Genomic DNA, 111,808 nt, shown 5'->3' with positions numbered 1-111,808 from the left:
CGGGCACCGGCACCGGCGGCATGCGCGCGGCCGGCGTGCCGGGCCGGGGCGAGAAGGGGAAGACATGCAGATGGACGATGCCGCAACCGGCGATCAGGTCGAGCGAGCCGCGAAGCATCGCCTCGGTCTCGGTCGGAAAGCCGGCGATGAGGTCGGCGCCGAAGACGATGTCAGGCCGCAGCCGCCGGGCTTCGGCGCAGAAGCGTTCGGCATCGGCCCGGCTATGGCGGCGCTTCATGCGCTTGAGGATGAGGTCGTCGCCCGACTGCAGCGACAGGTGCAGGTGCGGCATCAGCCGCTCCTCCTCGGCCAGCGCCTGCATCAGCGCCGGATCGGCCTCCACCGAATCGATCGAGGACAGGCGCAGGCGCGCCAGCGACGGCACCTCGCGCAGGATGCGGCGCACCAGGGCGCCGAGCCGGGGCGTGCCCTCCAGGTCGGCGCCGTAGCTGGTGAGGTCGACGCCGGTCAGCACGATCTCGCCATAGCCGGCCTCCGCCAGGCGGCGGACCTGCTCGACCACGGCCTGCGGCGGCAGCGAGCGGGACGGACCGCGCCCGAAGGGAATGATGCAGAAGGTGCAGCGATGGTCGCAGCCGTTCTGGACCTGCACGAAGCCGCGGGCCCTCCCCTCGAAGGCGTCGATCCGCGGCAGCGCCATGCCGCGCGCGGTCATGATATCGGCGGCGAGGATCTTGTCGTTGCGCCGGTGCAGCCCGGTCCAGGTGTCCGGCTGCAGCTTCTCGGCATTGCCGACGACGTGGGCGACCTCGTCCATCGCGGCATAGCGCCCGGGCTCGATCTGGGCGGCGCAGCCGGTGACGGCGATGCGCGCCTCGGGCCGTTCGCGCTTGAGGCGGCGAATGGCCTGGCGCGCCTGGCGCGTCGCCTCCTCGGTGACGGCGCAGGTGTTGACGATGATCAGATCGTCGCCGGCTTCGCCCGCCGCCGCCCGCATCGCCTCGGATTCGTGGATGTTGAGGCGGCAGCCGAAGGTGACGAGGGTCGGCCCGCTCATGTCACGCGGCGTCGGCGAACCAGCTCGGATCGAGCGAGCCGTGATGCTCCAACTCCACCGCGCCGGTCATCAGCACATGGTCGTCGCCCTCGCGCCAGTCGATCATCAGGTCGCCGCCGGGGAGGGAGACGCGCACCTTGCGCCCGGTGCGCTTGAGGCGGGCGGCCGCCACCGCGACGGCGCAGGCGGCCGAGCCGCAGGCGCGCGTCAGGCCCGCGCCGCGCTCCCACACCCGGATCACCACGTGGCCGGGGTCGATGACCCGGGCCAGCGAGATGTTGGCGCGCTCGGGGAACAGCGGATGGTTCTCCAGCATGGGGCCGATGCGGCCGAGGTCGTAGCCGGCCGGATCGCGGTCGACCCAGAAGACGGCGTGCGGATTGCCCATGTTCACCGCCGAGGGTGAATGCAGCAGCGGCGCGTCGATCGGCCCGATCTGCAGCTCGACATAGCGGGTGTCGCGGAACTCCTCGGCGAGCGGGATCTCGTTCCAGGCGAATTTCGGTCGGCCCATGTCGACGGTGAAGAGTTCGCCGTGCCGGCGGGCGACGACCAGGCTGGTCGGCGTCTCCAGGGTCAGGACGTCGCGGCCGACGAGCGGCATCAGATGCCAGGCGACGCAGCGCGTGCCGTTGCCGCAGGCGCCCGACTCGGAGCCGTCGGTGTTGTAGATGCGCATATAGGCGTCGGTGCCGGCCGTGCGCGGCGCCTGCAGCACCATCAACTGGTCGAACGGCTCGGCGGCGGCGATGGCGCGCGCCTCGGCAGGGGCGACGGCATGGCCGATGTCGCGCAGATCCAGCACGACGATCTCGTTGCCGATGCCGTTCATCTTGACGTAAGGGCGGCCGGAAAGCTGGGACATGTCGAAAGCTGCGCAGGAGACTGGCGCTGATATAGTCCATGTCAGCCGTTCCGCCAAACCGCGCCGGACGGTTCCTTCGAACGATCGCGTCTTGTTGTCGCAAGGCGACACCGTTAGGGTCGGTCCCCCGCTCCTGCTCCCGCCAATGGACGACCCGATGACAGACCAGAAACCGGCCCGGCGCCCACGCCCGAGTTTTACCGAGCAGGAAGCGTTGAACTTCCACAAGGACGGCAAGCCGGGCAAGCTGGAGGTCGTGGCGACCAAGCCGATGGCGACGCAGCGTGACCTGTCGCTGGCCTATTCGCCGGGCGTCGCCGTGCCGGTGAAGGCGATCGCCGAGAACCCGGCCACCGCCTTCGACTACACCACCCGCGGCAACATGGTGGCGGTGATCTCCAACGGCACCGCCATCCTCGGCCTCGGCGACCTCGGCGCGCTCGCCTCCAAGCCGGTGATGGAGGGCAAGGCCGTGCTGTTCAAGCGCTTTGCCGACGTCGACTGCATCGACCTGGAGGTCGACACCAAGGATCCGGACGAGTTCATCAACGCGGTGCGCTATCTCGGACCCTCCTTCGGCGGGATCAACCTGGAGGACATCAAGGCGCCGGAGTGCTTCATCATCGAGCAGCGGCTCAAGGAATTGATGGACATTCCGGTCTTCCACGACGACCAGCACGGCACGGCGATCATCGCGGCCGCCGGCCTGTTCAATGCGCTGAAGATCACCGGGCGCGACATCCTGACGACGAGGCTGGTGGTGAACGGGGCGGGATCGGCCGGCATCGCCTGCGTCGAGCTGGTCAAGGCGATGGGGATCGCACCGAACAACGTCATCCTGTGCGACACCAAGGGCGTGGTCTACCAGGGCCGCACCGAAGGCATGAACCAGTGGAAGTCGGCCCATGCGGCCGTGACCGACCGGCGCACGCTGGCGGAGGCGATGGAGGGCGCCGACGTGGTCTTCGGCCTGTCGGTCAAGGGCGCGCTGACCGCCGACATGGTGCGCTCGATGGCGCCCAAGCCGATCATCTTCGCGATGGCCAATCCCGATCCGGAGATCACGCCCGACGACGCCCATGCGGTGCGCGACGACGTGATCATCGCCACCGGCCGCTCGGACTATCCCAACCAGGTCAACAACGTGCTCGGCTTCCCCTTCATCTTCCGGGGCGCCCTCGACGTGCAGGCGACCTCGATCAACATGGAGATGAAGATCGCGGCGGCCCGGGCGCTGGCCGAGCTGGCGCAGGAGGACGTGCCGGACGAGGTCGCCACCGCCTACCAGGGCGCGCGCCCGCGCTTCGGGCGCGACTACATCATCCCCGCTCCGTTCGATCCGCGGCTGATGACCCGCATTCCCGTCGCCGTCGCCAAGGCGGCGATGGAGACGGGCGTCGCCCGCAAGCCGATCGAGGACCTCGAAGCCTACCGGGCGCAGCTGTCGGCCCGGCGCGATCCGGTGGCCGGGACGCTGGCGCGAATCTTCAACAAGGTCCGGCGCTATCCCAAGCGCATCGTCTTCGCTGAGGGCGAGGAGGAGGCGGTGATCCGCGCCGCCGCCTCCTTCGTCAATCAGGGGCTCGGCACGGCCATCCTGGTGGGCCGCGAGGACCGGGTGCAGGCGGCGGCGGATTTCGCCGGAGTCGAGCTGCGCGGCAACATCGAGATCCAGAACGCCCGGATCTCGCCGCGCACCAACGCCTATGCGCAGCACCTCTACGACCGGCTGCAGCGCAAGGGCTACCTGATGCGCGACTGCGTGCGCCTGGCCTCGCTCGACCGCAACCATTTCGCCGCCGCCATGGTGGCGATGGGCGACGCCGACGGCATGGTGACGGGGCTGACGCGCAACTACTCGATCGCGCTGGAGGATGTGCGGCGGGCCGTGGACGCCAAGCCGGGCCACCATGTCATCGGGGTGTCGATCGTCATCGCCCGGGGCCGTACCGTGCTGGTCGCCGATACGGCGGTGCACGACATGCCGACCTCCGAAGAGCTGGCCGGCATCGCCATCGAGGCGGCGTCGGTAGCGCGCCGGCTCGGCTACGAGCCGCGGGTCGCCATGCTCGCCTATTCCACCTTCGGCCATCCCGAGGGCGAGCGCTCCGAACGGGTGCGCGACGCCGTGCGCATCCTCGACAAGCAGCGGGTCGACTTCGAATATGACGGCGAGATGGGCGCGGACGTGGCGCTGTCGCGCGACGCCATGGCACTCTACCCGTTCTGCCGCCTGAGCGGGCCGGCGAACGTCCTGGTAATGCCGGCGTTCCACTCCGCGTCGATCTCGACCAAGATGCTGCAGGAGCTCGGCGGGGCCACGGTGATCGGGCCGATCCTGGTCGGCCTCGACAAGCCGATCCAGATCGTGCCGCTGGCCGGCAAGGACGTCGACCTCGTCAACATGGCGGTGCTGGCGGCGTTCAACGTCGGCGGCTGAGCAGGACGGCAGGGGCGCAGGCGGAGGCCGGGCCCCTGCCCTGCCTGCGGCGATCAGGCCGGGCGCAGCCCGTAGGTCCGCAGCGCCGTCTCGCGATAGAGGCGGCGCTGCTCGTCCGGGCTGGCGCCGGCGATGACCGCGTCGACGAGGCCGACCCAGATCGGATAGTCATGGGTGAGCGAAGACACCGTCCAGTCGCTGCCGAACATGACGCGATCGAAGCCGAAGCTGTCGACGACATGGGCCATGTAGGGCTTGACGTCGGCCGGCGTCCAGGCGGCGTGGTCCGCCTCGGTGATGACGCCGGAGAGCTTGACCACGACATTGGGCAGGCGTGCCAGCTCCCGGATCTGGCTCCACCAGGGCTCGCGCAGGCCATTGCGGATATCGGGCTTGCCGATATGGTCGAGCACGAAGCTCACCTCCGGGCAGCGCCGCACCAGCTCCAGCGCATAGGCCATGGCCCAGTGCTTGATGCAGATGTCGAAGGTGAGGCCGTAGCGCGGCAGCAGGCGCAGGCCGGCGAGGAAGCCGGGCTCGAGGCAGAAGGACGGGTCGGCTTCCGACTGGATCAGGCGGCGGATGCCGCACAGGGCCCGGTTCTGCCTGAGAGCGACGAGGTCGGCCTCGACCCCAGCCCCGTTCTCCAGCGGCGCGTGGGCGACGACGCCGATCAGGCGGGCATCGGTGTCGGCCAGCGCCTGGGCGAAGCTCGCCTCCTGGAGGTGCAGGCCGGGGTCGACCGCGACCTCGGCGAAGACGATGCCCTCGACCTCGACCGGCCCGCGCGCGACATCGAAATCCGTCGGCAGGAAGGTCCGGTTGATCTTCGGCACGCCGGACAGCCAGCCATAGCGCAGCCGGTCGACGTCGTAGAGATGGACATGGGCATCGATGATCGGAAAGTCCGGCATGGTCGCTCCCCCGGGACGCATGTGCGGGCACGCGGTCGGCCCGGCAATGCGAAGGCTGTGGTTGCTCGGGCGCCTCTCCCGGCGGGCGTTCCGCCGGGCCGCGCGTCCGACTGTCGGTTCTATCCCGTTCGCGTCGGGCTGGGAAAGCTGCCATCATGCGCCTTCGCCGGATCGCCGGGGGCGACGGCGCTCGCGGCTGTCACAACTACGACTCCTCTTGTCCCCTCTCGCCTCTTGCCCTGGCCATTGATTGCATGTTCAATCAATGAAGCGATGGGAGACCCTTGCGGCAAGACGACGAGACTGCCGCCGGGCATTCTTGCCAGCCTTGCGAGGGAACCTATGATCGCATGCGAGGATGCTCCGCGAAGAGAGCAGGGGCGCATCATGGAAAGCCGGGAGAAAATACGATGAAAATCTGGTCGAAGACATTGGCCGCCGCCGCGATGGCCGTCGCACTGGCGGCAGGCCCGGCCCTGGCCGGCGACCCCGAGAGCTGCAAGACCGTCAAGTTCTCCGATGTCGGCTGGACCGACATCACCGCCACCACCGCGATCGCCTCGCGCATCCTTGAAGGGCTCGGCTACACGCCGACCACGACGCTCCTCGCCGTGCCGGTCACCTATGTGTCGATGAAGAACAAGGACATCGACGTCTTCCTCGGCAACTGGATGCCGACGATGGAGAACGACCGCAAGGCCTATGTCGAGGAGAAATCGGTCGAGGTGCTCGGCGCCAACCTGGAGGGCGCCAAGTACACGCTGGCGGTGCCGACCTACACCTACGAGGCCGGGCTGAAGAGCTTCGCCGACATCGCCAAGTTCAAGGACAAGCTGCAGAACAAGATCTACGGCATCGAGGCGGGCAATGACGGCAACCGCCTGATCCTCGGCATGATCACCGACGGCAAGTTCGGTCTGAAGGATTTCGAGCTGGTCGAGTCCTCCGAAGCCGGCATGCTTGCCCAGGTCGAGCGCGCCACCGGCGCCAACGAGGATGTGGTGTTCCTGGGCTGGGAGCCCCATCCCATGAACACCAAGTTCAAGATCTCCTACCTGTCCGGCGGCGACGAGGTGTTCGGCCCGAACTATGGCGGCGCCACGGTCTACACCAACACCCGCGCCGGCTTCACGACGGATTGCCCCAACGCCGGCAAGCTGATCTCGAACCTGAAGTTCAACCTCGACATGGAGAACGTGATCATGGGCAAGATCCTGTTCGACAAGCAGGAGGCGCCCAAGGCGGCGGAGGACTGGCTGAAGGCCAACCCGGCCGCGCTCGACGCCTGGCTCGCCGGCGTCACCACCTTCGACGGACAGCCCGGCCTGGAGGCCGTCAAGAAGAGCCTCGGCCTCTGAAGCCGGGACGCGGGAGCGCCCGGGCGCTCCCGCCATTCATGAGCGCATGGCGAGCCGGCCGCGGGGTGTCGGGAGCCGGGCCATGCGGCGAAGCGGAATTCGTCGGGGCGCGGCATGGATACGATTCAGCAGTTCGTCAAACTGATCAACGACCAGTTCCTGGCCTGGATCACGGGCTACAAGATCCCCTTCGGCGCCTGGATGGCCGCCGTGGTCAACTTCCTGAAGACCAACTTCAAGTGGTTCTTCGACATCGTCACCTATGTGCTGGGGACGCTGATCACCGGCCTGACGAACGTCCTGCTGTTCATTCCCGCACCGATCTTCATCATCCTCGCCGTGGCGCTGGCCTACTGGATGCACCGCTCCTGGAAGATGGCGCTGTTCCTGGCCTGCGCTTTCCTGGTTGCCGCCAATCTCGGCTACTGGAAGGAGATGGTGCAGACCATCGCCCTGGTCGGCTCGGCCACGCTGGTCTGCGTCGTCCTGGGCATACCGCTCGGCATCGCCGCGGCCCATCGCCCGCGCCTCTATGCGATCCTGCACCCGGTCCTCGACATGATGCAGACGCTGCCGACCTTCGTCTATCTTATCCCGACCATGGTGTTCTTCGGCCTCGGCGCCGTGCCGGGCCTGATCGCCACGGTGATCTTCGCGGTGCCGGCGCCGATCCGCCTCACCCATCTCGGCGTCTCCTCCGTGCCGAGGCCGCTGATCGAGGCGGGCGAATCCTTCGGCGCCACCAAGAGCCAGCTCCTGTGGAAGGTGGAGGTGCCGCATGCCCTGCCGACGATCATGGCCGGGGTGACGCAATGCATCATGCTGAGCCTGTCGATGGTGGTGATCGCCGCCCTGGTCGGCGCCACCGGCCTCGGCACGCCGGTGGTACGCGCCCTCAACACCGTCAACATCCCCATGGGCTTCGAATCCGGCATCGTGATCGTGCTGCTCGCCATCGTGCTCGACCGCGTCTGCCGCGCCCCGACCCGCACAGGGAGCCACTGACATGGCCGCGGTCGAATTCAGGAACCTCGACATCGTCTTCGGAACCCGGCGGGCCGAGGCCCTCGCCCTGATCGACCAGGGCAAGACGCGCGACCAGATCCTCTCCGCCACCGGCGCGGTGCTCGGCGCGGCGGGGGTGAACCTCGCGATCGAGGCCGGCGAAATCTGCGTGCTGATGGGCCTGTCCGGCTCCGGCAAGTCGACGATCCTGCGCGCGGTCAACGGCCTCAACAAGGTGGCGCGCGGCAATGTGCTGATCGAGCACCAGGGCGGCACCATCGACGTCGCCAACTGCACGCCCGAGCAGCTGCGCATGCTGCGCACCAGCCGCATCGCCATGGTGTTCCAGCAATTCGCGCTGCTGCCCTGGCGGACGGTGCGCGAGAATGTCGGCTTCGGCCTGGAGCTGCGCGGCATGCCGCAGGCCGAGATCGACAAGATCGTCGACAAGAACCTCGCCATGGTCGACCTCAGCCGCTGGGCCGGCAAGTTCGGGCACGAGTTGTCGGGCGGCATGCAGCAGCGCGTCGGGCTCGCCCGCGCCTTCGCCACCAATGCCGATATCCTGCTGATGGACGAGCCGTTCTCGGCGCTCGACCCGCTGATCCGCGACAAGCTGCAGGACGAGCTGCTCGGCTTCCAGAAGCATCTGAAGAAGACCATCGTCTTCGTGAGCCACGATCTCGACGAGGCGCTGAAGATCGGCAACCGCATCGCCATCCTGGAGGGCGGGCGCATCGTCCAGTGCGGCACCGCCGAGGACATCCTGCTGCGTCCGGCCAACGACTACGTCGCCGAGTTCGTCAAGCACATGAACCCGCTCAACGTGCTGCGCGGCCATTCCCTGATGACGCCGGCCGACTCCCTGAAGGTCTCCAACGGCGAGGTGCATCTCGACGGCGCCGGCCGGGTGCGGCTGAAGCTCGACGGCGACGGCAGGCCGCTGGGCGTGACCCTCGATGGCGCCACCGGGCGCATGGCCCTCGCCGACGGCGACACAGGCATGGCACCGGCCGGCGCGGCGGACGTGATCGTCGCGCCGGTGGATCTGCGCATGCGGGCCGCCATCGAGCTGCGCCGCACCACCGGCAATCCGGTGGTGCTGGTCGACGGCCTCGGTCGCATGGCCGGGCTGTGCGGCGACGACGAGATCTACCGCGCCCTGCTGCAGCGCGGGCCGGGCGCGACGAGCTAAAGCGTTTTGCGATTTGAGGGAATCGCGTCAAGTCGCAAAGACGCGTTGAAACAAGGAGTTGGAGCAAAGCGTGTTTCCGCAGGAACGCGCTTTGCTCTAGCGGCGGGCGCGGCCTCCTGCCGGGCTTGCAGCGCGCGAGTCCGCGGGATGCGGACCGGCGTCACGGTTTCCGCCATGTTTGCGGCCCGATCGGCGGCAACGCTTGCTGCAAACCCCGCCGAAGGGCCAGCGACGCCAGCAGGATCGCCGCCTCAGCCAGACGTCGGCATCAAGTGTCGGATCACTCGGGATAAGTCTCGTCGCTTTCCTGTGCCGACCTCTCGATCAGGATGAACACCAGGTTGTCTCCGGGCTCGGCCATTACATCGCAACGATAGCCCGCAACCTCCCCGGCCACACTGCTCGTGTACTCCGCGACCACTTCGCCGAAGCTGTTGCGCTGGATGGCAACCTTCTGCCCAACCTCGACCTTGTCGTTAAGCCCGACCAGATGCTCGACGATCCCGCCCTGGGTTGCGACGACCGCGGTGGCGCCGTGGCCGATAAAGACCTTCACGTCCTTGCCGGTCCGTCCCATCGGGCCGGCCACGATGCCGTGATGCTTGAGGACGTTCATCGTGCCTTCGACGAACAGCGCGATCATCTCGGGGTCCAGCACGCGCGCGGCGCCGATTTCCGGCGTGAAGGCTGGGATGCCCGCGGCGAGCAGCGCGTTATGCAGGGTTGTGGCATAGGCATGCTTCGGCATGTCGAAGATCTGGCCGACAGGATAGAGATCGGCCATCGCCTTGACCTCCGGCACATCCATGCTGGCAATATTGAAAGCGCTGACTTGAAAGCCCGTCGTCCCGGTATGGAAGTCGATCGCGGCGTCGGCGTTCGGCCGCAGCAGCCGGTTGAACAGGAGCCCGGCGTGCCGGCTGGGCGCGCTGAAACCGTTCTCGTTGCCGGGCCATTCCCGGTTCATGTCGATCAGGTCGGAGCCCCTGCCGAAATTGGGCCACCGGCGCTGTATGCCTTCCATCGCCGGGGGGGATACGTCGGTGACGGCCATCACCGTGCCCGACATCCCGGCCGGATCGAGCTGCTTCATCACGGTCAGAACCGTCTGAATGGAACTCATCTCGTCGCCATGCACGCCGCTGGTCAGGACGACGCGCTTGCCCGGCTTCGCCCCCCTGGCGACGGTCACGGACGCATACCAATGCTGTCCGGCGCGCATCTCCACACCCTGAAAATACAGAAGGTGCTTCTTGCCAGGCTCCAGATCGTTGACGTCGAGCGCGCTGACGACCTTCTTCCCCTCGATCATATCGCCGGTATAGACCGTTCCCGACGTCGAATCGGCCGGGACTGTCGCTGCACCCTGGGCATTCGCGGCCTCTGTGGTGACGGCGAAGGCGGCCGACGCGCTCGCCGCTGCAATTGATCCGATCATGAAGTCGCGGCGATCGAGGAGTTCTTCCGGCCTCTTTGACATGCCTGAGGTCCTTCCCATGTGAACAACTTTGCGAACTTGCGACCCTGGCGGCCCGTTTGGCAAGGCCAGCGGCAGGCGCGAGTGCGGGCTTGACGCGCGCGGAGGTTCCCCGGCGGACAAGCCGTGCCCGCCGTCTCGCGCATCCGATCGCCGTCTTCGGCGAGGCGCTGCTTGGAGGCCCGCGTTCGCCGATGCCGATCCTCGCCTGACCGCCCCGGTTCAGCCGTGAAGCTCGCGCGAGATCGCCGGCCCGATCGACAGGTCGCGGAAGGTCACCGCGAAGCCTCCGCGCTGCGGCGAGCAGCACATCACGCCGACATCGATGGCCGGCGCCGGCGGCAGATAGGCGAGGCGCGCCATGGTCCATTGCCCGGTGCCCGCATCGAGAAACTGGACGCGGATGGCCTCGCCGTGACGGGTCAAGCGCAGGCGCTGGCCGGACGGTCCGGCGGGAACCTGGCGCAGCGACCAGTCGGACATGCCGTTGGTGACGACCACGGAGAAGAAGGCTTCGCCGTCGGTATACTCGATGCCGGCCTTGACCCAGCGGCTTTCGTCCAGCCGCGCCATCAGACCGGCCTGGTCGTAAAGCGCCTCGTAGCGGCCGTCGACCGTCACCTCGGCGCTGAAATCGCCCTCCACCCGCCGGTGCAGGAAGTGGCCGCTGTCGCGCCGGAAGCCGTAGAAGGTGTCGCGCCAGAAATCCGTTTGCTCGCCGGTGCGCACGGCAAGGCCGCTGCCCCGGACTTCGAAATGATCCGGGGGGTTGAGCCAGCGCAGGCCGTTCCAATCCGTCATGACAATCCTCCGTCGATGACGGCGATCATGCCTGTGTCGGATGGCCGTCGTCCATGCCTCGCAGCCGCCGGGCCCATGGTCGGCTCCGATCGTCGGCGCCGTCAGGCCAGGGCGAAGGCGTCCGCCGGCTGCTCGCGCGCCAGCAGGGCGCGCTTGCGATGGAAGCCCCAGCGATAGCCCGACAGCGAGCCGTCCTTCTTCACCACCCGGTGGCAGGGCACCAGGATGGCGACGGCATTGGCGGCGCAGGCTTCCGCCACTTCGCGGGCCTGGCGCGGCCTGCCGAGCCGGGCGGCGATCTCGCCATAGCTCGCGGTCTGTCCGGCGGGAATATCGCGCAGCGCCGCCCAGACCCGCAGCTCGTGGTCGCTGCCGCGCAGGTCGAGGGCAAGGCCCGGGTCGCTGCCGGGCCGATCGACGACGCCGGCCAGCGCGTCGATCGTGCCGGCGAGTCCGGTCGCGTCCTCCACGATGCGCGCGCCGGCGAAGCGCGCCGCGAGCGCCGCAACCGCGGCGGCCCGCCGTTCGCCGAACTCGAAGGCGACCAGGCCGCGCTCGGAGGCGGCGGCGAGGAACGGGCCGAGCGTGCTCTCTCCCCAGGCGTAGCGAATGATCTCGGTCATGGCTTGCTCCGGTCTCGATCCGTGACATGGGATGGAGACTAGGCGGCGAGCCCGGTCGTTGCGCTCCGCATCTTGCTTTCGAATCGCAGCGGCGCGGTCTCAACCGCCGGCATGCCGAGCTTCGTGGTCCAGCAGCCAGCGCTTGCGGGCGATGCCGCCGCCATAGCCGGTCAGGGCGCCGCCGGCGCCGACAAGGCGATGGCAGGGTACGACGATGGAGAGCGGATTGGCGCCGTTGGCATGGCCGACGGCCCGGATCGCCTGCGGCCGGCCGATCCGTTGCGCCAGGACGGAGTAGGGGATGGGTCGGCCCGGCTCGATCGCCTGCAGGGCGGTCCACACCGCGTCCTGGAACGGCGTGCCGTCGAGGCGCAGGGGAATGCGGCGGATCGCAGCGATGTCCCCCTCGAAATAGGCGGCCATCGCTGCCCGGATCGGGCCGGGCGCCGGGCCGGGCGAGAGGGCGCCGGCAGCCGAGCCCAGCCGACGCCTGAGCATCAGCAGCAGGCGGTCCTCGCAGTCGGCGAATTCCGCGGCGCGCAGATGGCCCTCCCCGTCGACGACGAGGCTGAAGGCGCCGATGGGCGTCTCCACGTCTTCGCGGCTGAGGGCGGTCGTCATGCCTTACCTCGCATCGTGGAAGATGATGCCCACCGTGTGGCGCTGCCCGGCGCGGAGACGGCTGACGCCGTGCCGCAGGTTGACGCGATAGCTGCCCCGTGTCCCCTGGACCGGACGGTTGTGCACGGCGAAGGCGACGGCGTCGCCCTGGCGCAGGGATACCACTTCGACACGGCTTTGCATGCGCGGGCGCTGCTCGGTCAACACGAATTCCCCGCCGGTGAAGTCGGTGCCCGGTTCCGACAGCAGGACCGCCACCTGAAGAGGGAAGGCGAGATCGCCGTAGAGGTCCTGGTGCAGGCAGTTGAAATCGCCGGGCTTGTATTGCAGCAGCAGCGGCGTCGGCCGGGTCTGGCCGGCGGCGTGGCACAGCGCCAGGAAGTCGGCATGGTCGGCCGGATAGCGCGCCGCGACGTCCATGCGCTGGTTCCAGGCATTGGCGACGGGGGCGAGCCGGGCATAGAGCGCGGAGCGCAGGCCGCCGAGCAGGGCCGGCAGCGGATAGGCGAAATAGCGGTATTCGCCCTGGCCGAAGCCGTGGCGCGCCATGTGGATATGGCTGCGGAAATGCCGTTCGTCGGGATAGAGCGCGGCGATCTCCCGGCATTCCTGCGGCGTCAGCAGCCGGTCGAGCACGGCGTTGCCGTGGCTGTCGAGCTCGGCCGCCAGCGCGGCCCAGTCATAGCGGCCGACGCGATCCTCGGCGGAAAGCGCGGCGCCGGTGCGATGCGGAGCGTTCATGGCGGGTCTCCCGATTGTCCATGCCGGGATTGGCGGCGTTCGGATGCGATGCCGCACTCCGCTTGTTGCTGCCAAAACCGGCCCGTGCTCGACCTGTTTCACGCGAAACAGGCGCGAACCTCACCGGGTCGAAGGGGCGCGGGCGCGACGTCGCCCGGGGGGCTTCCAGCAGGACGGATGGACGCGGTTCGTGCGGGCTTGCCCTCAACCCGCCTGCGGCAGCGCACCTTCCGCGTACTGCGCCGCGAACTCGGCCGTCGGCGGGATCGGCTTGATCACGTCGATCAGCACGCCGTTGGGGTCGGCGGTGATGAAATGACGCTGGCCGAACGGCTCGTCGCGCAGGGCAAGAAGGATGGGCAGGCCGGCGGTCCCCGCCCGGGCATAGGCCTCGTCCGGATCCTCGACCTCGAAATTGAGCAGCAGGCCCGAAGCCAGGCTGCGGCCGGCGGTGGGAATCGTCTCATGGCTGCCGTCCAGGACGGCGAGATTGACGGCGCTGTCCGTCGCCGACTGGAGATGGACGTACCAGTCGCTGCCGAAGCACACCCGGAAGCCGAAATGCGCCTCGTAGAAGGCGGCGGTGCCGGCGACGTCGGCGGTCATGATGACGGGATAGAAGCTGGTGATCTTCATGGCTGGCCCGTGCTCGCGTCCTCACATACAATCTGCATGTTTCCGTCGTTAACATACAGGCTGCATGTATGCAACTCGACCGCCGCACGAATCGCGACCGCACCGAAAGGACCCGTGCCGCCCTGATGCAGGCGGCGCGGGCCCTCTTCGTCGAGAAGGGCTATGCCGAGACCTCGACGCCGGAGATCGTCGCGGCGGCAGGCATCACGCGTGGCGCGCTCTATCATCATTTCGACGACAAGCGCGCCCTGTTCCGGGCGATCGTACACGAGGAGGCCGCGGCCGTGGCCGCCGAGATCGAGCGGTCGGCGCCGGCGGACCTTGTGCCCGTCGCGGCCCTGCTCGCCGGGAGCGACGCCTATCTCGCGGCCATGCGCGTGCCCGGCCGCACGCGGCTGCTGCTGGTCGAAGGCCCCGCCGTGCTCGGGCCGGCCGAGATGCAGGCCCTGGACGAGGCCCATGCCGCCCGCACCCTGCGTCATGGCCTCGACGCCGCGCTCCCCGGCGAGCAGACGCCGGCGGCGTTGGCGGATCTGCTCTCGGCCGCCTTCGACCGGGCGGCGCTGGCGATCGAGGCCGGCGGCGATGCGCAGGACTACGCCGCCGCCATTGCCATGATGATCCGGCGCGTCGCCGGTGAAGACGCCCAGGCTCCGCATCGGCAGCGAGGCCGATGAGATAGCCGCCTACGGTCTCCATTGCTTCATTACCAGACAATAATTTGCCGGCTACTCTCCTGCTTCATCGCTGCGAACGTTGCATGGACGTTGCAAAGACAGGCGTCGAGGCGCGGAAACGGCCGAGTTCGCCCCGCCGAGGAGGAAGGCGCGCCGGAACCAGGCTTCGCCGAGGCCGAGCGAGGCGGGCGAAGATGGCAGCGGGAGGGAAGCTCCGGCCGTCAGTTTTCGATCCCGGCAGCGTCGCGACGGCTGTTCGCTGGGGGCGTGGTGCCGCGATTGGCCCGCTGGCCGAGCCAGATGCTGCCGATGATGAGGACGACCCCGGCGATCTGCGCCGGGGTCAGCGCCTGGTGCAGCAACGCCCATCCAAGCAGGACGGCGGTTACGGGGCTGAGGAAGAGGAGCAGGGATGCCAGCGACGAGTCGAGCCGGGCGATACCCCGGAACCAGAGCATGTAGGTCAAGGCCGCGCCGATCAGCCCGAGCCACACCAGGCCGAGCATGTTGCCCGGGGTCGGGTGGGGAATGGCGGGCTCGAAGACGAAGATCGCTGGCGCCAGGAGGAGGCCGCCGGCGGTCAATTGCCATGCGGTGAAGGTGAGCGGCGAAACCGGCGGCTGCCATTTGCGGCTGAGCACGGTGCCGCAGGCCATGGCGGCCGCTCCGGCGAGGCCGGCGGCGATCCCGAGCGGATCGAGCGCGGCCTTGGGGGTCAGCACCAGCAGCGCCACGCCGCCGATTCCCACGAGCGCGGCAAGGACGGAGTGTCCCCGGATCGGGCTGACGAGCAGGATGGAGGACAGGAAGACCACCATCAGGGGCTGGACGGACAGCACCGTCGCGGCGACGCCGCCGGGAAGCCGATAGGCCGCGACGAACAGCAGGCTCAGGAAGATCGCGATGTTGAGGGCGCCGAGGACGAAAGCGCGCGCCCACCAGATGCCTGTCGGCAATTGCCGCACGATCAGGAGCAGCAGCAGTCCGGCCGGCAAGGCCCGCAGCATTGCCACCGTCATCGGGGGAAAGCCCGGCAGGAACTGGGTCGTGACGATATAGGTGCTGCCCCAGATGACGGGCGCGATGGCCGTCAACAGCAGATCGAATCCACGCGTTCTCATGCGATGTCCGGGATTTCGGCGAGGTGGCAGCGCGGCATCCGCGGCCGGCTTCCAGGCGCATCGCGCCCGACCGCGACCAGCACGGCCGGGGTTTCGCCGGCTCGAAGAGCGAACGCGCGCACAACGGCCCTGGCATCGCACCCGACCATCGGACCAGCGGCGAGGCCGATCGCTTCGGCGGCAAGCATCAGGGACGAGGCGCCGAGAATTGCCGATCGGCCGGCTTCGTCGCGGGCCGTGCGTGAACCGAACCGGTCGGCCGAGCCGCATCGTCCGATCGGAGGGATCGCGAGGTTGGTCATCATGCCGCTCCAGACTGCAGCAGTCGTCTGGAGCGTCAAGGGGCGTTCCTACAGAATGAAGTCGCCCGCCTGGAGCGAGGCGAGGTTGTCGAACCGGATCGAGAAGTCGACGCGGCCGTCGCCGTTGGTGTCGCCGTGCAGGAAGACGTCGCCGTGCTGGACGACATAGCGCAGCTCGCCGGCATGGCGGGTGAAGCTGCCCGTTCCGAGGAAGGCGAAATGCTGCATGCCGTCGGCGATGCCGTCGGCGTCGATTGCCGACAGGTCGACCTTGTCGCCCTCGGCCCGGTTGAAATCGAGGATGCTGTCGCGGCCGGTGGCGGAGAGGACGCTGTCGGCGACGGCGGCGAAGACGAAGGTGTCGGCTCCCGTCCCGCCAAGCAGGCGGTCCCCGCCGGCTCCGCCGTCCAGGATGTCGTCGCCGGCACCGCCCAGCAGCGCGTCATTGTCCCCGCCGCCGAGCAAATGGTCGTTGCCGCCTCGGCCGTCGAGGCGGTCCTTGCCGTCGAGCCCGCTGACGCGGTTGGCGCCGGCATTGCCCGTCAACGCGTTGGCGAGGGCGTTGCCGGCGGCGTCGACGTCGGCCGTGCCGGTCAGCACGAGGTTCTCGACCTCTCCGAGCACATGCGCCGCGTCCGACAGGCTGAAGCTGATCGCCGCATAGACCTTGTCGACGCCGTCGCCTGGCAGGCTTTCGAGGGGGCCGATGGTGCTTTCGTCGACGATGTCGCCGATATCGTCGACGAAATAGATGTCGTCGCCGGCGCCGCCATGCATCGTGTCGGCGCCCGTGCCGCCGTCGAGCCTGTCGGTCCCGCCATAGCCGACCAGAACGTCGGCGCCGGCGTCGCCCCAGAGCAGGTCATTGCCGGCACTGCCGGTCACGCCATCGTCGCCGTTGCCACCGTGAAGCTGATTGTCGCCGGTGTCGCCGGGCACGTCGGACAGGTCCCCGCCGTAAATCGTGTCATGACCGTCGCCGCCGAAAATCACGTCCACACCCGCGCCACCGTCGATCTGGTCGTCGCCGCTGTCGCCGAACAAGGAGTCGGCGCCGGCGCCCCCGTGTATGGTGTCGATGCCGGTGCCGCCGGAGATGAAATTGTCGGAGCCGTTGCCGGTTATGACGTCGTCGCCCTGCTCGCCGAGTGCATCGACGCCGGCGCCGACGGTGATCGTGTCGTCGCCCTCGCCACCAAGGATCCGCTCGCCGGAGGCCCCCGTGTAGATGTCGTTCGCGACGGTCAGCAAATGACGGGTCAGCGTATCTGCCGCGACCTCGACCGTATAGGTTCCCGTGTCACCGTCCAATTCCAAAGCTTCGACGAAATAGGTGCCGGAGACCGCCGGCGTAAAGATTAATACGGTATTGAAATGGACGCCACCGTCGTCGCGACGAGCAACCAACCCGGATCCATCGAAAATATTCAGCACGGAATCATTATCATTATTACCTGGATCTGAAGAAATTTGAACATGTGCATAAAAATCGTAGGTCAGTCCGGCGATGAGGTCGACTTTTATCCAATCACGGTCGCCTCTTGTTTCAAGCTCGCCGGTGAAGCTTGCGCCAGAGAGCGGGTTACCGTCGAAGGTCGCCGTCGTCGTGCTGTCGGCAGGTATGTCGACCATGGTGCATGTCTCGCATTCGGACCTGCCGCGCCGGATTCAAGCGCGACGCTGGGGGAAGGTTCGTCGTTGTACCATGATGTCGAAAGGGAAGGCAGATGCAAACGAAGCTCTGCCGCCGGATGAGGTCGATTGCGCAGTGGTGGCGTCCCGGCGCGGGGTCGGCGGTACGATCACCGGCCTTGGCGAAAGTCTGCCGGGGCGACAGGCCGATCTGGAGAGCATCGGGATGAGGCTGGACCGTGTCGATCGCATCTGTGCGGCGATGGCGCTTTTGATGGCAATGGGCGGCGGGGCGCTTGCCGAGGATTCAGCCGCGGATCGCTGGGTCGCGTGCATGCTTGGCGCGGTCCATGTCCAGAAACACCGCGGTGCGAAGACCGATGCGGCAACCGCCGCCGCCGACAGGAAATGCAGCAGGATCAAGCTGCCGAGCGGCGAGGAAGCCGAAGGGGCGGGGGACTATGTGAGCATGCGGATCGAGGGGATCTGCGCCCGATAGCCAAGCCTTTCACAAGATGGTTGCGCCGGTTCCCCCCGCGGACGTCTCCGGCTGCCCCGGGGGGCGGCCTGTCCGCCGGAGCGACCTTCGGCGACATCTCGCCGGGCGCAGGCGATGCTTCCTCGAATCGATGCGGGCTTCCGCGTCGGGCGAGCCTGATCGCGCCACGACGCCAGGATCAGTCCGCCCTCAAGCCCCCGACAGGGCCTTCCGCGTCGCGCAAGGCATGGCGCACATTCGATGCATCACGGAAAGCCAGAGAAAAGACCGCTGCTTCCAAGCCATCGGATCGGCGGGAGATAATTGGCGCGCCCGAAAGGATTCGAACCTCTGACCCTCAGATTCGTAGTCTGATGCTCTATCCAGCTGAGCTACGGGCGCGCGGCACGACGGTGGGACCGGTCATGCACCGGAAGCGGCGAACCGCGTCCGGAGGCGTTCTCATAGTCGGGCGGGCGGGGGAATGCAAGCGCTTTGCGAGGAAGAAAATGCGGAAAATCGCGACGCCGATCCGCTCCTCACGGCTTCGTCAGCGAAATCACGGTTTCGCCATGAAGCGGTCAATCGGACGCCGCAGGGGCGGGCGAGAACGTCAGCGTTGCCTCGGCGCCCGGTTCGGTATCAGCCGGAAACCTCAGCCCCCCAGCCCCCCGGCTTTTGCTGGATCGGGACGCCGAGGCGGCCTTCAAGGTTCAGCCCAATGCCCTCTCCGGCCGGTCTTCGGACCGGCCTTTGTTTTGGGCGCGCCCGCTCCCCTTGCATCGTCGGGCATGATTGTCCATCTGTCGCCCGTCACATTTTCGGCAAAGGCGGCCGGTTTCGGCGCAGACCGGCGCCGTTCGAAGGACAAGGGTTGATCATGAGCGTTGAAAACCAGGCGCGGCCCGAGGAAAGCCGCGCCTTCGAGGCCGATGTCGCCAAGCTGCTGCACCTGATGGTGCATTCGGTCTATTCCGACAAGGACGTGTTCCTGCGCGAGCTGATCTCGAACGCGGCGGATGCCTGCGAGAAGCTGCGCTACGAGGCGATCGCCCGGCCGGAGCTCCTGGGAGAGGATCCCAAGCCGCAGATCCGAATCGCGCTCGACAAGGACAAGGGCCTCCTCAGCGTCACCGACAACGGCATCGGCATGAGCCGCGAGGAGATGATCGAGGCGCTCGGCACCATCGCCCGCTCCGGCACCAAGGCGTTCGTGGAGCGGATCGAAGCCGCGAAGGCCGCCGAGGCCGAGGGCGCGCAGCTGATCGGCCAGTTCGGCGTCGGCTTCTATTCCAGCTTCATGGTGGCCGACCGCGTCGACGTGTTCTCGCGCCGGGCCGGCGCCGATGTCGCGCATCTGTGGAGCTCGGACGGCAAGGGCACCTATTCGGTCGCCGAGGTTCCGCTCGAGGAGGCGCCGGCCCGCGGCACCCGCGTCGTGCTGCACCTGATGGAGGATGCCCGCAGCTATGCCGAGCGCTACACGGTCGAGGGCATCGTCCGGGCCCAGTCCGGCCATGTGCCGGTGCCGATCACCCTGGCCGAGGCGCCCGGCGCCGAGCCGGCCGAGATCGCCGACGGCGCGGCGCTGTGGACGCGGCCCAAGGCCGAGATCAAGCCGGAGGAGTATGCCGACTTCTACCGCAGCGCCGCCGGCCAGTTCGACGATCCGGCGCTCACCATCCATTTCCGCGCCGAGGGGCGGCAGGAATACACCATGCTGGCCTTCGTGCCGGGCTCGCGGCCGCTCGACCTGTTCGAGCCGGCGCGCAAGGGCCGCATGAAGCTCTATGTCCGGCGCGTGCTGATCACCGACGAGGCCGAGCTCCTGCCCGGCTACCTCAGATTCGTGCGCGGCCTGGTCGATTCGACCGACCTGCCGCTCAACGTCTCGCGCGAGATGATCCAGGAAAGCCCGATCCTCGCCGCCATCCGCAAGGCGGCGACCGGCCGGGTGCTGAGCGAGCTGGAGAAGCTCGCCGGCTCGGATGCCGCAGCCTATGAGAAGGTCTGGGACACGTTCGGCGCCGTGCTGAAGGAAGGCCTCTACGAGGACTTCGAGCGCCGCGACGCCCTGCTCGCCCTGGCGCGCTTCAAGACCACGGCGGGCGGCGGCTGGCGCTCGCTCAAGGAGTATGTCGCCGGGCTGAAGGAGAACCAGACGGCGATCTACTACCTCGCCGGCGAGGATGCGGCGCGGCTCGCGGCCTCGCCGCACCTGGAAGGCTTCCGCGCCCGCGGCATCGAGGTGCTGCTGCTCGCCGATCCGGTCGACAGCTTCTGGGTGACCTCGGCGCTCGGCTTCGACGGCAAGCCGTTCAAGTCCGTGACGCAGGGCGCCGCCGACCTCGCCCAGATCCCGCTGACCGAGGCGCCGGCGGAGACATCGCCGGAAACCGGCGCCGCGGTCGCCGGCTTCATCGCCTTCGTCAAGGAGACGCTGGGCGAGGCGGTGGCCGACGTCCGCGCCTCGGACCGGCTGACCGACAGCGCCGTCTGCCTGGTGGCGCCGGACCATGGTCCCGACCGGCGGCTGGAGAAGATCCTGGCCGGCGCCGGGCGGCTGGATTCGACGCAGAAGCCGGTCCTGGAGATCAACCCGCGCCACGCGGTGGTCACCCGCCTCGCCGCCTCGCGCGATGCCGGCGCGGATGCCGCCTTCGTCGAGGACGCGGCCCGGCTGCTGTTCGATGAAGCGCGCATCCTCGACGGCGAGCCGCCGGCGGACCCGAAGGCGTTTTCCGAGCGCCTGGCGCGGGTGATGGCGAAGGGCCTGGGCTGAGGGCGCCGGAAGAGGCGCAAAGATCGTCTCCGCGCAGGCCGGAAACATCCGACCTGCGCTCCGGCATGCCGGTCTCGGGAGTCCTCGATATCGGCAGCGGGGAAGGCGTCACGCCGCCGGGGTGACGGATGGAAGCCCCGCGAGGCTTACCCCGTGAATGGACCAGCATGACCCGTCGCGCCGGCCGAACACGGCTTGCACCTGGCCGCCAAACCCACCCGACGCCACGTCGTTGCCGTTACCTTCCCCGCTTCGCGGAGAAGGCTTTTTGCGCTTGATTCTGATCCCGGATGAAGCCGTCGGCGTCCTACCGCCAGGAGAAGCGGCTCGCCCGGGGCTGAGGCACGTCGTCGGTCATGCCCGGATCGTCGGGCACGGGGTGGGTGGCCGGGATCGGCGGGACGGCGGCAGCGGACTTTTCGACCGGTGCCGCCGGCTTCACCGGCTCAGGCTCGGGTTCGGACGGCTGCACGGCTTCCGGCTCGGGAAGCGGCGCCGGAGCGGGCACGGGGATCGGCTCGACCAGCTTCGCCGCTTCGGCCTTGTCGGCGGCATAGGCGATCTGCGCCGGTGGCTCGTCGATGTCGGCCAGCACATCGTCCGCCGGGTCGACGATCGGCCCGCCGATGCGCTCCACCGGCGTCTTCCATTCGAAGGCGTCGATGCGGCCCGTGGTCGGCGAGACCGGCAGCCAGATGTCCGAGACCATGCCGTCGGCGGTCCAGGCCGGGTCGCGCGGCGCCCGCACCGCCCGCGCCAGCCATTCGCGCACGCGGCCGGTGGCGCCGTTCTCGGCTTCCTCGATCTCGGCCATCATCAGATAGACGCGTTCGGTGGCGGCGCCGTTGAGCAGCGGCGCCAGGGAATTGCGGGCCAGGGTGAAGTCGCGCGTCGCCAGGGCCGCGCGGGCGAGCGCCAGGGCGCTTTCCGGATTGCCCGGCGCCTGCGCCGCCAGGGTCTGCACGCGGGCGAGACGGTCGCGGGCCGAGTCGCCGTGGCGCACGTTCATATAGGCCTGGGCGATGTCCGGGTGGGGCCCGGCCCGCCAGGCCGTCTCCAGAACCTTCGAGGCCTTGCGGATCTGGTTGCCGTCGGAGAGCAGCCTGGCCGCCAGCACGGCGGCGGGCACCAGGCCCGGCGCCAGCTTCAAGGCCTCCAGGGCCCCGGCCTTGGCGGCGGCACGGTCGCGCTCCGCCTCCTCCAGCGCCCGCGCCGTGAGCAGCACGGCGCGCTGGCGCCGCGCCGTGTCGCGGTTGACCAGGCGATGGTCGGCGTTGCGGGCGAGCGTCGCCAGCGCGCCGGACCAGTCGCGTTCGACCGACTGGAACTCCAGGAGCGCCGTGGCCGCCCAGGGCAGGGTGGGGGCGGACTTCACCGCCTCGTCCGCCAGCAGGCGGGCCGCCTTGGCGTCGCCGCGCCGTCGCGCCTCGACGAACAGGCCGCGCAGGCCGAGCGGCTTGGTCTCCGGTTCCTTCAGCATGGCGGTGAAGGCGGTCTCGGCGCCGGCCCGGTCGCCCGAGAGCTGCGCCGCCTGCGCCCGCAGCAGCAAAGCCAGCGGCTCGGCGCCGAGGATGCGCTCGGCCTCGATCGCCTGCCTGCGTGCCTGCTTGGCGTCGCCGGAGCCGACGGCGATCATGCCGCGGGTCACGGCGTTGAAGCCCTTGGCGCGGCGGCGGGTGCGGAAGAACAGCGACATGCTCTCCGGCGAGCGCAGCACGGCGCGCAGCACGGCGAAGAAGACCATCAGCGCTACGACCAGCGCCAGCAGCGCCACCGCCCCGGTCATCACCGAGGTCTTGACGTGCCAGCCCTGCCAGGTGAGTGCGATGTCCCCCGGCCGGTCGGCCAGCCAGGCCAGCCCCATGGCGACAAGGGCGAGCAGCGCGATGTAGACGAGTACGCGGATCATCGGCGCCTCACTTGCCGGACAGGGTCTTGAGAGCGGCCGCGCTCTCGGCGCGCACGAGCGCGTTGGCGTCGAAGCTGCCCTTGGCGTCGACCAGCCAGGCCGCGCCGGCGACACGGGCCGTCTCCGGCATGGCGTCGAAGGCGGCGAGGGCGGCCGGGAGGTCGTCCTTCTCCAGGGCCTCGGACACGGCCTTCACGGGCTTGGCCGCCTCCAGGGCGTCGGGGCTGTCGTCGCGGGTGACGCTGACCACGCCGCCGAAGCTCGACAGGAACTTGTCGACCAGGCCGGGCTCCGCCGTCGCCGCGGCGGGGGCGGGCGGCGGCGCCAGGATGCCGGCGAGCTGGGGGGCGAGCGCGGCAAAGGAGCGCTTGAGCGCCTCGAGGGTCGGCGTGCCTCTGGCCGCCAGCGGCGCCAGCACCTCCAGCGCCTTGGCATTGTCGCCGCCGAGGGCCAGGGCGGCCTTCAGCTCCGGCTCGAACGGCCGGCCGGCGCGCACCGCCTCGCCGAGCTGCGAGAGCGCCACGGCATAGGCGGCGACGCGGTCGGGATTGCTGGCGGCAACGGCCTTCTCGAGGGCGGCCATGCGGGTCTGCGCGGCGGCCGCATCGGCCTGGGCCTGCGCGGCGGCGCCGGCCGCGTCGGCGATTTCCTTGCCGAGCGAGTCGACGCTGGCCCGCAGGGTGGCGAGCGCCTTGTCGGCGTCGTCGAGGCGTCCGGTCAGTGGTCCCAGCTCGGCCGGCGTCCCGCCCGCTGCGGCCTTGGCTTCGGCGGCGAGGTTGATGGCATTGGTGGCATTCTCCGCGGCGCCCTTGGCGGCCATCTCGGCGGCGGCGGTGCGGCCCGTCGTTTGCTCCAGGGTCTGGCGGGTCGAGGCGAGCTCCTGCTCCAGCGCGGCGAGACGCGGAGAGAGGGCATCGCCGCCGGTTCCGCCCCCCGGTCCCAGGCCGGCCAGCCCGGCGCCGAGCACCAGGACGCCGCCGACGACACCGCCGATCAGCGCGGCGGCCAGCAGCGGCAAGGGCGACGACTTCCGGCGTTCCTCGGGATGGAGATCGAGGGGCAGCGGCGGTTCCGGATCGGGCCCGGGGGCCGCCGTTTCGGGCTTGAATGCCTCCGGCTCGGACCTCACGGATTCGGGCTCGGAGGACACGGCCGCCGCCGGCTCCCCGCGTGCCTCGGCCCAGGGCGTGGCCGCTGCCGCGGGCGGATCGCCGGCGGGCGTTACCGGCTCGGCAGGCGGGATGTCCGGCTCGGCGGAAACCGGCGCTTGCGCCGGCTCGTTCGCGGCGAGACCCGGTTCGGACAGGGCAGGACCGGCCTTGGGTTCGACGGCCGGTGTCTCCGGACCGGCTTGTCTGCGCTTCCTGCGCCCGGCGGCCTTGTCGTCGTTGTCCATGCAATCCTCGTCGCCTCGTTGAGTTGGCATATCATATCGGCGGCGGATGCCGCAGGGGCATCCGGACCGCCGAGCTCACGTCAGCAGCGCGAGCAAGGCGTCTTCATCGGGCCGTTCCGCGACCAAGATGCGACGCCCGCCCGCCGACCGCAACACCTCGCCCACCTTGTGCGACAGGCACAGATGGCGAAACGAAGCAGCCGCCAGTGGCATGGCGGCGCCGCAGCAGGCAATGAAGGCCTCGGCCGTGCGGGCAGAGTAGTGCAGGACCGCGTCGATCGAGCCGTCCTGCAGCGCGGCCCGCGTCGGAGCGGAAAAATGCGTCGTCTTGACCGCGTCGTAGACGGTGGCGACGACGACATCATGGCCGTGAGGCGCCAGCAGGGCGGCAAGATCGGCCGTCCGGTCGGCGCCGGCGATATAGAGGGCCCGGCGCGGCCGGCTCCACGCCGTCGCGACATGGGCGATCAGCGCCTCGGCGTCGCGGCCGTGGGACCAGGCGTCGGCAAAGCCCATGGCCCGGGCCGCCTCGGCCGTGCGCCGGCCGACGGCGAGCACCGGCAGCGGCAGCAGCGCCGCCGTTTCCGGCCGGCCGGCGATGGCGGCCAAGGCATTGCCGCTGGTGACGATCACGACGTCGAACGGTCCCGCCGGCAGCGGCTCGTGGCGATGGGTGATGGTCAGCATCGGCTCGACCAGCACGTCGCGCCCCAGCGCCAGCAGCCGGTCGCGGGTGCGCTCGGCCTCGGCGATCGGGCGCGTCACCAGGACGCGGCCGCCCGGCCGGCCGGCCGCGTCGGTCACGTGGCGGCTCCGACGAAGAACGCCGGGCCGCCCTTGGCCCTCAGCTCCTCGCCGGCCGACCGCCCGAGCGCTTCGGCGTCCGCGGCGGCGCCTTCGCGCGTGGCCTGGTGCACCTCGGACCCGTCCGGCTTCAGGATCAGGCCGCGAAAGGCGACGCGCTCGCCGGTGACGCTGGCGTGGCCGGCGATCGGCGTGCGGCAGGAGCCGTCGAGCACGGCCAGGAAGGCGCGCTCCAGCGTCACGGCGATGCCGGTCTCGCGATGGCCGATCGGCTCGACCAGGCGCCGCGTCGCCATGTCGTCGGCGCGGGCCTCGATGCCGATGGCGCCCTGGCCGACCGCAGGCAGGAATTCCTCGACCGGAAGGATGCGCGTGGCCAGATGGTCGAGGCCGAGGCGCTTCAGCCCGGCCAGCGCCAGCAGCGTCGCATCGGCGGCGCCGGACTCGATCTTCTTCAGCCGCGTCTCGACATTGCCGCGGAACAGCACGGTGGCAAGGTCGGGCCGCAGCGCCTTCACCATGGCCTGGCGGCGCAGCGAGGCCGTGCCGACCACGGCGCCGCGGGGCAGCTCGGCCAGCGTCGCGGCCCGCGGCGCGATCAGCACGTCGCGCGGGTCCTCGCGCTCGAGATAGGCGACGAGGGCGAGGCCCGGCGGCAGCGCCGTCGCCATGTCCTTGGAGGAATGCACGGCGATGTCGATGGCGCCGTCGAGCAGGGCCTGCTCAAGCTCCTTGGTGAACAGGCCCTTGCCGCCGGCCTCGGACAGGGGCCGGTCCTGGATCATGTCGCCGGAGGTCTTGAACACCAGGATCTCGAAGCGCTCGGGATCGACGCCGTGCGCCGCGCCGAGGCGCCGCGCCGTCTCGTGCGCCTGCGCCAGGGCGAGGCGGCTGCCTCGCGTGCCGATACGCAACAGGGTCTGTCGTGCCATATTCCGTTCCAACCTGCGGCGGGCGCGCCCTGCACCCCGATCCCGGAAATCCCGCTTACGCCTTGCGGTGCGAAGCGGGCGGACTATAGGGTGGCCGTGCGTCAATCGAAACCCCGTCGTCATCACGTTCAGCCATGCTCGTTCTCGGCATCGAAACCACCTGCGATGAGACCGCCGCCGCCGTGGTCCGCCGCAACCAGGACGGCGAAGGCGAGATTTTGTCCAATGTCGTGCTGTCGCAGGTGGCCGAGCACGCCGCCTTCGGCGGCGTGGTGCCGGAGATCGCGGCGCGCGCCCATGTCGAGGCGATCGACCATGTCATCGAGCGCGCCCTCGCCGATGCGAAGACGCCGGTGGGCAGCCTCGATGCGGTCGCGGCCGCCGCCGGGCCGGGCCTGATCGGCGGCGTCATCGTCGGCCTGACCTCGGCCAAGGCCCTGGCGCTGGTGCTGGGCAAGCCGCTGATCGCGGTCAACCATCTGGAAGCCCATGCCCTGACGCCGCGCCTGACCGACAGGGTGCCGTTCCCCTACCTCCTGCTGCTCGCCTCGGGCGGCCATACCCAGCTCGTGGCGGTGCGCGGCCTCGGCGACTATGTCCGGCTCGGCACCACGATCGACGACGCCATCGGCGAGGCCTTCGACAAGACGGCCAAGCTGCTCGGCCTGCCCTATCCCGGCGGCCCGGCCGTGGAGCGCGAGGCGCTCGGCGGCGATCCCCAGCGCTTCGCACTGCCGCGTCCGATGCAGGGGCGGCCGGAGCCGAACTTCTCCCTGTCCGGCCTGAAGACGGCCGTGCGGATCGAGGCGGAACGCATCGCGCCGCTGCAGCCGCAGGACGTGGCCGACCTCTGCGCCTCCTTCCAGGCCGCGGTGGTCGACATGATCGTCGACCGCACCCGGGCGGGGCTCCGGCGCTTCCGCGACGTCGCCGGCCAGCCGAGCTGCCTGGTGGTGGCGGGGGGCGTCGCCGCCAACCACGCCATCCGGCGCGGCCTGCTGCGCCTCGGCGCCGAGGCCGGCCTGAGGATCGTCACGCCGCCCCTGGAGCTGTGCACCGACAACGGCGCCATGATCGCCTGGGCGGGGACCGAACGGCTGATCGCCGGGATGACCGACGGCCTCGACGCCAGCCCCCGCGCCCGATGGGCGCTCGATCCGGCGGCCGCGGCGGCCGGAAAGAAGGCATGAGCCGCTATGCCAGCTTCGCCGTGGCCGGGGCCGGCGCCTTCGGCACGGCGCTGGCCTGCGCCGCGGCCCGGGCCGGGCGGCCGACCCTGCTGTGGGCGCGCAATCCCGACGCGGCGGCGGCCATGGCGGCGACGCGGCGCAATCCGCGCCTGCCGGACACGGCGCTGCCGCCGCAGGTGACGCCGACCGCGGCGCTCGCCGATCTCGGCCGCGTCGACGCCCTGATCCTCGCCGTGCCGACGCAGGCCCTGCGCGACGCCGCCGGGGTGCTGGCGCCGGTGCTGGCGCCGGGCCTGCCGGTGATCGCCGCCGCCAAGGGCATCGAGCGGGCGACCGGCCGCTTCGTCACCGAGGTGATCGGCGAGATCCTGCCGCAGGCGGTGCCGGCCATCCTGTCCGGCCCGGGCTTTGCCGCCGACATCGCCGTCGGCTTTCCGACGGCCCTGACGCTGGCCTGCGCCGACGCGGCGACCGGCGAGGCCCTGGCCCTGGCGCTGGCCTCGCCCACCTTCCGGCTCTACCATTCGACCGACATGCGCGGCGTCGAGATCGGCGGAGCCGCCAAGAACGTGCTCGCCATCGCCGCCGGCATCGCGGCCGGCAAGGGGTTCGGCGAAAGCACCGTCGCCGCCCTGATCGCCCGCGCCTTCGCCGAGCTGACGCGCTTCGGCGTCGCCCACGGCGCCAGGGCCGAGACGCTGGCGGGCCTGTCGGGCCTGGGCGACCTCGTGCTCACCGGCACCTCCTCGCGCTCGCGCAACCGCCGCCTCGGCGAAGCGCTCGGCCGCGGCGCCGACGTCGCCGCGGCGACCGCCGCGGTCGGCCTGGCCGAAGGTGTCTGGACGGCCGGCATCCTCGCCGACATGGCGGCGGCCAGGGGCATCGACGTGCCCGTGGCCCGCGCCGTCGCCGACCTCGTCGCCGGCCGCCTGACGGTGGACGCGGCCATCGAGGTGCTGCTGTCGCGCCCGCCGAAGGCGGAGGATTGAGGGCCGGATCCCGGCGGCTTCAGGCGCGCGCGCGCGGATGCGCGGCCTGATAGACGCGCATCAGCTCGGCCGTGTCGACCTTGGTGTAGATCTGCGTGGTCGACAGGCTGGCATGCCCGAGCAGCTCCTGGATCGAGCGCAAGTCGCCACCGCGTCCGAGCAGGTGGGTGGCGAAGGAGTGGCGCAAGGCGTGCGGCGTCGCCGAGTCCGGCAGGCCGAGCGCGCCGCGCAGCCGTTCCATGGCGAGCTGGACGATGCGCGGCGACAGCGGTCCCCCGCGCGCGCCGACGAACAGCGGCCCTTCGGCGTCGAGCGCATAGGGCACCAGCGCGAGATAGTCGGCCACGGCCCGGGACACCGCTTCGATCACCGGCACGGAGCGCATCTTGGCACCCTTGCCGACCACGGTCAGGGTGTCGTGGCCTGCGACCGGCGCGTCCTTGCGGCGGATGCCGAGGGCCTCGGAAATGCGCAGGCCGGCGCCGTAGCACAGGGCGAGCACGGCGGCGTCGCGCGCGAGGATCCAGGGCGCCCGCGCCTCGCCGGCGCGGCTGTCGGCATCGGCGACGGCACGGGCGGATTCCGGCGACAGCGGCTTGGGCAGGCTGTGCGGCAGCTTGGGGCCGCGCACCGCCGAGAGCGCCGGGCAGGCGCCGTGGCCGTCGCGCTCGAGGAAGCGGGCGAAGGCGCGGGCGGCGGCGAGCGCCCGCATCAGCGAGCGCGGCTTCAGCCCGTCCGCCCGCCGGGCGGCGATGAAGGCGCGAATGTCGCGCGGGGCGAGACCGGTGAGGTCGGCGATGCCGGGCGGCTCGCCGAGATGGCCGGTGAGGAAGCGCAGCAGCGCGGCGGCGTCCCGGTCATAGGCTTCCACGGTCCTGGGGCTCATGCGCCGCTCGCCGGCGAGGTGGACGAGCCAGCGGGCGCGGGCGGCGGCAAGGTCGGGGGCGGCGATCAGGGCAATCATGGCGCGAGCCTAGCCTGAAATCATGTGCGGAGCGTTGCCGAGGCGGCATCCGCCCGGAAGGCCCTGCCGACGCCGGCTCCCGTCGGAAAGCCGTGGAGCGACCGCCCGGAAACGGCCTTGCCCCTGGCCGTCATGCGGCATCGGCGCTATCGACCCGAATCACCTGCCCGCGCCATGGTCCGCCGCATGAACGATCCGCACCACATCCTCGAGCATGTCTTCGGCTTCTCGGGCTTCCGCCCCGGCCAGCAGGCGATCGTCGATGCGGTGCTGGCCGGCGAGGACGTGCTGGCGGTGATGCCGACGGGCGGCGGCAAGTCGCTGTGCTACCAGCTGCCGGCGCTGGCGCGGGACGGGCTGACCCTGGTGGTCTCGCCGCTGATCGCGCTGATGCGCGACCAGGTGGCGCAGCTCCGGCGCAACGGCGTCGAGGCCGGCAGCCTCTCGTCCGGCAACGACGACGAGGAGCGGGCGCGCGTCGCCGAGGCCATGCGCGCCGGCCGCCTCAAGCTGCTCTACGCCTCGCCCGAGCGCCTGGCGCTTCCCGCCACCATCGACTGGCTGGCGCGCTCCAACGTCAGGCTGCTGGCGATCGACGAGGCGCATTGCGTCTCGCAATGGGGCCACGACTTCCGGCCGGAATATGCGCTGCTCGGCGACGTCCGGCGCGAGCTCGGCGGCGTCCAGACCATGGCGCTGACCGCGACCGCCGACGTCGCCACGCGCGAGGACATCGCCCGGCGCCTGTTCCAGGCGCCGCCGCGCACCTTCATCCACGGCTTCGACCGGCCCAACATCCGCCTGGCCATGCAGGCCAAGGACAATGCCAGGCGCCAGATCCTGCGCTTCGCCGAGCGCCATCGCGGCCAGAGCGGCATCGTCTACTGCGCCACCCGCAAGGACACGGAGGCGTTTGCCGAAGCGCTCAGCGGCAGCGGCTTCAACGCGCTCGCCTATCATGCCGGGCTCGACGCCTCGGTCCGCGCCCGCAACCAGGACGCCTTCCTGCAGGAGGACGGCGTGGTGATGGCGGCCACCGTCGCCTTCGGCATGGGCATCGACAAGCCGGACGTCCGCTTCGTCGCCCATGCGGCGCTGCCCAAGTCGATCGAGGCCTATTACCAGGAGATCGGCCGCGCCGGGCGCGACGGCCTGCCGGCCGACACGCTGACGCTCTACGGCCTCGACGACATCCGCTTGCGCCGCCAGCAGATCGACGACGGCGAGGCGAGCGAGGAGCAGAAGCGCATCGAGCGCCAGCGCCTCAACGCGCTGATCGCCCTGGCCGAGGCGCCGCGCTGCCGGCGCCAGACGCTGCTGTCCTATTTCGCCGAGGCGAGCGAGCCGTGCGGGCGCTGCGACCTGTGCGAGGGCGGGGTCAAGGTGTTCGACGGCACGGTCGAGGCGCAGAAGATCCTGTCCGCCGCAGTGCGCACCGGCGAGCGCTTCGGGGTCGAGCACCTCGTCGCCGTGCTCATGGGCGAGGAGACCGACGCGGTGCAGCGCGCCGGGCACCAGGCGCTCAAGACCTTCGGCGTCGGCAAGGACCGGCCCAAGGCGGAATGGCGGTCGCTGATCCGGCAGGTCTACGCGCTCGGGCTGATGCAGATGGAGATCGGCGCCTACGGCACGTTCACGGTCACCGAGCGCGGCTGGGGCGTGCTGAAGGGGGCGGAACGGGTCGACCTGCGCGCCGACGTGCTGCAGCCGCGCGAGAGCGGGCGGTCGCGGCGCGAGGCGGCGCGCGAGGAGGCGGGGCTGCCGGTGGACGACGCCCTGCTGGCGGCGCTCAAGGCCCTCAGGCTCGAGCTGGCCAAGGCCGAGTCGGTGCCGGCCTACGTGGTCTTCACCGACAAGAGCCTGATCGACATGGCGACGCTTCGCCCGCGCGATCCCTATGCCATGCGCCTCGTGCACGGCGTCGGCGATGCCAAGCTGGCACGCTATGGCGAGGCCTTCCTCGCCGTCATCGCCAAGCATGTCGGCTAAGCAGCTTCTCGTGGCTCCCGCCACGATTGATTTTGCATTTTCAATGCGAAATCAATGCTGCTCAAACTTAGAAGTGTAAGCAGGTTCGAGAGAACCTGCTTAGGCCGGAAAGCCGCTCCCGGATCCGGGACTGCGGCGGCGGCCGGGAGCGAGGTTCCCGCTGAGGGCTCGCCCGCGCGCCCGGCGCCGCGTCACGCCGGATCGGGGTGGTGCGGCCGGAACAGCCGGCCGTTCTCCGTCCACAGCACCACCAGCAGGCAGGCGATCCCCAGGCCGAGATAGCCGGCCGCCAGCGGCAGGATGGTGCCGTCGAAGGCCTGGCCGATGACATAGCCGCCGACCGCGCCCATCAGCGTGGTGTAGCAGCCGATGAAGGAGGAGGCGGTGCCGGCGATATCGCCGAGCGGCTCCATCGCCATGGCGTTGAAGTTGGGCATGGTCAGGCTGAGCAGGAAATGCGCGGCCGCCAGCGTCACCCCGAACAGGAGCAGCGGCGGCCGGCCGGCGAAGACGAGGCCCTGCGCCAGCAGCAGGACGGCCGCCAGGATGAAGCCGCAGATGCCCAGATGCGCCAGCCGCCGCATGCCGAGGCGCCGCACCAGCTTGGAATTGGCGAAGGACGCGGCGCCCATGCAGGCGGCGATCAGGGCGAAGACCAGGGCGAACCAGTCGCCGAGATGATAGACCTCGGTCTCGAAGATCTGCTGCGCCGAGCCGATATAGGTCATCAGGCAACCCATGGCGAGGCCGAGCGCCGTGCCGTTGCCGATCGAGGCCCGCGTCGTCACGGTGCGCCGGATGCCGCCGCCGATCTTGGCGAGCGAGACCGGCATCCGGTATTCCGGGTGCAAGGTCTCGGGCATGCGCAGGCCGAACCAGATCACTACCATCAGGGCCAGGGCCAGCATGCTGACGAAGATCAGCCGCCAGCTGCCCAGCATCAGGAAGAAGCTGCCGGTGGCGGGAGCGATCACCGGCACGATGATGAACACCATCATGGTCAGCGCCATGACGCGCGCCATGTCCCGGCCGGCGAAGCGATCGCGCACGATGGCGACCGCCAGCACCCGCGCCGCCGCGCCGCCCAGCCCCTGGACGGTGCGGGCGACGAGCAGCGCCTCGAAACTGTGGGCAAAGATCGCCAGCCCGGTTCCGGCGGCATAGACGGCGAGACCGAGGATCAGGATCGGCCGCCGGCCGATCATGTCGGAGAGCGGACCGTAGACCAGCTGCATCGCGGCGAAGCCGCCCATATAGGCGGTGATGATCAGCTGCATCTCGTTGGCGTCGGCGACACCGAACCCCTCGCGGATCGGCTCGAAGGCCGGCAGCAGGTTGTCGATCGACAGCGAGACCAGCGCCATGACCATGGCGATGAGGAAGACGAATTCGCGAAAGGACGGTTCCGGGGCCGGCCGGGCGGCCGAGCCGCTGACGGCTTGTGACATGACTGGCTCGAAATGGAAGGGCAAAGGCGGGCCGGGCGCAAAGCCGGCGCGAAAAAATATGCCTGACCATTAGCACGCCCAGCGTGGCATTTCCGTGATGAAATCGGCCGGATCGATCAAAGATTTCCATGGATGGGACAAAGCGGCATCATGGAACGGCACGGGCCGCCCTGAGGGCCGCGTCCGCGTCCCCCGGCGCCGGGCTCGTGCCGGTGCGCACAGCCGGACGGGGCGAAGTGGCCGATGACGGCAGGCGACGCAACGCCGGACCTGCCGGATCGAGCCATGTCGACCATTCCGCTCCTGCCTCATCACGGCGTCCCGACCTTGGGGGACGCCTTGCTCTTCACCGCCAAGACGGCGGTGCTGCGGACCCTGCGCGCCGTTGGCGAGGCCGCGGCTGGCGACGGCGCGAGCCGCCATGCGGCCGGGGCGCGCCACGGCGACGCGCCCGTGGTGGCGCGGGTGCGCTCGCCGCTCTGGACCGGGCCGGGCGGGACGCAGGACCGGGCCCTGACCGCCGGCAAGGTGCAGAACCTGCGGATGGCGCTACGCGGCCTCGACGGCGTCGAGGTGCCGGCGGGCGCGGTGCTCAGCTTCTGGAAGCAGGTCGGCCGCGCCACGCGCCGCCGCGGCTTCGTCGCCGGCCGCGAACTGCGCGAGGGCTGCCTGGTCGCCAGCGTCGGCGGCGGCCTGTGCCAGCTGTCGAATGCCCTGTACGAGGCGGCGCTGCAGGCCGGCTTCGAGATCGTCGAGCGCCACGCCCACAGCCGCGTCGTCCCGGGCTCACGGGCCCAGGCCGGCCGCGATGCCACCGTGTTCTGGAACTATGTCGACCTGCGCTTCCGCAGCCCGCGACCCTTCCGCATCGAGGCGCGACTGACCGCCGACGCGCTGGAGCTGGTGCTGCGCGCGCCCGGACCCGGCCCTGTGGCCGGCGCGCCGGCGGCGGCCGGGATGGCGGATGTCCGGCGCGAGGCGCATGACTGCACGAACTGCGGCGAGACGGCCTGCCGGCTGGTCAATCCCGAAACGGTCCTGAGCGGCGATCCGCCGACGGCCTGGCTGCTCGATGCCGCCCTGCCCGAATTCGCGGCGCTGTTCTCCGCGCGGGCGAAGGCGCAGGACATGCTGCTCCTGCCGACACGGCTGTTCGGCGGCAGGCGCTATGACTGGGCGAGGGGACGCTGCGGCCGGGAGGCCTCGGCCGATCTCGCGGCCCTGCGCCGCTCGCTGGCGCTGCGCCGCGCACCCGACGGCGCGGCCGTGCAGGGGAGAATCCTCGTTGCCGACGCCCGCCTTGCCGCGGCCCATGCCCGGCGGCTGTCGCATCTCGACACCCATCTCGTCGTGTCGCAGAACCTCTTGCCGCATCTGTGGCGCCTCGGCGTGCTGCAGGGCCGCAGCTTCGAGGTGCTGATGGAGCGCCTGCCGCTCGACGTGCTGCACGAGACGCTCGACGCGGCGCTGGCCCGCCATCCCGGCAGCCCAACCCTCGGCGATTTCCGTGCCTCGGCGGCGATCGTCGCGGCCGAACGGGCGGCGCTGGACCAGGCCGCGCGCCTCGTCACCGCCCATCGCGGCGTCGCGGCGCTGTTTCCCGGCCGGACCGTGCTGCTCGACTGGGCGCCGGCCGAGCCGCTGCCGGCCCGCTGCGGCGGCCGGACCATCTTGTTCCCGGCCTCCGCCCTCGGCCGCAAGGGCGCCCACGCCTTGCGCGCGGCGCTTGCCGGCCTCGACGTCGAGCTGCTGGTGCAGGGCGGCGCCACGGAGAGCCCGGGCTTCTGGGGCGACCTGCCGGTTCGGCGCCTCGCGCCGGGCGAAACGCCGGCCGAGCTCGCGGCGGTGGTGCTGCCCGCCATCGTCGAGCACCAGCCGCGCCTGCTGCTGCGGGCGCTGGCGGCCGACATCCCGGTGATCGCGACCGCCGCCTGCGGCCTCGGCGAGCGGGACGGGCTGACGCCGGTGCCGGCCGACGACGCGGCGGCGCTGCGCGCGGCGATCCTTGCATTGCCGTCCCCCCCTATGCCGGTCTTCCCGGATGCAGGCCGGACGTCGTAGCCAACTGGGACCAACCGGCCTATGCTAGCCCGTCTTCGCGGATTGGGGGCAGATTGAGGCATCCCCGCGGTTGGCGATCAATGGGTTAGGCTAAAAGGTCTTCACTACGTCGACTGGCTTGGGCGAGGACGGAGGAGGTGATTCTGGGCGGGGGCTGTGGCGGCAATTGGAGCTTGAGGCGGCTGATGAGGAGGCTGAGTTCGGGCTCGGGCTGGGTGTAGCGGGTCAGCTGGATCTCGCGACCATCGGTGGTGGGCAAGTGGACGTCGATCATCTGGATGGCAACGAACTTTTCCAGAGCACTTCGAGCGGTCAGTCCCGGGGCCAGGGCGTGGAGGCGGCGGGTCAGGGTGATCTGCAGGCAATAGGCCAGGAAGGCGATGAAGATGTGGGCTTCTATCCGCCTCTCATCCTTGTGGAAGACCGGGCGGATCGCCAGGTCGCCTTTCAGGGTCTTGAAGACCTCTTCGACGGCGACGAGCTGAATGTAATATTGCCATAGCAGGGCGGGATCGTTGTCGGTGAGATTGGTTCGCAGCAGATAGCGCCCTTCACGCCGTCTGATGGTTCGCAGCCTCTTGCGGTCGAGGCGGAAGGTCAGCCCGCCGTTCTTGTCGATGTCGACATCGACCAGGCGCCAGGCGGTCGGCGCCTTGGAGCGCGCGGCGCCCAGCTTCATCAGGAGCTCCTCGCGGGAGACCGCCATGGCGGCGATCTGCCGGAGCCGCTTCCACAGCCATTTCAACTGCCGCCGCCGCATGGCCCGTTCCTTGGAGACGCGGTCGAGGCTCTGGGCGAAGACATAGAGTTCGCCATCCTCGGCCAGCAGCTTCACCTGAACGCCCTGCCGCGCCTCCTGCCAGGGCTTGTCCAGCAGGTGCTTTTCCAGGCGGTTCAGCCGTCCCTTGGGCGTTCCCACCAGATACTGGACCGGCGGGTCACTGGCCCGCATCTGTGCCAGGGCCGCCTCGGTGGGAATGCCGCGATCCATCACCCAGACGCGCCGCGCCTTGCCGTATTGCTGCTCGATCTTGCCGAGGAACATCCCCAGCGTCTTGCTGTCGGCGGTGTTGCCGGCCAGCACCTCGTAGGCCAAAGGCAAGCCCTCCGGGGTGACGACCAGGGCGATCACCACTTGCGGACAGTCCGGCCGCTTGTCGCGGCTATAGCCGTGACGGCGCTTGTCGCCCTCGGGCAGATCCGAGGCGTTGACCTCAAAATAGGTGCTGGTCAGATCGTAGAGCAGCACGTCGAAGCGGGCGTTGAACAGATCGCGCCAGCGCTCCGCCAGATGAGCGAACAGGGTCTGCCTGTGCGCCAGGAGCAGGTCGTGGCAGGCATACAGTTTGTGCGCCTCGGCCAACCCGAAGTCCGCCCCCAAGAGGTCGGCCATGGCGCTACGCTCGAACCATTCGCGATGCAGGCGCCATTCGCTGCCCGGTGCGATCAGGCGATAGGTCACCAGAACCTGAAGCACCTGGTCCCAGCGTGTCCCCTTGCGGCTCGGCGGCAGGCGGTCGGCCCAGAACCGATCGAGGTGCAGGTCGCGCCATAGGAGCCCGGCCAGCCAACAGGCACCCCATTGGCGCGGCCGGCACAGCCGGAGCTCCGACAAGCGAAGCTGCACCACTGAGGCATCGGCCGCGACGGCTTGGCAGCGATCCTCCGGAAACAGAGCCAGCGTCTGTCGATCGCCGGTGTCGGTATCGAGCACCTCGATGGCTTTGCGCCAGGCGGCGGCCTGAGAAGAGTTGATTTCACCCAAATACAAAACCTGCCGCTGCACCACCCGGCCATCGTCGAGACGCTTGTTCTCGACGATGTTCCAGTAGGTATGCGTCTTGCCGTCCTTCCTTCGCTCGGTTCGTCGCAGAAACATGGCGACATGAATCTATGCACGCCAAACCGTATCTTGGAAATAGCCTAGGTCTTCACTACAGCCGATTCCGGTAGAACATGCGAACCTCGCCTCAATCAGATCAAATACTTACGCGCTCAAAAAACCTCGAAATCGACGTTTCCGCGCGCGAATCCGCGAAGACGGGCTAGGGCCTGTGCTCGCGGGGGTGACGATGGGCTCCGAACGGCACGTCAAGTTTTTCAGGAACGGACGGAATCAGGCCGTGCGGATCCCGCGCGGGTTCGAGCTTCCGGGTGAGGAGGCCATCATGCGCAAGGAGGGCGAAAGGCTGATCATCGAACCGGCTCCGCCGAAGTCGCTGCTCGCGATTCTTGCGACCCTGGCGCCGCTCGACGAAGACTTTCCGCCGATCCCCGATCCGGTTCCCGATCCGGTCGACCTTTGATGAGCTACCTGCTCGACACCAACATCGTGTCCGACCTCGTCCGCAACCCCTCTGGCTCGGTTACCCGCCATATCCGCAGGATCGGCGAAACGCGGGTCAGCACCAGCATCATCGTGGCAGCGGAATTGCGTTACGGGGCTGCGAAGAAAGGTTCGCAGCGACTCACCGCTCAACTCGATGCCGTGCTTGCCGGCCTTGAAATTCTGCCCTTCGAGGCCCCCGCCGACGTGGCCTATGGACGAATCCGCGTCGCGCTCGAAAGCGCAGGTACTCCCATCGGCAGCCATGATCTTCTCATCGCCGCTCAGGCTGTTGCCCTCGGCTAGACCGTCGTGACCGACAATGAGCGCGAGTTTGCCCGCGTCGACGGCCTGCCCTGCAAGAATTGGCTCCGGCACCCTTGATTCGCCCTGCCGCGTCGGATGACCGATGCGGCAGGGCGAAACGCTACGCCTTGCCCCGGTTCTGGCGGTTGGCGATGAGGTCGTCGACCACGGTCGGGTCGGCCAGGGTCGAGGTGTCGCCGAGGGCGCCGAAATCGTCCTCGGCGATCTTGCGCAGGATGCGGCGCATGATCTTGCCCGAGCGGGTCTTCGGCAGGCCAGGCGCGAACTGGATCAGGTCGGGCGAGGCGATCGGGCCGATCTCCTTGCGCACCCAGATCACCAGCTCCTTGCGCAGGGACTCGTCGGCCACCTCGCCGGTCATCAGCGTCACATAGGCATAGATGCCCTGGCCCTTGATGTCGTGGGGATAGCCGACCACCGCGGCTTCCGACACCTTGGCGTGGGCGACGAGGGCGCTCTCCACCTCGGCCGTGCCCATGCGATGGCCGGAGACGTTGATGACGTCGTCGACGCGGCCGGTGATCCAGTAATAGCCGTCCTCGTCGCGGCGGCAGCCGTCGCCGGTGAAGTACTTGCCCTTGTAGGCGGCGAAATAGGTGTCGAAGAAGCGCTGGTGGTCGCCGTAGACCGTACGCATCTGGCCCGGCCAGGAATCGGCGATGACCAGGTTGCCGGAGCAGGGGCCGTCCAGGACCTTGCCTTCGGCGTCGACGATCTCCGGCCTGACCCCGAAGAACGGGCGGGTGGCGGAGCCCGGCTTGAGGGCCGTGGCGCCGGGCAGCGGCGTGATCAGGATGCCACCGGTCTCGGTCTGCCACCAGGTGTCGACGATCGGGCAGCGGTTGTCGCCGACCACGCGGTGATACCACTCCCAGGCTTCCGGGTTGATCGGCTCGCCGACCGAGCCGAGCAGGCGCAGCGAGGCGCGCGAGGTCTTCTTCACCGGCCCCTCGCCTGCGCCCATCAGGGCGCGGATGGCGGTGGGCGCGGTGTAGAAGGTGTTGACCTTGTGCTTGTCGATCACCTCCCAGAAGCGGGCGTTGGTCGGCCAGGTCGGCACGCCCTCGAACATCAGCGTGGTGGCGCCGTTGGCGAGCGGCCCGTAGACGATGTAGCTGTGGCCGGTGACCCAGCCGACATCGGCGGTGCACCAGTAGATGTCGCCGTCATGGTAGTCGAAGACGTATTGGTGCGTCATCGCCGCGAAGACGAGATAGCCGCCGGTGGTGTGCAGCACGCCCTTGGGCTTGCCGGTCGAGCCGGAGGTGTAGAGGATGAACAGCGGGTCTTCCGCGTTCATCGACTCGCAGGGGCATTCGGCCGGGACGTCCCTGGCCGCGTCCTCGTAGTAGACGTCGCGCCCGGCGGTCATCGGCACGGTCGCGCCGGTGCGACGCACCACCACGACGGAGGTGACGCCGCCGGCCTTGGCACAGGCGGCATCGACGTTGAGCTTCAACGGCACCGGCCTGCCGCCGCGCAGGCCCTCGTCCGCGGTAACCACGACGCTCGAACTGCAGTCGGCGATGCGTCCGGCCAGCGAATCCGGCGAGAAGCCGCCGAACACGATGGAGTGGGTGGCGCCGATGCGGGCGCAGGCGAGCATGGCATAGGCCGCCTCGGGGATCATCGGCAGGTAGATGGTCACCCGGTCGCCGCGCTTGACACCCTGCGCCTTCAGGACATTGGCGAAGCGCTGCACCTCGGCATGCAACTCGCGGTAGGTGATATGCTTCGATTCGGTCGGGTTGTCGCCCTCCCAGATGATCGCCGTCTGGTCGCCGCGCTTGGCCACATGGCGGTCGACGCAGTTGTAAGCGACATTGGTCTCGCCATCTTCGAACCAGCGGATGGAAACGTCCGGGGCATAGCGCGTGTTCTTGACGATCGTATAAGGCTTGAACCAGTCGATCCGCTTGCCGTGCTCGCCCCAGAACTTGTCGGGATCGTCGATCGAAGCGGCGTAGAGCTCCTGATACTTCGCGTCGTCCACATACGCTCGTGCCGCCCAGTCGGCAGGTACATCATAGACCTTCGCGTCGGACATCGCTTCCTCCAACAGATGGCCCATACGGGCTCTTTCCGCTCTCTGGATTAGGCCAAAGTTACGCGGCGGTGCAAGGGCGAAGGCACCAGACATTGGTCGCCCCGTCTTGCGCGTTTCACGCAATCTGTTTGCATGGCGGATGAACGGGGCCTTCCCCGATTCCAGCCGCAGGAGGCTCCATGCGCCGCGCCGACCAGACCGGCCTGATCGTCCGGCAGAAGTCGCCGCTCAACCTGGAGTTCCAGTTCTCGACGCTGGCGGACTGGCAGATCCCGGTGGACCAGTTCTATGTGCGCAGCCATTTCCCGACGCCGCGGCTGCGCGGGCCCGAGTGGCAGCTCAAGGTGCGCGGCAGCATTGGCCGGCCGCTCGACCTCGGCCTCGAGGCCTTGAAGGCGCTGCCGCAGACGAGCTTCCCGGCGGTGATGGAATGCGCCGGCAATGGCCGCGTGTTCTACGAGCCGGCCCGCGAGGGGCTGCAATGGCAGAACGGCGCGGTCGGCAACGCCGAATGGAGCGGCGTGCTGCTGCGTGACGTCCTGTCGCAGGCCGGCGTCCAGCCGGATGCGGTCGAAGTCATCCTGGTCGGCGCCGACCGCGGCGTGGTCGACGGCGGCAAGAAGACCGCCTCGCCCGGCCCGATCGCGTTTGCCCGCAGCCTGCCGCTCGACAAGGCGCTCTCCGACGGCGTCTTGCTGGCGCTCGCCATGAACGGCGAGCCGCTCACCCCCGACCATGGCTTCCCGCTGCGGGCGGTGGTCGGCGGCTGGTTCGGCATGGCCTGGATCAAATGGCTGACCGAGGTCCGGGTCGTGCCGCGGCCGTTCCGCGGCTATTGGCAGGCGCGCGACTATTTCCGCTGGGAACGCAGCCTGGGCGAGCCCATGCTGGTGCCGCTCGACGAGATGGAGGTGAAGTCGCAGATCGCCCAGCCGGTCAACGGTGCCACCGTCCGCGCCGGCGAGCCGGTCCGGGTGTTCGGCGCCGCCTGGAGCGGCGAGGCGCCGATCGTCCGGGTCGAGGTCAGCACGAACGAGGCCGGCGACTGGCGCCCGGCGGCCCTGGTCGAGCCGCAGACGCGCTACGGCTGGCGCTTCTGGGAGCTTGCCTGGACCCCGCCGGCGCCGGGCCGCTACACCCTGCGCTGCCGCGCCACCGACGCGACCGGCCGCGTGCAGTCGGAGGAGCAGACCTCGGACTGCGAAAGCTATGCGGCGAACTGGATCATCCCCGTCGAGGTCAAGGCCGTGGCCGAGCAGCGCAGCGCCGACGACTTCGTCATCTGACGAGGTGACGCCGGAAGCCGGTTGAGTAAAGGGGCGATGCTCGAAAACACGGCACCTCTGCCTTGTCGGGCAACTGGGACGGTTTTCGTGAAGTGATTATTCCTCGTCTTGCCCGTCGTCCCGTTCCAGGAGCACGTCAAGGTCTCGCCCTCGATAGCTGATGCGACCGATACGAACTGTATCCTCGGCGATCACAAACGCGACCGCGATGCGACGGCGGTGGCTGGCGATCCCGAGGCCCGGCCGGATTTCATCAGCCGAACGCCCTCGAAAAGGCATTGAGGCCAGGTTCTCGCAAAAGGCCCGAATCTCCTGAATGAACCCAAGGGCGGCCCGCTTCGTTCAGCGACATAGGCATAGAGGTCTTCAATGTCCGCTTCCGCACGAGGCCGGAATACAAGCCTATGTGTCACGTTTGGACGCCTCGATGTCGGCCTTCGCCTTGCGTTCGAGGCGATCGAAAACGGTGTCGGCCGGGATGTCGGGGCGGCGATCGTCGAAGGCTTCGTTGATTTCGCGCTTTAGCCGTTCCCGCGTCTCGAGGCGGCTGGTCTCGTGGTCCTCCAGAAGGCGCAGTCCGGCGCGGACCACCTCGCTGATGTTCTGAAAGCGCCCGCGCTCGATCTGCCGCTTCACGAATTCCTCGAAATGAGCACCAAAATTTACGTTCGCCATGAGACACCTCCTCATCGAGGATTCTAGGTCGCCGACAATAGATAGCAATAGATGTTCTCATGCGACGCGCCCGCCCCGGAGGTGGCAATGCCGTGCCGGAATCCGGCCGAGCTGGCCTCGTCCGAGGCGGGATGACGAGGGCTCCTCCTCCTCGACGCAGAGACCGAAGATCCGGCCCTGCCCTTGCAAGCGGCCGCCGCGTTTGGCCGGTGGCGGAAACGGCGGCCTTGACACCTTGCCCCGCCGGGCGCGTCAATGCGGGCGGGTCCATCAATCGCGGGACGAGGCTCATGGATGTCGACAAGGCCATTGCGCAGGTGTCCGCGGCGGGCATCGAGCTGACGGATCGCCGCCGCAACGGCGCGGATGATGCCTGGGTGCTGAGCTTCTCGAACGGGGCGGTGCTGACCCTGTCCGATGGCGGCGTGGCCGTCGCCGAGGGCCGCGGCGCCGACGACATCGTGCGGATCCTGGACCTGCCGGCCCGCAGCTGATCGCAGCGGGACGGCCGGTCATTGCGACCGGTCGTAGCCGTCGGTCAGCGTGTTCAGGAAGGCGACGAGGTCGTCGATCTCGGCGGCGTTCAACGCGGGCGCCTCGCCCGGCCGGCGGTCGAACGGCGGATCCGCATTGACGTTGGCCTTGGCGAAGGGCGGCAGGTCGTCATACTTGTCGACGACGCCGTCCGCGGTCCGCGGGTACCAGCGCCCGGGATCGGTCTCCCGCCCGGCATAGAATTCCACCGCCTCGCGCAGCGTATGGAACACGCCGTTGTGGAAGAAGCTTCGGCGCAGGGCGACGTTGCGCAGCGTCGGCGTGCGGAACAAGCCGCAATAGTCGACCCGGCCGGCGAAATCCGTGCGCAGCGGACCGCATAGCCCGAGGTCGAAGAAGGCGGGATCGGCGTTGGCGGGAATGGCGGGATTGCGCGGCACGCCGAGCGCGATCAGGCCGAAATCCGTGAACTGCGGCGGCGTGCCGTCATTGCCGCGGCGGCTGATGTGGCAGGAGGCGCAGTTGCCTTTGGCGGCATCCTCGAACAGCGCGAGCCCCCGGGCCTCCTGCGCCGTCAGGCTCGCCTTGCCCGCCAGGACGGCGTCGTATTTGCTGGTGTAGGGATAGAAGAGGCCGGCATCCTGCTGGAACACCTCCAGCGCCCTCACGGCCGTGCGGTAGAGCGCCGCCGGGTCGGATCTGCCCGCCGTCCCGATGAGGACGGCCATCCGTTCGCCGTAGCCGGCGGCCGCGAGACGGGCGGCCACGGCCGCCTCGTCCTTGTTGGCCATCTCGAAATCCGAAAGCAGCGGGATCCTCGCCTGGTCCCGGCCGCGATCGACGCGCCCGTCCCAGGTCAGGCCGCCGGTCGGCCCGTTGTCGATGCTCTCGTCGGCCTCGTCCTCGGAGTCGAAGAAATGCTCGGTGAAGGCGGGGACGGCCTGGAGATAGGTCAGCGTCGGCACCGCCCGCAGCCCAGGCCGGCGCAGATCGCTGCCGCCGAGCTGGACCGGGGCCGCGTTGGCCGGGCCGAAGGCATGGGCGGGATCATGGCAGGAGGCACAGGCCAGCTTGCCGGAGGCGGAGAGGGCCGGATCGAAGAACAGCGCCCCACCGAGCTCGCGCAGCAGCGCGACGCGGCGACGGACCTCCGCGCGCGACAGGCCGCCCTCCCCGGCACTCGCGGCGGGGCCGGCCTGCCGACCGGGCTCGGCGGCGAAGGCCGCGGCGGCGAGCCCGATCGCCGCGGCGCCGATGAGCGCCAGGATCGGTCCGCCGGCCCTTGTGCGCCGGAAGCCTTGTGTGATTTCCTGCCGCCAGCGTCGGCGCTCCCCGGCGATCCGGGAAAGCGCGCTGCGCCGGCAACGGGACAGCGGAGGGATGACAGGCATGCGCAGGAGATCCATCGCAACGGCATCGGCTTTCGGGCTTGCGACGCTGCTTCCCGCCGCGGCGCAGGCCGGCGGATACAATGACGACCCTGCCCAGAACCTCAAGCTGATCGACACCGTCGTCGTGATCTATGCGGAGAATCGCAGCTTCGACAATCTCTACGGCAGCTTCCCCGGTGCCAACGGGTTGGCGAACGCCTGGCCGACGGCGCTTTTGCAGCGCGACCGCGACGGCACGCCCCTCAAGGAATTGCCGCCGGTCTGGGACGGGCTGACCGCCAAGGGCGTCAAGCCGCCAGTGACCCAGGCCGAGACCGAGCATCTGCCGAACCGGCCGTTCCGGGTCGACGACCCGCAGGGCTTCAACCTGCCGCTCGACACCATCACCCACGACCTCTGGCACCGCTTCTACCAGAACCAGATGCAGATCAACGGCGGGCGCAACGACAAGTTCGTCGCCTTCGCCGATTCCGGCGCCATGGTGATGAGCCTGTGGGACGGCTCGAAGACCGCCATGTGGGACGTGGCGCGCAAATATGTCCTGGCCGACAACTTCTTCATGGGCGGGTTCGGCGGCTCCTTCTTCAACCATCAATGGCTGGTGTGCGCCTGCGCGCCGGTCTACCCCGATGCCGACAAGGCCGCCGCCAAGCCGTCGATCGCAGTTGTGGAGCCCGACGGGGTGACGCTGAAGCTCGCGGCCAATTCCCCCGCCTCGGCGATGGACGGCATCCCGAAATTCGCCGGCGACGGCAACCTCACGCCCGATTTCCGGGCCGTCAACACCATGCAGCCGCCCTATCAGCCGAGCGGCAATCCGCCGGCCAAGGGCGCCGATGCGGCGACGGCCGATCCCGCGGCGCCGACGACGCTGCCGCCGCAGACCGAGCCGACGATCGGCGACCTGCTCAGTCTCAAGCATGTCGGCTGGGCCTGGTATGGCGGCGCCTGGCAATTCGTGCTGGACAACGGCAACAAGACGCCGGTGCCCAACTTCCAGTACCACCACCAGCCGCTGAACTATTATGCCAGCTTCGCGCCGGGCACGCCGGCCCGGGCCGAGCACCTGCGCGACGGCGGGCTCGCCGGCGCCGAATTCCTCAAGGCCGTCGACGCCGGGACGCTGCCGGCGGTGTCGTTCTACAAGCCGCAGGGCGACCTCAACGAGCATTCCGGCTACGCCGACATCCGGGCCGGTGACGCTCACATCGCCGACGTCGTCGCCCATCTCGAGCGCAGCCCGCAATGGCAGCACATGCTGGTCGTCGTCACCTACGACGAGAATGGCGGCTTGTGGGACCATGTGGCCCCGCCCAAGGGCGATCGCTGGGGCCCGGGGAGCCGCATCCCCGCGATCATCATCTCGCCCTTCGCCCGCCGCGGCGTCGTCGACCACACGCCGATGGACACGACGTCGATCCTGCGCTTCATCACCCGCCGCTTCGAGCTGCCGACCCTGCGCGGCATCACGGTGCGCGACGACGCGGTGGCAGCCGCCAACCAGCCGCCGCTCGGCGACCTGACCAGCGCGCTCGACCTTTCCGCGCCGCGGTGAGGCCGGGGCATCCGGAAGGCGCGGACACGGACCGGACGATGCAAGAAAGCCTTCTCCGCGAGGCGGGGAAGGTGTCAATCCGAAGGATTGACGGATGGGGTGTGGCGGGCAGGGGCAAGCCGGTGTTCGGCCGGCACGACGGTCGGGCAGGGCGATAAAGGGCGCGATCCACCCTCCACACCCCATCAGACGCCCCTTGTGCGTACGGCCGCGCCGACGCTGGATCCCGCCTAAGGTGGCAGGCCCCGGCGATCAGCCCTTGTAGCCGCCCATGGCGCAGACGATCGCCCATTCCTCGTCCGTCACCGGCTGCACCGACAGGCGCGAGAACGCGACCAGCGCCATCTTGGCGAGCCGCGGCTCGGCCTTGACGGCGGCGAGCGTCACCGGCTTGGGGAAGGGGGCGACGGCCTTGAAGTCGACCAGCACCCAGGGCTCGCCCGGCGTCGCCGGGTCGGGATAATGCTCGCGCACCACCTCGGCGACGCCGACGACCGCCTTGCCTTCGTTGGAATGGTAGAAGAAGGCCTGGTCGCCCACCTTCATCGCCATCAGGTTGAGCTTGGCGGCGTGGTTGCGCACACCGTCCCAGGGCGTGCCCTTGGACCCCGCGGCGACCTGCTTGTCCCAGGACCAGACGTCCGGCTCCGACTTGATCAGCCAATGCGCCATGGTCCGGCCTCACGCCTTCGGCGGCTTGACGCCCCAGCGCCAGCGCCGGATCTCGGTGGAGACGAACAGGCCGGCCTCGGCATAGGGGTCGCCGCCGGCGAGCGCCTTGGCGTCGGCTTCCGATGCGACGTCGACGATCAGCATCGAGCCGATCGGGCGCTCCTGATCGTCGAGGAAGGGGCCGGCAGCCAGCAGGGCGGCGCCCTGGGCGTTGAGATAGTCGAGATGCGCCGGACGGACCTGCGCGCGAAGGTCGAAGCCGTCGGGCTTGTCCTTGCAAAGAATGACGAACTGCATGCGTGTCTCCCTCAACGGCGCCGGCGGGGCTGCGCCGGCCCGGCGCAGCGTCCGCCACGGGTATAACTGCCGCCGGTGCGGTTTGCGAGACCGTTCGTCCCCGCTCGAGCAGAGCGCGTCCTGGTGGAAACGTGCTCTGCTCGAGCTCCTTGTTTCGACGCGTCATTGCGACGTGACGCGACTCCGTCAGATCGCAAAACGCTGCAGGCGGGGACGAAGCGTCAGGCCAGCTCGATGCGGGCCTGCGCCGCCACCACGGTGTTGTGCAGCAGGCAGGCCACCGTCATCTTGCCGACGCCGCCGGGCACCGGGGTGATATGGGCGGCGCGGCCCATGGCTTCGGCGGTCGCGACGTCGCCGACGATGCGGCCCTTGCCGTCCTCGGTCGGCACGCGGTTGATGCCGACGTCGATGACGACAGCGCCGTCCTTGATCCAGTCGCCGCGCACCATCTCCGGCCGGCCGACCGCCGCCACCAGGATGTCGGCCTCGCGGCAGACCGCGGCGAGGTCCTTCGTGCGGGAATGGGCGATGGTCACGGTGCAGTCGTTGGCGAGCAGCAGCTGCGCCATGGGCTTGCCGACGATGTTGGAGCGGCCGACCACCACGGCGGTCTTGCCGGTGAGGCCGCCGGGACCGAGCGTGTCGTGCAGCATCATCAGCGAGCCGAGCGGGGTGCAGGGGATCAGCATCCGCTCCGGGTCGACCTTGGCGGCGGTGAACAGGCGGCCGACATTCATCGGATGGAAGCCGTCCACGTCCTTGTCGGGATGGATGGCGCCGATCATCATCTGGCCGTCGAGATGATCGGGCAGGGGCAGCTGCACCAGGATGCCGTCGACGCCGGGGTCGGCGTTGAGGCGGGCGATCTCGGCCAGCAGGGCCTCGGCGCCGATGGTCTCGGGCAGCTCGATCAGCCGGCCGTCGATGGCGGTCTCGTGCGCCATCTTGGTCTTGGTGCGGACATAGGCGCGGCTGGCGGGATGGTCGCCGACGATCACCACGTCGAGGCGAGGCTGCCGGCCGTGGCGGGCGGCAAAGGCCTCGGCCCGCGCCTTGGTGCGCTCGCGCAGCCTGGCTGCATGGACATTGCCGTCGATCAGGGTGGTCATGGCTCGGCCTCGCGGGATGCCGGACCGTCGCGGCGCGGGGACCCCGATCCGCGCGATGCCGCAATGGCCGTGGGACGATGATGGGTGGGCGCAGGAGCGTTCGCCCGCGACCACTCCCACCTCATACGGCCGGCGGCCGGAGGGGGGAGAGTCGCAGGCGCCGCATTCTGTCCCGATTTGCCGGTGTGGCGGGGCTTACACGTCGAGCGTGTGGTCACGCTCCCACTGGGTGAAATGGGAGCAGAAGCTGTCCCACTCCCGACGCTTCAGCTTCAGGTAGGCCTCGGAGAACTCGTTGCCGAGCGCGGCCTTGAGGCTCTCGTCCTTGTCGAAGTTGCGCAGGGCGTCGAGCAGGTTCAGCGGCAGCTTCGGCGCGTCCGTCACCGTGTGGCCGTCCTTGTACATGTCGATGTCGTAGCGCTTGCCGGGATTGGCTTCCGAGTGGATGCCGTCGAGGCCGGCGGCGACGATCACGGCCTGCATCAGGTAGGGGTTGGCGGCGCCGTCGGGCAGGCGCAGCTCGAAGCGGCCCTTGCCGGGCACGCGCACCATGTGGGTGCGGTTGTTGCCGGTCCAGGTCACGGAGTTCGGCGCCCAGGTCGCGCCGGAGATGGTGCGCGGCGCGTTGATGCGCTTGTAGGAGTTCACGGTCGGGTTGGTGATCGCCGACAGCGCCTCGGCATGCTTCATGATGCCGCCGAGGAAGTAGTAGCCCTGCCGGGACAGGCCCATCTCGTCCTCGGCGTCATAGAACATGTTCACCTTGCCGGCCTTGTCCCACACCGAGATATGGGCATGGCAGCCCGAGCCGGTCAGGCCGGGGAAGGGCTTGGGCATGAAGGTGGCGCGCAGCCCGTACTTCTCGGCGACCGAGCGCACCATGAACTTGAAGAAGGAGTGGCGGTCGGCGGTGATCAGGCAGTCGTCGAAGTTCCAGTTCATCTCGAACTGGCCGTTGGCGTCCTCGTGATCGTTCTGGTAGGGCTGCCAGCCCAGCTCCAGCATGTAGTCGCAGATCTCGGCGATCACGTCGTAGCGGCGCATCAGCGCCTGCTGGTCGTAGCAGGGCTTGGCCGCATTGTCCTTGCCGTCGGAGATGGCGGTGCCGTCGGCGTCGACCAGAAAGAATTCGGCCTCCACGCCGGTCTTGACGTAGAGGCCTTCCTTGGCCGCGTTCGCCATGACGTTCTTGAGCACCACGCGCGGTGCCTGGCCGACGAGCTTGTCCTCCATCACGCAGTCGGCCGCGACCCACGCCACTTCCTTGCGCCAGGGCAGCTGGATGACGGCGTCCGCATCGGGCAGGCCGAAGAGGTCGGGATGGGCCGGCGTCATGTCGAGCCAGGTGGCGAAGCCGGCGAAGCCCGCGCCGTCCTTCTGCATGTCCGCGATCGCCGCCGCCGGGACCAGCTTGGCGCGCTGGGCGCCGAACAGGTCGGTGTAGGAGATCATGAAGTAGCGGATGCCCTTTTCTTTCGCGAGCGTCGCAAGGTCCTGCGCCATTGTCGTCGATTCCCGTCTGGGTGAGAGGGCCGTGCTTGCCGCACGGCTGATTGTCGTTCGCATAGGCTCGTGCGACGGCCGGCGTCGTGGCGCCGGCCGTCGCGGTCGGGTCAGAAGGGACCGCGTCCCGGCACCCAGCTGGTGCCGGCCAGCGGCACGCCCGCCATGGCCGCGGCCTCGATGGTCAGGGCGCACAGATCCTCGGGCTCGAGGTTGTGCACGTGGTTCTTGCCGCAGGCGCGGGCGATGGTCTGGGCTTCCAGCGTCATCACCTTGAGGTAGTTGGCCAGGCGCCGGCCGGCCTTGACCGGGTCGAGGCGCTCCATCAGCTCCGGATCCTGGGTGGTGATGCCGGCCGGGTCGCGGCCCTCGTGCCAGTCGTCATAGGCGCCGGCCGTGGTGCCGAGCTTGCGATATTCCTCCTCGAGCGCCGGGTCGTTGTCGCCCAGCGCCACCAGGGCGGCGGTGCCGATCGACACCGCGTCGGCGCCGAGCGCCAGGGCCTTGGCCACGTCGGCGCCGTTGCGGATGCCGCCGGAGACGATCAACTGGACCTTGCGGTGCATGCCCAGATCCCGCAGCGCCTGCACGGCCGGGCGGATGCAGGCGAGGATCGGCTGGCCGACATGCTCGATGAACACTTCCTGGGTGGCGGCGGTGCCGCCCTGCATGCCGTCGAGCACGACCACGTCGGCGCCGGCCTTCACGGCCAGGGCGACGTCGTAGTAGGGCCGGGCGCCGCCGACCTTGACGTAGATCGGCTTCTCCCAGTCGGTGATCTCGCGCAACTCGAGGATCTTGATCTCCAGGTCGTCCGGGCCGGTCCAGTCGGGATGGCGGCAGGCGGAACGCTGGTCGATGCCCTTGGGCAGGGTGCGCATCTGGGCGACGCGGTCGGAGATCTTCTGGCCGAGCAGCATGCCGCCGCCGCCGGGCTTGGCGCCCTGGCCCACCACCACCTCGATGGCGTCGGCCTTGCGCAGGTCGTCCGGGTTCATGCCGTAGCGCGAGGGCAGGTACTGATAGACCAGGTGCCTGGACTGGCCGCGCTCCTCGGGGGTCATGCCGCCGTCGCCGGTGGTGGTCGAGGTGCCGGCGAGCGAAGCGCCGCGGCCGAGCGCCTCCTTGGCGCGGCCGGACAGCGAGCCGAAGCTCATGCCGGCGATGGTGATCGGGATCTTGAGCTCGATCGGCTTCTTGGCGTGACGCGAGCCGAGCACGACATTGGTCGCGCATTTCTCGCGATAGCCCTCGAGCGGGTAGCGCGAGATCGAGGCGCCGAGGAACAGGAGGTCGTCGAAATGCGGCACCTTGCGCTTGGTTCCGGCGCCGCGGATGTCATAGATGCCGGTGGTCGCGGCGCGGCGGATTTCCGACAGGGTGTAGTCGTCGAAAGTCGCGGACTTGCGCGGGACGGTGGGCGGGTTGTGGTAGCTCATGGATGGCTCCGTAACCTCTGTCCCGGACGGATGCGGCCCGCAGGGCGAGGTGAACGTGTGAATGGGCGCCGGACGGCTCTTGTCTTGGGCTGGAGGGCAAGGCCCTCTCGATCCGCCTCTCCCGGCAGGCCGCGCGATCCGGGCCTGCCGCCTGCGAGCCCACCCCGGAACCGGCCGGGGTGGCGGGAGAGGGATGCGACGCCGGTCAATAGGCGTCGGCGTTGTCGATGTTGAAGTTGTAGAGCTTCCGGGCCGAGCCGTAGCGCTTGAACTCGCTCGGCTTGACGTCCTCGAATCCCGCCTTGTCCAGGAGGCCGGCAAGGATCTCCAGGTGCTCGGGGCGCATCTCCTTCTCGATGCAGTCGGCACCGAGGCTCTTGACCGCGCCGCGCACGAACAGGCGGGCCTCATAGATGGAGTCGCCGAGGGCGTCGCCGGCGTCGCCGCAGACCACGAGGTTGCCGGACTGGGCCATGAAGGCCGACATGTGGCCGATATTGCCCTTCACGACGATGTCGATACCCTTCATCGAGATGCCGCAGCGCGAGGCGGCGTTGCCCTCGATCACCAGGAGGCCGCCCTTGCCGGTGGCGCCGGCATACTGGCTGGCATCGCCCTTGATGCGAACCTCGCCCGACATCATGTTCTCGGCGACGCCCGGCCCGGCCGAGCCGTGCACGACGATGGTGGCGTCCTTGTTCATGCCGGCGCAGTAATAGCCGACGCTGCCCTTGATCTCGACGGTGACGGGCGCATCGACGCCGACTGCGACGGCATGCGACCCTTTCGGATTCACAACCTCCCAGGCCGTCTCGTTGGCGCCCTCCTTGAGGGCGTGCAGGGACTGGTTCAGCTCGCGCAAGGGGGTCTTGGCGAGGTCGATTGTCTGCATCTCAACGCTCCCAGAAATAGACGGTCGAGGGCTCGGGCTCCCACACCCGGGCATTCTCGATGCCGGGGAGATTGACCAGCGCCCGGTATTCCGAACCGAAGGCGACATACTGATCGGTCTCGGCCAGCACGGCCGGCTTGCAGGCGATGGGATCGCGCAGCACGCCGAAGCCGTTCTTGGTGCCGACCACGAAGGTGTAGAAACCGTCGAGATCCTCCAGGCCCTTCTCCAGCGCCTGGCCGAGATTGAGGCCCTGGTTCATCCGCCAGGTCAGGTAGGCGGCGGCAACCTCGGTGTCGTTCTCGGTTTCGAAGGTCATGCCGTCGTGCTTGAGCTCGCGGCGCAGGTTGTTGTGGTTCGACAGCGAACCATTGTGCACCAGGCACTCGTCCGCCCCGGTGGAGAAGGGGTGGGCGCCGAGGGTGGTGACCGCCGATTCCGTCGCCATGCGGGTGTGGCCGATGCCGTGGGTGCCGGTCATGGCCGAGAGCGCAAAGCGCTTGGACACGTCGGTGGGATAGCCGACTTCCTTGTAGATCTCGATCGCCTCGCCGGCGCCCATGATCCGCACGGACGGGCGCAGCTCGGGGAGGGCGGCGCGGGTCGCCTCGACCTTGTCGGCCGGCACGGTCAGCACCGCATGGGTGGACTTGACCTCGATCGTCACGGCAGCGTTGAGCTTTTCGCTGAGCGCCCTGTCGAGGCCGGCGAAATCGGCCTCGGGGGTCGCCGACTGCACGGTGACCTTGGCCTTGCCCGTCTCGGGGGCGCCGTAGACGGCAAAGCCGGCGGAATCCGGCCCGCGATCGCACATGGTGGCGAGCATGTCGGACAGCAACGCGCCGAGCTCCGGCTCCAGCGCCTTATCCTTGATGAAGAGACCGACGATCCCACACATGGGGCGGATCCTCCGCTGTTGATGTTGCCGAACGCTAGCAGGTTTGTCCGACCTTCTCAACTGGCAAGAAAAATAATTTCACTGCAGGCAACATCCGGCTGGCGGAAACGAATTTTCCTGCTAGGAATACGCATAGTGCGTCGTGCTGCGGGAAAGCGCAACCCTGACGATAACTGCGTCGAATCGCGGCGCGGCGTGCTCCGGATTTTAACGGCCGGAAATTTTGTTGCACTTCAGGAAGCGCCCGCTAAAACCAAGGGCGTGGCCCGATGCCGCGGAGTGACATATGCCTCTGGCGCTTCTCAAATACGGCTTGAGTTCCGAGCATCCGGACGATCCGCACCTGCGCTGGGCGCCGGATCTGAAGAAGACCTACGACGTCGTCATCATCGGCGCCGGCGGCCACGGCCTGGCGACGGCCTATTATCTGGCGGCCAAGCACGGGATCACCAACATCGCCGTGCTCGACCGCGGCTGGCTGGCCGGCGGCAACACCGCCCGCAACACCACGATCGTGCGCGCCAACTACCTGACCCCGGAAGGCGTCTCCTTCTATAAGGAGTCGGTGGAGCTGTTCCGCGGCCTGTCGCTCGAGCTCGACATCAACATCATGTACTCGGAGCGGGGCCACTTCACCCTCGCCCATACCGACGCGGCGATGCGCACGGCCCGCTGGCGCGCCGAGGTCAACAAGCACATGGGCGTCGATTCGGAAGTGATCGATGCCGACGAGGTGGCGCGGATCTGCCCGATCATGCACGTCTCGGATGATGCCCGCTATCCCGTCCTGGGCGCGCTCTACCATCCGCCCGGCGCCATCGCCCGCCACGACGCCGTGGCCTGGGGCTATGCCAAGGAAGCGATGCGCCGCGGCGTCGAGGTGCACACCCAGACCGAGGTGACCGGCCTCCTGATCGAGGGCGGGTGCGTCAAGGGCGTCGAGACCAACCGCGGCACCATCCACGCCAACAAGGTGGTGCAGGCGGTGGCCGGCGCTTCCAGCCGCGTCGCCCGGATGGCCGGCTTCAAGCTGCCGATCCGCACCATCCCGCTGCAGGCCTGCGTCTCCGAGCCGGTCAAGCCGATCCTCGACCAGATCGTGGTCTCCGGCTCGCTGCACGTCTACATCTCGCAGTCGGCACGCGGCGAGATGGTGATGGGCGGGGCGACCGATCCCTACGGCCTCTACTCCACCCGCTCGACGCTGGACTTCAAGGAAGGGCTGATGGGCCACATGCTCGAGCTCTTCCCGTTCATGAGCGAGCTGCGCATCCTCAGGCAGTGGGCCGGCATGGCCGACATGACGCCCGACTTCTCGCCGGTGATGGGCCTGACGCCGGTGGAGAACTACTACATCGATTCCGGCTGGGGCACCTGGGGCTTCAAGGCCACGCCCGTCTGCGGCAACCGCATGGCCGAATGCGTCGCCACCGGCAAGCAGCCGGATCTGCTCAAGCCCTTCGCTCTCGACCGGTTCCGCACCTTCGACCTGGTCGGCGAGAAGGGCGCGGCCTCGGTCGGCCATTGAGGAACGAGGGACATGCCCAAGCACGACGAGGCGAGCCGCCGATGAAGCTCATGACCTGCCCTCTCAACGGCCCGCGCAACATCTCCGAGTTCGTCTGGGCCGGCGACGTCAAGGCGATGCCGGATCCGGCCAGCGCTCCGGACGCGGTTTGGACCGATTTCCTGTTCCTGGAAGACAATATCGCCGGCGAAGTCCATGAGTGGTGGCTGCACGCCCCGACAAACTACTGGTTCATCGCCCGCCGCAACACGGTCACCGACGAAATCCTCGAGACCATGACCGCCGACACCTATTTCTCCCGATTGAAGAAGGCGGGTGAGGCATGACCGCGTCCGATGCAACTCGCCTCGCCGGCGACGAATGGGGCCTGCTGATCGACCGCGCCAAGCCGGTCACCTTCACCTTCGACGGCGTCGCCCATCGCGGCTACAAGGGCGACACCATCGCCAGCGCGCTGGTCGCAGGCGGCCGCTGGGTGATGTCGCGCTCCTTCAAGTATCACCGGCCGCGCGGGCCGCTGACCATGGCCGGGCACGACGTCAATTCGCTGGTGCAGGTCGGACCCGAGCCGAACGTGCGCGGCGACCGGCATCCGATCGCAGACGGCATGGCGGCGGTGTCGGTCAACCATGCCGGCTCGCTCGACCGCGACTGGTATGCGGGGCTTGAGAAATTCTCGCGCTTCCTGCCCGTCGGTTTCTACTACAAGACCTTCTTCCGCCCGTCCTGGAAGCTGTTCGAGAAGCCGATCCGGGAACTCGCCGGCCTCGGCAAGCTCGACCCCAAGGCGCATCACGGCTACTACGACAAGGCCTATCTGTTCTGCGACGTTCTGGTGGTGGGCGGCGGACCGGCCGGCCTGGAGGCGGCGATTTCGGCTGCCGAGGCCGGGGCCGAGACGCTGCTGATCGACGAGTGGCCGGAACTGGGCGGCTCGCTGCTCTATGGCCGCGGCGGCTCGGGACGCACCCTGACCGAGACGCGCCGCAAGGCGCTGGTCGCCCGGGCGCGCAGCCTGCCCGGCCTGACCATCCTGAGCGACACCACCGTCTCCGGCCTGTTCTCCGACAATTGGGCCGCGGCGATCTCGGGCAACCGGCTCTACAAGATCCGCGCCGGCCAGGTCGTGCTCGCCACCGGCGCCTTCGACCAGCCCCTGGTCTTCCCGAACAATGACCGGCCCGGCATCCTGTTCGCCGACGCGGCGCAGCGGCTGATGCGGCTCTACGGCGTCAAGCCGGGCCGCCAGGCGGTCGTCGTCACCGCGAACGCCCTCGGCTACGAGGCGGCGCTCGACCTTGCCAGCGCCGGCGTGACCGTGGCGGCGATCGTCGATCTCAACATGGCCAACGACAGCCAGGCCGCAGTGCAGGCTCGGGCGCGGGGCCTGCGCATCCTGCCGGGCTCGACGCTGGTCGACGCCCGGGGCAAGGCGCGGGTCGAGGCCGTGGCCGTGGCCAAGGTGGCGGGCGAAGGCAAGACCTCGGGCACGCCGGAGTGGATCGCCTGCGACCTCGTGCTGATGGGCGTCGGCTATACGCCCGCGCTCAACCTCGCCAGCCATGCCGGCGCCAAGGTGGTCTACGACCCGACCATCGCCATGCATCGCGCCACCGACCTGCCGCAGGGCCTGGCCCTGACCGGCGCGGCGGCGGGCCTGTGGGGCGAGGAGGCGGTGACGGCGGATGCGCGCGTCGTCGGTGCCCGCGCCGCGGCGGCGGCGCGTCCCGGCGGCGATCCCGGGCCCCGCCCGGCCACGGCGGACGCGACCGCCGCGCACATCACCCACCCCTGGCCGATCTTCTCGGACGCCAAGGCCAAGGACTTCGTCGACTTCGACGAGGATCTGCAGACCAAGGACATCGTCAACTCGGTCAAGGACGGCTACGACGACATCCAGCTGGTCAAGCGCTACTCCACCGCCGGGCTCGGCCCGAGCCAGGGGCGGCATGCCAATCTCAACACCATCCGCCTGGTGGCCAGGCAGACCGGGCGGACCCTGCAGGCTGTCGGCACCACCACCTTCCGACCGCCGCTGGTGCCGGAGAAGTTCGGCCACATGGCGGGCCGCGCCTTCGAACCGGTGCGCCACACCGCCATGCATCACCGCCATCTCGAGCTCGGCGCGCAGATGATGCCGGCGGGCCTGTGGATGCGCCCGGCCTATTACGGGCCGAAGCGCGGCGCGGCCGAGGCGATCGCGGCCGAGGTGCGCGCCGTGCGCGGCAATGTCGGCATGATCGACGTCTCGACCCTGGGCGGCCTCGACATCCGCGGCCCCGACGCGGCGGAATTCGTCGACCGCATGTACACCTGGGCCTACGCCAAGCAGCCGATCGGCCGCGCCCGCTACGCCCTGATGACCGACCAGACCGGCGTGGTCATCGACGACGGCGTCGCCTGCCGCTTCCACGACAGGCACTACTACCTCACCGCCACCACCAGCGCGGTCGACCAGGTCTATCGCCAGATGACGTGGTGGAACACGCAGTGGCAGCTCGACGTCGACATCGCCAACGTCACCGCCGCCTATTCCGGCGTCAACATCGCCGGACCGAAGGCGCGCGAGGCGCTGGCGGCGCTGGAGACCGACATCGACTTCTCGGCCGAGGCCTTCCCCTACATGGCGGTGCGCCAGGGCCGGCTCGGCGGCATTCCGGTCAGGGTGCTGCGCGTCGGCTTCGTCGGCGAGCTCGGCTACGAGATCCATTGCCCCTCGGGCCTGGGCGAAGCGCTCTGGGACAAGCTGTTCGCTGCCGGCCAGCCCTTCGGCCTGAAGCCCTTCGGCGTCGAGGCCCAGCGCGTGCTGCGCCTGGAGAAGGGCCATATCATCGTCGGCCAGGACACGGACGGCCTGACCAATCCGGCCGAGGCCAACATGGAATGGGCGCTGGCCAAGAAGAAGCCGTTCTATGTCGGCAAGCGGGCTGTCGAGATGCAGATGGCCAAGGGCGTCGCCCGCCGGCTGGTCGGCTTCACGCTCGCCGATCCCGGCGCGCCGTGCCCGAAGGAATGCCACCTGGTCATCCGCGACGGCGACATCGCCGGCCGCGTCACCTCGGCGGTGCGCTCGCCCACCCTTGATCGGGTGGTGGGCCTCGCCTATGTGCCAAGTGACATCGCCGCGATCGGCTCGACCTTCGAGATCCGCATCGACGGCGGCCGGATGATCCGGGCCGAGACCGTGCCCGTGCCGTTCTACGACCCCGAGAACAAGCGGCAGGAGCTGTGATGTCCGCCATTGCCGAGACCCTGCCGCGCCGCACGCCGCTCTACCGCACCCTCGACAAGGAGGGGGCTGCCTGGACCACCCTGCCCGACGCCATGATCGCCGACGCGGTGACGCCGGCCCGGGCTGCGGCCATCCGCATGGCCGACCTCAGCCCTCTGCCGCGTCTCGGCTTCAAGGGGCGCGGCACGATCGCCGCCATGCAAAAGCGCGGCGTCGTGGTGGAATCGACGCCGAACCGGGCCTTCCGCCAGGCTGACGGCGGGCTCTGCCTGGTGCTGGCGCCGGGCGAGGTCATCCTCCTGTCGAACCTCGCCGGCGACGGCCGGCGTTTCGAGGAGATGGAGGCGACCTGGCGCATCGAGGACGAGGAGCGCACCTATCCGCTGCCGCGGCGCGACAGCCATGCCTGGCTCGCCCTGGCGGGCGAGGCTCTGCCGGCCATGTTCGCGAAAATCTGCGGTATCGACTTGCGTTTTCACAAGTTTTCCGATCTTTCCATCGCGCAGACCTCGGTGGCGCGGCTCAACGTCATCGTGATGCGGGCCGATATCGGCGGCACGCCGGTGTTTCATGTGCTTGCTGACAGCGCGTCCGCCACGTACTTCTGGGAGTGCCTGCGCGATGCCGCCGCCGAATTCGACGGCCATGCCGTGGGGATTTCGACGTTCAGAGGATTAACGAGCGGATGAGCAAGCGGGCGGAGGCAGGGTCGGGTGATCGGGCGCCGGAGGTGTCCGGAAGCGAACTGCTCCGCCCCGCGCCGCGCCGTGCCGCGGCCCCGGCCGAAGCCGGGGAGGCAATCCCCGGCGAGTCCCTGTTCCCCGATGCATTCCCGACCGGCAACTACCCCTCCGCGCCCACTCTGACCTCGCAGGATCCGCATGCCCTGGAGGGCGCGCGCGACAATATCCTGGAAGTGGCGATCGGACGCGAGGTCCGCGCCTTCCGCAACAAGCTCGGCTTCACCGTGTCCGACCTGGCCGTGGCGACGGGCCTGTCGCTCGGCATGCTCTCCAAGATCGAGAACGGCGTCACCTCGCCGTCGCTGACCACGCTGCAACTCCTGTCGCGCGCGCTCGGCGTACCGGTGACGGCCTTCTTCCGCCGCTACGAGGAGCGGCGCGACGCCGTCTTCGTCAAGGCGGGCGAAGGGCTGGCGATCGAGCGGCGCGGCACGCGTGCCGGCCACCAGTACCACCTGCTCGGCCACACCGGCGGCCACACCGGCCGCGTCGTGGTCGAGCCCTACATGATCACGCTGACGCAGGAATCGGACGTGTTTCCGCTGTTCCAGCATTCGGGGCTGGAGTTCCTGTACATGCTGGAGGGCGAGGTGGTGTATCGCCACGCCGACAAGCTCTATGTCATGCAGCCGGGCGACAGCCTGTTCTTCGACGCGGACGCCCCGCACGGGCCGGAGGAGATGCGCAGCCTGCCGATCCGGTTCCTGTCGATCATCTCCTATCCGCGCGACGACACCTGAGGCGCGGCACGCCCGGCGAGGGCGGCGCCGGCATGCAGGAGCGCCAGGGCGATGAAGCCCTTGGCCATCCAGGCATGGGCGGTGTTGAGAAGGCGGGCAAGGCGCGGCGCGGTGTCGCCGGCGGGGATCAGCGTCATCCCGAAGGCCGAGACGTCCAGCCCGGACAGGGTCAGCTTCAGGATGCCGGAGAGCGGCAACGCCAGCAGCAGCGTGTAGAACGCCGCCGTGCGCAGGCCGGCGAGCAGGCGGTGCAGCCGCGAGCGCGGCGGCCCCGGCCGGCGCCGCAGCACCAGGCGGGCCGACAGGCGAGCCAGGGTCAGCACCAGGATCGCCAGGCCGGCCAGGATGTGCAGGCCGATCAGCTGCTCGGCGCGGTCGGTGTCGGTCTCGGTCAGGGCCTGCGCCGCATAGGCGGCGGGGATCGCCGCCAGCGCCAGCGCGGCGGTCGCCCAGTGCAGCAGGCGGATCAGGGGCGGCCAGCGCCCGGCGATGGCGCCGATCACGGGGCGCCCGCATGCGCGTAGAAGGCGGCCTCGCACGGCACCCGGCCGGACTGGTCGCAGAACAGGCGCAGGACCTGCCGCGTTTCGCCGAACTTTGCCATCTCGGGCAGGGTGAAGGTCAGGTCCTCCGCCGCATCGATGTGGCAGGCGTGGCAGACCGTCTTGGCCTTGAGGCCGGTCCAGTCCGGCTGGCCGGGCTCGAAGGAGCCGTAGAGCCAGGCCGTACCCTGCTTGACCTTGGTGAAGACGGTGGCGCGGTTGGCCGGGCCGTAGAACGTCTCCATGGCGATGGTGGTGCCGTCGGGCAGCGGCTGGCCGCGCCGGGCGCGGGCGAGCGAGGCTTCGTCGATCCACAGCCGGCGGAAGGCGCCGTCGTTGCGCGCGATGGTGGCGTAGTGGGTCAGCGTCCGGCCGAGATCGGCCAATGGCGGCTCCTCGTCCTGCAGTGCCCCGGCGGCCAGGGCCGGCGCGCCGGCGAGGACGGCGAGAAGCAGGGCGGCGGTGCGGCGCATGACAGGCTTCGTCCTCGGCCGGCGGATCGGCCGGCGCAAATCCCGGCCGGATCGGCGCCTAAAGCGTTTTGCGATTTGACGGACTCGCGTCAAGTCGCAAAGACGCGTCGAAACAAGGAGCTGGAGCAAAGCGCGTTTCCACCAAAACGCGCTTTGCTCTAGGGCCGATTGACCCTGTGCGCCCGGCAGACTATCTCCCGGGCATGGCCCTCCGACCGATCATCATCCTGCCCGACCCGCAACTGCGCCTCAAGTCCGCGCCCGTCGAGCGCGTCGACGATGAGCTGCGCAAGCTCGCCGACGACATGCTGGAGACAATGTATGACGCGCCGGGCATCGGGCTTGCGGCGATCCAGATCGCCGAGCCGCGGCGCCTCGTCGTCATCGACACCAGCCGGACCGAGGAGGAACGGGCGCCGATAACCTTGATCAACCCGCAGATCGTCTGGTCGTCGGACGAGCGCTCGGTCTACGAGGAAGGCTGCCTGTCGATTCCCGACTACTACGCCGAGGTCGAGCGGCCGGCCCGGGTGCGCGTCGCCTATCTCGACCGTGACGGCAAGGCGCAGGAGATCGAGGCGGACGGCCTGCTCGCCACCTGCCTGCAGCACGAGATCGACCATCTCGACGGCGTGCTGTTTATCGACCACATCTCCAAGCTCAAGCGCAACATGGTGATCCGCAAGTTCACCAAGGCGGCCAAGCGCGGCGAGGCCGATGGCGAGGCTGACGAGAAGCCGGCGCCGAAGCCGCGGATCGTGGGATAGACGATGACACTGCGCGTCGTCTTCATGGGCACGCCGGATTTCGCCAGGCCGGTGCTGGCGGAGATCCTGGGCCAGGGCCATGAGGTCGCGGCGGTCTACACCCGCCCGCCGGCGCCGGCCGGCCGCGGCATGGAGCTGGCGCCCTCGCCGGTGCACCGGCTGGCCGAAGGCTTCGGCATCCCGGTGTTCACCCCGAGGAGCTTTCGCGACGCCGAGACGGTCGAGACCTTCGCCTCGCTCGAGGCCGACGTCGCCGTGGTCGTCGCCTATGGCCTGATCCTGCCCAAGGACGCCCTGGCGGCGCCGCGCGAGGGCTGCCTCAACCTGCACGCCTCGCTGCTGCCGCGCTGGCGCGGCGCGGCGCCGATCCAGCGCGCGGTGATGGCGGGCGACGCCGAGACCGGCGTCATGGTGATGCGCATGGAGGAGGGGCTCGACACCGGCCCGGTCGCCATGGCCGAGAAGCTGGCGATCGCCCCCGACATGACCGCCGGCGAGCTGCATGACCGCCTGTCGGTGCTCGGCGCCGACCTGATGGCCCGGGCGCTGGCGGCGCTGTCGCGCGGATCCCTGGCCTTCGTGCCGCAGGCCGGGGCGGGCGTGACCTATGCCCGCAAGATCGAGAAGGCCGAGGCGCGCATCGACTGGTCGCAGCCGGCCGCGGCCGTGCACAACCATGTGCGCGGGCTGTCGCCGTTTCCCGGCGCCTGGTTCGAGGCCGACTGGGGGCAGGGAACCCAGCGGGTGAAGGCGCTGCGCTCGACCCTTGCAGCGGGCTCCGGCGCCCCGGGCACGGTGCTGGACGAGGCGCTCACCATAGCCTGCGGCGAGGGCGCCGTGCGCCTCGCCGAGGTGCAGCGGGCCGGAAAGGCGCCGATGAAGGCGGCGGAGTTCCTGAAGGGGGCGGGGCTGTCGAAGGGCGCGAAGGTTTTCTGAGCGCGCCGGCGGGTCGCCGGAGGATCAAGGGCTTCGCCCGCATGGACGTTGGTCATGGCAGTTCCCGTCATCAAGCCGCGCCGGTCCGCGTCTGCGGACAGGATCGTCCTGTGGCCGGCTTTCCTGACGCTCGGCCTGCCCGGCGCCTTTGTCCTCTTATGCGCCACGCCAATCGGCGCGAGCATTGCCTATGTCATTGTCCTTCTCCCGGCGTTCGCGTCGCGAGCTTGGCGGCGCTGATCGCGACGGTGGCGGCCCTGTGGTCGGCAAGCCGGCGCGCCTGGCGTCGCGCTCTGGCCTATGCCGTGCTTCCCCTCGCCCTGCTGGCTGCCGCTCCGGCCGGCTTCGAGGGGGTGGCATGGCTGCGCGGGTGCGGCTTCGTGCTGCGCTTCGAGATCGAGCGCAGCCGGATGCTGGATGAGATCAGGGCGATACCGGACGGCCAGCCCAAATTCGCGCAATGGGAGTGGGACGGCTTCGGTACGATCAGCCTCGGCGTGGTCTATGACGAGAGCGACGAAGTCACGGTTCCGGAGGAGAAGCGATCCGACGCCTGGAAGCAGCGAAACCTCAATGCTCTACCCATCCTCGGCGTCACGCCCATGGGTGGGCATTTCTACCTCGCGACATTTGACTGAGCCCTGCCTGCCTGGCCGCCTCGCCGGCCGGTCCGGTCTTCAAAGCTGGGCCTCGATCGCCGTCTTGTCGATGATCGACCAGACCTCGGCGATCTTCTCGTCCCGGAACTCGTAGAAGACGTTCTCGGCGAACCGGACCTTCCTGCCATTGACGGCAAGGCCGAGAAAAGTGCCCGCCGGCGTGCAATGGAAGTCCAGCCGGCTGGCGATGCGCGGCGGTTCGCAGACCAGAAGCCGGATATCGAAGCGGAGATCCGGAATCTCGCGAAAATCCTTCTCCAGCATGGCGCGATAGCCGGACAGGCCGATCCGCCGGCCGTTGTGGCGCACGTCCTCGCCGACGAAGCCGCCGAGATTGAGCCAGTCCTGCCGGTTGAGGCAGGCGATATAGCTCCGGTAGAGGTCGGAGAGGTCCGCTGCCGTCATGACAGTCCATTCCTTCTGCTGGAGGGCGCATCTCGGATAAATCGGCAATCGGTCGCCGGTTCCTCCTTATCGCATCCGCGGGACGATCGGTCTCGCCGCTCAGGCCGCAGGCCTGGTGGTGCTGCACCATGGCGGCCCGATCGACGGCGGTCCGGCGGCCGAGGTGGCGGCCGACGACAAGGTGGTGGAGGCCTATCTCGGCTCTGATCCCCGCCAATCCCGGAGCCCGCCATGTCCGCACTCAAGCCGGAGATCGAAGACCCGGCCGATCCGAGCCTGGGGCGTCGCATGGTCCCGGCGGCCCTGCGCGCCGGCGCCGACGTCTCGGCCTTGGCCCATGCCGGCCTCGAGGCGGCGTCAGCGGACGACCTGAACACCGAGGATCCGGACACGCTGGCGAGCCTCGCCGACCGCGGCGGACTCGAAAGCCGGCGCGGCCACGGTTGACGTTCGCGGCCGATGGCGGCATTCGAACGCCCGTCATGCCCCGCTACAAGCTCCTGATCGAATATGACGGTACCCCCTATGCCGGCTGGCAGCGCCAGGCCAACGGCCGCGCCGTGCAGCAGGCGGTGGAGGAGGCGATCCTGGCCTTCACCGGCGAGGATCTGCGTATCCAGTGCGCCGGGCGCACCGATGCCGGTGTCCACGCCACCGGCCAGGTCGCCTCGGTGATGCTGGCCAAGGCCTGGCGCAACGACCAGGTGCGCGACGCGCTCAATGCCCATCTGACGCTGATGGACGAGCACGTCTCCGTCCTGGCGGCCGAGCAGGTGCCCGACGTTTTCGACGCCCGCTTCTCGGCCAAGGGCCGGCGCTATCTCTACCGCATCGTCGACCGCCGCCCGCCGCTGGCGCTGGAGCGGCTGCGCTGCTGGCACAGCCGCAAGCCGCTCGACGCCGAGGCCATGCACCGGGCGGCGCAGGGCCTCATCGGGCATCGCGACTTCACCACCTTCCGCTCGGCCGACTGCCAGTCGGACAGCCCGGTGAAGACGCTCGACCGGCTGGACGTCTTCCGCCAGGGCGCCGAGATCCACGTGGTCGCCGCCGCCCGCTCCTTCCTGCACAACCAGGTGCGCTCGATGGTGGGCTCGCTCAAGCGCGTCGGCGACGGGTCCTGGAGCGCGGCCGACCTCGTCGCGGCCCTGGAAGCGCGCGACCGCTCGCGCTGCGCCGCCCTGGCGCCGCCGCACGGTCTCTACCTCACCGGCGTGGTCTACTGACCCCGGCCGCGGCGAAAGAAAGCACGACTTTCATCGGCCTAGCGGGCTGATCAGAATCTTTCTATAACGCCCCCCTCGGATGTTGCGGCGCAGCAGCTCCGCCCTGGTGTCTGGTCGCCGCCCGCCTCATCGCTAGACCCGCTCCCCGGAGAGTTCCATGGCCTCGCTCGACAGCTTCAAAGCCCGCCAGACCCTGAAGGTGGGCTCGAAGACCTATCAGTATTATTCGCTGAAGGCGGCCGAGACGAACGGCCTGGCGGGCATCTCGGCTCTGCCGGCCTCGATGAAGGTGCTCCTGGAAAACCTGCTGCGCTTCGAGGACGGCCGCAGCGTCACCAAGGCCGACATCGAGGCGGTGGCGGCGTTCCTGGTCAACCGCGGCAAGGCCGAGAAGGAGATCGCCTACCGTCCGGCCCGGGTGCTGATGCAGGATTTCACCGGCGTGCCGGCCGTGGTCGACCTCGCCGCCATGCGCGACGCCATGAAGGCGCTCGGCGGCGATCCCAACAAGATCAACCCGCTGGTGCCGGTCGACCTCGTCATCGACCACTCGGTCGTGGTCGACTATTTCGGTTCGGCCGACGCCTTCGGCAAGAACGTCGCCCGCGAATATGAGCAGAACCAGGAGCGCTACCGCTTCCTGAAATGGGGCCAGTCGGCCTTCGCCAATTTCCGCGTGGTGCCGCCGGGCACCGGCATCTGCCACCAGGTCAACCTGGAATACCTGGCGCAGGCCGTGTGGACCAGCAAGGACGCCGACGGCAGCGAGGTCGCCTATCCCGACACGCTGGTCGGCACCGACAGCCACACCACGATGATCAACGGCCTGGGCGTGCTGGGCTGGGGCGTCGGCGGCATCGAGGCCGAGGCCGCCATGCTCGGCCAGCCGATCTCGATGCTGGTCCCGGAAGTGATCGGCTTCCGCCTGACCGGCAAGCTCGCCGCCGGCGTCACCGCCACCGACCTGGTGCTGACCGTGACGCAGATGCTGCGCAAGAAGGGCGTGGTCGGCAAGTTCGTCGAGTTCTTCGGCTCCGGCCTCGACGCCATGACGCTGGAGGACAAGGCGACCATCGGCAACATGGCGCCGGAGTATGGCGCGACCTGCGGCTTCTTCCCGGTCGATGCCGAGACGCTGCGCTATCTCGACAAGTCCGGCCGCGAGGCCGACCGCATCGCCCTAGTCGAGGCCTATACCCAGGCCCAGGGCCTGTTCCGCACCGCAAACAGCCCCGATCCGATGTTCACCGACGTGCTGGAGCTCGACATCTCCACCGTGCTGCCCTCGCTCGCCGGCCCGAAGCGCCCGCAGGACCGGGTGCTGCTCTCCGACGCCAAGGCCGGCTTCCTCGCCGCGCTCGACGGCGAGTTCAAGAAGGCAGGCGAGGCGGCCAAGGCCGTGCCCGTCGACGGACGCGACTTCGCCCTCAGGCACGGCGCGGTGACGATCGCGGCCATCACCTCCTGCACCAACACCTCAAACCCCTCCGTGCTGGTGGCGGCCGGCCTGCTGGCGCGCAAGGCGCGCGAGAAGGGCCTCAAGTCCCAGCCCTGGGTGAAGACCTCGCTGGCGCCGGGCTCGCAGGTGGTGGAGGAATATCTCCGGGTGTCCGGCCTGCAGCCCGACCTCGACGCTCTCGGCTTCAACCTGGTCGGCTTCGGCTGCACCACCTGCATCGGCAATTCCGGCCCGCTGCCGGAGGAGATCTCGGAGGCGGTGAACAAGGGTGACCTCGTCGCCGCCGCCGTGCTCTCGGGCAACCGCAACTTCGAAGGCCGCGTCAATCCGGACGTCAAGGCCAACTACCTCGCCTCGCCGCCGCTGGTGGTCGCCTACGCGCTCGCCGGCTCGCTGCAGCTCGACCTCACCACCGAGCCGCTCGGCACGGGCAGCGACGGCAAGCCGGTCTACCTGAAGGACATCTGGCCGACCGCCCACGAAATCCAGGCGGTGATCGACCAGTACGTCACCAAGGCGATGTTCAAGTCCAAATACGCCGACGTGTTCAAGGGAGACGCCAACTGGCGGGCGATCCAGGCGCCGACCGGCGAGACCTATGCCTGGGACGACCGCTCGACCTATGTGCGCAACCCGCCCTATTTCATCGGCATGACGAAGACGCCGGAGACGCCGGCCGACGTGATCGGCGCGCACATCCTCGGCCTGTTCCTCGACTCGATCACCACCGACCACATCTCGCCGGCCGGCTCGATCAAGGCCGCCAGCCCGGCGGGCGAGTATCTGCGCGACCACCAGGTGCGTCCGGCCGACTTCAACCAGTACGGCACGCGGCGCGGCAACCACGAGGTGATGATGCGCGGCACCTTCGCCAATATCCGCATCAAGAACCAGATGGTGCCGGGGGTCGAGGGCGGCATCTCCATCCACTACCCCGACGGCGAGCAGGCGCCGATCTACACCGTCGCCATGCGCTACAAGGACGAGGGCGTTCCGCTGGTGGTGCTCGCCGGCAAGGAATACGGCACCGGCTCCTCGCGCGACTGGGCGGCCAAGGGCACCAAGCTGCTCGGCGTGCGCGCCGTCGTCGCCCAGTCCTTCGAGCGCATCCACCGCTCCAACCTGGTCGGCATGGGCGTGGTGCCGTTCACCTTCGAGGAAGGCACCTCCTGGCAGACGCTCGGTCTCAAGGGCGACGAGACGGTGACCATCACCGGCATCGCCGCGCTGAAGCCGCGCCAGAAGGTGGAGGCGACGATCACCGCCGCCGACGGCGCGGTCACCAGGGTGCCGCTGCTGTGTCGCATCGACACGCTGGACGAGCTCGACTACTTCAAGAACGGCGGCATCCTGCAATACGTGCTGCGCAACCTCGCAGCATGATGCAGGTCCGCCGGTAAAACCGGGAGGACGGAGAGGCATGTTTCCCGAGCGCCTCGGCAATGGCTATCGCAGCTTCCTCGGCGACCGCTTCCGGCAGGAGCGGCGCCGATACGAGGAACTGGCCGAGGGCGGGCAGAATCCCGAGATCCTGCTCATCGGCTGCTGCGACAGCCGCGTCTCGCCGGAGGTGATCTTCGACGCCCGGCCGGGCGAGCTCTTCGTGGTGCGCAACGTCGCCAATCTGGTGCCGCCCTACGAGACCGGCGGCGTGTTCCATGGCGTCAGCGCCGCGCTCGAATTCGCGGTGCAGGCGCTGATGGTCAAGCACATCGTGGTGATGGGCCATGCCCGCTGCGGCGGCATCCGCTCTTTCGCGGAGAAGCGGGCGCCGCTGTCCTCGGGCGACTTCATCGGCAAGTGGATGTCGATCATCGCCCCTGCCGCCGACATGCTGGAGGACCCGGGCGAGGAGCCCAGCCCGGACTACATCACCCGGCTGGAGCTGGCGGCGATCGACCAGAGCCTCGCCAACCTGATGACGTTCGGCTCGGTCCGCCGTCGCGTCGACAGCGGCGAGCTGGAGTTGCATGGGGCCTATTTCGGCATCGCCACCGGGCGCCTGCTGGTACGCGACCCCGAGACCAAGACCTTCAAACCGCTGGTCGAGCACCTGCCGGAACGAGTGTCGCTGTTCGACTGCGACTGATGCGCCGGCCGCGCCGGCGGGCCAGCCGCTCGCCGAACCGCTTGGCCCCCCGCGAAACGGCATAGGCATAGAAAAGGCCCACCGCCAGCCAGCCGAGCAGGCCCCAGAGGCCGGTGCCGAGCAACAGCGCACCGCGGCCGAGCAGCTTCAGCGTCGCCCGCGTGCCGCGTCCGAACCGCTCCGACAGGCGGGCGGCGCGGCCGATCTCGGCCGGCGACTTCGCCACAGCCAGCACGTCCTCGACCGCTCGGGCATTGGCGCGGCGGAACAGGGCGAAGGTGTCGCGCCCCATGGCCCCGAGCGGCGCGACCGCGGCCGGACGGATCGCCCGTGACGCTGCCTTCGCCGAGGCGGCGAGGTCGAGGCTGCGCACCGCCGTCAGCGCTTGGCGCAGCTCCGCCCCGTCGACCGCCTTGACCAGCATCCGGCCGACACTCGCCGTCAGATCCTGCGACAGCCGGCCGGCCTTGCGGGCTGTCTTCACCAGCGACAGGCCGCCGCGCAGCGGTGCCGCCTCGCCGGCGCTGGCCCAGGTCGCCGCAGTCGCGGCCAGGCCGACGGCAGCCAGGCCGACAACCAGCGTGTCGGCCTCCTCGCCCCGGGCGACGCGCCAGCCCTGGTGCGCCAGGTCGCGGACGTCGCCGATGCCGACCATGTCGCCGGCGAAGGCGCCGGCAAGGCCGGTGAGGCCGCCGACGTCGCCGACCACGGCACCGCGGGCAAAATCATAGGCGGTCTCGGCGACGCCGCCCTCGGCCGCCTGCGCCGCGCGGGCGCGCAGCGCGGCGTCGACGGGAACCCGGTTCTGGTCGGCGAGGGCGACGAAACTTTCGGCAAGGTCCGCGTCGCCGGCCGCCAGCGCGCTCTCGACTTCCCCGGCGATCCGGTCCGGCGTCAGCGCCGGGCCGAGCCGCAGCGTGCTGATCGCCACCGGATCATCGCCCGCCGCCAGCAGCGATGCGCTCTGATAGGCCACCGGCAGGACGACGAGGCCGGCGCCGGCGAGGCTGGCCAGTCCGAACAATCCGGCGAAGAGGCGTCCCACCTGGAGCGATCCTTGTCATCCTGAAGATCCGGATTTTCCGGATCATGGTCACCATCCATGATATGGGTCTTGCAGGAGGCAATGTCATGCCCAAGGTCAGCGCGGCGGAATTCCAGAAGAACATCGGCAAGTGGCAGGATGCCGCCCTGAAGGAGCCGGTGATCATCACCCGCAACGGCCGCGACCGCTTCGCCCTGGTCGACGTCGAGGAATATGAAAGGCTGAAGCGGCGGGACAGGAAGGCTTCCCATGTCTGGGAGCTGGAGGAGGACCTGATCGACGCCCTCCTTGATAACCCCCTGCCGCCGGATGGAGAGGCGTTCAACGGCGAGCTGTCGTCCCGATGAGCCTTCCCGAGCCGGTCCCCGGGCTGGTCATCGCCTATGACTTCCTGTGGCGGCGGCAGGCACGCGCAGGGCGGGAGAATGGCGATAAGACCCGGCCCTGCGTCATCGTGGTCGCCGTGCGTCGCTCGCGCGACGTCACGACTGTCGTCGTGTCGCCGATCACCGATAGTCCGCCGGGCGAGGATGAGATCGGCGTCAAAATGCCGGTCGCAACGAAGCAGCGCCTCGGTCTCGACAGCGAGCCGTCCTGGATCATTGCCAGCGAAGCCAACACTTTCACCTGGCCCGGCCCGGATATCCGCCCGGTCTCCGGCGACGACCGCCGTCGCTATGCCTATGGCCACCTTCCCAATGATCTCATGCGGCAGTTGCGCGAGAAGGTCAGGGCGGTCGTGCTCGCGAGGCGGCTGAAGATGACGGAGCGCGGGGAATAGCCCCGGCGCCGCCGGGGGCGCTAGCCCATCGCCTCCAGCTCGCCGATCATCCCCTCGATCATGCCGAGGCCGATCTGCCAGAAGGCGGGATCGCGGGCGTCGAGGCCGAAGGGCGCCAGCAGTTCCGAGTGGTGCCTGGTGCCGCCGGCCGCCAGCATGGCGAGGTAGCGCTCGGCGAAGCCGTCATGGGCGTTCTGGTAGACGCCGTAGAGCGAGTTCACCAGGCAGTCGCCGAAGGCATAGGCATAGACGTAGAAGGGCGAATGGATGAAGTGCGGGATGTAGGTCCAGAAGGTCTCGTAGCCCGGCCTGAGGTCGATCGCCGGGCCGAGGCTCTCGCTCTGCACGCCGAGCCAGATCTCGCCGAGCTGCTCGGCGGTGAGCTCGCCGCTGCGCCGCTCCACATGCACCCGCCGCTCGAAGGTGTAGAAGGCGATCTGGCGCACCACCGTGTTGATCATGTCCTCGACCTTCGAGGCCAGCATGGCGCGCTTCTGCGCCGGGGTCTCGGCCTTGGCGAGCAGGGCGCGGAAGGTCAGCATCTCGCCGAACACCGAGGCGGTCTCGGCCAGGGTCAGCGGCGTCGGCGCCATCAGCGCGCCGTTGGGCGCGGCGAGCACCTGATGCACACCGTGGCCGAGCTCATGGGCGAGCGTCATCACGTCGCGCGTCTTGCCCATGTAGTTGAGCAGCACATAGGGGTGGGATGACGGCACGGTCGGATGGGCGAAGGCGCCGGGCGCCTTGCCCGGCCGCACCGGCGCGTCGATCCAGCCCTCGTCGAAGAAGCGCCTGGCGATGCTCGACATGCGCGGCGAGAAGCCGGCATAGGCGGTGAGCACCGTGTCGCGTGCCTCGTCCCAGCCGATGGTGCGGCTCTCCACCTTGGGCAGCGGCGCGTTGCGGTCCCAATGGGCGAGCTTGTCGCGGCCGAACCAACTGGCCTTGAGCCTGTAGTAGCGGTGCGACAGGCGCGGATAGGCCTGGTGCACGGCCGAGACCAGGGCGTCGACCACCTCGCGCTCGACGCGGTTGGCGAGGTGGCGCGAATCGGCCACGTCCTCGAAGCCGCGCCAGCGGTCGGAGATCTCCTTGTCCTTGGCCAGGGTGTTGGTGACCAGGGTGAACAGCCGCAGATTGTCCTTGAACGTGTCGGCGAGGGCGTGCGCCGCCGTCTCGCGCTTCTCCTCGGACGTGTCCTGCAGCAGGTTGAGGGTCGGCTCCAGGGTCAGCTCCTGGCCGTCGACCTTGAAGCGCAGCCCGGCGATGGTCTCGTCGAACAGCCGGTTCCAGGCGCCGCGCCCGGTGACCGACTTCTCGTGGAAGAGTTGCTCGATGCGGTCTTCCAGCTGATGCGGCTTGTCGCGGCGGATGTCCTCCAGCCAGGGTTTCCAATGGGCGAGGGCCGCGTCGGCCAGGCCGCGCTGCAGCAGCCCATCGTCGAGCCGGTTCAGCTCCAGGGTGAAGAACAGGAGGTGCGAGGAGGCGGCGGTGAGCTTCTCCTGCACGTCGCCGTAGAACTTCGAGCGCCGAGGGTCGGTGGTGTCGCCGGCATAGACCAGGCCGGCATAGGAGGCGACGCGGCCGAGCTTGTCCTCGATCGCCTCGTACTCGGCGATGACGGCGGCCAGGCGCGCCGGGCCGTCGGCCTCCCGCAGCATTTGCTCCAGCCGCCCCTTATGGGTGTCCTCGAACGCCTTGCACAGACCGAGCGCCTGGCCGAGGTCGGCGGCCAGCTCCGGCGAGTCGATGCCGGGATAGAGGTCGGCAAGGTTCCATTCCGGCAGGGCGCCCAGCGAAGGCGCGTCGGGCTGGCGCGAGGCGGGGAGAGTGTCGGCCATGAAGTCTCCAGGACAAAGCGGGGGTGGCTGCGACACTGCGGACGCAACGCCGTCGTGCCCATAATGCCGACCCTGGCGTCGCGTTCAACCTTGCAGGGGTGCGATCGTCGGCCTCGCCGCCGGGCGTGGCCCCGGCGCCCGGCCGCGACCTCCGGCGACGGGCGCCCGACGATGGCTGCCGCCGAGCCCGGCCAGCCGGGCGGCCATCGCGGCGGCCCCGTGGGTGGGCGGGCGGACGATGCCGGCCTGCTTCGGTTCGATCGCCGGCCGATGGAAGGCGACGACACAAGGCATCGGCGCCGTGTTCAACAAACCGTGATGGGCATCGTGCAGGGCGCCGGCGGATGGTCCCACGCCCCCGATGTGGCCAGCGTGTCTCCAGCGACGCCCCGCCGGCTCCCGACGAGACCGAGCCGTCGAGAGTGGTGCCCACAAGCGCGCCGTCCGCAGTCGGGCGGACCTGTTCGCGCGTCCTCCCGCACCTCTCCGAGTTGGACCGACTCCTGATCAGAACAGGCTGGGCAGCTTGCCGGCCGGGAAGGCGCCGATCGAGGCCTTGCCCTTCTTCAGGCTGAGCGGCACCTCCACGGCTGCCCGGCCGTCGATGTTGGTCGGCTTGCCGAGCAGCGTCAGGCCGACGCCGAGCAGGTTGGCGAGGTTGGCCGGCGCCAGGTTCGAGCGCTGCAGCGCGTCGGCGAGCTCGCCGGTGCCGGCAAGGGCGAGCGTCAGCTTGCCGGCCGGCCGGCCCTCCGCATCGAGGGCGAGATCGCCGGCCGCCCGCACGCTGGAGGGGCCGCGATCGATCTGGGCCTGGTCGACGCGCAGCGTGCCGCCGGCGTCCGCCCAGTCGCGCAGGCGCTGCGACAGCGACTTGGGCGAAAGATCGAGAATCTGCGTCACCAGCCCCTGGACCTGCAGCTTCACCGCCGCCGTGTCGCCCATCGCCGCATCGATTTCCGGCGCGCTGGCGGCGTCGATGCTTGCTGCAAGGTCATAGGCTCCGGGGGCGGCGTCGGCGCCCTCCGCCATGCGCACATGCGCTTCGATGCGGGCGCCGCCGAGCAGGGGCCGCCGCTGATCGCCCTCGACCGCGGCGACGTCGGCGCCCTCGAGCACGACCGAGATGCGCTGCGGGCCGGAAAGGCCGAGGGCGAGGCTCGCCTCGGCGCTCTTCCAACGGGTCTCGACCGTCCGCGGGTCGTCGCGCGGGGTGAACACCAGCGGGCCGTCGGCCAGGGCGACGATGCGCGTGGGCTGATAGGCCTGCGCCACGGCGACCAGGCTCCTGGCCGTGAGGCTGAAGGAGCCGTCGTCGCGGGTCACGTCGAGACGCGGATCGGTGCAGCGGACCTCGAGGCGGAACGGAAAGCCGCCGAGGCTGCGCTGGCCGCAGGTGACGAGGCGGCCCTTTTCGGCCTCGCGCGCGACGAAATCGTCGAGGGCGCGCTCGGCCCGCGATGCGGCATACCACCAGAAGGCCGACCACCCCGCGGCAATGACGAGGAAGATCAGGGTCGGAAGCAGCACCCGGCGGCTCGAGCGGCGACGGGGCAGAACGGCGTCAGTGGGCAAGGCTATGGTCCCGTTGGGCGTTCGGATCATGACGGCGGCGCGGCCGCCGCCGTAAGCCGGCTTGACCGCCCGGCATCGAAAAGCTTAGGGCGTGATGGCACAGGAGGCTTGCCGATGTCGATGCGGAGCTTGATCGAAGCGCGCCTGACCGCCGCGCTCCATCCCGATCGCCTGGTCGTTCTCGACGAGTCTGCCGCCCATGCCGGGCACGCCGGTCATCGCCAGGGCGGCGAGAGCCATTTTCGCGTGCGCATCGTCGCGTCGGCCTTTGGCGGCCGCAGCCGGGTGGATCGTCACCGCCTGGTCAACGAGGCCCTGCGCGAAGCCTTCGCCGCGGGCGTGCATGCCCTGGCGATCGAAGCGGCGGCGCCGGGCGAGCAGACGCGGTGGTGACGGACGCTCCAGCGCGGCGATCGACGCGAGGCTGGTCGGCGGGCACGGGCTTGGCACGCAAATCGTCTCTTCGAGGGCGGACCCTATCCGCAATCATGGCCGGGACGGGCCCGGCCATGCCAGCAGATCAGACGGTTTCGCCGCAGATTGAGGCGTTTTTCGGGGCCGCTCTTCAGTTCAGGCCCGGCGTCGGCTTGGCGATGCTGCCCGTGATGATGTCCGGCGCCAGCGTGAAGCTCGCGGTCCGCAGCGGCTTGATTGCGGCGCCGGTGAACCTCTCTGCCCGCAGGTCCTGGTAGGCGGCGACGCCGAAACGCATCACCACGACCTTGGAGGGCGCCGGGATCAGGGTCCCGACCGACTTCAGGTCGGGGCGCACCAGGCCGGCCTGCGCCTTGTTGCGGGCGGAGGCGACGGGCGCGGTGACGGAGACGAAGTTGAGCTTCTCGAACCGGGTGGCGATCAGAGCCTGGCGGTCGCTGCGAGGCGGGGCGATCATGCCGGCACTGGCATCGGCGAAGCCGAGGGCGCGGCTGGGCGGCAGCCGGGTGTCGCGCTTGAGCACGAGGTCGATGCCGCGCGAGGCGTTGGCCATGACCGGCGCGCCGGGCCGCAGCATCGGCGGAGCCTCAGGCGGCATCGGCGTCTGGTCGAGCGCGGCGAGCTGAACCGGCGGCGCGGCGTCCTCCGCGTCCGAGCCGGGGCGCACGGGAGGCAGCGGGATATCGGCGGCCGCGACCAGCATCTCGGCGGCCGGAGCCTGGCCCTGCGGGCCGCTCTGCCAGACCATCTGCGGGCCGGAAAGCTCGGCCGGGCGCGGCTCGGGCAGCGGGATCGGGGCCGGGCGAGGCTCGGCCTTGGCAACCACGATCGGGGCGGGAGGAGCGGCCGGGACGACCGGTTCGACGACCTCCGGCGCAGGAACGCGAGCGCGGGCCACAGCCGGAACAGGAGCGGGCGCCGGCGCAGGAGCCGGGGCGGGAGCAGCTGCCGGTGCCGGCCTGGCGCCGGCCCGGCTGGCGAGCAGCACGGCCAGCGGACTCTCGGCGCTCTTGCTCGTCGGCGCGTAGGACACGGTGCGGCCACCGCCGCCGCCGAACAGGCTGGCGAGCGAGAAGCTGCCGCCGCCATCCTCGTCGCCCTCGAAGCCGCCGACCGTGCCGCCATTGCGCTGCAGCTCGGCATAGGCGGCCTGGTAGCCCGGCATCGGCCGGCCATCGCTGGGGATGAGGACGGTCTTGCCGTCTGGGAAGACCGCAGCGAGCTGGGCGCGGGTCATGCGCGGCCACATGCGGACGCTGCCGGCGTCCATGTGGACGAAGGGCGAGCCGGAGGTCGGGTAGAAGCCGACGCCGCCGCGCTGCAGCCGAAGGCCGGCGGCACGCAGCTGGGCGAGGTTCACGCCGGGGATGTAGAAGTCGATCGCCTTGCCGAGCGTGTGCTGGCTGAACTTGGCGACGCCGCGGGACCGGCGCCGCAGCATGGCGTTGGTCTCCGGAGCGCGGTAGGCGCTGACGATGTGGATGGGCTGGCTGGCGCCGACGGTGCGATAGGCCAGCCAGACCGTGTCGAGCACGCGCGGATCGATGCGGGTCGGCTCGTCGCGCCGCCAGTCACGCAGGAACCAGTTGATCTTCTTCAGGGCATCCGGATCGAAGGAGCCGCCGCGCTTGAAGGTGATGTTGATGCTCTCGCCGGTGTGCATGTGCACCATGCTGAGCGAGCGGGTGTCGCCGTTTGCGACCGCATCCTCGGTGGGACGGACGAGGATCGCGAGCGTCAGGGCGGCCGCAGCGACGGTGCCGGCCGCACGAAGGGCCTTGCGCATGCTGATCCGCGGGAGGGGCGACAGGGGGTTCGGCACGATTACGACTCTCGGCGAATCTGGAGCCTCATCCCCGGCGCTGATGCGCCGGGACGGCAGGCTTCGTTGACAGAGTCTTGCCGAGATAGGTTAAAGCACCGTTGATGATGTCCCATCCGACCCCCGACGATCCCACGCGACCTTAGCCAAGTGGCCGTCTCGTATCCCTGACGGGCAGGAGCACGGCAGCCTTTGTGTACTTTCTGGCGCGCAAAGATGGCAAAAAGACGAACGCCACCGCCTTATTTCAGGACCTCACTTTGCCAGCCCGAGCGCCGCAAGGACACGGCTGTTATAGCCGTAAATGTCGTCGAGGCGCTTCAGGTCACCCTGATCATCCACAAAAGTGGTGAAGTAGGCAATATGCACCGGCAGTTGCTGCTTGAGATCCACCCGTTGCTCGCGCCCGCCGATCATCTTTTCGACCTTCTGGGCGGTCCAGCCATTGTGGGCGCCCATCACGATTTCGGCGAATTTGAAGGGCTGGTCGACACGCACGCAGCCATGGCTGAAGGCGCGCTTGTCGCTGGAGAACAGGCTGCGCGAGGAGGTGTCGTGCAGGTAGACTGAGAATTTGTTGGGGAACATGAACTTGATGTGACCGAGCGCGTTGCGCTCGCCCGGCGGCTGGCGCACCGAGATCTGGTTGTTGCGATAGGTCACCTCGAAGCCCTGCCGCACCAGGTAGTTCGGGTCATTGGCGAGCTTGGGCAGGTACTCCTTCTTGATGATCGACTGGGGCACGTACCAGGAGGGGTTGAGCACCACGAACTGCATGTTGTCGGAGAAGATCGGCGTCGGCGTGTTCGGCTTGCCGACGACGACGCGGCTCTCGTTCACCACGGCTCCATCCATGGTGACGCGCACCATGTACTCCGGCACGTTGACCAGGACGTGGGAGCTGCCGAGGTCGCGCGGCATCCAGCGCCAGCGCTCCATGTTGGCGATGATGTCGCTCTGCGCGTTGGCGCGCGAGCCGCGGATCTCGCCGTTGAGGGCGGCCAGGGTCTGCGGGCTGAGCACGCCATTCGCCTTGAGGCGGCGCTCGCGCTGGAAGGCGCGCACCGCATCGGCCAGCGCGTCGTCATAGACGTCGCCGTCGGTCATGGTCAGGCCGAGCCGGCTGCGCAGCACGGCCACGCGCCCGTCGCTCATGCCGACCTTGAGGGTCGGGCCGGGGGGCACGAGCGGGGGCCGCGCGACGGCCACCGCAGCCTCGGCATCGCGCAGCTCGGCGAGCTTGCGCTTCAGCGCCTGATATTGCGGGTGGGTCGGGTTGTAGCCGTCGAGGACGCCGGCCGGGTCGGCGGCGATCGCCAGCGAAGCGAGCACCTGCACCGGGTCGGGCGCATGGGCGTCGGCGACGATGTCGCGGCCGATGGTCTGGGGATCGACCCGCCCGCTCGAGGCGTCGTGGGCATAGGCCATGAGCGCGCCCGCCATCGCCAGCTCCGCATTCGCGACGGTCTCGGGCGGGGAGGAGGGGCCGGCCAGGGCATCGAGCCCGGCCACGGCATAGGCCCTGGGGTCGAGGCCGTCCTCGTCCGCCTGGGCGAGCCGGTCGAGCAGGGTGCGGCCGGCAGGGGTCAGCCTGCCGTCGTCGATCCAGACCGGCTGGTTGTCGCGAAGGGTGTAGAACTTGGCCATGGCGGCGCGGCGATCGTCGGATCTGGCGGCCGGCACGGCGAGCTTGGCGGCGATCTGGGCGCGAACCGCGTCGGGAAAGCCGACCGGGGCGACGGACGTGTCCTGCGCGGGCGGAGCGGCGACCGGAAGCGGCGCGGGAGTCGAGGGGGCCGCTGCAGCCGCCGGCGGGGCCGGGTCCTGCGTCGGCGCCGCCGCGGCCGGAGCCGGAGCTGGCCCAGCCGGAGCCGGAACAATCGCCGCCGGCCCGGGCGCCGGCGCGAGCGGCTTGACCGGCTCGGCCTCGGCGGCAGCGATGCGCGCATCCATCCGGGCCTTGGCGGCGGCGATCTCCTCGGGACCGAACGGGAGCGCGGCCTTGCCGGCCGGCTCGGCAGGGGGAGCGGGCTTGGGGGCGACCGTCGCCACCACATCGTCGCTCCGTGCGGCGGCGACCGGGGCTGCGGGCGCCGGTGCAGCCCGGCGGGTCAGGGGCGGCGGGCCGACCGGCGCGAACGCGGCGGCGCTTTCGGCGGCGCTGAGCGCGGGCAGCGGGAAAGACGGTGCCGGCCGGGCCTCCTGGGCGCGGGCAGGAGCGGCGGCGATCCCCAGAGCGAGGCCAAGGGCGACGGAACACAACAACAGGTCGCGGCAGCGCATATCATTCCTCGAGATCGGCACAGCACATTGGCGCGACGCCGGATTTTTTGATCTAATGCGAAAAGCGTATCGCAGCTTCAATGCACATTGTGGTGTGCAATCGGTCACGCCGCGGCTTCGTTGGCGCTCGTGTCTTCCGCACCACAGCTTTGCGGTACGCTCTCCTCGAGACCGAGTTCCTTGAGCTTGCGATAGAGCGTCGAGCGGCCGATGCCGAGCTTGCGGGCGACCTCGGTCATCTGACCGCGATAATGGCGGATGGCGAATTTCAGCGCCTCCGTCTCGATCGTCTCCATGCTCCGCACGTCGCCGCGCGAGTCGAGCAGCGGCAGGGTGTGGGGATCGCGAATGGTGACGACCTCGCGCAGCGGCTGGCCGGTGATCATCGCCGGGCCGGTGTGGATCGGCCGCGGCGGCAGCACCGGCGCCGCCGGGATGCGCACGTCGAACCCGTCGACAAGGGCGGCGATCTGCGGGAACTCGGCGATGCCGAGCTCGTCGCCGTCGGCAAGCACCACGGCGCGGAACAGCGTGTTCTCCAGCTGGCGCACATTGCCCGGCCAGTCATAGGCGGCGAGCAGGGCCAGGGCCTCGGCGGTGATCGAGCGGATCCGGCGCCCTTCCTCGGCGGCGAAGCGGGCCATGAAATGGCGGGCGAGGTCGGGGATGTCCTCCCGGCGCGCCCGCAGCGGCGGCAGCATCACCGGGAATACGTGCAGGCGGTAATAGAGGTCCTCGCGGAAGCGGCCTTCCTTCACCAGCTCGATCAGGTTCTGGTTGGTCGCCGAGATCAGGCGGAAATCGGTCTTCACCGAGCGCTTGGCGCCGACCGGGTCGACCTCGCCTTCCTGCAGGGCGCGCAGCAGCTTGACCTGGATGTCGGGCGTCAGCTCGCCGACCTCGTCGAGGAACAGGGTGCCGCCATGGGCTTCGACGAACTTGCCGGCGTGACGCTCGGTCGCGCCGGTGAACGCCCCCTTCTCATGGCCGAACAGGATGGATTCGGCGAGGCCGGCCGGCAGGGCGCCGCAATTGACGGCGACGAACGGCCTGCCGCGGCGCTCGCTGGCGCCATGGACGGCCCGCGCGACCACTTCCTTGCCGGCGCCCGATTCGCCTTCGATCAGCACGGGGATGCCGGAAGTGGCGGCGCGCTCGCCCAGGCGAATCACCCGCTCCATCTCGGCGCTGCGGGTGACGAGGTCCTTGAAGCCGAGCATGCCGGCGGCGCGGCGCGACAGGAGCCGGACCTCGCTTTCGAGGGCGCGGCTCTTCATGGCGTTGCGAATCGACACCTGCAGGCGCTCGGCGCCCACCGGCTTGACCACGAAATCGGCGGCCCCGGCCCGCATGGCCGAGATCACCGCATCGATGGAGCCATGCGCCGTCTGCACGATCACGGGCGTCTCCAGTCCCTTCTCGCGCATGCGGCCCAGCACGCCCATGCCGTCGAGGTCGGGCATGACGAGATCGAGGATCAGGAGATCGAAGGCCTGCGATTCGAGCGCCAGCAGCGCCGCCTCGCCGCCCTCGACCAGGGTCACGCCATAGCCGAAGCGACGCACCATCGCCTCCAGCAGGCGGCGCTGCACCGGGTCGTCGTCGGCGATCAGGATCGTTGCGGTCATGCAAGCCTCGCGGTTGGGCCGTCGCGGCCCGTCCTCTGTCCCGTTTCGAAGCATGCTGGGCGAGAAGGGTGAACGCCGCCTTAACGACGTTTGACGATCATGCGCCGCGGCACGCCCGTCCGCCGGAAAACCGGTTCCGGCATCGGGCTACCGCCGTCATGCGCCTCTCGCCCGGCCGGCGCCCATCATTTCCCTGTACCGGGCAAGGGTACGGCCTGTATGAGTGCGGCATGCGAGCCATTCCCGTCACCGTCCTCACCGGCTTTCTCGGCGCCGGCAAGACCAGCTTCCTCAATCGCCTGCTGGCGGACCCGGCGCTGAGCGACACCGCCGTGATCATCAACGAGTTCGGCACGGTCGGGCTCGATCATCTCCTGGTGGAGACGGCGGGCGAGGGCGTGACGCTGCTCTCGGCCGGATGCCTGTGCTGCACCATCCGTGGCGAGCTGATCGACACGCTGCAGGATCTGGCCGCCCGGCGCGACGCCGGGACGCTGCCGCCCTTCCGCCGCGTGGTGATCGAGACCACCGGGCTCGCCGATCCCGCGCCGATCCTGCAGACGCTGGCGGCCCATCCCGGCCTTGTCGCCCGCTATGCCCTCGACGGCGTGGTGACGCTGGTCGACGCGGTCAACGGCGCGGCGACGCTCGACACGCAGGAGGAGAGCGTGCGCCAGGCGGCGGTGGCCGACCGGCTGGTGCTGACCAAGGCCGACATCGCCGATGCGGCGGCGGTGCAGAGCCTGCGCCTGCGCCTCGCCCGGCTCAATCCCGCGGCGCCGGTGCTCGACGTCCGCGCTGTGAGCGCCGGCGACGTGCTCGGCCTCGGCGTATTCGATCCCGGCGCCAAGAGCGCCGACGTGCGCCGCTGGGTCGGAGCGGCGGCGCACGACCACCACCCTCACGGGCACGACCATGCCGGCCCGGGCCATCATCACCATGACGTCAACCGCCATGACGCCCGCATCCGCGCCTTCGCGCTGACCAGCACCGTCGCCCTCGGTCCCGGCCGGCTCGACGGCTTCCTCGACCTGCTGCGCAGCCGGCACGGGCCGGACCTGCTGCGCTTCAAGGCTCTGATCGGGCTCGCCGACGATCCCGAACGGCCGGTGGTGGTGCACGGCGTGCAGCACGTGCTGCATCCGCCCATCCGCCTGGCGCGCTGGCCGGACGAGGACCGCACCAGCCGGCTGGTGTTCATCGTGCGCGACATCCCGCCGGCCGAGATCGAAGGCCTGTTCGCCGCCTTCCTCGGCGAGCCCCGGCTCGATCGGCCGGACTTCGCGGCGCTCTCCGACAATCCGCTGGCGCTGCGGTAATCCACCGGCCCTATTGCGCGGCGACCAGCTCCTCGTGCGGTACGGGGCTCGGCTCCATGTCGCGCCGCCAGGGCGCACGGCCGGCGAGCACGCCGGATTCATGCACGATCTCGGAGACGTATTCCTCCTGGCGATAGGCCATCACGTGCACGCCGGCGACGCCCTTGATCTCGCGCACCTGCTGGATGATATCGATGCACAGGCGCTTGCCCTCGGCCTTCTGGTTCTGCGCGCCCTCCAACCGCTTGATCACGGCGTCGGGGATGTGCACGCCGGGCACGTTGGAGCGCATCCACTTGGCGGTCTTGGCCGAGGCCAGCGGACCGACGCCGACCAGGATGAAGCATTTCTCGTGCAGGCCCATGTCGCGCACCCGCGCCATGAAACGCTCGAGGATCGGCACGTCGAAGCAGTACTGCGTCTGGATGAACTGGGCGCCGGCGGCGATCTTCTTGGCCAGGTTGACCGGCCGGAACTCGTGTGGCGGTACGAAGGGATTGGCCGCGGCGCCCAGGAACATCGGCGGCGGCGTGGTGATCTTGCGCCCCGAGAGGAAGCGCTTCTCGTCGCGCATGGTGCGGATGGTCTGCAGCAGCGAGGTCGAATCGAGGTCGAAGACCGGCTTGGCCTCGGGATGGTCGCCGCACTGCACGCCGTCGCCCGACAGGCACAGCACGTTGCACACGCCCAGCGCCGCGGCGCCGAGCACGTTGCCCTGGATGGCGATGCGGTTGTAGTCGCGGCAGGAGATCTGGAACACCGGCGAATAGCCGACGCGCGTCAGCAGGGCGCAGATCGCCACCGAGGACATGTGGCAATGGGCGCCGGAGCCGTCGGTGGCGTTGATGGCGTCGACCCAGCCCTCGAACGGCCTGACGCGGTCGTAGACATCCTCGGGGTCGGCGCTGTCGGGCGGGTTGAGCTCGGCGGTCACCGCGAACTCGCCGCGGCGCAGCACGCGCTCGAGCCGGCCCCGGGAGGTGTGGCCCGGCAGTTCGGGCAGGGGGGCCGCCGGATGGGGCCCGAAATCGGCGGGGTGGGGCAGGCGGATATCGCTCATCACGCAACCTTTGCCGGCGTGGCGGATTTCTCGCGGGCGACGGCCAGCCAGGAGGAGCGGCCCTTCAGGCGATGGTCGACGGGCGGCTGCGGCTGGCCGATCGCCGCGCCGCCGGCCATGCTGCGCGAGCCCTCATAGGCCTTGACCCAGACGCAGGGCATCTCGGCGTAGACCTCGCAATTGCCGTTGGCGCGCACGCCGCCGCAGGGGCCGTTGCGCAGGCCCTTCGGGCAGTTCATCGGGCAGGACATGCCGGTGGAGGAGAGGGCGCACTGGCCGCACATCTTGCAGTCGAACAGGCTGCCCTTGACCAGCTTCTCGACCGAGGCGACCGGCTTCTCCAGCCGCTCCCAGCCGATGCGGGCGAACAGCGGCGCCAGGCGCACCAGCGTGCGCTCCACCAGCGCATAGAGCATCTCCATGCCGCGCGCGTGGCGGATCGCCCAGAAGCGCAGGGCGAAGCGCCGGCCGTCGCGCGGCGGCCTGGACGTGGGTTCGAAGGCCGCAGGCGTGCGCATGGAGCTCCTCCGGTCGGATGCGGAGCCTGCGCCGACGGTCAGGCTGGCTCGCGTCCGCCATTCTTGGCGAGGGCGACGAGACGGTCCTTGTCGTAATCCGCCTCGATCTTCGCAACCACCGCCGCGACCGCGGCTTCGAGGTCGGGACCGCAGGGCTCCGGCGCGCCGCGGCGCCATTCGGCCAGGTAGTCGTCGGTGGCGGCGGCGCCTGAACGCATCGCCGCCATGTCGATGGCCTCGGTGAAGCGCAGCGGCAGCTCGCGCTTGGCCGCGGTGCGGCCCTCCTTGGCGGTGACCTGCGCGGGGATGTCGCGCCAGTAGGTGATGACGATGCTGGCCAAGGCCGCCTCCTCAGAGTCTCGAATGTCGTCGGGTCGGCTCGTCGGGTCTTTTCGCCGTCCGGCGCGCCGCCGCATCGTGCCAAGTTCCCCTCAGAACGGCGTGCGGCTGCGGATCGCGGCGGCCAGGGTGCCTTCGTCGAGATAGTCGAGCTCGCCTCCGACCGGCACGCCATGCGCCAGTTTCGTCACCTTGACGCCGGTCGGCGCCAGGAGGTCGGTGACGTAGTGGGCGGTGGTCTGGCCGTCGACCGTGGCGTTGAGGGCGAGCACCACCTCGGTGACGTCGCCCTCGGCGATGCGGGCGACCAGCCGGTCGAGGTTGAGATCGCCGGGGCCGACGCCGTCGAGCGGCGACAGCGTGCCGCCGAGCACGTGGTAGCGGGCATTGGCGACATGGGCCCGCTCCAGGGCCCAGAGGTCGGCCACGTCCTCGACCACGATCAGCAGCGAGGCCTCGCGGCGCGGATCGCTGCACACGGTGCAGGGGTCGGCGGTGTCGACATTGCCGCAGGTGCCGCAGACGGTGACGCGATCGCAAGCGATGCGGATGGCGTCGGCCAGCGGGCTCATCAGCTGCTCGCGCTTCTTGATCAGCGTCAGGGCGGCGCGCCGGGCCGAGCGCGGTCCGAGCCCGGGCAGGCGAGCCAGCAGCTGGATCAGGCGCTCGATCTCCGGGCCGGCGACGGCAGAGGGCATGACGGGCCTCGCTTCGGACTTCGCCGCCTTCCGGCCGGCGCTCTCAGAACGGCAGCTTCATGCCCGGCGGCAGCGGCAGGCCGGCGGTCAGGGCGCCCATCTTCTCCTGCATCAGGCGCTCGCCCCGGCCCTTGGCGTCGTTGTGGGCGGCGAGGATGAGATCCTCCAGGATCTCCTTCTCCTCCTCCTTCATCAGCGAGGCGTCGATCGACAGGCCCTTCATCTCGCCCTTGGCGCTGAGGCGGACCTTGACCAGGCCGCCGCCCGACACGCCTTCCACCTCGGTGCGCTCGAGCTCCTCCTGCAGCGCCTGCATCTTCGACTGCATGGCCTGCACCTGCCGCATCATTCCCAACATGTCGGCCATGGCCACCTCCTGAATGCCGTCCCGGATATGCCGATCCGCCGTGGAACCGACGGCCTCGCCGGCGCGAGACGCCGCACCCCTACCTAATGAGTGATTCGTGGTTTGGCCACGACAGATGTCCCGTCCCGGCCCGGCGGGAGCAGAACGCGCCGGACTCCGAAGGCGGCCCGCGGGACGCGCCGCCGATTCGCCGAGCCGCCCGGCCGCGCTCAGATGTCGTCGGAGCCGTAGTCGGGATCGTCGAGGTCGCTGCCGTCGTCCAGCGCCTCGTCCGGCGCGGCGGCGACCACGGGCAGCGAGACAGGGGCGTTGTCGCGGACGTCGACGATCTCGGCGCCGGGAAAGCGCTCGAGCACGGCGCGGACCAGCGGATCGGCGCGCACGCCGGTGAGCACCTCGGCCTGCCGCGCCTCGGCCTGCTCGCGCAGGGTCGGCTCGCCCTTTTCGGACGAGACCACCACCAGCCAGCGCCGGTTGGTCCAGTCCTGCAGCTTGCGGGCGAGGTCGTTGACCAGGGTCTGCGGCGCGCCGGGATCGAGGGCGAGGTCGATGCGGCCGTCCTCGAAGGCGACGAGACGCACGAAGCGCTCCAGCGCCAGCTTCAGCGGCAGGTCGCGCTTCTCGCTGGCCAGCGCCACCATCTCGGCGAAGGAGGCGAGAGCCCGGATCGGCTCGGCCTGAGCGGCGACGGGCAGGGGCGCGGGGCGGGGGGCGGCGTTGGTCGCGGCCAGCACGGCTCGCGGCGCGCCACCGCCGCCGGGGGTCGGAGGCGGCGGGGCGACGGGCGTCCCGGCCGTGCGGCCGCCGCCCAGGACCAGCTGGCGAATCAGGTCGTCGGGGGTCGGCAGGTCGGCCGCATAGCACAGGCGCACCAGCACCATGTCGGCGGCAGCGAGCGGCTTGGGCGCGGCCTGGACCTCGGCGATGCCCTTGAGCAGCATCTGCCACAGGCGCGTCAGCACCTTCATCGACAGGTCCGCGACGAAGCCGCCGGCGCGCTGGCGCTCGGTCTCGGTGACGGACGGGTCCTTGCCGGCCTCGGGGGTGATCTTCAGCCGGGTGACGAAATGGGTGAACTCGGCCAGCTCCGACAGCACGATCGCCGGATCGGCGCCCTGATCGTACTGGGCGCGCATCTCGGCGAGGGCGGCAGCGGCGTCGCCGCGCATCACCGCCTCGAACAGGTCGATGATACGGGCTCGGTCGGCGAGGCCGAGCATGGCCCGCACGCCCTCGGCGTCGACATGGCCGCCGGCATGGGCGATGGCCTGGTCGAGCAGCGACAGCGAATCGCGCACCGAGCCCTCGGCGGCGCGGGCGACCATGGCCAGAGCCTCGGGCTCGATGGTCACGCCCTCGCGCTCGCAGATCGAGGCGAGGTGGCGGGTCAGCAGCCCGGCGTCGACGCGGCGCAGGTCGAAACGCTGGCAACGCGATAGGATGGTGATGGGGACCTTGCGGATCTCCGTCGTCGCGAAGACGAACTTCACGTGCGGCGGCGGTTCCTCCAGCGTCTTGAGCAGGGCGTTGAAGGCCTGGTTCGTCACCATGTGGACCTCGTCCATGATGAGAACCTTGAAGCGGGCCGACACCGGCGCATAGCGCACTGAATCGGTGATCTCGCGGATGTCGGCGACGCCGTTGTGCGAGGCGGCGTCGAGCTCCAGCACGTCGATATGGCGGCTTTCGATGATCGCCTGGCAATGGCGACCGAGGCGCGGCATGACGATGGTCGGCTTGCCGCCGCCTTCCTCCGGCTCGTAGTTGAGACCGCGGGCGAGGATGCGCGCCGTGGTGGTCTTGCCGACGCCGCGAACGCCGGTCAGCATGTAGGCTTGGTGGATGCGGCCGGTCTCGAACGCGTTCGAGAGGGTGCGCACCATGGCCTCCTGGCCGATCAGGTCGTCGAAGGTCTGGGGCCGGTATTTGCGGGCGAGGACGCGATAGGGCTCGGCGGCCCCCGTCGACGCCGGCTTCGCGTCTTCCATGGAAACGGGCCCTTTGACGGGGTGCGGCGCGAGGCGGCGAAACTGTGAGTAGGAGGCTGGACGAAGACCCGCAGCGGTCTCGTTAGGGCTGCTTCCTTCCGGATCTGACCCGGTTGGCGAGTGTTGCGTCCACCGCCAACCTCCCGGCGCCTATATGGCGCATGGCCGCGGCGATGACAAGACGGTCGCCGTCGCTTCGGGCAAATCATGGCGTGCGCCGCTGCTTTTCGTCGCATTTCCCCGGTTGAAAGCCGAAAAACCCCTTGGACTTTGCTGCGTGAACGATTATTTAGGTGGCAGAAATCGTTCGGGCTGGCGCCAGAATTGGCGAGCCGGCTTTGAGGCGCGGGGGCAACGCGCCGCGAGTCGATAGCGAGCGAAGCGCTCGTTCGTCCTGACGAGAGAGACGTCCATTCCGGTCCGCAAGAGCCAAGGTGGCGATCTGCCGGCATGGTGCGGTGCGCAAGGCGCAGGCGGAGCATGTTTTCGTCGACGCGTGCGGCGTCCGTCGCCGGCACGCGTCGGGCGGTAGCTCTGCGGCGCGGCTCGATGGCGCACGGTTGAAAGCGGAGAACGAGATCTTCCATGAGGCAAGGACAGCAAAAGCGCATGCGCGGCCGCAATCGCAACGGCGGCGGCGGCGGTGGCGGCAAGGGGCCGAACCCCCTGAGCCGGGCCTACGAGTCGAACGGTCCGGACGTCAAGGTGCGCGGCACGGCGGCCCACATCGCGGAAAAATACGTGCAGCTGGCGCGGGATGCGCAGTCCTCCGGCGATCCGATCCTCGCCGAATCCTATCTGCAGCACGCCGAGCACTATTTCCGCATCATCGCGGCGGCCCAGCCCCAGTTCAACGGCCAGCCCGCCATGGGCTACGGCCTCGACGAGGACGATGACGGCGAGGACGGGGATTTCGACGGGCCGATCCCCTCGATGCCGCAGATCGGCATGGCCGGCTCCCACCAGCCGGGCAATGACGAGCAGCCGCGCTTCAATCCGCGCGAGCGCAATTTCGGCGAGCGGCCGGCCTATAACGACCGCCAGCCCTACGGCGAACGCCAGGGCTATGGCGAGCGCGGCGAGGGCGAGCGGTTCCGCAACGACCGCTACCAGAACGATCGCGGCCCGCGGCCGGAGCGCTACCAGGACCGCCAGCAGGAGCGGGCCTTCGACGGCCCGCCCAACGGCGGACGCGGCGAGGCCGGCGAGGGAGAGCGGCCGCAGTTCCAGCCGCGCGGCAATCGCCGCGAGCGTTTCCGGGACCGGCAGTTCCAGGACCGCGGCCCGTCCGAGCGCGGCAATGGCGAGCGCCAGCCCTACCAGGATCGCGCTTTCCAGCCGCAGCCGGTGGTGCCGCTCGACCAGCCCCAGCCGGACCTGGCGGACGACCGCGCCCTCTCGGCGCTGCCGTCCTTCATCACCGGCGCGCCGGCGGCGCCTGTTCCGGCGCCGGCCGCCGCTCCGGCACCCGCGCCCGCCCCGGCGCCGGTGGCCGCCGAAGCTCCGGCTGCGCCGGCGGAACCCGCTCCCGCGGCGGAGGCCGCCCCGGCCGAGGGTGAAGGCGAGGTTCGCCCGCTGCGGGCTCGCCGCCGCCGTGCTGCGCCGAAGAAGAGCGCCGCGGAAGCCACAGACGCCGGCGAAGTGTCGGCGGAGTGATCCGGGGCGGTAGGCACGCCGCCTGAAAATGGTTAGATGGCGGCGCACCATGTGAGCCGCCATCGATGCTCGACCGCCTGCAGAGACTGATCCGCGCCCTCTCTCCGGAGGGGGCGGCCAAGCCCAAGCTCGTCTTCGACGCGAACGACCATCGGCTCGCGGCGGCCGGCCTCCTGGTGCACGCGATGAACAGCGACGGCGTGCAGAGCCGGGCCGAGCGCCAGCGCCTCGAGGCGTTGCTGCGCGAGCGCTATGAGCTGGACGAGGGCGAGACCCGGACGCTGATCGCCGCGGCGGACGCGCATGACAAGCAGGCGATCGACTTCAACGCCTTCACCGACGTGGTCAAGCGTGCCTACAACGCGGCGGGCCGCGAGCGCATGGTCGAGATGATGTGGGACGTCGCCTTCGCCGACGGGGCCTTGCACGAGTTCGAGGACAATATGGTCTGGCGCGTTGCCGAGATCCTCGGCGTGCCGCCGAAGCAGCGCGTGGCGATTCGCGCCAGGGTAGCGGCGGCGCGCGGCGTCGACATTTCCGGGATCGTCGAGTGACACGTCCGGTCGCGCTGGTCACCGGCGCGTCCGGCGGCATCGGCGAGGCGATCGCCCATGTGCTGGCGGCACAGGGCGAGGATCTCGTGCTGGTGGCGCGTTCGGAGGAGGGACTGCGGCGCGTCGCCGCAGCGATCGGCGCCGCGACCGGACGGGCCGTGACGGTCCTGCCGCTCGACCTGGAGCGCCGCGACGCCGCCGACATCCTTCGCGACCGGCTGGCGTTGGAGGGCCTCGTCGTCCGCCATCTCGTCAACAATGCCGGCTACGGCCTTTGCGCCGACGTGGCCGACCTGCCACGGACCGGGCAGCTCGGCATGATCGACCTCAACTGCCGGGCGCTGACCGACCTCACCGCGACGTTCCTGCCCCAGATCCTGGCATCCGGCGGCGGGGTGCTCAACGTCGCCTCCGTCGCAGGCTTCGTGCCCGGGCCGGGCATGGCGGGCTACTACGCCACCAAGGCCTATGTGGTGTCGCTGACGCGGGCGCTGGCCTTCGAGCTGCGCGACCGCGGCGTGCGGGTCTCGGCCCTGTGCCCCGGACCGACGCCGACCAATTTCGGCAAGCGTGCCGGCTATCGCGGCTCGCGCGCCATGGCGCTGACCCATCCGCTCGACCCGATGGTGGTGGCGCGTGCCGGGGTCGCCGGCTATCGGGCCGGCAAGGTCGTCGTGGTGCCGGGCTGGCGCAACAAGCTGATCGTGGCGCTGCTGGCGGTGCTGCCGTTCTCGCTGATCCTGCCGATGCTGGCCAGGGCCCAGCGCCAGCGGCGGGTCCGCTGAGCGCCCGGCCGCCAGGCCCAGCCCGGCGCCTTCCTTGACACCGCCTTGCCGAAACCCCAGTTTCCCGCCCGATTTTCCGATCTCCCCCACCTGCCCCCCCTGGAGTTTCATGCGCAGCTATCTCGACTTCGAAAAGCCTGTGGCCGAACTCGAGGCCAAGGTGGAGGAACTGCGCGCCATGGCAGCGACCGGCGACGCCGTCTCGATCGGCGACGAGATCCAGCGGCTGGAGGCCAAAGCGAACGAGGCCCTGCGCGTGCTCTACGGTCAGCTCACGCCCTGGCAGAAGGCCCAGGTCGCCCGCCATGCCCAGCGTCCGCACGCCACCGAGTTCATCGCCGGCCTGATCGAGGACTTCGCGCCCCTGGCCGGCGACCGCAAGTTCGGCGACGACGAGGCGATCATCGGCGGCCTCGGGCGGTTCCGCGGCCAGCCGATCTGCGTGCTCGGCCACGAGAAGGGCTCGGACACCGACAGCCGCCTGCGCCACAATTTCGGCATGGCCAAGCCGGAGGGCTACCGCAAGGCGGTGCGGCTGATGGAGCTCGCCGACCGCTTCGGGCTGCCCGTGGTGTCGTTCGTCGACACGGCGGGCGCTTATCCCGGCATCGGTGCGGAGGAGCGTGGCCAGGCCGAGGCGATCGCCCGCTCCACCGAGGCCTGCCTGGCGCTCGGCGTGCCGAACGTGGCGGTCATCATCGGCGAGGGCGGCTCGGGCGGGGCGATCGCGGTCGCGGCGACCAACCGGGTGCTGATGCTGGAGCATGCGATCTATTCGGTGATCTCGCCGGAAGGCGCGGCCTCGATCCTGTGGCGCGACACGTCCAAGGCGCAGGACGCGGCCACCAACATGAAGATCACCGCGGCCGACCTCCTGAAGTTCGGCGTGATCGACGCCATCGTGCCCGAGCCGGTCGGCGGCGCCCACCGCGACCCCGGCGCGGCGATCAAGGCGACGGGCGACGCGGTCGAGGCGGCGCTGCAGGACTTTGCCGGCCAGTCCGCCGACGCGATCCGGCGAGCGCGGCAGGACAAGTTCCTGGCGATCGGGCGGAACCTCTGAGATCCTGATTCGAAGGCCGGCCCTTGGGGACGACGCTCCCGGCCGGGCTTTGACATCGAGCAGCGTTCGGGCCATTAAGGGCGCGTTAAGGGTTCATTTACCTATCGGAAGCACGTTCCCCCTGCCCGCTGCTTGCGGTAAGGTCTCGATAAGTTTAACGGTTTATCGCTTGCGTGACTGGATACCGACGGAATCGCGCGCTCATGTTGCTTGATCGCTTCTCTTTTCGCAGACTCGCCGTCGCTGCCGCCGCCGCGTCCGTCGTGGCGGCCTGCAGCGACTCGGGCAACTCGAACATGCGGGCCTTCACGCCGATCCCGCAGCAGCTGCAGGCCGAGATGAAGGCCAAGGGGATGACGCGCTCGGATCCTATCCTGGTGCGCATCTACAAGAAGGAAGCCGAGCTCGAGATCTGGAAGAAGACGAACGGCGGCAGCTACGCGCTGCTGAAGACCTATCCGATCTGCCGCTGGTCGGGCCAGCTCGGCCCCAAGAAGGTCGAGGGCGACCGGCAGGTGCCGGAGGGTTTCTATGCCGTCTCCTCGGGCCAGATGAACCCGAGGTCGCAATACTACCTGTCGTTCGACATCGGCTATCCCAACAATTTCGATCGCACGCTCGGCCGGGCCGGCGGCGACATCATGGTGCACGGCGCCTGCTCGTCGCGCGGCTGCTTCGCCATGACCAACGAGCAGATGGGCGAGATCTACGCCGTGGCGCGCGAGGCACTGGCCGGCGGCCAGCCCGGTTTCCAGATCCAGTCCTACCCCTTCCGCATGACGGCCGAGAACATGGTCCGCTACCGGCGGAACCCGAACTACGGCTTCTGGCAGAACCTCAAGGAAGGGGCCGACAATTTCGAGGTGACGAAGCAGCCCGTGCAGGTTGCCGCCTGCCGCGGCCGTTACGTCTTCAACGGCCAGGGCGGCCAGGCCTGCGGCATCGCCGCGGGCGCGCCGAGCGTGGTGGCGGCCGTCGCCGACAAGCAGCGGCGCGACGCGGCGCAGATGGCCTCGCTCGAGTCCTCCGTCCCTGCGGTGAACACCATCTATGACGATGGCGGTTCCAACCGGATCTTCTCGGCGCTGAAGGTCAACACGCGGGCGATCCCCGGCCGTGACCGGCCCTATTCCTCGGTGCCGCATCCGGTCGAGGTCGCCCTCAACGACAAGGGCGTGCCGGCCACCGAGGCCGACGACAAGGCTGCGCGCCGCGCCACCTATTCGGCGGCCGAGACGCTGCTGATGGCCGAGGCCAACCTTGCCCGCCGCCCGGTCGGTCCGCAGAAGCCGGATGCCATCGCCAAGCGCCAGCAGACGGTCTATGCGCGGCTGATGGGCAACGAGCTTCAGCCCGAGGCGCCCAAGCCCGTGGCCGTGCCGAAGGAGACGGTCGTCGCGGCCGCCGAAGCGCCGGCAACGACCAGCTCGGTCACGCCGGCTGCGCCCGCCGAGGAGCAGCCCTTCTATGCCCGCCTGCTCGGCTTTGCCAGCACCGGCGAGCCGGCCAAGCCCGCCACGGCACCGTTGACGGCGCCGGTGCAGGCTTCCGCCGCGGCGATGCCGACCCCGGGCGGCGTCACCACCGTGCCCGCGAATCAGCCGGCGGAGCAGCCGTTCTACCAGCGCTGGCTCGGGCTCGGCGGCGACGAGCCCGCGCCCGCCGCAGCCCCGGCGCCTGCCGCGGCCATGGAGCTGCCGCAGGCTCCGGACAGTGCCGTGCCCGTGCCGCCGTCCCGGCCGAAGAAGTCCCATGCCCGTGCCCTGCCGCCGGTGATGCTGGACGGCACCCAACAGGCCCTGCCCAAAGGGGGCAACGCCTACGCACCGGTCAACTGAAGACCGGTGCGGGCATGGACCAGCGCTTCAGCCTGATCACGCTGGGCGTTCGTGACCTCGCCGCGTCGCGAGCCTTCTATCGGCGGCTCGGCTGGGTCGAATCGTCCGCCTCGAACGAAAGCGTCGCCTTCTTCCAGATCGGCGGCATGGCCCTGGCGCTGTTCGGCTGGGATGCGCTGGCCGAGGATGCCGGCCTGCCGGCCGGCGGCAGCGGCTTTCGCGGCGTCTCGCTCGCCATCAACGCCCGCTCGCGCGAGGAGGCCGACCGTTTCCACGATGAGATGGTCGCGGCCGGCGCCACGCCGGTCAAGCCGATGCAGGATGTGTTCTGGGGCGGCTATTCCGGCTATGTCGCGGATCCGGACGGACACCTGATCGAGATCGCCCACAACCCCTTCTGGCAGATCGACGCCACCGGTTCGGTGATCCTGCCGGCGTAAGCGGCGGGAGGGGCGGCCATTTCGGGCGGAGCCGAACGCATCGCCTGTTCGCGGGCAGGTCCTGGAACGCCATGTCGCTCGACGTCATCGACCTGCGCAACTTCTACAACCTGCCGCTGGGCGGGATCGTCCGCCGCCTGATCGGCATGAAGATCCGGGCGCGCTGGCCGGATGTGCGCGAGATGCGCCTGGCCGGCCTCGGTTTCGCCACCCCCTACCTGCCGATGTTCCGCGAGGAGGCCGAGCGGGTGCTGGCGCTGATGCCGGCGACGCAGGGCGTGCTGGAATGGCCGCCGGGCGGCCCTTTCGCCGCCGCGCTGGTCGAGGAGACGGAGCTGCCTCTACCCGACGGCTCGATCGACCGGGTTCTGGCGATCCACGCGTTGGAGGAGGCCGAATCCGCTCTCGACGCCCTGCGGGAGATCTGGCGCGTGCTGGCCCCGGGCGGGACCGTCATCGTCGTCGCGCCCAACCGGCGCGGCGTGTGGGCGCGGGTGGACTCGACGCCCTTCGGCTATGGCCGGCCGTTCTCGCGCTCGCAGCTGACCCAGCTGCTGCGCGATGCCCTGTTCTCGCCGATCAGCTGGGCCGAGGCGCTCTACATGCCGCCGAGCCATCGCGGCTGGGCGCTGCGTTCGGCCATGATGTGGGAGCGGCTGGGCGCCCGCCTCGCCCTGCCATTCCCCGGCGTGCACATCGTCGAGGCTTCCAAGCAGGTGTTCCGGCCGGTGCCGATCCGCGCCCGCCGCGTGGCGGCGCCGCGCTTCCGCCCGGTGCTGCTGCCGAGCCCGGCCGGCCGCCTGGCCGAGCCCGGCATCCCCGCCGACGGCCGCCCGTAGCCTCGTCCGGCTTTTCCGCTGCCCGGTGCATCGCCGCGCCTTGCCGATATCCTCAGCGCCGGCGCAGCAGGAAGATCGCCTGTTCGCCGAACAGGTTCCAGAACCACCACGGCGCCTGCACCTGCACCGGCTTGCCCGACAGGCTCAGCGCCTCGGCCCGCTCGATCACCGCGTCGACCGCCCGCGCCAGCTCGACAAAGTCGCGGATGGTGCAGAAATGGATGTTGGGCGTGTCGTACCACTCGTAGGGCAGGTTGTCGGTGCGCGGCATGCGTCCGCGCAGCAGGAGCTGGCCGCGGATGCGCCAATGGCCGAAATTCGGAAAGGAGACGACGGCGCGCCGGCCGATGCGCAGCATGTTCTCCAGCACCAGGCGCGGGTTGCGGGTGGCCTGCAGCGTCTGGGACAGGACGACGTAGTCGAAGGCGTCGTCGGGATATTGGTCGAGATCGCTGTCGGCGTCGCCCTGGATCACCGCCAGGCCGCGTCCGACCGCGGCGTTGACGCCGGCCTGGCTGAGTTCGATGCCGCGGCCGTCGACGTTGCGCGTGGCCGCCAGCAGCGCCAGCAATTGTCCGTCATTGCAGCCGACATCGAGCACGCGCGAGCCGGGGGCGACCATGTCGCGCACCTTCAGCCAGTCGAGGCGGGCGCCGTCGAGCGCGGCTCCGTCGACGTCGGTGACCGTCGCCGCCATCGTCAGGTTGCCGCGCGGGCGGATGGTGGTCATGGCAGGCCCCGCTCGCGCGCGGCCGCGCCGACGAAGCCGCGCGTCGTGGCGAACAGCTCGGGGATATCGAGCAGGAAGGCGTCGTGGCCCTTGTCGGTGTCGATCTCGACGAAGGAGACGCGGGCGCCGGCCGCGTTGAGGCTATGGACGATCTGGCGGGAGTCGGAAGTCGGGAACAGCCAGTCGGAGGTGAAGGAGGCCACGCAGAAGCGCGTCCGGGTGCCGCGGAACGCATGGGCCAGCACGCCGCCATGGTCGTCCGCAAGGTCGAAGTAATCCATGGCCCGGGTCACGTAGAGATAGGAATTGGCATCGAACCGGTCGACGAAGCTGAGGCCCTGGTGGCGCAGATAGCTCTCGATCTGGAAGTCGGCGTCGAAGGTGAAGGTGCGCGCCGCCCGGTCCTGCAGGTTGCGGCCGAACTTGCGCTGCAGCGCACCTTCCGACAGGTAGGTGATGTGCGCGGCCATCCGCGCCACGGCCAGGCCCTTGGAGGGGCGCGTGCCGTCCTCCAGGTAGCGGCCGGCGCGCCAGTCGGGGTCCGCCATGATCGCCTGGCGGCCGACCTCGTGGAAAGCGATGTTCTGGGCCGAATGCTTGGCGGCGGTGGCGACCGCGATGGCCGAGAACACGCGCTCAGGATAGGAGGCGGCCCATTCCAGCACCAGCATGCCGCCCATCGAGCCGCCGATGACGCAGAACAGGCTGTCGATGCCGAGATGGTCGAGCAGCATCACCTGCGCCCGCACCATGTCGGCGACCGTCACCACGGGAAAGTCGAGCCCCCAGGGCTTGCCCGTGGCCGGATTGGTCGAGGCCGGTCCGGTCGAGCCCATGCAGCTGCCGATGACATTGGGGCAGATGACGAAGAAACGGTCGGTGTCGATCGGCTTGCCCGGGCCGACCATGGTGTCCCACCAGCCGGCGCGGCCGGTGACGGGATGCACGGTGGCCACATGCTGATCGCCGGTGAGGGCATGGCAGACCAGCACGGCGTTGGACTTCTGCGGGTTGAGCGTGCCGACCGTGGTGTAGGCGATGCGCAGCGGCTTCAGCTCCAGGGCGCTGTCGAGCTTCAGCGGCCGGTCCGGGCCGAAATCGACGACCAGGCTGTCGTCGGGGTCGTCGGCCTGCTTGCGGGCCATTTCCGGAAAGCTGGCGCGAAGCTGCTCGCCTTCGGACATCCCCATTCGCCCCCTTGCCCGATCCGGACGACATCGTTCGATTTGCCGAACGTTTCGTTCGTCGGGACACTAGTCGGGCGACGGCGCGAGCGCAACGGCCAAGAGCGCGGACCGATCGGCCAGCTTTTCCTTGATGCGGACCGAAACCTGGCCGAACCTGCGGGCGTTGCGCCCAAGTCCATGGCGAGGATCGTCCAATGACTGCTCCGCGGCCTTCCAAGACCCATATCGGCAACCATCCGCTCCATCCCGAAACCCTGATGCTGAGCTACGGCTTCGACCCGCAACTGTCGGAGGGGGCGGTCAAGCCGCCGGTGTTCCTGACCTCGACCTTCGTGTTCAAGTCGGCGGAGGAGGGGCGGGACTTCTTCGACTACGTCTCCGGCCGGCGCGAGCCGCCCAAGGGGGCCGGCGCGGGCCTGGTCTATTCGCGCTTCAACCATCCCAACAGCGAAATCGTCGAGGACCGGCTGGCCATGTACGAGGGGGCCGAGGCCTGTGCGCTGTTCTCCTCCGGCATGTCGGCGATCGCCACGACGCTGCTCGCCTTCGCCCGGCCCGGCGATGCCATCCTGCATTCCCAGCCGCTCTATGGCGGCACGGAGACGCTGCTGACGCGCACCTTCGCCAATCTCGGCGTTGCCGCGGTCGGCTTTGCCGACGGCGTCGACCCGGCCGGCGTGCGTGCCGCCGCGGCCGAGGCGGAGCGCCGCGGGCGCGTGTCGCTCATCCTGGTCGAGACGCCGGCCAATCCGACCAACACCCTGGTCGACATCGCGCTGATGCGGCAGGTCGCCGACGAGATCGGCGTGCGCCAGGGGCACCGGCCGGTGGTGGCCTGCGACAACACCCTGCTCGGCCCGGTGTTCCAGCATCCGCTGCAGCACGGAGCCGACATCTCGCTCTATTCGCTGACCAAATATGTCGGCGGTCATTCCGACCTGATCGCCGGCGCGGCCATGGCGGGGCGTGGCGTCGCCAAGCCGATCAAGGCGCTGCGCGGCGCCATCGGCACCCAGCTCGACCCGCATTCCTGCTGGATGCTCGGGCGCTCGCTGGAGACGCTGGCCATCCGCATGCAACGGGCCGACGACAATGCCCGCGTCGTCGCCGGATTCCTGCGCGATCATCCCAGGGTGGAGAGGGTGCACTACCTGCCGTTCCTCCCCGAGGACACGCCGGCCGGCCGGGTGTTCCGGAGCCAGAGCCTGGGAGCGGGCTCGACCTTCTCCTTCGACATCCGTGGCGGCGAGGCGGCCGCCTTCGCCTTCCTCAATGCGCTGGAGATCATCAAGCTGGCGGTGAGCCTCGGCGGCACAGAGTCGCTGGCAAGCCACCCGGCGGCGATGACCCATTCGGGCGTGCCGGCCGACGTGCGGGCGCGCATCGGCATCCTGGAGACCACGATCCGCCTCTCCATCGGCATTGAGCACCCGGACGACCTCGTCGCCGACCTCGCCCAGGCCCTGGCGGCGGCGGGATAGGGGCCTCGGCCCGTCGCGGCGCGTTTGCCCGGCCGATTCGCGTCTTGGCGCTTGCTCCGGCGGGGCGCCGCGTCCACAGTCCGGCTCGACTCATGAGGGGAGGGGGGCCGACATGATCGGCGCGAACATTGTCATCGTCGTCGTCGCGGTCCTGGTGGTGCTGGTGCTGCTCCTCGGCATCAAGACGGTGCCGCAAGGTTACAGCTACACCGTCGAGCGGTTCCGCAAATACACCGGCACGCTCAAGCCGGGCCTCAACCTGATCGTGCCGCTCCTCGACCGGATCGGCGCCCGGATGAACATGATGGAGCAGGTGCTCGATGTGCCGCGCCAGGAGGTCATCACCAAGGACAATGCCAGCGTCGCCGTCGATGCCGTCGCCTTCTTCCAGGTGATCGACGCGGCCAAGGCGGCCTATGAGGTCTCGAACCTCAACAGCGCCATCCTCAACCTGGTGATGACCAATATCCGCACCGTCATGGGCTCGATGGACCTCGACCAGCTCCTGTCGCATCGCGACGACATCAATGTGCGGCTGCTCACCGTGGTCGACGCCGCCTCGACCAGCTGGGGCGTCAAGATCACCCGCGTCGAGATCAAGGACATCGTGCCGCCGGCCGACCTGATCGCCGCCATGGGCCGGCAGATGAAGGCCGAGCGCGAGAAGCGCGCCGTGGTGCTGGAGGCCGAAGGCCTGCGCCAGTCCGAAATCCTCAAGGCCGAGGGCCAGAAGCAGGCGCAGGTGCTGGAGGCCGAGGGCCGCAAGGAGGCGGCGTTCCGCGACGCGGAGGCGCGCGAGCGCCTGGCCCAGGCCGAGGCCGCCGCCACGCTGGTGGTGTCGGAGGCCATCGCCAAGGGCGACATGGCGGCGCTCAACTACTTCATCGCCGACAAATATGTGAAGGCGATGCAGAGCCTGGCCTCGGCGCCCAACCAGAAGGTGGTGGTGCTGCCGATGGAGGCGACGGCGCTGATCGGCTCGCTGGCCGGCATCGGGGAGATCGCCAAGGGCGCCTTCGCCGAGACGGCGGCGGCGCAGGCGCGCCGGACCGGGGGCGGCGTGCCGCGCGTCGAGCCGCGCGGCGAGTGACCGGCATGGAAGAGAGTACCCTGGTTTCCCTCGGCATCTGGACATGGTTCCTGGTGGCGGCGGTGCTGATGATCCTGGAGCTGGCCGCGCCCGGCGCCTTCCTGTTCTGGCTGGGCCTCGGCGCCCTGGCCACGGGCGTCGCCAGCCTGGTCTTCGTCCACATGACCTGGCCGCAGGAACTGCTGGTGTTCGCCGTGCTGGCCCTGGCCGCCGCGGTGATCGGCCGCTCGGTAATGCAGCGCGCCGCCGCGCGCAGCACCGACAGCCCCTTCCTCAATCGCCGGGCCGAGGCGTTCGTCGGGCGCGAGTTCGCCCTGGCCGAGCCGATCGTCGACGGCAGCGGCAGCGTGCGCATCGACGACACGGTCTGGCGGGTGGCGGGAGCGGATGCGCCGGCGGGGACGCGGGTGCGCGTTGCCCGGGTCGACGGCGCGACGCTGGTGGTGACCGGCCTTTGAGGCCCGGGCCGCGTCGCGGTCCCGTCAGGCCTCCGCCTGCGGCGGTCCGGCCCCGGCGAGACGGGCGGCGATCTCGCGGGCGGCTTCCTTCAGGCGGATGATCGCCCGCTCGCGGACGCCGTCGGTGACGCGGCGTTCCGGGGCCGAGAGGCTGATGGCGGCGATGGGGCGGCCGACCTCGTCGAGCACCGGCACGCCGATGCACATCGAACCCTCCTCGTTCTCGCCGTTCTCGACGGCGACGCCGGCCTCCGCGACCTCGCGCAGCTGCCGATCGAGGGTGGCGGCCTGGGTGATGGTGCGCAGCGTGCGCTCTGCCAGGGCATCCGACAGGCAGGCCGTGCGCTCGGCCTCGTCGAGATGGGCGAGCATGGCCTTGCCCAGGGCGGTGGAGTGCAGCGGATCGCGGCTGCCGATGCGCGCCTGCAGCCGCAGCACATGGGTCGATTCGAGGATGTCGATGTAGACGACCTGCCGGTCGGCGATGACGGCGAGGTTGATGGTCTCGTTGAACTCCCGGTTGAGCCGCTTGAGCACCGGCGCCGAGCACTCGCGCAGCCGGTGCAGGCTCTTGTCGACGTGCGCCAGCGCCCGAAAGCGCTGGCCGACGCCGTATTTGTCGGTCCTGACATCGTAGCTGGCGAAGCCGGCGGCGCTGAGGGTCCTCAGATAGCGGAAGGCGCTGGTCTTGGGCAGGCGCAGTTCGTTGGCGACCATGGTCAGCGACATGTCGTGCCCCTTCTCGGCCAGGACCTCGAGGATGCGCAGCGCCTTCATGACGGGGCCGACGATGTAGCGGCTGTCCGGGGCGGTCGGCATGGCGCGGCTTTCGGCTGGGGCGAGACTTCGCAATCCGATAGCTATTTTCGCCAGGCGAAACAACGTGTGATTTACACGGAACGCCGGCAAGGGTTCCCTCATGCCGAAGCATCGCAGGAGGCCAGCTTGACCGTGCAGCAGCCAGAGAAGGCGCCAACCGCCCTGTCGTTCGAGGGCTCCGCGCAGCGCATCCGGGACAATGCCCGCTGGATCGCCGGCGGCGTCAACAGCAATTTCCGCCTGGGCATCTCGCCCACCCCGCTGGTGTTCGAGAGCGGCGCGGGCCCCTATCTCACCGATGTCGACGGCAACCGGCTGATCGACTACTACCTCGGGATGGGGCCGATGATCCTCGGCCACAACCCGCCCGAGCTGGGCGAGGCCGTCCGGGCCCAGCTCGAGCGCGGCATTCTGTTCGCCGGCCAGACCGCGGTCGAGGCCGAGGCGGCTCGGCTCGTGTGCGAGCTGGTGCCCTGCGCCGAGCGCATGCGCTTCGGCTCGTCCGGCTCCGAGGTCGACCAGGCGGCGCTGCGCCTCGCCCGTGCCGCAACCGGGCGGCGTATCGTGATCAAGTTCGAGGGCCATTACCACGGCTGGTTCGACAATGTGCTGTGGTCGACCGCCCCCGCCCTCGATGCCGCCGGCCCGCGCGAGGCGCCGGTACCGGTCGCCGGCAGCAGGGGCCAGCCGCCGCAGGCGGCCGAGGACATCGCCGTCCTGCCCTGGAACGATCTTGCCCTGCTGCGCCGGCGCCTGGAGCAGGGCGACGTCGCCGCGGTGATCATGGAGGCGGCGATGTGCAATGCCGGCGCCATCCAGCCGGCGCCGGGCTACCTGGAAGGCGTGCGCGAGGCCTGCACCCGTGCCGGCGCCATCCTGATCTTCGACGAAGTCATCACCGGCTTCCGCCTGGCGCCGGGCGGCGCCCAGGAGCGCTTCGGGGTGACGCCCGATCTCGCCACCTTCGGCAAGGCTATCGCCAACGGTTTCCCCGTGGCGGCCATCGCCGGCCGGGCCGACCTGCTCGACCTGTTCGCCAGCGGCGGCGTGGTGCATGGCGGCACCTACAATTCCCAGCCCGTCGCCATGGCGGCGACGGTGGCGACGCTGAGGCGCCTGACGCCGGCGCTCTATGCCGCGATCGACGTGCAGGGCCGGCGGCTGATGGAGGGCCTGCGCGAGGTCTTCGCCGCGGCCGGCGCCAAGGCGGTGGTCACCGGCTTCCCGCAGGTGTTCCATGTCGCCTTCGGGCTGGATGCGCCGGCCCGCGACTATCGCGACCTCGTCCGGTCCGACCGGCGCGCCTATGTCGCCTTCACCACCGCCCTGCTGCGGCGCGGCGTGCGGGCGCTGGAGCGCGGCGCCTGGTTCCTGTCCGTGGAACATGACGCCGGCGTGATCGACGAGACCCTGGCCGCTGCCGCGTCGGCGGTGGCCGAGCTGAGGGCGCAGGGCCTTCTTTAGGATGTATCGCCGCGCGGGACCAAGGGCCGCTTTTTTCATCGGACGAAACAGGCGGCCCTTGTCTCCCGCGGGAGCCTCGACGACGCTACCATGCCGCCTATCGGCGTCCACGCCCTCGGGACGGCCATCCAACAAGATCAGGGGAAGAAGAATGTTCCGCACCACGATCAAGGTCATGGCCGGCATCGGCCTGTTCGCATGGGCGATGATGCCGGGGGCGACCGCCTCGGCGCAGGGCAAGCTGCAGGAGGTGCTGAGCCGCGGCAAGCTCATCGTCGGCACCGGCAGCACCAATCCGCCCTGGCATTTCCGCGACGAGAACGGCGAGCTCGTCGGCTTCGACATCGAGATCGCCAAGATCGTCGCCCAGGGCCTGTTCGACGATCCGACCAAGATCGAGTTCGTCAACCAGGCCTCCGACGCGCGCATTCCCAACATCGTCACCGGCAAGGTCGACATCACCTGCCAGTTCGTCACGACGACGGCGGCCCGCGCCCAGCAGGTCGCCTTCACCGTGCCCTACTACCGTGAGGGCGTCAGCCTGATGCTGGTGGCGGGCGGGCCTTATGCCGACTATGCCGCCCTCAAGGCGGCGGGATCCAAGGTGACGGTGTCGGTGCTGCAGAACGTCTTCGCCGAGAAGATGGTGCACGACGCCCTGCCCGAGGCCAAGGTCGACCAGTTCGAGAGCGTCGACCTGATGTACCAGGCGCTCAACTCCGGGCGTGCGGACGCGGCCGCCACGGATTCCTCGTCCCTGCGCTACTACATGAAGCAGAATGCCGGTCGCTACGTCGACTCCGGCTACAGCTGGAACCCGCAGACCTATTCCTGCATCGTCAAGCAGGGCGACCAGGACTGGCTGAACTTCGTCAACGTCGCGCTGCGCGAATCGATGACCGGCACCACCTTCCCGATCTACAAGGCGGCGTTCGAGCGCTGGTTCGGCGAGTCGCCGCCGGAACCGAAGATCGGCTTCCCCTCCGAGTTCCGCTGAGCCGGGCGGACCTCGTGGGGTATTCGCTGCACTTCGGGGCAGTCTGGGCGAGCTTCGACGCGCTGTTGTCGGGGCTTGCCATCGGGCTCGGTCTCGCCGTGGCGGCGATCGCCGTCGGCACGATGCTCGGCCTGGTCGGGGCCTTCGCCAGCGTCGGCCCCTCGCGCGTCGGCCGCTTCCTGGCCGGCGCCTATGTCATGCTGATCCGCAACCTGCCGCTGCTCGTCCTGGTGCTGCTGGTCTATTTCGCGCTGCCGCAGGCCGGGATCCGGCTCGACAAGTATGAGAGCTTCATCGGCGCCCTGGCGCTCTATTCCGGCGCCTACCTGACCGAGGTGTTCCGGGCCGGCCTGCTCTCCGTGCCCAAGGGCGTGATCGAGGCGGCGCGCGCCATCGGCCTGACGCGCCTGCAGACGGCGACCTCCGTGATCGCGCCGGTGATGCTGCGCAATGCCCTGCCCTCGCTCGGCAACACCTTCATCGGCATGTTCAAGGACAGCTCGATCGCCGCGGCGATCGCCGTGCCGGAGCTGACCTTCGAGGCGCGCAAGATCAATGTCGACACGTTCCGCGTGGTCGAGACCTGGACCGTGGCCAGCGGCCTCTACATCGCCACCTGCGTGGCGATCGCCGCGCTGCTCCGGCGCCTGGAACGCCGCTTCCCCAAGTTCTGAGGCCCCATGCAAGCCTTCCTCGATCAACTCTGGATCGCACGCTGGCCGCTCTGGCAGGGGCTGGTGCTGACGGCGGAGATCGCGGTCGGCGCCATCGTGTTCGGCACGCTGCTGGGCTGCGTCATCGGCATCCAGCTGGTGTTCGCGCCGCCCCTCGCCCGCATCCCGTTCCGGCTCTATGTCGACGTCATGCGCGGTACGCCGCTGCTGGTCCTGATCCTCGCCGCCTTCTACGTGCCGGCGGTGGCCGGGCTCAGCCTCAACGCCACCCAGGCCGGCATCCTGGCGCTGGCGCTGTTCGCCGGCGCCCATATCGGCGAACTGCTGCGCGGCGCCCTGCAGGCGATCCCGCCGGGCCAGGCCGAGGCCGGGCGCAGCATCGGCCTGACCTTCCCGCAACTGCTGGGCTACGTGCTGCTGCCGCAGGCGCTGCGCGCCGCGCTGCCGCCGTGGATCAACACCGGGGTCGAGCTGATCAAGGGCTCGAGCCTCCTGTCGATGATCGGCGTCGGCGAGCTCCTGCTGAAGACGCAGGAGGTCATCGGCCGCAATTTCATGACGATCCAGTTCTACGTCTTTGCCGGTGTCCTCTATCTCATCATCAACATCGGTCTCGACCAGCTCGGGAAGATCGTCGAACGCCGCGTGAGTGTGCGCTGATGGCTGAAGCCTCGCATCCCCTGCTCGAAATCCACGGCCTCAGCAAGCAATTCGGCACGCTGGAGGTGCTCAAGGGTGTCGACCTCGCCCTGCACCGGGGCGACGTCGTCTCGATCATCGGCTCGAGCGGCTCGGGGAAGACGACGCTGCTGCGCTGCGTCAACCTCCTGGAGGAGTTTCAGGGCGGCGAGATCCGGCTCGACGGCGAGGCGATCGGCTATCGCACCGGCCACGGCCGGCGCCACCGGCTGGGCGACCGCGAGCTGTCGCGCCAGCGCGCGATGACCGGCATGGTGTTCCAGAACTTCAACCTGTTCCCGCACCTCACGGCGGGCGGCAACGTCATGCTCGGCCTGCGCAAGGTGCGGCGGCTCGGCAGGGACGAGGCACGGTCGATCGCCGAGACCTGGCTCGGCCGCGTCGGCCTGGCGGCGCGCATCGACCACTATCCCAGCCAGCTTTCGGGCGGGCAGCAGCAGCGCGTCGCCATCGCCCGGGCCCTGGCCATGGACCCGAAGCTGGTGCTGCTCGACGAGGTCACCTCCGCCCTCGACCCGGAGCTGGTCCAGGAGGTGCTGAACACCGTCAAGAGCATCGCCGAGGACGGAGCGACGCTGCTGATCGTCACCCATGAGATGCGCTTTGCCCGTGACGTTTCCAGCCGGGTGGTGTTCATGGAGCAGGGGCGGATCGCCGAGGAGGGCCCGCCCTCGGCGATCTTCGAGAACCCGCGCAGCCCGCGCCTGGCGGATTTCCTGCGCAGCACCCGAACCTGATGCGAGAGCCGCCGATCAGCCGGCAAAGGATACCGACCCATGAGCAAGAAAGCGGCGGGGTGGCTGGAGGAGCGGCTGGCGGTCTTCGACCCGCTGGCGCCCGGCGAGGATGCGCAACGCTATGCCCGCGACTGGTCGGGCGACCTCGACGGCCAGGCGCGGATGATCGTGCGTCCGTGCACGGCGGCGGAGGTGGCGAAGATCGTCGCGCTCGCCGCCGAGGCGGGGGCGCGCGTGGTGCCGCAGGGCGGCCACACGGGCCTGGTCGGAGGCGCGACGCCGACATCCGCGGGCGACGAGGTGGTGGTCAGCCTGGAACGGCTGAACCGGGTGCGCGAGATCGATGCGCTCGGCTTCACCCTGGTGGCGGAGGCCGGCTGCGTCCTGGAGACCGTGCACCAGGCCGCGGCCGAGCAGGACTGCATCTTCCCGCTCTATCTCGGCGCGCAGGGCAGCTGCCAGATCGGCGGCAACATCGCCACCAATGCCGGCGGCCTCAACGTGCTGCGCTACGGCATGATGCGCAACCTGGTGCTCGGCCTGGAGGTGGTGCTGCCGGACGGGCAGATCTGGAACGGGCTGCGCAAGCTCTACAAGAACAACACCGGCTATGACCTGAAGCAGCTGTTCATCGGCTCGGAGGGCACGCTCGGCATCGTCACCGCGGCCAGCCTGAAGCTGTTTCCGCGGCCCGAGCAGGTCGAGACGGCGTTCCTGGCGGTCGAATCGCCGGCGGCGGCCGTGGCGCTGCTCGGCCAGGCGCGGCGCGACCTGGCGGACCTGCTCTCGGCCTTCGAGATCCTGGAGCGGCCGGGGCTCGACCTCGCCTTCGCCGAGGTGCCGGGGCTGCGCGACCCGCTGGCGACGCCGGGGCCCTGCCATGTCCTGCTCGAAGCCTCGGCCAGCGGCCTGGTCGATCTCAAGGCGCTGGTCGAGACGTTCCTGGAGCGGGCGATCGAAAAGGAGCGCATCCTCGACGGCGTGCTGGCCTCGAACCTGGCGCAGGCCAAGGATTTCTGGCGCCTGCGCGAGGCCCTGATCGAGGTGCAGGTCCGGCGCGGCCGCCATCTGCGCACCGATGTCTCGGTGCCGGTGTCGCGCATCGCCGCCTTCCTCGACGAGGCCAAGGCCGAGCTGAGCCGCCGCGAGCCGCAGGCGCAGCCGCTGGTCTACGGCCATCTCGGCGACGGCAATATCCATTTCAACGTGCTGCCGCCGCGGGGACTGGCGGAAGCCGAGACCAAGGCCTGCCTCTATCGCTGCCAGGACATCATCTTCGCCGCCGTGGACAGCCAGGGCGGCTCGATCAGCGCCGAGCACGGCGTCGGCCTGGTCAAGCGCGACGCCTTCCACCAGCGCCTCGCGCCGCTCGACGAGACGCTGATGCGCGGCATCAAGACCCTGATCGATCCTGCCGGCTTGATGAGCCCGGGCCGCGTCCTGGCGCCGGAGCCGAAACAGGCGAGCTGAGAGCCTCGCCCCGGAAGTCGGTCGGATCAGGCTCCGAGACGGGGGCAGGCGGTCAGTCCTGCCCGGCGTCCAGCAGCGACTGCCAGGTGTGCTCGAGATGGCGGAGCATCGCCGCGCGGGCGAGATCGGCCTTGCGGGTCTTGAGGGCTTCGAGGACGTTGAGATGGTCCTGGATCCAGAACTGGCGCAGATTGCCGGAGCGGGCATAGGCATCGGCACGCAGCCACAGGCTGCTGCGCTGCTGGTTGTCCCACAGGAGCAGGACGATCTGGGCGAGCATGGTGTTGTCGCAGCCGCCGGCCACGGCGAGGTGGAACTCGCGGTCGCCCTGCTCGGTCGGCCGATCCTGCTCGTCCTCCTCGCGCATATGCTGGATGCCCGCCTCCATCCTGCGATAGTCGTCGGCGGTCGCGTGCTTGGCCGCTGCCGCCGCCACCTCGGGCTCGACCACCATCCGGGCGCGCAGGATCTCGAAGGGCGCGTGGCCCTGCTCCTGGCCGCGCTGGCTGTTGCCCTTGCCCAGCACATAGATGCCGCTGTTGGTGCGCACCTCCACCAGGCCGGCGATCTCCAGGCTGACGACGGCCTCGCGCACGGTGGGGCGGCTGGCGTGGTAGCGCTTGGCAAGGTCGCGCTCGCCGGGAATGCGGTCCCCCTCTTCATATTTGGTGCGGATCAGCTCCTCGATCCGATCGGCAACGGTCCGATAGTTGCGTCCTCGCTTCTGCATCGTCCGACACTCTTGACTCTCGGTCCGGACCGGATAACGTCGACTGGCTATCCAGTTTGGATATCCATTCTGGATAGCCAGTGTGCCGAGTCTAATCCCTTCCGACAGGGAATCAACACGCTGGCGATGCGCCGCGGCATGAGCGCCGTCGCCGCAGGCCGGCATGGTCTCGAAGCAGGGCCGACAGGATGTCTGATCCGAACCACGCCGCAACCGGTGCGTCGCCGCAATCGGCGCTGCTCTATCTCGAACGCATCAACAAGTCCTATGGCGCCCTGCCGGTGCTGCGGGACGTGACGCTCGATGTCCGCAAGGGCGAGGTCGTCTGCCTGATCGGTCCGTCGGGGGCAGGGAAGTCGACGCTGCTGCGCTGCGTCAACCACCTGGAGGACATCAACGGCGGCACGATCTACTTTGAAGGGCAGCCTGTTTATCGTTACACAAAGGACGGAAAGCTGGTGATCGATCCGGAACGGCGGGTCGAGGCCATCCGGGCGAGCATCGGCATGGTGTTCCAGTCCTTCAACCTGTTCCCTCACCTGACCGTGCTGGGCAACGTTACCGAGGCGCCGATCCACGTGCTGCGCCGCAGCCGCGCCGAGGCGACGGATCGGGCCATGGCGCTGCTGGCCAAGGTCGGCCTCACCGAAAAGGCCGACGATTATCCGCACCAGCTCAGCGGCGGCCAGCAGCAGCGCGTCGCCATCGCCCGCGCCCTGGCGATGGACCCCAAGCTGATGCTGTTCGACGAGGCGACCAGCGCCCTCGACCCGGAGCTGGTCGGCGAGGTGCTCAAGGTGATGCGCGACCTCGCCGCCGAGGGCATGACCATGCTGGTCGTCACCCACGAGATGGGTTTTGCCCGCGACGTCTCCGACACCGTCGTCTTCATGGCCGGCGGCGAGATCGTCGAGCGCGGCGCCGCGCGCGACATCTTCTCGGCTCCGGCCAATCCACGCACCCGCCAGTTCCTGCAGACCGTGCTCCAGAGCGAGGGAGCCGGCGCATGAGCATCCGGCCGCGCCGCCCCGGCGGTCGCGGCATCGGCCCGAACCACCAAGCCGCAAGAACCATCCCACCCAGAGAAGAGGAACTCCATGTCCCAGAATTCGGATCATCCCGCCAAGGTCCAACTGTCGCGACGCACCATGCTGGCCTCGGGCGGCGCTCTGGCGGCCGGCGCCGTGCTGGCGGCGCCGAGTATCGCCACCGCCGCAACCGAGCCGACGATCGACTCCTCCTTCAAGGATTTCACGCTGCCGAAGATCGAGGCCGACGACTCGCTGGTGAAGATCCAGCAGAAGGGTGAGATTCAGCTCTGCACCTCGAATGACTGGCCTTATTCCTATATCGACGACAAGACCAAGGAATTCAGCGGCATCGATGCCGACATCCTGCGCTACGCCGCCAAGATGTTGAACATCGGCAAGGTCACCGTCAACACCGTGCCGTTCGACGGCATGATCCCGGGTCTGCTGTCCGGCCGTTTCGACATCGTCGGCGACTCCATCCACTACACCGTTTCGCGCGCCAAGGTGGTCGATTTCACATTCCCCACCTATTACTACTCGGAATGGCTGGCGTTGAAGGACGGTAGCGGCATCACCGCCACCTCCATCGCCGACCTGAAGGGCAAGACCTGCGGCGCCCTGCTCGGCACCAACTATGCCGAATGGATCCAGAAGACCGACGGCGTGACCTACAAGGGCTACAAGAACTGGCCGGAGATGTCGCAGGATCTGCAGAACGGCCGGCTCGACGCCGCCGTGCACGACCAGCCGATCATCGCCGCGACGATCAAGGAGCACCCGGAATGGGGGCTGAAGCTGGTGGAGGGCTATACGCCGCACCAACTCAAGAACCCGGCCGGCTATAGCCGCTGGGCCGTCCGCCAAGGCGACGTGCAGCTGCGCGTCGGGCTCGACGCAGCCCTGCAATGGATGGAGGACCAGGGCGAGATGGCCAAGATCCTCGAGAAATGGGGCCTTACCGGCTACAACAACTAGGCTCTGCGCCTTGACCGGCGGTCCCGCCCGGCGACAGCCGCGGCGGGGCTGCCCGAGCCGCCTCGTCGCGGCAAGCAGGACGGCGATGCCCGGGACAGGGAAACGGGCGGGGCGCCATGGCTTGCTCGTCCGTCTCCGTCGGGGCGGCGTGGTCCGTGTCGTTCGATTTTCGCCTCCTGCCAGTCCCAGTCGTAGTGCCAGCCCGGAGCGGCGATGACGATCCTGAAGGAAATGCTTTCGTTCCTGCCCGAGCTCCTCGAAGGGGCGCTGGTCACCGTCACGGTGTCGCTGGCGGCCTATATCCTGGCGCTCATCGGCGGGCTGCTGATCGGCCTGGCGCGATTGTCGCGCTTCCTGCCCCTGCGGGCGCTCGCCACGGCCTATATCCAGTTCATCCGCGGCACGCCGCTGCTGCTGCAGCTGTTCTTCATCTACTACGTCCTGCCCTATGGCGGCATCGTGCTCTCGCCGTTCGTCTCCGGCGTGGCGGGCCTGGCGATCAACTACAGCGCCTATATGGCGGAGGTTTTCCGCTCCGGCATCCAGGCGGTGCCGGCCGGCCAGCGCGAGGCAGGCCAGTCGCTCGGCATGTCGCGCCGCCTGATGATGCGCCGGATCATCCTGCCGCAGGCGATCCGGATCGTCATCCCGGCGATCGGCAACTTCTTCGTCTCGATCTTCAAGGATTCCGCCCTGGTCTCGGTCATCACCATGCGGGATCTGATGTTCACCGGCGAACTGCTGGCCTCGGCGACGTTCAAGCACTTCGAAATCTTCGCCATGGTCGCCATCATCTATTTCTGCATCAGCTATCCCGTCGCCAAGTTCGTCGAGTACGTCGAACGGCGGTTCGATGTGCAGCGCAGGGGCAGCTCCGCCGCGCGCAAACGCAAGCAGGCCAAGCCGGCGGCCCTCGCCGTCGCCGGCCGCGGCCGCTGAGCCCCGCCCGTCTCCAAGGATCCCATCGTGCCCCCTCTTCGCAATTCGCTCGCGGCTACAGACATCGCCCATCACCTGCATCCGCGAACCAACTGGCGTGCGCACGAGGCGGCCGGCCCGGTGGTGATCAGCCGCGGCGACGGCGCCGAGATCGAGGATGCCGGCGGCCGGCGCTATATCGAGGGCATGTCGGGCCTGTGGTGCGCGTCGCTGGGCTTCAACCATCCGCGCCTCGCCCGCGCCGGAGCGGCGCAGCTGGAGAAGCTCGGCTTCTACCACACCTTCGCCCATCGCTCGCCGGACAACACGGTGGACCTCGCCGGGCGCCTGGCCGAGCTCGCGCCGCACGGCCTCACCCGCGTCTGCTTCAACACCTCCGGCTCGGAAGCGACGGAGACGATGGTGAAGATGGCCTGGGCCTATCATGCTGCCCGGGGCGAGCCGCAGCGACGCAAGGTGATCAGCCGCGATCGCGGCTTCCATGGCAGCACCATCGTCGCGGCGAGCATGTCGGGGCTGCCCGACATGCACCGCGAATATGGCCTGCCGCTGCCCGGCTTCATCCATGTGCGCTGCCCCGACCTCTACCGCGAGGGCCTGCCGGGCGAGAGCGAGGCGGCCTTCGCCCGCCGGCTGGCCGACGAGCTGGAGGCGACCATCGCCGCCGAGGGGGGCGACACCATCGCCGCCTTCATCGCCGAGCCGATCCTGGCGGGCGGCGGCGTCGTGATCCCGCCGGCCGACTACTATCCGAACATCCAGGCCGTGCTCGATCGCCACGGCATCCTGATGCTGGACGACGAGGTGGTCTGCGGCTTCGGGCGCACCGGGCGCTGGTTCGGCTGCGAGACGACGGGCATGCGCCCGGACATGATGGCCGTGGCCAAGGCCCTGTCCTCGTCCTACTTCCCGATCTCAGCCACGCTGATCGGCGAGGCGATCTACGAGGTGCTGGCGGACAATCACGCCGGTGCCGTGTTCGGCCACGGCTTCACCAATTCGGGCCACCCCGTCGGCGCGGCGATCGCGCTGGAGACGCTCGACGTCTATCGCGACCTCGATCTGCTGGCGCTGGTCCGCGACAAGGGCTCGCGCCTGATGCAGGGGCTGCAGCGCCGGCTCGGCGGCCATCCCTTCGTCGGCGATATCCGCGGCCGCGGCCTGATCGCGGCGGTGGAGCTCGCCGCCGATCCGGCATCGCGTCGCGGCTTCCCGGCCGCCTTCAACGCAGCCGGCCGGCTCAACGCCGCGGTGCTCGAGCGCGGCGTGGCCCTGCGCAACATGATGGGCGACATCGTCGCCCTGTGCCCGCCCTTCGTCATCACCGACGCGCAGGTCGACGCCCTGGTCGACCGGCTGGCCCTCGCCCTCGACGACATCACACCGGCGCTGCGCGCAGGAGCGGATGCATGACCACCCCTTTCGACCTCGGCGGACGCGTCGCCATCGTCACCGGCGGCAATGGCGGCATTGGCCTCGGCATGGCCGAGGGGCTGGCGGCGGCCGGAGCCAGCGTGGTGGTCGCCGGCCGCAACGCCGCCAAGAACCAGGCGGCGGCGAGGCAGCTGGCCGCGGCCGGCGCCGGCACGCTCGCGGTCGAAGCCGACGTCACCCAGGAGGCGGATTGCCACCGGCTGGTGGAGGCGGCCGTCGCCCGCTTCGGCCGGCTCGACGTGCTGGTCAACAATGCCGGCACCAACGATCGCAAGCTGCCCCAGGCCTATTCGCTGGCCGAGTGGAATGCCCTGGTGACGGTCAACCTGACCAGCACCTTCCTGTGCTCCCAGGCGGCTTACCCGGCGCTGGTCGCGGCCGGCGGCGGCAAGATCGTCAATATCGGCTCGATGCTGTCGCTGTTCGGGGCGTCCTTCGCCGCGCCCTATGCCGCGGCCAAGGGCGGCGTGGTGCAGCTCACCAAGTCGCTCGCGGCCGCCTGGGCCGGCGACAACATCCAGGTCAACGCCGTGCTGCCCGGCTGGATCGACACCGACCTCACGGCGGAGGCCAGGAAGCAGGTCGCCGGCCTGAATGAGCGGGTGCTCGCCCGCACCCCGGCCAAGCGCTGGGGCCGGCCCGGCGATTTTGCCGGCATCGCCGTGTTCCTGGCCTCGCCCGCCTCCGACTTCGTCACCGGCACCGCCATCCCCGTGGACGGGGGCTATGCGGCGGAAGTCTGAGCCGCCACCCCGAACAGAAAGACCCGCCATGCCCATCGACATGAACGCCCTTCGGACCGTGCTGTACTCGGCCGTCCTCTCCGACCTGCTCGACGATTTCGGCTACAAGAACCAGGCGATGCGGCCCTTCGTCCGGCCGCTGGACGACACGATCGCTCTGTTCGGGCGCGCCCGCACCGGCTCCTACATGAACACCTATGCGGTGACCGAGGGCGAGAACCCCTACGAGATCGAGATCGCGCTGGTCGACGACCTCAAGCCCGGCGACGTGGCGGTGCTCGGCTGCGACGGCCCGACCCTGCGCATCGCGCCCTGGGGCGAGCTCCTGAGCACGGCGGCGCGCCAGCGCGGCGCGGTCGGCTGCGTCACCGACGGGCTGGTCCGTGACACCCGCGCCATCCGGGCCATGGGCTTCCCGGTGTTCCACGGCGGCATCGGCCCGCTCGATTCCAAGGGCCGCGGCAAGATGATGGCCATGGACGTCCCCGTGGAATGCGGCGGCGTGCTGGTCCATCCGAACGATCTCGTCTTCGGCGACGCCGACGGCGTCGTCGTCATCCCCCACGCCATCGCCGAGCAGGTGATCGAGGCCGCCACGGCCAAGATCGGCAGCGAGAACAAGACCCGCGCCGAGCTCGAGCAGGGACGCCTCCTGATCGACGTCTACAACACCTACGGCGTGCTCTGACGCCCACTGCCGCCCGCACCAGACAGGAGCCCGCCATGACGCCGTCCCTCCCCAACACCGCGCCCTTCCGCGGCATCATCGGCTTCTCGCGGCTGACCAGCGAGGCGCATCGCCACCCCATGGTGGTCGTCCGGGGCGAGGGCATCCGCCTGTTCGACCGCTACGGGCGGGATTTCGTCGACGGCGTCGCCAACTTCTACAGCGCCTCGCTCGGCTTCTCGGACGAGGAGCTGATCGAGGCGGCCAAGGAGCAGCTCGGGCGCATCGCCAATTTCTCCACCCTGAGTCACCGCCTGTCGGAGCCGACGGAGGCGCTGGCCGAACGGCTGGCGGCGCTGGTGCCGCTGGAGAATGCGCAGATCGGCTTCGCCACCAGCGGCTCGGAGGCGAACGAGGCGGTGCTGAAGTTCCTGGCCCTGCGCGATGCCCACCAGGGCAAGGCGGGCCAGCGCGTGGTGCTGTCGCGCTGGAACAGCTATCACGGCAGCACCCAGGCCACGGCCAGCCTGGGCGGCGGCAGCAACGTGCACAGCGCCTTCAACCTGGAGCTGGCGAACCGGCGCTTCCTGACCCAGCCCGACCATGACGAGCACGCCCTGCCCGGCGAGAGCGAGGCGGATTTCGTCGCGCGGCTGGTCGGCGAGCTCAGGGACCTGGTCGCCACGGAGGGGCCGGAGCGGATCTCCGCCTTCTTCGCCGAGCCCGTCTCGATCAGCGCCGGGACGGCGATCCCGCCGGCCGGCTATTTCGAGGGCGTGCAGGCGGTGCTGCGCGAGCACGGCATCCCCTTCGTCGACGACGAGGTGATCACCGGCTTCTGGAAGCTCGGCACGCGCTTCGGCGCCGAGCGGTTCGGCATCGCCCCCGATGCCGTGACGCTGGCCAAGGGCATCAACTCCGGCTACTGCCCGATGGGCGTCTTCGCCCTGTCGGGCGCGCTCTATGAGGAAATCGCCGAAGCCGCCGACGCCGGCGGCTTCCTGATGCATGGCGGCACCTATCATGGCCATCCGCTGGCGGCTGCGATCGCGCTGAAATGCCTGGAGATCTACGAGAAGCGCGACATGGCCGGCCATGTCGCCCGCGTCTCCAAGGTCTTCGCCCGGCGCATGCAGGCGCTCGCCGGCCACCCGCTGGTCATTGCGGTGCGCCATGACGGCCTCCTCGGCGGCGTCAAGGTGGATCGCGGCATCATGGGCATGCGCAGCGGCGGCCTGGCGCCGCGCATCGTCGCCGCGGCCCTGGAGCAGGGGCTGATCCTGCGGGCGAGCGCGGGCTGCGTCGTCATCGCGCCGCCGCTGATCATCCGCGAGGCGGAGATCGACGACCTGTTCGACCGACTCGGCCGTGCCCTGCAGGCGGTGGCCGCCGAGGCGCGCGCCGCTTCCTGAGGCGTCGTCGGCGCGCGCGGCGGCCGCCATGCCCCGAGCTCGCCTTCCCGACCATAGGCGGATCGGGGCCTCATGGGCGCTTGGAGAAGGCGAGGGGCCCGGCAGCCGGCTCGCCCGGCCATGACGGCTGCACCACGGACCAGGTCCGGCATGAGGCTGCCTTGCCGGCGACGGGGTCGCCTGTTTCGGCCGTCACTTGTAGAAAGTAGCCGGCAAATCATATTGCTGAGCGGCCGCAAGCCTGTCACGCATCGTTCGTCAGGCTGTCATGGGAGGTCTCTAAGCCGCGCGGATGTCGCGGACGCTGTCCGTCCGGACCAGGAGATCTTCCGATGTCGCATCTCAGCCGCCGCCTGTTGATGAAGGGCGCTGCCGCCGGCCTCGCGCTCGCCGCCCCGTTCGTCTCGCGCGGCTCCTTCGCCGCCGGATCCTCCGGCACCGTCAACATCTTCGCCTGGGCCGGCTACATCTCGCCCGAGATGCTGGCCGCCTTCGAGAAGGACACGGGGATCAAGGCGGTCTACACGCCCTACGGCACCAATGACGAGCTGCTCAACCAGATGCGGGCCAGCAAGGGCACCGGCTACGACATCATCTGGCCGGCGGTCGACCGCGTCCCGAACTATGTCGAGTTCGGCCTGATCCAGCCGATCGACGAGTCCAAGGTCCAGTGGGACCGGGCCCTCAAGAGCGCGGTGACCGGCTCGGAGACGCTCGGCGCCGTGATCGGCGGCAAGCGCTATCAGGTACCGACCGACTGGGGCACCGAGGCGATCGCCTTCGACAGGAACGCCCTGCCGCTCGCCTTCGGCACCGCCTCCTACGGCGACATCTGGAAGCCCGAAATGAAGGGCAAGGCCACGGTGCGCGGCCATTCCGGCCTGGTCGGGCTCGGCCTCTGGCTGGAGACGCAGGGCAAGCTGCCGCATCCGATGCGCGACAGCTTCAAGGACGAGGCGACCATGCGCGCCAACTATGACGTGATCCTGGCCGAGGCGATGGCGCGCAAGGCCAGCATCGCCCAGTTCTGGTCGAACGAGAACGAGGCGCAGGGCGCCTTCCGCACCAATGGCGCCCAGATCGGCCAGACCTGGGATTCCTCGGCCGCGGGGCTTGCC

General features: G+C 69.6%; 103 protein-coding genes, 1 tRNA gene, 1 other RNA gene and 3 pseudogenes (2 of these 108 running past the window's edge). 56 read left to right on the top strand and 52 right to left on the bottom strand.

What is annotated here, in order from left to right; genetic code table 11:
- Positions 1-1,018, bottom strand: partial view of a tRNA (N(6)-L-threonylcarbamoyladenosine(37)-C(2))-methylthiotransferase MtaB gene (gene mtaB / locus AC27L4_RS15330; protein ID WP_487143095.1) — the 5' portion only. The gene continues 239 nt to the left of window position 1, outside the view; 1,018 of the gene's 1,257 nt are visible here — the first part of the coding sequence; its start codon is at positions 1,016-1,018; the stop codon falls past the left edge of the window.
- 1 nt (position 1,019) lies between these two features.
- Complete coding sequence (gene dapF, locus AC27L4_RS15325; protein ID WP_487143094.1) at positions 1,020-1,883, bottom strand: diaminopimelate epimerase; 864 nt, start codon at positions 1,881-1,883, stop codon at positions 1,020-1,022.
- 157 nt (positions 1,884-2,040) lie between these two features.
- Between dapF and AC27L4_RS15320 the strand changes: the two genes are divergently transcribed.
- Complete coding sequence (locus tag AC27L4_RS15320) at positions 2,041-4,323, top strand: NADP-dependent malic enzyme (RefSeq protein WP_487143093.1); 2,283 nt, start codon at positions 2,041-2,043, stop codon at positions 4,321-4,323.
- A gap of 53 nt (positions 4,324-4,376) precedes the next feature.
- Here the strand turns inward: AC27L4_RS15320 and AC27L4_RS15315 are convergent, their stop codons facing one another.
- Complete coding sequence (locus AC27L4_RS15315) at positions 4,377-5,237, bottom strand: amidohydrolase family protein (RefSeq protein WP_487143092.1); 861 nt, start codon at positions 5,235-5,237, stop codon at positions 4,377-4,379.
- A 410-nt stretch (positions 5,238-5,647) separates the two neighbouring features.
- Between AC27L4_RS15315 and AC27L4_RS15310 the strand changes: the two genes are divergently transcribed.
- The 3 genes from AC27L4_RS15310 (at position 5,648) to choV (ending at position 8,795) form a co-directional block, all read left to right on the top strand.
- Positions 5,648-6,595, top strand: a complete 948-nt coding sequence (locus AC27L4_RS15310) for a choline ABC transporter substrate-binding protein (protein WP_487143091.1) — start codon at positions 5,648-5,650, stop codon at positions 6,593-6,595.
- Between the two features lie 114 nt (positions 6,596-6,709).
- On the top strand, positions 6,710-7,600 hold the full coding sequence (choW, locus tag AC27L4_RS15305; RefSeq protein WP_487143090.1) for a choline ABC transporter permease subunit: 891 nt from the start codon (positions 6,710-6,712) through the stop codon (positions 7,598-7,600).
- Between the two features lies 1 nt (position 7,601).
- Positions 7,602-8,795, top strand: coding sequence for a choline ABC transporter ATP-binding protein (gene choV, locus AC27L4_RS15300; protein WP_487143089.1), 1,194 nt, complete (start codon positions 7,602-7,604; stop codon positions 8,793-8,795).
- A 280-nt stretch (positions 8,796-9,075) separates the two neighbouring features.
- Here choV and AC27L4_RS15295 read toward each other — a convergent pair whose 3' ends face one another.
- From AC27L4_RS15295 to AC27L4_RS15270, 6 genes are all read right to left on the bottom strand, one after another.
- Positions 9,076-10,275, bottom strand: coding sequence for a succinylglutamate desuccinylase/aspartoacylase family protein (locus AC27L4_RS15295; protein WP_487143088.1), 1,200 nt, complete (start codon positions 10,273-10,275; stop codon positions 9,076-9,078).
- A 219-nt stretch (positions 10,276-10,494) separates the two neighbouring features.
- The gene (locus AC27L4_RS15290) at positions 10,495-11,073 is read right to left on the bottom strand and encodes a DUF1349 domain-containing protein (RefSeq protein ID WP_487143087.1); all 579 of its coding nucleotides are present in this window, start codon (positions 11,071-11,073) and stop codon (positions 10,495-10,497) included.
- A gap of 101 nt (positions 11,074-11,174) precedes the next feature.
- Positions 11,175-11,696: a methylated-DNA--[protein]-cysteine S-methyltransferase gene (locus AC27L4_RS15285; RefSeq protein ID WP_487143086.1), complete on the bottom strand. Its 522-nt coding sequence runs from the start codon at positions 11,694-11,696 to the stop codon at positions 11,175-11,177.
- 99 nt (positions 11,697-11,795) lie between these two features.
- Positions 11,796-12,317 (bottom strand): methylated-DNA--[protein]-cysteine S-methyltransferase, encoded by a 522-nt coding sequence (locus AC27L4_RS15280; protein ID WP_487143085.1) that lies wholly within the window; start codon positions 12,315-12,317, stop codon positions 11,796-11,798.
- Positions 12,318-12,320: 3 nt separating this feature from the next.
- Positions 12,321-13,058 carry a 2OG-Fe(II) oxygenase gene (locus AC27L4_RS15275; protein ID WP_487143084.1) on the bottom strand — a complete coding sequence of 246 codons (738 nt, stop codon included), beginning with the start codon at positions 13,056-13,058 and terminating at the stop codon, positions 12,321-12,323.
- Positions 13,059-13,262: 204 nt separating this feature from the next.
- A complete protein-coding gene (locus AC27L4_RS15270) occupies positions 13,263-13,694 on the bottom strand; it encodes a VOC family protein (RefSeq protein WP_487143083.1) in 432 nt (143 codons plus the stop codon).
- Positions 13,695-13,762: 68 nt separating this feature from the next.
- On the opposite strand from AC27L4_RS15270, the gene AC27L4_RS15265 reads away from it, so the two are divergent.
- Positions 13,763-14,371, top strand: coding sequence for a TetR/AcrR family transcriptional regulator (locus AC27L4_RS15265; RefSeq protein ID WP_487143082.1), 609 nt, complete (start codon positions 13,763-13,765; stop codon positions 14,369-14,371).
- A gap of 221 nt (positions 14,372-14,592) precedes the next feature.
- Here AC27L4_RS15265 and AC27L4_RS15260 read toward each other — a convergent pair whose 3' ends face one another.
- From AC27L4_RS15260 to AC27L4_RS15250, 3 genes are read right to left on the bottom strand one after another with little or no spacing between them, the layout of a single operon-like run.
- Positions 14,593-15,492: an EamA family transporter gene (locus AC27L4_RS15260; protein ID WP_487143081.1), complete on the bottom strand. Its 900-nt coding sequence runs from the start codon at positions 15,490-15,492 to the stop codon at positions 14,593-14,595.
- Complete coding sequence (locus tag AC27L4_RS15255) at positions 15,489-15,833, bottom strand: nitroreductase family protein (protein ID WP_487143080.1); 345 nt, start codon at positions 15,831-15,833, stop codon at positions 15,489-15,491. Before AC27L4_RS15255 ends, AC27L4_RS15260 begins: the two co-directional genes overlap by 4 nt.
- A gap of 9 nt (positions 15,834-15,842) precedes the next feature.
- Positions 15,843-17,426: a calcium-binding protein gene (locus AC27L4_RS15250; protein ID WP_487143079.1), complete on the bottom strand. Its 1,584-nt coding sequence runs from the start codon at positions 17,424-17,426 to the stop codon at positions 15,843-15,845.
- On the opposite strand from AC27L4_RS15250, the gene AC27L4_RS15245 reads away from it, so the two are divergent.
- Entirely contained in the window at positions 17,425-17,925 is a 501-nt protein-coding gene (locus tag AC27L4_RS15245) for a hypothetical protein (RefSeq protein ID WP_487143078.1), read from the top strand. The two genes, AC27L4_RS15250 and AC27L4_RS15245, sit on opposite strands and share 2 nt — an antisense overlap.
- A gap of 304 nt (positions 17,926-18,229) precedes the next feature.
- On the opposite strand, the gene AC27L4_RS15240 is transcribed toward AC27L4_RS15245, so the two are convergent.
- Positions 18,230-18,306: transfer RNA gene (locus tag AC27L4_RS15240), tRNA-Arg, on the bottom strand.
- 478 nt (positions 18,307-18,784) lie between these two features.
- Between AC27L4_RS15240 and htpG the strand changes: the two genes are divergently transcribed.
- Positions 18,785-20,686, top strand: coding sequence for a molecular chaperone HtpG (htpG, locus tag AC27L4_RS15235; protein ID WP_487143077.1), 1,902 nt, complete (start codon positions 18,785-18,787; stop codon positions 20,684-20,686).
- A 307-nt stretch (positions 20,687-20,993) separates the two neighbouring features.
- Here the strand turns inward: htpG and AC27L4_RS15230 are convergent, their stop codons facing one another.
- The 4 genes from AC27L4_RS15230 to hemC form a co-directional block, all read right to left on the bottom strand.
- Complete coding sequence (locus AC27L4_RS15230) at positions 20,994-22,595, bottom strand: heme biosynthesis HemY N-terminal domain-containing protein (protein WP_487143076.1); 1,602 nt, start codon at positions 22,593-22,595, stop codon at positions 20,994-20,996.
- Positions 22,596-22,602: 7 nt separating this feature from the next.
- A complete protein-coding gene (locus tag AC27L4_RS15225) occupies positions 22,603-23,991 on the bottom strand; it encodes a COG4223 family protein (RefSeq protein WP_487143075.1) in 1,389 nt (462 codons plus the stop codon).
- Between the two features lie 75 nt (positions 23,992-24,066).
- Complete coding sequence (locus AC27L4_RS15220) at positions 24,067-24,795, bottom strand: uroporphyrinogen-III synthase (RefSeq protein WP_487143074.1); 729 nt, start codon at positions 24,793-24,795, stop codon at positions 24,067-24,069.
- Complete coding sequence (gene hemC, locus AC27L4_RS15215) at positions 24,792-25,727, bottom strand: hydroxymethylbilane synthase (protein ID WP_487143073.1); 936 nt, start codon at positions 25,725-25,727, stop codon at positions 24,792-24,794. The genes AC27L4_RS15220 and hemC overlap by 4 nt, the downstream gene beginning before the upstream one ends.
- A gap of 134 nt (positions 25,728-25,861) precedes the next feature.
- On the opposite strand from hemC, the gene tsaD reads away from it, so the two are divergent.
- Both tsaD and AC27L4_RS15205 read left to right on the top strand, forming a co-directional pair.
- On the top strand, positions 25,862-26,917 hold the full coding sequence (gene tsaD / locus AC27L4_RS15210) for a tRNA (adenosine(37)-N6)-threonylcarbamoyltransferase complex transferase subunit TsaD (RefSeq protein ID WP_487143072.1): 1,056 nt from the start codon (positions 25,862-25,864) through the stop codon (positions 26,915-26,917).
- Complete coding sequence (locus tag AC27L4_RS15205; RefSeq protein WP_487143071.1) at positions 26,914-27,906, top strand: NAD(P)H-dependent glycerol-3-phosphate dehydrogenase; 993 nt, start codon at positions 26,914-26,916, stop codon at positions 27,904-27,906. Before tsaD ends, AC27L4_RS15205 begins: the two co-directional genes overlap by 4 nt.
- 19 nt (positions 27,907-27,925) lie before the next feature.
- On the opposite strand, the gene AC27L4_RS15200 is transcribed toward AC27L4_RS15205, so the two are convergent.
- The gene (locus AC27L4_RS15200; RefSeq protein WP_487143070.1) at positions 27,926-28,870 is read right to left on the bottom strand and encodes a tyrosine recombinase XerC; all 945 of its coding nucleotides are present in this window, start codon (positions 28,868-28,870) and stop codon (positions 27,926-27,928) included.
- 174 nt (positions 28,871-29,044) lie between these two features.
- Here AC27L4_RS15200 and recQ point away from each other — a divergent pair, with 174 nt between their 5' ends.
- Complete coding sequence (recQ, locus tag AC27L4_RS15195; protein WP_487143812.1) at positions 29,045-30,859, top strand: DNA helicase RecQ; 1,815 nt, start codon at positions 29,045-29,047, stop codon at positions 30,857-30,859.
- A gap of 191 nt (positions 30,860-31,050) precedes the next feature.
- Here recQ and AC27L4_RS15190 read toward each other — a convergent pair whose 3' ends face one another.
- The gene (locus AC27L4_RS15190) at positions 31,051-32,307 is read right to left on the bottom strand and encodes a multidrug effflux MFS transporter (protein ID WP_487143069.1); all 1,257 of its coding nucleotides are present in this window, start codon (positions 32,305-32,307) and stop codon (positions 31,051-31,053) included.
- Positions 32,308-32,592: 285 nt separating this feature from the next.
- On the opposite strand from AC27L4_RS15190, the gene AC27L4_RS15185 reads away from it, so the two are divergent.
- Positions 32,593-34,368, top strand: coding sequence for a VanW family protein (locus tag AC27L4_RS15185; protein WP_487143068.1), 1,776 nt, complete (start codon positions 32,593-32,595; stop codon positions 34,366-34,368).
- Positions 34,369-34,453: 85 nt separating this feature from the next.
- Here AC27L4_RS15185 and AC27L4_RS15180 read toward each other — a convergent pair whose 3' ends face one another.
- The gene (locus tag AC27L4_RS15180; RefSeq protein WP_487139914.1) at positions 34,454-36,247 is read right to left on the bottom strand and encodes an IS1634 family transposase; all 1,794 of its coding nucleotides are present in this window, start codon (positions 36,245-36,247) and stop codon (positions 34,454-34,456) included.
- Positions 36,248-36,536: 289 nt separating this feature from the next.
- Between AC27L4_RS15180 and AC27L4_RS15175 the strand changes: the two genes are divergently transcribed.
- Together AC27L4_RS15175 and AC27L4_RS15170 are read left to right on the top strand one after the other, a co-directional pair.
- Positions 36,537-36,674, top strand: a complete 138-nt coding sequence (locus AC27L4_RS15175; RefSeq protein WP_487143067.1) for a hypothetical protein — start codon at positions 36,537-36,539, stop codon at positions 36,672-36,674.
- Positions 36,671-37,078, top strand: a pseudogene (locus AC27L4_RS15170) (PIN domain-containing protein). The gene AC27L4_RS15175 and the pseudogene AC27L4_RS15170 overlap by 4 nt, the downstream one beginning before the upstream one ends.
- 43 nt (positions 37,079-37,121) lie before the next feature.
- Here the strand turns inward: AC27L4_RS15170 and acs are convergent.
- Positions 37,122-39,068, bottom strand: a complete 1,947-nt coding sequence (gene acs, locus AC27L4_RS15165) for an acetate--CoA ligase (RefSeq protein ID WP_487143066.1) — start codon at positions 39,066-39,068, stop codon at positions 37,122-37,124.
- A gap of 179 nt (positions 39,069-39,247) precedes the next feature.
- Between acs and AC27L4_RS15160 the strand changes: the two genes are divergently transcribed.
- A complete protein-coding gene (locus AC27L4_RS15160) occupies positions 39,248-40,354 on the top strand; it encodes a sulfite oxidase (RefSeq protein ID WP_487143065.1) in 1,107 nt (368 codons plus the stop codon).
- Between the two features lie 96 nt (positions 40,355-40,450).
- On the opposite strand, the pseudogene AC27L4_RS15155 reads toward AC27L4_RS15160, so the two are convergent.
- Positions 40,451-40,675, bottom strand: a pseudogene (locus AC27L4_RS15155) (type II toxin-antitoxin system RelE/ParE family toxin); the annotation flags it as partial.
- Between the two features lie 81 nt (positions 40,676-40,756).
- A complete protein-coding gene (locus AC27L4_RS15150; protein WP_487143064.1) occupies positions 40,757-41,029 on the bottom strand; it encodes a type II toxin-antitoxin system ParD family antitoxin in 273 nt (90 codons plus the stop codon).
- Between the two features lie 290 nt (positions 41,030-41,319).
- On the opposite strand from AC27L4_RS15150, the gene AC27L4_RS15145 reads away from it, so the two are divergent.
- A complete protein-coding gene (locus tag AC27L4_RS15145) occupies positions 41,320-41,523 on the top strand; it encodes a hypothetical protein (RefSeq protein WP_487143063.1) in 204 nt (67 codons plus the stop codon).
- A gap of 18 nt (positions 41,524-41,541) precedes the next feature.
- On the opposite strand, the gene AC27L4_RS15140 is transcribed toward AC27L4_RS15145, so the two are convergent.
- Entirely contained in the window at positions 41,542-42,915 is a 1,374-nt protein-coding gene (locus tag AC27L4_RS15140) for a cytochrome-c peroxidase (RefSeq protein ID WP_487143062.1), read from the bottom strand.
- On the opposite strand from AC27L4_RS15140, the gene AC27L4_RS15135 reads away from it, so the two are divergent.
- Positions 42,914-44,470 (top strand): acid phosphatase, encoded by a 1,557-nt coding sequence (locus tag AC27L4_RS15135; RefSeq protein ID WP_487143061.1) that lies wholly within the window; start codon positions 42,914-42,916, stop codon positions 44,468-44,470. The two genes, AC27L4_RS15140 and AC27L4_RS15135, sit on opposite strands and share 2 nt — an antisense overlap.
- A gap of 252 nt (positions 44,471-44,722) precedes the next feature.
- On the opposite strand, the gene AC27L4_RS15130 is transcribed toward AC27L4_RS15135, so the two are convergent.
- The 7 genes from AC27L4_RS15130 to AC27L4_RS15100 form a co-directional block, all read right to left on the bottom strand.
- Positions 44,723-45,142 (bottom strand): EVE domain-containing protein, encoded by a 420-nt coding sequence (locus AC27L4_RS15130; RefSeq protein WP_487143060.1) that lies wholly within the window; start codon positions 45,140-45,142, stop codon positions 44,723-44,725.
- Between the two features lie 9 nt (positions 45,143-45,151).
- Positions 45,152-45,439 carry a YciI family protein gene (locus AC27L4_RS15125; RefSeq protein WP_487143059.1) on the bottom strand — a complete coding sequence of 96 codons (288 nt, stop codon included), beginning with the start codon at positions 45,437-45,439 and terminating at the stop codon, positions 45,152-45,154.
- Positions 45,440-45,660: 221 nt separating this feature from the next.
- A complete protein-coding gene (locus AC27L4_RS15120) occupies positions 45,661-46,551 on the bottom strand; it encodes a bifunctional 5,10-methylenetetrahydrofolate dehydrogenase/5,10-methenyltetrahydrofolate cyclohydrolase (protein WP_487143058.1) in 891 nt (296 codons plus the stop codon).
- A gap of 195 nt (positions 46,552-46,746) precedes the next feature.
- On the bottom strand, positions 46,747-48,054 hold the full coding sequence (glnT, locus tag AC27L4_RS15115) for a type III glutamate--ammonia ligase (RefSeq protein ID WP_487143057.1): 1,308 nt from the start codon (positions 48,052-48,054) through the stop codon (positions 46,747-46,749).
- A gap of 110 nt (positions 48,055-48,164) precedes the next feature.
- Positions 48,165-49,493 carry an FMN-binding glutamate synthase family protein gene (locus AC27L4_RS15110; protein WP_487143056.1) on the bottom strand — a complete coding sequence of 443 codons (1,329 nt, stop codon included), beginning with the start codon at positions 49,491-49,493 and terminating at the stop codon, positions 48,165-48,167.
- A gap of 205 nt (positions 49,494-49,698) precedes the next feature.
- Positions 49,699-50,385, bottom strand: a complete 687-nt coding sequence (locus tag AC27L4_RS15105) for a protein GlxC (protein ID WP_487143055.1) — start codon at positions 50,383-50,385, stop codon at positions 49,699-49,701.
- A 1-nt stretch (position 50,386) separates the two neighbouring features.
- Positions 50,387-51,283 carry a class II glutamine amidotransferase gene (locus AC27L4_RS15100; protein ID WP_487143054.1) on the bottom strand — a complete coding sequence of 299 codons (897 nt, stop codon included), beginning with the start codon at positions 51,281-51,283 and terminating at the stop codon, positions 50,387-50,389.
- Between the two features lie 286 nt (positions 51,284-51,569).
- On the opposite strand from AC27L4_RS15100, the pseudogene AC27L4_RS15095 reads away from it, so the two are divergent.
- Positions 51,570-52,691 (top strand): annotated as a pseudogene (locus AC27L4_RS15095) (FAD-dependent oxidoreductase); the annotation flags it as partial.
- Here the strand turns inward: AC27L4_RS15095 and AC27L4_RS15090 are convergent.
- Positions 52,634-52,936: a hypothetical protein gene (locus AC27L4_RS15090; protein WP_487143811.1), complete on the bottom strand. Its 303-nt coding sequence runs from the start codon at positions 52,934-52,936 to the stop codon at positions 52,634-52,636. The pseudogene AC27L4_RS15095 and the gene AC27L4_RS15090 overlap by 58 nt on opposite strands.
- On the opposite strand from AC27L4_RS15090, the gene AC27L4_RS15085 reads away from it, so the two are divergent.
- The 4 genes from AC27L4_RS15085 to AC27L4_RS15070 are packed head-to-tail and all read left to right on the top strand — an operon-like array spanning position 52,853 to position 57,526.
- Complete coding sequence (locus AC27L4_RS15085) at positions 52,853-53,137, top strand: sarcosine oxidase subunit delta (RefSeq protein WP_487143053.1); 285 nt, start codon at positions 52,853-52,855, stop codon at positions 53,135-53,137. The genes AC27L4_RS15090 and AC27L4_RS15085 overlap by 84 nt on opposite strands.
- The gene (locus tag AC27L4_RS15080; protein WP_487143052.1) at positions 53,134-56,043 is read left to right on the top strand and encodes a glycine cleavage T C-terminal barrel domain-containing protein; all 2,910 of its coding nucleotides are present in this window, start codon (positions 53,134-53,136) and stop codon (positions 56,041-56,043) included. Before AC27L4_RS15085 ends, AC27L4_RS15080 begins: the two co-directional genes overlap by 4 nt.
- The gene (locus tag AC27L4_RS15075; RefSeq protein ID WP_487143051.1) at positions 56,043-56,732 is read left to right on the top strand and encodes a hypothetical protein; all 690 of its coding nucleotides are present in this window, start codon (positions 56,043-56,045) and stop codon (positions 56,730-56,732) included. Before AC27L4_RS15080 ends, AC27L4_RS15075 begins: the two co-directional genes overlap by 1 nt.
- Positions 56,729-57,526 carry a helix-turn-helix domain-containing protein gene (locus AC27L4_RS15070; RefSeq protein ID WP_487143050.1) on the top strand — a complete coding sequence of 266 codons (798 nt, stop codon included), beginning with the start codon at positions 56,729-56,731 and terminating at the stop codon, positions 57,524-57,526. The genes AC27L4_RS15075 and AC27L4_RS15070 overlap by 4 nt, the downstream gene beginning before the upstream one ends.
- On the opposite strand, the gene AC27L4_RS15065 is transcribed toward AC27L4_RS15070, so the two are convergent.
- Positions 57,505-58,029, bottom strand: a complete 525-nt coding sequence (locus AC27L4_RS15065; protein ID WP_487143049.1) for a cytochrome b/b6 domain-containing protein — start codon at positions 58,027-58,029, stop codon at positions 57,505-57,507. The two genes, AC27L4_RS15070 and AC27L4_RS15065, sit on opposite strands and share 22 nt — an antisense overlap.
- Complete coding sequence (locus AC27L4_RS15060; protein ID WP_487143048.1) at positions 58,026-58,541, bottom strand: hypothetical protein; 516 nt, start codon at positions 58,539-58,541, stop codon at positions 58,026-58,028. Before AC27L4_RS15060 ends, AC27L4_RS15065 begins: the two co-directional genes overlap by 4 nt.
- Positions 58,542-58,744: 203 nt before the next feature.
- On the opposite strand from AC27L4_RS15060, the gene def reads away from it, so the two are divergent.
- The 3 genes from def (at position 58,745) to AC27L4_RS15045 (ending at position 60,882) form a co-directional block, all read left to right on the top strand.
- Positions 58,745-59,308, top strand: coding sequence for a peptide deformylase (def, locus tag AC27L4_RS15055; RefSeq protein WP_487143047.1), 564 nt, complete (start codon positions 58,745-58,747; stop codon positions 59,306-59,308).
- 3 nt (positions 59,309-59,311) lie between these two features.
- Positions 59,312-60,244: a methionyl-tRNA formyltransferase gene (gene fmt / locus AC27L4_RS15050; protein WP_487143046.1), complete on the top strand. Its 933-nt coding sequence runs from the start codon at positions 59,312-59,314 to the stop codon at positions 60,242-60,244.
- A gap of 227 nt (positions 60,245-60,471) precedes the next feature.
- Positions 60,472-60,882 carry a hypothetical protein gene (locus tag AC27L4_RS15045; protein ID WP_487143045.1) on the top strand — a complete coding sequence of 137 codons (411 nt, stop codon included), beginning with the start codon at positions 60,472-60,474 and terminating at the stop codon, positions 60,880-60,882.
- 39 nt (positions 60,883-60,921) lie between these two features.
- On the opposite strand, the gene AC27L4_RS15040 is transcribed toward AC27L4_RS15045, so the two are convergent.
- Complete coding sequence (locus tag AC27L4_RS15040; RefSeq protein WP_487143044.1) at positions 60,922-61,308, bottom strand: ester cyclase; 387 nt, start codon at positions 61,306-61,308, stop codon at positions 60,922-60,924.
- A 231-nt stretch (positions 61,309-61,539) separates the two neighbouring features.
- On the opposite strand from AC27L4_RS15040, the gene AC27L4_RS15035 reads away from it, so the two are divergent.
- From AC27L4_RS15035 to AC27L4_RS15020, 4 genes are all read left to right on the top strand, one after another.
- Positions 61,540-61,755, top strand: coding sequence for a hypothetical protein (locus AC27L4_RS15035; protein ID WP_487143043.1), 216 nt, complete (start codon positions 61,540-61,542; stop codon positions 61,753-61,755).
- Between the two features lie 35 nt (positions 61,756-61,790).
- The gene (gene truA, locus AC27L4_RS15030) at positions 61,791-62,534 is read left to right on the top strand and encodes a tRNA pseudouridine(38-40) synthase TruA (protein ID WP_487143042.1); all 744 of its coding nucleotides are present in this window, start codon (positions 61,791-61,793) and stop codon (positions 62,532-62,534) included.
- A gap of 157 nt (positions 62,535-62,691) precedes the next feature.
- Positions 62,692-65,376, top strand: a complete 2,685-nt coding sequence (gene acnA, locus AC27L4_RS15025) for an aconitate hydratase AcnA (RefSeq protein ID WP_487143041.1) — start codon at positions 62,692-62,694, stop codon at positions 65,374-65,376.
- A 37-nt stretch (positions 65,377-65,413) separates the two neighbouring features.
- On the top strand, positions 65,414-66,082 hold the full coding sequence (locus AC27L4_RS15020; protein WP_487143040.1) for a carbonic anhydrase: 669 nt from the start codon (positions 65,414-65,416) through the stop codon (positions 66,080-66,082).
- On the opposite strand, the gene AC27L4_RS15015 is transcribed toward AC27L4_RS15020, so the two are convergent.
- Positions 66,027-67,127, bottom strand: coding sequence for a hypothetical protein (locus AC27L4_RS15015; RefSeq protein WP_487143039.1), 1,101 nt, complete (start codon positions 67,125-67,127; stop codon positions 66,027-66,029). The two genes, AC27L4_RS15020 and AC27L4_RS15015, sit on opposite strands and share 56 nt — an antisense overlap.
- An 86-nt stretch (positions 67,128-67,213) precedes the next feature.
- Between AC27L4_RS15015 and AC27L4_RS15010 the strand changes: the two genes are divergently transcribed.
- Together AC27L4_RS15010 and AC27L4_RS15005 are read left to right on the top strand one after the other, a co-directional pair.
- A complete protein-coding gene (locus AC27L4_RS15010; RefSeq protein ID WP_487143038.1) occupies positions 67,214-67,474 on the top strand; it encodes a type II toxin-antitoxin system Phd/YefM family antitoxin in 261 nt (86 codons plus the stop codon).
- Positions 67,471-67,908: a type II toxin-antitoxin system PemK/MazF family toxin gene (locus AC27L4_RS15005; RefSeq protein WP_487143037.1), complete on the top strand. Its 438-nt coding sequence runs from the start codon at positions 67,471-67,473 to the stop codon at positions 67,906-67,908. Before AC27L4_RS15010 ends, AC27L4_RS15005 begins: the two co-directional genes overlap by 4 nt.
- Before the next feature lie 20 nt (positions 67,909-67,928).
- Here the strand turns inward: AC27L4_RS15005 and AC27L4_RS15000 are convergent, their stop codons facing one another.
- Together AC27L4_RS15000 and AC27L4_RS14995 are read right to left on the bottom strand one after the other, a co-directional pair.
- Positions 67,929-69,749, bottom strand: coding sequence for a M3 family oligoendopeptidase (locus AC27L4_RS15000; RefSeq protein WP_487143036.1), 1,821 nt, complete (start codon positions 69,747-69,749; stop codon positions 67,929-67,931).
- A 507-nt stretch (positions 69,750-70,256) separates the two neighbouring features.
- On the bottom strand, positions 70,257-71,276 hold the full coding sequence (locus tag AC27L4_RS14995; protein WP_487143035.1) for a DUF2125 domain-containing protein: 1,020 nt from the start codon (positions 71,274-71,276) through the stop codon (positions 70,257-70,259).
- A gap of 159 nt (positions 71,277-71,435) precedes the next feature.
- On the opposite strand from AC27L4_RS14995, the gene AC27L4_RS14990 reads away from it, so the two are divergent.
- The gene (locus AC27L4_RS14990) at positions 71,436-71,714 is read left to right on the top strand and encodes a BolA family protein (RefSeq protein WP_487143034.1); all 279 of its coding nucleotides are present in this window, start codon (positions 71,436-71,438) and stop codon (positions 71,712-71,714) included.
- Between the two features lie 172 nt (positions 71,715-71,886).
- Here AC27L4_RS14990 and AC27L4_RS14985 read toward each other — a convergent pair whose 3' ends face one another.
- The 3 genes from AC27L4_RS14985 to AC27L4_RS14975 form a co-directional block, all read right to left on the bottom strand.
- Positions 71,887-73,542, bottom strand: a complete 1,656-nt coding sequence (locus AC27L4_RS14985; RefSeq protein ID WP_487143033.1) for a peptidoglycan L,D-endopeptidase MepK — start codon at positions 73,540-73,542, stop codon at positions 71,887-71,889.
- 291 nt (positions 73,543-73,833) lie between these two features.
- Positions 73,834-75,861 carry a L,D-transpeptidase family protein gene (locus AC27L4_RS14980; protein WP_487143032.1) on the bottom strand — a complete coding sequence of 676 codons (2,028 nt, stop codon included), beginning with the start codon at positions 75,859-75,861 and terminating at the stop codon, positions 73,834-73,836.
- A 104-nt stretch (positions 75,862-75,965) separates the two neighbouring features.
- The gene (locus AC27L4_RS14975; protein ID WP_487143031.1) at positions 75,966-77,489 is read right to left on the bottom strand and encodes a sigma-54-dependent transcriptional regulator; all 1,524 of its coding nucleotides are present in this window, start codon (positions 77,487-77,489) and stop codon (positions 75,966-75,968) included.
- Positions 77,490-77,719: 230 nt separating this feature from the next.
- Here AC27L4_RS14975 and AC27L4_RS14970 point away from each other — a divergent pair, with 230 nt between their 5' ends.
- A complete protein-coding gene (locus AC27L4_RS14970; protein ID WP_487143030.1) occupies positions 77,720-78,808 on the top strand; it encodes a CobW family GTP-binding protein in 1,089 nt (362 codons plus the stop codon).
- A 10-nt stretch (positions 78,809-78,818) separates the two neighbouring features.
- Here the strand turns inward: AC27L4_RS14970 and AC27L4_RS14965 are convergent, their stop codons facing one another.
- From AC27L4_RS14965 to ffs, 7 genes are all read right to left on the bottom strand, one after another.
- Positions 78,819-79,868, bottom strand: coding sequence for a methylenetetrahydrofolate reductase (locus tag AC27L4_RS14965; RefSeq protein ID WP_487143029.1), 1,050 nt, complete (start codon positions 79,866-79,868; stop codon positions 78,819-78,821).
- Complete coding sequence (locus tag AC27L4_RS14960; protein WP_487143028.1) at positions 79,868-80,386, bottom strand: methylenetetrahydrofolate reductase C-terminal domain-containing protein; 519 nt, start codon at positions 80,384-80,386, stop codon at positions 79,868-79,870. Before AC27L4_RS14960 ends, AC27L4_RS14965 begins: the two co-directional genes overlap by 1 nt.
- A gap of 38 nt (positions 80,387-80,424) precedes the next feature.
- The gene (locus AC27L4_RS14955) at positions 80,425-80,727 is read right to left on the bottom strand and encodes a virulence factor (protein WP_487143027.1); all 303 of its coding nucleotides are present in this window, start codon (positions 80,725-80,727) and stop codon (positions 80,425-80,427) included.
- 90 nt (positions 80,728-80,817) lie between these two features.
- On the bottom strand, positions 80,818-81,423 hold the full coding sequence (recR, locus tag AC27L4_RS14950) for a recombination mediator RecR (protein WP_487143026.1): 606 nt from the start codon (positions 81,421-81,423) through the stop codon (positions 80,818-80,820).
- Between the two features lie 43 nt (positions 81,424-81,466).
- On the bottom strand, positions 81,467-81,790 hold the full coding sequence (locus AC27L4_RS14945; RefSeq protein ID WP_487143025.1) for a YbaB/EbfC family nucleoid-associated protein: 324 nt from the start codon (positions 81,788-81,790) through the stop codon (positions 81,467-81,469).
- Between the two features lie 209 nt (positions 81,791-81,999).
- A complete protein-coding gene (locus AC27L4_RS14940) occupies positions 82,000-83,778 on the bottom strand; it encodes a DNA polymerase III subunit gamma/tau (protein ID WP_487143024.1) in 1,779 nt (592 codons plus the stop codon).
- A gap of 47 nt (positions 83,779-83,825) precedes the next feature.
- Positions 83,826-83,923, bottom strand: an RNA gene (gene ffs, locus AC27L4_RS14935) — signal recognition particle sRNA small type.
- A 464-nt stretch (positions 83,924-84,387) separates the two neighbouring features.
- Here ffs and AC27L4_RS14930 point away from each other — a divergent pair.
- The 7 genes from AC27L4_RS14930 (at position 84,388) to AC27L4_RS14900 (ending at position 90,953) form a co-directional block, all read left to right on the top strand.
- Positions 84,388-85,434: a DUF4167 domain-containing protein gene (locus tag AC27L4_RS14930; RefSeq protein WP_487143023.1), complete on the top strand. Its 1,047-nt coding sequence runs from the start codon at positions 84,388-84,390 to the stop codon at positions 85,432-85,434.
- A gap of 65 nt (positions 85,435-85,499) precedes the next feature.
- On the top strand, positions 85,500-85,988 hold the full coding sequence (locus AC27L4_RS14925) for a tellurite resistance TerB family protein (protein ID WP_487143022.1): 489 nt from the start codon (positions 85,500-85,502) through the stop codon (positions 85,986-85,988).
- Entirely contained in the window at positions 85,985-86,773 is a 789-nt protein-coding gene (locus AC27L4_RS14920; RefSeq protein ID WP_487143021.1) for an SDR family NAD(P)-dependent oxidoreductase, read from the top strand. The genes AC27L4_RS14925 and AC27L4_RS14920 overlap by 4 nt, the downstream gene beginning before the upstream one ends.
- A 109-nt stretch (positions 86,774-86,882) precedes the next feature.
- On the top strand, positions 86,883-87,836 hold the full coding sequence (locus AC27L4_RS14915; RefSeq protein ID WP_487143020.1) for an acetyl-CoA carboxylase carboxyltransferase subunit alpha: 954 nt from the start codon (positions 86,883-86,885) through the stop codon (positions 87,834-87,836).
- Positions 87,837-88,039: 203 nt separating this feature from the next.
- Positions 88,040-89,674, top strand: a complete 1,635-nt coding sequence (locus tag AC27L4_RS14910) for a L,D-transpeptidase family protein (protein ID WP_487143019.1) — start codon at positions 88,040-88,042, stop codon at positions 89,672-89,674.
- A gap of 14 nt (positions 89,675-89,688) precedes the next feature.
- Complete coding sequence (locus AC27L4_RS14905) at positions 89,689-90,114, top strand: VOC family protein (protein ID WP_487143018.1); 426 nt, start codon at positions 89,689-89,691, stop codon at positions 90,112-90,114.
- Positions 90,115-90,185: 71 nt separating this feature from the next.
- Positions 90,186-90,953, top strand: a complete 768-nt coding sequence (locus tag AC27L4_RS14900; protein WP_487143017.1) for a methyltransferase domain-containing protein — start codon at positions 90,186-90,188, stop codon at positions 90,951-90,953.
- 52 nt (positions 90,954-91,005) lie between these two features.
- Here AC27L4_RS14900 and metW read toward each other — a convergent pair whose 3' ends face one another.
- Complete coding sequence (metW, locus tag AC27L4_RS14895) at positions 91,006-91,650, bottom strand: methionine biosynthesis protein MetW (RefSeq protein WP_487143810.1); 645 nt, start codon at positions 91,648-91,650, stop codon at positions 91,006-91,008.
- A 29-nt stretch (positions 91,651-91,679) separates the two neighbouring features.
- Positions 91,680-92,867, bottom strand: coding sequence for a homoserine O-acetyltransferase MetX (gene metX / locus AC27L4_RS14890; protein WP_487143016.1), 1,188 nt, complete (start codon positions 92,865-92,867; stop codon positions 91,680-91,682).
- A gap of 197 nt (positions 92,868-93,064) precedes the next feature.
- On the opposite strand from metX, the gene AC27L4_RS14885 reads away from it, so the two are divergent.
- The 3 genes from AC27L4_RS14885 (at position 93,065) to AC27L4_RS14875 (ending at position 95,899) form a co-directional block, all read left to right on the top strand.
- Entirely contained in the window at positions 93,065-94,351 is a 1,287-nt protein-coding gene (locus AC27L4_RS14885; RefSeq protein ID WP_487143015.1) for a cystathionine gamma-synthase family protein, read from the top strand.
- 112 nt (positions 94,352-94,463) lie between these two features.
- Positions 94,464-95,441: an SPFH domain-containing protein gene (locus AC27L4_RS14880; RefSeq protein WP_487143014.1), complete on the top strand. Its 978-nt coding sequence runs from the start codon at positions 94,464-94,466 to the stop codon at positions 95,439-95,441.
- Positions 95,442-95,446: 5 nt separating this feature from the next.
- Positions 95,447-95,899, top strand: coding sequence for an NfeD family protein (locus AC27L4_RS14875; RefSeq protein WP_487143013.1), 453 nt, complete (start codon positions 95,447-95,449; stop codon positions 95,897-95,899).
- 24 nt (positions 95,900-95,923) lie between these two features.
- Here the strand turns inward: AC27L4_RS14875 and AC27L4_RS14870 are convergent, their stop codons facing one another.
- Positions 95,924-96,718, bottom strand: a complete 795-nt coding sequence (locus AC27L4_RS14870) for an IclR family transcriptional regulator (protein ID WP_487143012.1) — start codon at positions 96,716-96,718, stop codon at positions 95,924-95,926.
- Between the two features lie 132 nt (positions 96,719-96,850).
- On the opposite strand from AC27L4_RS14870, the gene AC27L4_RS14865 reads away from it, so the two are divergent.
- From AC27L4_RS14865 to AC27L4_RS14840, 6 genes are all read left to right on the top strand, one after another.
- On the top strand, positions 96,851-98,182 hold the full coding sequence (locus tag AC27L4_RS14865; protein WP_487143809.1) for an aspartate aminotransferase family protein: 1,332 nt from the start codon (positions 96,851-96,853) through the stop codon (positions 98,180-98,182).
- 151 nt (positions 98,183-98,333) lie between these two features.
- A complete protein-coding gene (locus AC27L4_RS14860) occupies positions 98,334-99,179 on the top strand; it encodes a transporter substrate-binding protein (RefSeq protein WP_487143011.1) in 846 nt (281 codons plus the stop codon).
- Positions 99,180-99,193: 14 nt separating this feature from the next.
- Positions 99,194-99,853 carry an amino acid ABC transporter permease gene (locus tag AC27L4_RS14855; protein WP_487143010.1) on the top strand — a complete coding sequence of 220 codons (660 nt, stop codon included), beginning with the start codon at positions 99,194-99,196 and terminating at the stop codon, positions 99,851-99,853.
- A 6-nt stretch (positions 99,854-99,859) separates the two neighbouring features.
- Entirely contained in the window at positions 99,860-100,513 is a 654-nt protein-coding gene (locus AC27L4_RS14850; RefSeq protein ID WP_487143009.1) for an amino acid ABC transporter permease, read from the top strand.
- Positions 100,513-101,289, top strand: a complete 777-nt coding sequence (locus tag AC27L4_RS14845; protein WP_487143008.1) for an amino acid ABC transporter ATP-binding protein — start codon at positions 100,513-100,515, stop codon at positions 101,287-101,289. Before AC27L4_RS14850 ends, AC27L4_RS14845 begins: the two co-directional genes overlap by 1 nt.
- Before the next feature lie 39 nt (positions 101,290-101,328).
- Entirely contained in the window at positions 101,329-102,759 is a 1,431-nt protein-coding gene (locus AC27L4_RS14840; RefSeq protein ID WP_487143007.1) for an FAD-binding oxidoreductase, read from the top strand.
- Between the two features lie 52 nt (positions 102,760-102,811).
- Here AC27L4_RS14840 and AC27L4_RS14835 read toward each other — a convergent pair whose 3' ends face one another.
- Complete coding sequence (locus AC27L4_RS14835; protein ID WP_487143006.1) at positions 102,812-103,489, bottom strand: FadR/GntR family transcriptional regulator; 678 nt, start codon at positions 103,487-103,489, stop codon at positions 102,812-102,814.
- Positions 103,490-103,677: 188 nt separating this feature from the next.
- Between AC27L4_RS14835 and AC27L4_RS14830 the strand changes: the two genes are divergently transcribed.
- The 8 genes from AC27L4_RS14830 to AC27L4_RS14795 form a co-directional block, all read left to right on the top strand.
- Positions 103,678-104,499 (top strand): amino acid ABC transporter ATP-binding protein, encoded by an 822-nt coding sequence (locus AC27L4_RS14830; protein ID WP_487143005.1) that lies wholly within the window; start codon positions 103,678-103,680, stop codon positions 104,497-104,499.
- An 87-nt stretch (positions 104,500-104,586) separates the two neighbouring features.
- Positions 104,587-105,495 (top strand): substrate-binding periplasmic protein, encoded by a 909-nt coding sequence (locus tag AC27L4_RS14825; protein ID WP_487143004.1) that lies wholly within the window; start codon positions 104,587-104,589, stop codon positions 105,493-105,495.
- Positions 105,496-105,708: 213 nt separating this feature from the next.
- Positions 105,709-106,434 (top strand): amino acid ABC transporter permease, encoded by a 726-nt coding sequence (locus tag AC27L4_RS14820; RefSeq protein WP_487143003.1) that lies wholly within the window; start codon positions 105,709-105,711, stop codon positions 106,432-106,434.
- 27 nt (positions 106,435-106,461) lie between these two features.
- Positions 106,462-107,847, top strand: a complete 1,386-nt coding sequence (locus AC27L4_RS14815) for an aminotransferase (protein ID WP_487143002.1) — start codon at positions 106,462-106,464, stop codon at positions 107,845-107,847.
- Positions 107,844-108,611 carry an SDR family NAD(P)-dependent oxidoreductase gene (locus tag AC27L4_RS14810; protein ID WP_487143001.1) on the top strand — a complete coding sequence of 256 codons (768 nt, stop codon included), beginning with the start codon at positions 107,844-107,846 and terminating at the stop codon, positions 108,609-108,611. The genes AC27L4_RS14815 and AC27L4_RS14810 overlap by 4 nt, the downstream gene beginning before the upstream one ends.
- 28 nt (positions 108,612-108,639) lie before the next feature.
- On the top strand, positions 108,640-109,299 hold the full coding sequence (locus AC27L4_RS14805; RefSeq protein WP_487143000.1) for an RraA family protein: 660 nt from the start codon (positions 108,640-108,642) through the stop codon (positions 109,297-109,299).
- 35 nt (positions 109,300-109,334) lie between these two features.
- Positions 109,335-110,690 carry an aminotransferase class III-fold pyridoxal phosphate-dependent enzyme gene (locus tag AC27L4_RS14800; RefSeq protein ID WP_487142999.1) on the top strand — a complete coding sequence of 452 codons (1,356 nt, stop codon included), beginning with the start codon at positions 109,335-109,337 and terminating at the stop codon, positions 110,688-110,690.
- A 332-nt stretch (positions 110,691-111,022) separates the two neighbouring features.
- Positions 111,023-111,808 carry the 5' portion of an extracellular solute-binding protein gene (locus tag AC27L4_RS14795; protein ID WP_487142998.1) on the top strand. It continues 336 nt past the right edge of the window, so only the first 786 of its 1,122 coding nucleotides appear in the window; its start codon is at positions 111,023-111,025; its stop codon lies beyond the right edge, outside the window.

The sequence above is a fragment of the Labrys sp. Lb11 genome (genome assembly GCF_057554225.1).
This window is presented reverse-complemented; position numbering and strand designations above follow the sequence as displayed.

Bases quoted from the DNA above. Each gene is read 5' to 3' on its own strand.
- dapF (WP_487143094.1), bottom strand. From the start codon at position 1,883: ATGTCCCAGCTTTCCGGCCGCCCTTACGTCAAGATGAACGGCATCGGC.
- AC27L4_RS15320 (WP_487143093.1), top strand. From the start codon at position 2,041: ATGACAGACCAGAAACCGGCCCGGCGCCCACGCCCGAGTTTTACCGAG.
- AC27L4_RS15315 (WP_487143092.1), bottom strand. From the start codon at position 5,237: ATGCCGGACTTTCCGATCATCGATGCCCATGTCCATCTCTACGACGTC.
- AC27L4_RS15310 (WP_487143091.1), top strand. From the start codon at position 5,648: ATGAAAATCTGGTCGAAGACATTGGCCGCCGCCGCGATGGCCGTCGCA.
- choW (WP_487143090.1), top strand. From the start codon at position 6,710: ATGGATACGATTCAGCAGTTCGTCAAACTGATCAACGACCAGTTCCTG.
- choV (WP_487143089.1), top strand. From the start codon at position 7,602: ATGGCCGCGGTCGAATTCAGGAACCTCGACATCGTCTTCGGAACCCGG.
- AC27L4_RS15295 (WP_487143088.1), bottom strand. From the start codon at position 10,275: ATGTCAAAGAGGCCGGAAGAACTCCTCGATCGCCGCGACTTCATGATC.
- AC27L4_RS15290 (WP_487143087.1), bottom strand. From the start codon at position 11,073: ATGACGGATTGGAACGGCCTGCGCTGGCTCAACCCCCCGGATCATTTC.
- AC27L4_RS15285 (WP_487143086.1), bottom strand. From the start codon at position 11,696: ATGACCGAGATCATTCGCTACGCCTGGGGAGAGAGCACGCTCGGCCCG.
- AC27L4_RS15280 (WP_487143085.1), bottom strand. From the start codon at position 12,317: ATGACGACCGCCCTCAGCCGCGAAGACGTGGAGACGCCCATCGGCGCC.
- AC27L4_RS15275 (WP_487143084.1), bottom strand. From the start codon at position 13,058: ATGAACGCTCCGCATCGCACCGGCGCCGCGCTTTCCGCCGAGGATCGC.
- AC27L4_RS15270 (WP_487143083.1), bottom strand. From the start codon at position 13,694: ATGAAGATCACCAGCTTCTATCCCGTCATCATGACCGCCGACGTCGCC.
- AC27L4_RS15265 (WP_487143082.1), top strand. From the start codon at position 13,763: ATGCAACTCGACCGCCGCACGAATCGCGACCGCACCGAAAGGACCCGT.
- AC27L4_RS15260 (WP_487143081.1), bottom strand. From the start codon at position 15,492: ATGAGAACGCGTGGATTCGATCTGCTGTTGACGGCCATCGCGCCCGTC.
- AC27L4_RS15245 (WP_487143078.1), top strand. From the start codon at position 17,425: ATGGTGCATGTCTCGCATTCGGACCTGCCGCGCCGGATTCAAGCGCGA.
- AC27L4_RS15250 (WP_487143079.1), bottom strand. From the start codon at position 17,426: ATGGTCGACATACCTGCCGACAGCACGACGACGGCGACCTTCGACGGT.
- htpG (WP_487143077.1), top strand. From the start codon at position 18,785: ATGAGCGTTGAAAACCAGGCGCGGCCCGAGGAAAGCCGCGCCTTCGAG.
- AC27L4_RS15230 (WP_487143076.1), bottom strand. From the start codon at position 22,595: ATGATCCGCGTACTCGTCTACATCGCGCTGCTCGCCCTTGTCGCCATG.
- AC27L4_RS15225 (WP_487143075.1), bottom strand. From the start codon at position 23,991: ATGGACAACGACGACAAGGCCGCCGGGCGCAGGAAGCGCAGACAAGCC.
- hemC (WP_487143073.1), bottom strand. From the start codon at position 25,727: ATGGCACGACAGACCCTGTTGCGTATCGGCACGCGAGGCAGCCGCCTC.
- tsaD (WP_487143072.1), top strand. From the start codon at position 25,862: ATGCTCGTTCTCGGCATCGAAACCACCTGCGATGAGACCGCCGCCGCC.
- AC27L4_RS15205 (WP_487143071.1), top strand. From the start codon at position 26,914: ATGAGCCGCTATGCCAGCTTCGCCGTGGCCGGGGCCGGCGCCTTCGGC.
- AC27L4_RS15200 (WP_487143070.1), bottom strand. From the start codon at position 28,870: ATGATTGCCCTGATCGCCGCCCCCGACCTTGCCGCCGCCCGCGCCCGC.
- recQ (WP_487143812.1), top strand. From the start codon at position 29,045: ATGGTCCGCCGCATGAACGATCCGCACCACATCCTCGAGCATGTCTTC.
- AC27L4_RS15190 (WP_487143069.1), bottom strand. From the start codon at position 32,307: ATGTCACAAGCCGTCAGCGGCTCGGCCGCCCGGCCGGCCCCGGAACCG.
- AC27L4_RS15185 (WP_487143068.1), top strand. From the start codon at position 32,593: ATGTCGACCATTCCGCTCCTGCCTCATCACGGCGTCCCGACCTTGGGG.
- AC27L4_RS15180 (WP_487139914.1), bottom strand. From the start codon at position 36,247: ATGTTTCTGCGACGAACCGAGCGAAGGAAGGACGGCAAGACGCATACC.
- AC27L4_RS15175 (WP_487143067.1), top strand. From the start codon at position 36,537: ATGCGCAAGGAGGGCGAAAGGCTGATCATCGAACCGGCTCCGCCGAAG.
- acs (WP_487143066.1), bottom strand. From the start codon at position 39,068: ATGTCCGACGCGAAGGTCTATGATGTACCTGCCGACTGGGCGGCACGA.
- AC27L4_RS15160 (WP_487143065.1), top strand. From the start codon at position 39,248: ATGCGCCGCGCCGACCAGACCGGCCTGATCGTCCGGCAGAAGTCGCCG.
- AC27L4_RS15150 (WP_487143064.1), bottom strand. From the start codon at position 41,029: ATGGCGAACGTAAATTTTGGTGCTCATTTCGAGGAATTCGTGAAGCGG.
- AC27L4_RS15145 (WP_487143063.1), top strand. From the start codon at position 41,320: ATGGATGTCGACAAGGCCATTGCGCAGGTGTCCGCGGCGGGCATCGAG.
- AC27L4_RS15135 (WP_487143061.1), top strand. From the start codon at position 42,914: ATGCGCAGGAGATCCATCGCAACGGCATCGGCTTTCGGGCTTGCGACG.
- AC27L4_RS15140 (WP_487143062.1), bottom strand. From the start codon at position 42,915: ATGCCTGTCATCCCTCCGCTGTCCCGTTGCCGGCGCAGCGCGCTTTCC.
- AC27L4_RS15130 (WP_487143060.1), bottom strand. From the start codon at position 45,142: ATGGCGCATTGGCTGATCAAGTCGGAGCCGGACGTCTGGTCCTGGGAC.
- AC27L4_RS15125 (WP_487143059.1), bottom strand. From the start codon at position 45,439: ATGCAGTTCGTCATTCTTTGCAAGGACAAGCCCGACGGCTTCGACCTT.
- AC27L4_RS15120 (WP_487143058.1), bottom strand. From the start codon at position 46,551: ATGACCACCCTGATCGACGGCAATGTCCATGCAGCCAGGCTGCGCGAG.
- glnT (WP_487143057.1), bottom strand. From the start codon at position 48,054: ATGGCGCAGGACCTTGCGACGCTCGCGAAAGAAAAGGGCATCCGCTAC.
- AC27L4_RS15110 (WP_487143056.1), bottom strand. From the start codon at position 49,493: ATGAGCTACCACAACCCGCCCACCGTCCCGCGCAAGTCCGCGACTTTC.
- AC27L4_RS15105 (WP_487143055.1), bottom strand. From the start codon at position 50,385: ATGCAGACAATCGACCTCGCCAAGACCCCCTTGCGCGAGCTGAACCAG.
- AC27L4_RS15100 (WP_487143054.1), bottom strand. From the start codon at position 51,283: ATGTGTGGGATCGTCGGTCTCTTCATCAAGGATAAGGCGCTGGAGCCG.
- AC27L4_RS15085 (WP_487143053.1), top strand. From the start codon at position 52,853: ATGAAGCTCATGACCTGCCCTCTCAACGGCCCGCGCAACATCTCCGAG.
- AC27L4_RS15080 (WP_487143052.1), top strand. From the start codon at position 53,134: ATGACCGCGTCCGATGCAACTCGCCTCGCCGGCGACGAATGGGGCCTG.
- AC27L4_RS15075 (WP_487143051.1), top strand. From the start codon at position 56,043: ATGTCCGCCATTGCCGAGACCCTGCCGCGCCGCACGCCGCTCTACCGC.
- AC27L4_RS15070 (WP_487143050.1), top strand. From the start codon at position 56,729: ATGAGCAAGCGGGCGGAGGCAGGGTCGGGTGATCGGGCGCCGGAGGTG.
- AC27L4_RS15060 (WP_487143048.1), bottom strand. From the start codon at position 58,541: ATGCGCCGCACCGCCGCCCTGCTTCTCGCCGTCCTCGCCGGCGCGCCG.
- def (WP_487143047.1), top strand. From the start codon at position 58,745: ATGGCCCTCCGACCGATCATCATCCTGCCCGACCCGCAACTGCGCCTC.
- fmt (WP_487143046.1), top strand. From the start codon at position 59,312: ATGACACTGCGCGTCGTCTTCATGGGCACGCCGGATTTCGCCAGGCCG.
- AC27L4_RS15040 (WP_487143044.1), bottom strand. From the start codon at position 61,308: ATGACGGCAGCGGACCTCTCCGACCTCTACCGGAGCTATATCGCCTGC.
- AC27L4_RS15035 (WP_487143043.1), top strand. From the start codon at position 61,540: ATGTCCGCACTCAAGCCGGAGATCGAAGACCCGGCCGATCCGAGCCTG.
- truA (WP_487143042.1), top strand. From the start codon at position 61,791: ATGCCCCGCTACAAGCTCCTGATCGAATATGACGGTACCCCCTATGCC.
- acnA (WP_487143041.1), top strand. From the start codon at position 62,692: ATGGCCTCGCTCGACAGCTTCAAAGCCCGCCAGACCCTGAAGGTGGGC.
- AC27L4_RS15020 (WP_487143040.1), top strand. From the start codon at position 65,414: ATGTTTCCCGAGCGCCTCGGCAATGGCTATCGCAGCTTCCTCGGCGAC.
- AC27L4_RS15010 (WP_487143038.1), top strand. From the start codon at position 67,214: ATGCCCAAGGTCAGCGCGGCGGAATTCCAGAAGAACATCGGCAAGTGG.
- AC27L4_RS15005 (WP_487143037.1), top strand. From the start codon at position 67,471: ATGAGCCTTCCCGAGCCGGTCCCCGGGCTGGTCATCGCCTATGACTTC.
- AC27L4_RS15000 (WP_487143036.1), bottom strand. From the start codon at position 69,749: ATGGCCGACACTCTCCCCGCCTCGCGCCAGCCCGACGCGCCTTCGCTG.
- AC27L4_RS14990 (WP_487143034.1), top strand. From the start codon at position 71,436: ATGTCGATGCGGAGCTTGATCGAAGCGCGCCTGACCGCCGCGCTCCAT.
- AC27L4_RS14985 (WP_487143033.1), bottom strand. From the start codon at position 73,542: ATGCGCAAGGCCCTTCGTGCGGCCGGCACCGTCGCTGCGGCCGCCCTG.
- AC27L4_RS14980 (WP_487143032.1), bottom strand. From the start codon at position 75,861: ATGCGCTGCCGCGACCTGTTGTTGTGTTCCGTCGCCCTTGGCCTCGCT.
- AC27L4_RS14975 (WP_487143031.1), bottom strand. From the start codon at position 77,489: ATGACCGCAACGATCCTGATCGCCGACGACGACCCGGTGCAGCGCCGC.
- AC27L4_RS14970 (WP_487143030.1), top strand. From the start codon at position 77,720: ATGCGAGCCATTCCCGTCACCGTCCTCACCGGCTTTCTCGGCGCCGGC.
- AC27L4_RS14965 (WP_487143029.1), bottom strand. From the start codon at position 79,868: ATGAGCGATATCCGCCTGCCCCACCCCGCCGATTTCGGGCCCCATCCG.
- AC27L4_RS14960 (WP_487143028.1), bottom strand. From the start codon at position 80,386: ATGCGCACGCCTGCGGCCTTCGAACCCACGTCCAGGCCGCCGCGCGAC.
- recR (WP_487143026.1), bottom strand. From the start codon at position 81,423: ATGCCCTCTGCCGTCGCCGGCCCGGAGATCGAGCGCCTGATCCAGCTG.
- AC27L4_RS14945 (WP_487143025.1), bottom strand. From the start codon at position 81,790: ATGGCCGACATGTTGGGAATGATGCGGCAGGTGCAGGCCATGCAGTCG.
- AC27L4_RS14940 (WP_487143024.1), bottom strand. From the start codon at position 83,778: ATGGAAGACGCGAAGCCGGCGTCGACGGGGGCCGCCGAGCCCTATCGC.
- AC27L4_RS14930 (WP_487143023.1), top strand. From the start codon at position 84,388: ATGCGCGGCCGCAATCGCAACGGCGGCGGCGGCGGTGGCGGCAAGGGG.
- AC27L4_RS14925 (WP_487143022.1), top strand. From the start codon at position 85,500: ATGCTCGACCGCCTGCAGAGACTGATCCGCGCCCTCTCTCCGGAGGGG.
- AC27L4_RS14915 (WP_487143020.1), top strand. From the start codon at position 86,883: ATGCGCAGCTATCTCGACTTCGAAAAGCCTGTGGCCGAACTCGAGGCC.
- AC27L4_RS14910 (WP_487143019.1), top strand. From the start codon at position 88,040: ATGTTGCTTGATCGCTTCTCTTTTCGCAGACTCGCCGTCGCTGCCGCC.
- AC27L4_RS14905 (WP_487143018.1), top strand. From the start codon at position 89,689: ATGGACCAGCGCTTCAGCCTGATCACGCTGGGCGTTCGTGACCTCGCC.
- AC27L4_RS14900 (WP_487143017.1), top strand. From the start codon at position 90,186: ATGTCGCTCGACGTCATCGACCTGCGCAACTTCTACAACCTGCCGCTG.
- metW (WP_487143810.1), bottom strand. From the start codon at position 91,650: ATGGCGGCGACGGTCACCGACGTCGACGGAGCCGCGCTCGACGGCGCC.
- metX (WP_487143016.1), bottom strand. From the start codon at position 92,867: ATGTCCGAAGGCGAGCAGCTTCGCGCCAGCTTTCCGGAAATGGCCCGC.
- AC27L4_RS14885 (WP_487143015.1), top strand. From the start codon at position 93,065: ATGACTGCTCCGCGGCCTTCCAAGACCCATATCGGCAACCATCCGCTC.
- AC27L4_RS14880 (WP_487143014.1), top strand. From the start codon at position 94,464: ATGATCGGCGCGAACATTGTCATCGTCGTCGTCGCGGTCCTGGTGGTG.
- AC27L4_RS14875 (WP_487143013.1), top strand. From the start codon at position 95,447: ATGGAAGAGAGTACCCTGGTTTCCCTCGGCATCTGGACATGGTTCCTG.
- AC27L4_RS14870 (WP_487143012.1), bottom strand. From the start codon at position 96,718: ATGCCGACCGCCCCGGACAGCCGCTACATCGTCGGCCCCGTCATGAAG.
- AC27L4_RS14860 (WP_487143011.1), top strand. From the start codon at position 98,334: ATGTTCCGCACCACGATCAAGGTCATGGCCGGCATCGGCCTGTTCGCA.
- AC27L4_RS14850 (WP_487143009.1), top strand. From the start codon at position 99,860: ATGCAAGCCTTCCTCGATCAACTCTGGATCGCACGCTGGCCGCTCTGG.
- AC27L4_RS14845 (WP_487143008.1), top strand. From the start codon at position 100,513: ATGGCTGAAGCCTCGCATCCCCTGCTCGAAATCCACGGCCTCAGCAAG.
- AC27L4_RS14840 (WP_487143007.1), top strand. From the start codon at position 101,329: ATGAGCAAGAAAGCGGCGGGGTGGCTGGAGGAGCGGCTGGCGGTCTTC.
- AC27L4_RS14835 (WP_487143006.1), bottom strand. From the start codon at position 103,489: ATGCAGAAGCGAGGACGCAACTATCGGACCGTTGCCGATCGGATCGAG.
- AC27L4_RS14830 (WP_487143005.1), top strand. From the start codon at position 103,678: ATGTCTGATCCGAACCACGCCGCAACCGGTGCGTCGCCGCAATCGGCG.
- AC27L4_RS14825 (WP_487143004.1), top strand. From the start codon at position 104,587: ATGTCCCAGAATTCGGATCATCCCGCCAAGGTCCAACTGTCGCGACGC.
- AC27L4_RS14820 (WP_487143003.1), top strand. From the start codon at position 105,709: ATGACGATCCTGAAGGAAATGCTTTCGTTCCTGCCCGAGCTCCTCGAA.
- AC27L4_RS14810 (WP_487143001.1), top strand. From the start codon at position 107,844: ATGACCACCCCTTTCGACCTCGGCGGACGCGTCGCCATCGTCACCGGC.
- AC27L4_RS14805 (WP_487143000.1), top strand. From the start codon at position 108,640: ATGCCCATCGACATGAACGCCCTTCGGACCGTGCTGTACTCGGCCGTC.
- AC27L4_RS14800 (WP_487142999.1), top strand. From the start codon at position 109,335: ATGACGCCGTCCCTCCCCAACACCGCGCCCTTCCGCGGCATCATCGGC.